Genomic DNA, 89928 nt, shown 5'->3' with positions numbered 1-89928 from the left:
CCCCATGCCCCCTGCCCTGCCCCACCAGTGCCCTGACCATCCATACAGACCAACACACAACAATCAACATCGATCATCACGAAAATCAGCAACAACATGTGTCAGCGAAAAAGGACACAACACCCCTAATCAGTGCCGACGGGACGGTGGAGGACCAGGGGGGCACCCCCGAAACGAAGATCACCGCCTTCGATTCCTGACCCGTCGCCCAGTGCCGTTTTTCTGCAGTCAAAATTCTGGATTCCGGCCGGGGGTGGAGTTGTGGCAGAGCGCCGTGGCCGTCCTCCGGTCCCGACTGAGATCAAACGCAAGCGCGGTACCGCGCGTCCGGACCGGTTGCCGGTTGAGGGCACGGTGGTGGCGCTGCCGATGGCTGAGGGCGTTCCGGACTGTCCGGCGGACTTCGGGTTGGAGGCCCGCCGCTTGTGGGAGCGGATCTGGCAGGCGGGGATCACGTGGGTGTCGCCGAACTCGGATGCGGAGGCCGCAGAGCAGGCGTGCCGGCTTGCTGACGATGTCGCGGTGGCGCGTGAGCGGTATCGGGCGACGCGTGACCCGAAGGACGGCCGGATGGTGGCGACGTTCCACCGGGAGTTGTCGGCCGCGCTGGCGTCGCTCGGGTTCGACCCGGCTTCTCGGACACGCCTGGGGGTCGCCGAGGTGACCCGGGTGAGCAAGCTGGAGGCGTTGCGTGCCAAGCGTGAGGGTTGATGGCTGGCCGGCGCGCTGGCTCACTCCGGTACCTGCGGCTGACGTGCGCCGCGGCGATGGGCGGCACTGTGCGGAGTTCATCGAGACGCTGTGCAAGGTCACCAAGGACAGCGTGGCCGGAGCTTCCGGATCCCCGATCGTTTTGCGGGGCTGGCAGCGATCCCTTCTCGGGCACCTGCTGGCGAGGCGCCCGGATGGTCGTCTGCGTCACCGCCAGGCGCTGATCGGTGTTGGCCGCAAGAACGGGAAGTCGGCTCTGGGTGCTGGGCTGGCGCTGTATGGGCTGGTGTTGGGGCCGGACGGCGGCGAGGTGTATTCGTGCGCCGGTGAGAAGGAGCAGGCGCGGATCGTGTTCGGCACCGCCCGCCGCATGGTGGAGTTGGAGCCGGAGCTCGCTGACGTGTGCAAGCTGTACCGGGATGCGATCGAGATTCCGGGGACGGGCTCGGTGTACCGGGCGCTGTCGGCGGAGGCGTTCTCGAAGGAGGGCTTGAACCCGCACCAGGTCATCTTCGATGAGGTGCATGTTCAGCCGAACCGTGAGCTTTGGGATGTCATGGCGCTCGCATCGGGCGCCCGGGTGGAACCGCTGATGGTCGGCGTTACGACCGCGGGTGTGAAGACGGACTCCACGGGCCAGGATTCGCTCTGCTACTCGATGTACCAGTACGGCAAGCGGGTTGCCGCGGGCGAGGTGGACGACCCGGCGTTCTTCATGGCTTGGTGGGAGCCGCGGGATCCGACGTCGGATCATCGCGATCCGGAAACATGGCGTGAGGCGAATCCCGGCCACGGCGATCTGGTGTCGGCCGAGGACTTCGCCTCTTCGGTGCTACGCACGCCGGAGGCGGAGTTCCGCACGAAGCGCTGCAACCAGTGGGTGTCCACAGCAACCGCCTGGCTCCCGGCCGGCGCCTGGCCGACGTGCACCGAGGAAAGGCCGATCCCGGAACTCGCTGAGGTGGTTCTTGGCTTCGACGGCAGTTTCTCCAACGACTCGACTGCGCTGGTCGCCGTCGAGGTGGGGGAAACGCCGCACATTGATGTGGTGGAGTGCTGGGAGCGTCCGCCGGAGGCGGGCAACGACTGGCGGGTCCCGATCGAGGCGGTGGAGGCAGCGATCCGGGCAGCGTGCCGCCGCTGGCAGGTGCGCGAGATTGTGTGTGACCCGTTCCGCTGGGCTCGCACCTATCAGGTGCTTGAGGGTGAGGGGCTGCCGGTCGTGGAGTTTCCCCAGTCGCCGCAGCGGATGGTTCCGGCGACGCAGCGCTTCTACGAGGCGGTTCTGAACCAGGCGTTGACGCATTCGGGTGATCCGCGGCTGGCCCGGCACGTCGACAACTGTGTGATCAAGACGGATCAGCGGGGGCCGCGGCTGGTGAAGGACGCGAAGAACAGCCCCCGCAAGATCGACCTTGCGGTGGCGGCGGTGATGGCCTTCTGGCGGGCGTGCGCGCCGGTGGAGCAGACGTCGATCGAACCGTTCGCGGTGTGGGCGTGAGGGGGAGCGATGGCGTTGACGGTGCCGCTGGAGCGGATTTCGGAGCGGTCGCGTCGGGTGGACGTCCGCAAGGGCATGCTCGCGCTGGTGCGGCTGCTGGCGACGCTGCTGGTGGGCATCCCGTACGTGCTCGGCTGGACGCTCGGCAAGGCGTGGCTTGGGCTGACGATCGCGTGGGTGGCGGTCGGCGAGGGCTGGAGCGACGCGCGCCGGTCGCGGCCAAGCAAGGGCGGCCGAATCCAATGAGCGATGAGACCCTGGCGAGCCTTGCTGAGGCCCTGGTCGTCCGGCCGGGCGACACGCTGATTGTGCGGCTCTCTGCTGACATGACTGTGGAGCAGTTCACCCGGTTCCGCGAGAGCATCGAGCCGACGCTCAACGAGAAGCTGCCCGGCGTCAAGGTGCTCATCATTGGCGGTGTCGAGCAACTGGCCGTGTATCGGCCGGGGGTGGCCGGTCCCTGATGGGCTTCCTGGAGAGGATCACAAACCGGCATACGGAGCGCTTCCAGCGCCCGGCCGCCGCCTTGTCGAGGTTCGGGTGGGACGACTACCTCAGTTTGTTCTCTGCTGATCCGTTCGGGCTGGGGTTCTATCAGACGATCACAGGGTCGCAGGAGCGGGTTGAGGGCAACTTCGACGGCATCGTCAACGGCGTCTACAAGCGGTCGGGCGTGGTGTTCGCTTGCCTGCTGTCGCGGCTGCTGGTGTTCTCGGAGGCGCGGTTTCAGTGGCGCGGCTTCAACAGCGGACGGCCCGGCAACCTGTTCGGCGGGCAGGATCTCGCCCTGTTGGAGCGGCCGTGGCCGGGCGCCACGACAGGTGACCTGCTGGCGCGGATGGAGCAGGACAGCAGCCTGGCGGGCGCGTTCTTCGCGACTCGGCGGCGGTCTCGGGACGGCCGCGACCGGATCGTCCGGCTGAGGCCGGACTGGGTGACCATCGTGCTCGGCTCGTACGAGGACCCGGACTTGCAGGCGTTTGATCTGGATGCCGAGCTGATCGGCTACATCTACCAGCCGCCGACTGGTCGTACGGAGGTGCTGCTGCCGGAGGAGGTGTGCCACTACGCGCCGATCCCCGACCCGGTGGCGTCCTTCCGCGGCATGTCGCTGTTGCAGGCGGTGATCCGGGACATCGAAGGGGACATGGCGGCCAGCACCCACAAGCTGAAGTTTTTCGAGAACGGCGCCAGCCCCAACATGGTCGTCACCATGGACGCGTCTGTGACGCCTGAGGTGTTCGAGCGGTTCAAAGAGAAGATGGAGCTCAGCCACCGCGGTGCCGTCAACGCCTACCGCACCTTGTACCTGGGTGGCGGGGCCGACGTGAAGACGGTCGGCAACAGCTTCGAGCAGATGTCGTACAAGGCGATCCAGGCGCTGGGAGAGACCCGGATAGCCGCCGCCTTAGGCGTGCCGCCGGTCATCGTGGGCCTGTCGGAAGGGCTCGCGTCCGCGACGTATTCGAACTATGCGCAGGCGCGCCGCCGGTTCGGCGACGGAACGTTGAGGCCGCTGTGGCGCAACGCGGCGGGGTCCCTGGCGAACCTCCTCCCGCCCCGGCCGAACGCCCAACTCTGGTACGACGACCGCGATGTCAGCTTCCTGCGTGAGGACAAGAAGGACGCTGCCGAGATCTTCCAGGTTGAGGCGTCCACGATCGCGAGCCTGGTACGTGAGGGCTTCACCGCCGAATCGGCTCAGGCCGCGACCGCCGCCCAGGACTCCGGCCTGCTCGTGCACACCGGCCTGCTGTCGGTGCAGCTCCAGCCGCCCGGTGCACAGCTCTCGCCGGGCGCCGGCGAGCCCGAGCCGGAAGACGAGAACGAAGACGAACCCGCTGACGAGGAAGGGCCCGACGGCGCCGTCCTTGACGAGGAGGAACAGCAGCCGTGAAGCGTGACCTGATCACCGTCCGGGCGTTCACCGCGCCCGCCGACCTCCTGCCGAGGGCCGCCGCCGACCAGCCGCCTGAGGGTGACGAGCGCGCCGAGGTTCGCGCTGAGAGCGGCAGCCCCGTCATGGTGCTGCGGTTCTCCGCGTTCGGCACCTGGTATGAGATCAACAGCTACTACGAGGGGCGTTTCCTTGAGCGGGTCCTGCCGGGCGCGTTCTCCAAGACGATCACCGAGCGCGGCGACAAGGTGAAGATCCTTTTCAACCACGGGATGGACTTTTTCGTCGGCGACAAGATTCTCGGCGTGCCCGAGACTCTCGAAGAGCGCGGCGACGGCGCCTACGCCGAAGTGCCGCTGCTCGACACCAGCTACAACAGGGATCTCATCCCTGGATTGTCAGCCCGCGGCTACGGCAGCTCCTTCATGTTCAACGTCACCGACGAGCTGTGGAATCACGAGCCCGAAGCGAGCAGCCACAACCCTGAGGGCTTGCCCGAGCGGTCCGTTCTACAGGTGCGGCTGTTCGAAGCCGGACCGGTGACCTGGCCGGCCAGCCAAGCCGCCACGGCGGGACTCCGCTCCATCGGCATGACCGACTGGTACGGCGAGCAGCTCCGCTCCCGCGACCCCGACCGGCACGACGCGATCGTCCGGTCGTTCACCGACTTCCGTGCCCAGCACGGACTTCGCACCGCCAGCGGCGAGGCCGCCCGACCCGTCGAGGACCCGATCCTCGGCGAGTCGTCGGACACCGCGCCGCAGGAGGCCGCAGACATCCCGACCGACGCGCCGGACACCCCCGTAGTGCACCACGCGGCAGGTCTCACCCAACCGCAGCGCGCCGCCCGACTGAGGGCACAGCGCTACCCATTCCTTGCCAAGGAGGCGTCCTGATGGACGAGATCCTGCGCAGGCTCGGTGAGATCGAGACCGAGATGCGCGAACTGCACCAGGTGGCCGGCGACGAGCCGTTCACCGAGGAGCAGGAAGCCCGCTGGACCGAACTGGAGACGCAGCGCGCCGAGCAGGTGCGGCTCCGCGATGAGGAGCGCACCCGCCAGGAGCAGGAGCGCGCCCGCGAGGGCGAGCGAGAGCGGCGCCGCAACCTCGTGGCTGGCTTCGCCGCCCGCGGCAACACAGAGGCCGGCGACGGCAACCTCGACGCCCGCGGCGTGCAGGTGATGCGGCGCGTCGACCCGTGGGACGGCTCGGAGCTTCGGGCGCTGTCTCGGACTGAGGTCCGCGACCGGTCGATGAAGGTCCTGGAGAGCCGGGAGAGCGCCCGGCATCTGCGCAGCGACCAGCTCGACAAGGTGGAGCGGCTGCTGCGGACCCGCACCGACGACACCGACGGCGGCATGATCGGGCGGCGCCTGCTCGCGTCGGAGAACGAGGCGTACCGTAGTGCGTTCGTCAAGGCGATGCACTACGCGCAGCCGGGTTTCACCGATGAGGAGGCGCGGGCGGTCGCCGAGTTCCGGGCGATGGCTGGCGGCACCGACAACGCGGGCGGGTATGGAGTTCCGGTCGAGCTGGCCGCCTGACGCCGTGAGGTGTCGGTGAAAATCCCGAGAATTGCTGGAACGTCCTGCTAGACCTCAGCACCACAGCGTGGGGCGAAAGCCCGAGCGCGACGGTCTGAAAAGCTGAGGGTAGGGATAATCAGCAGCCGAGCCCGCCTGGTTCGTCCGACGGGAAGGTTCAACGACTATGTACGGGATATCTCGACGTCGAGATAAAGATATAGTCTGAGCTTCACGGAGACGTGAAGAGGCTGGCAGAAATGACCAGCCCGCTCGGTAAAGCCGAGTAGTAACAAAACTGCCTCATAGACCCAACCATCATCCTGACCGCGCAGGGGAGCCTGAACCCGTTCCGCGGCCTCGCACGATCGGTGACGATCACCACGGACGAGTGGAAGGGCGTCAGCTCGGCAGGTGTGACCTGGTCGTACGACGCTGAGGCTTCCGCTGTGTCGGACGACTCGCCGACGCTCGCTCAGCCGACCGTGCCGATCAACACGGCTCGTGGTTTCATCCCGTACTCGATCGAGGTCGGTATGGACTACCCGGGCTTCGCCGAGGAGATGAGCCGTCTCCTCGCGGAGGGCTACGACGAGCTGCAGGCCCAGTCGTTCGCGACCGGCACCGGCTCGGGCCAGCCGCGCGGCATCATCACCGCCCTGGACGCGAACACGAACGTCGAAGTCGTGGTGACCACGGACGGCGCGTTCGGCGGCGCCGACATCAACAAGGTGTGGGGTGCGCTGCCGGACCGGTGGAAGCAGAACGCCACGTGGGTGATGAACCACGACGTCGGCAACGAGATCGCTTCCTTCGGTAACGGCAACAACCTGTCGTTCGTCACGGTCGACCTGACCGGCGTGATCGAGACGATCCGGATGCGGCCCATCGCGTTCGCGTCGTACTTCCCGGACTTCACCGGCACCACGGGCGCTTCGAACATCCTGGTCGTCGGGGACTTCCGCAACTATCTGATCGCCGACAGGGCGGGCATGAGCGTCGAGCTGGTGCCGCATCTGTTCGACGTCACGAACAACAGGCCGACCGGGCAGCGCGGCTGGTTCGCGTGGGCCCGCCACGGCGGCAACAGCATAAACGATCTTGGCTTCCGCCTGCTCCAAAACACTCTGTAAGCACGCCGTCCCCTACTTCCCGCCAGCCGCCTGGGTGGTCGGCTGGCGGGAACTCAACCACCCACACCGCCCGGAGAGGTGCAGATCATGGACGTCGTCATCGCAACCGACACCGTTAACGTCACCTGGCAGGGTAGGCGCATGCACATTCCGCGCGGGACTGCGTGGGATGCGTCTGACCCGCTGGTCAAGGAGTTCCCGGGGCTGTTCTCGGCCGATGACCGGTTCGTCAACAGGACCGTCGAGCGGGCGGGGCCTGTCCAGGATGAGCCGCCGGTGGAGCGGGCCACCAGGGCTCCTGGTGAGCGTAGCCAGGCCCGGCGGCCCCGGGCCGGCAAGTGACCGCCCCAGCAGCGGAAGCGGCGCCGGAGCGGCCGATGCCGATGGACGGCAGCGCCTGTCTGGCGTACGTGCACTCGTATGAGGTGGCGTACTCCTGGCATCTGTCGGTGGTGAACGCGCTCGGCCATGATCTGGCCAACGAGCGGCGGCTGCTGCGGGGCGGCTTCCTGGGGATGCGGTACGGGACGGGCGGCATCATCGACGCCCGCAACGCCACCGTGGAGCAGTTCCTCAAGGGCGGCGGCGAGTGGCTGTGGTGGACGGACACCGACATGGGGTTCGCTGAGGACACCCTGGACCGGCTGATCGCCGCCGCGGACCCGGAGACGAGGCCCATCGTGGGCGCGCTGTGTTTCGCGTTGCAGGAGTACGCCGATGACGGCATGGGAGGGCGCTGGACGCGTCCGTCTCCGACGCTGTACCGGTGGGCTCAGGTCGGCGACGGCCGTGAGGGGTTCACCGCCTGGCTCGACTATCCGCGCGAGCAGTTGGTCGAGGTGGCGGCGACGGGGTCGGCGTGCATCGTCATCCACCGTGATGTGTTGGTGAGGGTGGCCGAACGGTATGGGCCGAACTGGTACAGCCGGATGGCGAACCCGACCACGAACCAGTTGATCAGCGAGGATCTGTCGTTCTGCGCCCGTGCGGTCGCCTGCGGATACCCGATCTTCGTGGACACGCGGGTGAAGACCACCCACCTCAAGCGGGTGTGGGTCGGGGAGAACGACTTTCCGCCGCCGTCCGATGTGCCGGTGAGTGACGCGTGAGCGGCGAAGGTCTGGTTGTCATCGTGCCGTCGCGGTCTCGGCCAACTGCGGCGCGCGAACTGGCCGACGTGTTCAAGCGCACATGTACGGCAGACACCGAACTCGTGTTCGCTGTGGATGATGACGACCCCGAGTTGCTCGGATATCGAGGGTTGCTCGCCCTGATCCGGCCGAACAAGTCCATGGTGGAAGCGCTCAACATCACCGCGGCCGAGGTGCTCAAGCGGGATGTGACGCCGAAGGCCATCGGCTTCATGGGCGACGACCACAGGCCCGTCACGCGCGGATGGGACTCCGCCTATCTGGACGCGCTGGCCGCACTGCCCGGCTTCGTGTACGGCAACGACAAGATCCAGGGCGCGAACCTGCCGACGCAGGTGGCGATTAGCACGTCCGTCGTGCAGACGCTCGGTCACATGGCCCCACCCACGCTCCACCACCTGTACGTGGACAACTACTGGCGGACTCTCGGCCGGTCAGCAGGCTGTATCACCTACCTGCCGGACGTGGTCGTCGAGCACCGACACCCCGTCGCCGGAACGGCGCCGGTTGACGACGGATACCTGAGGGTCAACGCCCCCGAGATGTACCGGAAGGACCGCGAGGCGTTCCAGGCGTACATGCGCGAGCACGGACCGATGGAGGTCCTCGCTGTGCGCGAGGCATGCGCGGGGGTCCCACGATGACCGAGTGGCGTTTGTTCCCGCCGGGGACCGTGCCGAATTTCAGTACCCCCGAGTTTTTCGCGACGCACTCGTGGGTGCCGCCACACGGGCAGGTCGGTCATAAGGAGCGGACCGCGATGGTCGCGGACCTGATCGCCGAGCACTGTGGGGATGCGCAAACGCTGTGTGACCTCGGCTGTGGCGACGGTTCGCTCCTAGTCGCCCTCCGTGGCCTTCCGCTGACAACGTGGGGCTACGACGCCGGCGCCCAGAACGTGAGGGTCGCTCTGGCGGCGGGCCTGGACGTGTCCCGGTGTGACTTCCTCACCGAGCCGGTCGAACTCGGCGACATCGTGGTGATGTCGGAGGTGCTGGAGCACCTGGTCGACCCGCACAGCTTCCTCGCCGGCATGGCCGCTACGAAGCTGGTCGCGTCGTCGCCGTCGTCGGAGACGGGTGACTGGCACTACCGCCACCATGCGTGGGCGTGGGATGAGGCCGGGTATCGGGCGCTGCTGGAAGGTGCCGGGTGGGCTGTTGTCGAGCAGCGGACCTGCTATGGCGGGATCAACGTGCACGGCGGCAGGCACGGCGAACAGCATTTCCAGGCGATTATCGCTGAGAGGCCGCAGTGAAGGCGCTCGTCACTGGATCGGCGGGGTTCGTCGGACGCCATATGGTCGCTGCTCTCGCTGATTGTGGCTTTCTCGTGGACGGCTGCGATATTGCGAGCCCAATTTCTCGACGAGATGCCCTGTCCCTGTTCCGTGAGGACGCTCGGCGATTCGACCTCGTGGTGCATGCGGCAGCGACAGCCCCGCACCGGGCGGCGATCGACGGCCAACCGATGAACCTCGCCTTAGACCTGACCTTGGACAGCGCGATGTTCGCTTGGGCGGTCCGGACCAGGCAGCGCAGGGTGCTTTACCTGTCCAGCAGCGCCGCCTACCCGACCGACTATCAGGACGACTTCGCGACCGCGAGACCGCTCTGCGAGGACATGATCCGGTTCGACCGGTACAACATTGGCACCCCCGACTCCTCCTACGGGTGGGCGAAACTGACGGGGGAGAAACTGGCCGCCGCGGCGAGCGCCGCAGGTGTCGCTGTACACGTCGTACGGCCGTTCAGCGGCTACGGCGAGGATCAGGGCACTGCTTGGCCGTTCGGTGCGTTCATGGCCCGCGCAAAGCGCTGCGAGGACCCGTTCACCATCTGGGGCAGCGGCGAGCAGGTGCGCGACTGGATCCACATCGACGACGTGGTGGCCGGCGCGCTCGCGGTGGTTGACGCCGACGTGCGCGAGCCGGTCAACCTTTGCACGGGAGTCGGGACCAGCATGATCGACTTGGCGCGGATGGTGTGCGCGGAGGCGGGCTACGAGCCGTGCTTCTCCACCGATCTGAGGGCTCCCGCCGGGGTTGCGTACCGCGTTGGGGACCCTACTCGACTGTTCGACATTTACCGTCCGCGCGTCTCGCTCGGGGAGGGCGTTGCGAGGGCGTTCCGGAGCGTCGCGGTGTGACGCGTGTGGGCAGCTAACAATCCCTGGAGGGGCCGTTCGGCGCGGGCGGCCCCTCCGTCATTCCTGGAGGCAGGCCGTGCCGTTCAACGATCTCGGCAAGAATCTTGCGATGGACGGCCTCGACGAGTCTGTCTCGACGGGGATCAAGTACATCGGGGTCGGCAACATAACCGACCCGGGTACGGGCGCGAACTATGCGGGCACGGAGGCGACGGGCGGGAGCCCGGCGTACGCCCGGCAAGCGGTGACGTGGGGTGCCGCGTCGAGCGGCGCGAAGGCCAACTCGGGCGCGTTGACGTTCGATGTCCCTGCGGGGACGTATGCGTTCCTGCTGTTCTTCAACCATGTGTCGACGAACACGAACAACTTCCTCGGGTACGCGCCGATCAACGGCAGCGTGAAGGGCTTCGGCACGGTTGACGCGGCCGGGGTGACAGCGGACGCGATCCAGTCGGCTGCGCACGGCCTGGTGGACAACGACCGGGTGCAGTTGTTCAACGTGTTCGGTGAGTCGCTCCCGGCCGGGTTGAGTGAGGGCACTGTTTACTTCGTGGTGTCGAGCACGACTGACACGTTCGAGGTGTCGGCCACGCAGGGCGGGGCCAGCGTGAACATCACCGGCCAGGGCGAGCTGTACTTCCAGAAGGTCGTGCCCGAGGTTTTCGGCAGCCAGGGGCAGATCACGGTGGCGATCGGCGCGCTGGTGCTGGACGCCACTGGCATCTGATCGGAGGCCCCGGTGGCGGTCCGGTTCGACGCGAACAACGAGAGCTACATCCGCACGATCTCGCTGGGCACGGTAAGCCAGTTCTCGGTCACCTGCTGGATGAAGCTCGCCTCCGACCGGGGCGCGTTCTCGACCGCATGGTGCCTGGACAACGTGTCCACCCAGTACGTCATCCTTGGCACCGACTCCGACGGCACGACGCTGACCCTTTTCAAGACGGGCTCGTCGTCCACGATTGGCGCGCTGACGGTCGGCACCTGGTACTTCGTCGCCGTCAGCGTGAACGGCACCACGGTCACCACGAAGCTCAGGGCTGAAGGGGCGGGTTCCTTCACTACGGGCGCGCCGTCGCTGGGTTCGGGCGCGACGACCATGACCCGGCTGCGGCTGGGCGACTCGGTGTTCGGCAGCGAGTGGCTCGATGGGGGCCTCGCCGCAGTCAAGATCTGGACCGCCGCCCTGACTGCGACGCAGCTCGAAGCGGAGTTCGCGCAGGCAGCGCCGGTCCGTACGTCGAACCTGTGGGCTTACTACCGGTTTCTCGGCCCGTCCACCACGGACGACAGCGGGAACGGACAGACCCTCACCGGCGGGGCGAACACGACTGCGGAGCCCGACCCGTTCTCCACCATGTCAGTCGCGGTCGCGGGGCAGTCGGCCACCGCTCTGGCTGCTCAGGCTGCGGCCCGCAAGGTCGTGGCGGTCGCTGCCCGGTCGGCGCTCGCCGCCACGGGCAGGGCCACGCCCCGCAAGGCAGCCCCCGCCGTCGGCCGCGCCGCGCTCGCAGCGGCCAGCACCAGCACGGCACGGAAGCGGGCAACGCCCACAGCGGTAGCGGCTCTCGCCGCAGCCTGCGCTGCCACCGTACGCAAGACCACCCCGACCACCGTCCGCGCCGCGCTGGCCACAGCAGGCCGCGCGAACGCGCTCAAGGTGGCCCCGGCCGCCGCAACCACACCGCTCGCGGGCGCGGCCACCAGCAGCGCCAGCAAGACCGCCGTCGCCACCTCGACCGTCCGCGCCCTGCTCGCCTCGACCGGCGCGACCAGCTCCGTCCACGGCAGCACCACGGCGACCAGACTCGCGGCGGCGGCCACCGGCACCGTCCGCAAGGTGGCTCCCGCCACAGGGCGGGGAGCGCTCGCCGCCGCCACCCGCGCGCCAGCCCGCAAGAACGCCACACCCACCGCCACGGCGGCCCTGGCCGCCACGGCGGGCGGCACCGTCACCAAGACCGCCACCAGCACCACCAGCGCCGCACTGGCCGCGCTCGGGCAGGCGGCAGCGGCCAAGGTCCTGCCCGCCTCCGGGGCCGCACCGGTCGCCGCGGCAGAGAGCGCCGCCGTACGCAAGCGGGCACCCGCCACAGGCATCAGCCCGGCCGCTCTGCAGGCGCGCGCCGTGTTCTTCCCGCTGGCGGCGGTCACCGCAGTGAGCAGCCTCGCCGCCACCGGCCGGGCGTCGGCCGCGAAGCTGCTCCCGGCCGCCGCGTCCGCCGGGCTCGCAACCACCAGCACCACGACGGCGGCCAAGCGGGCGCACGCGGCAGGGGTCGCTCCGCTCGCCTTGTCGGCGCGCCGGTTTGAGAGCATCGCCCGCGCGGTCACCGCCACGGCGGGACTCGCCGCCATCGCACGCGGCATCAGTGTCAAGCGCGCCGCCGCCACGAGCGTGGCGTCCACCGCGATCATCCAGACCGCCGACGTGCGCCACCTGGCGTCGGCCACCGCGCACAGCGCGCTCGCCATGCGCGCCGGGGCAGCCAGCGGCCACCTGGCGACAGCAACAGGCTGGTCGGCGCTTGCGATCATCGCCTACCGGACCGCGCCACAGGTATCCAGGGGCGACCTGGCCGCCGGGTTTCGAGACGGACCCACTGCACTGGCCGGAGTCGGGTCAGCACCCAGCATGTCGCGCGCGACGCGACAAGGTTCGAGGATCGGGACGGCCGAACGGCGTGGTTCACGGATGGGGGCGGGATGAGTTTCGACCTGGAGGAAATGGTTCCGCTCCGCATCGTCATCCGGAACGCGGCGGGCGTGCCGGAGAACGCGGGCAACGTCGCGCTGACGATCACCCTGCCGGACGGAAACACGCACGCCGAGGCGTCGCTGACCGGCACCGACGGCGTCTACGACTACAACTATCCGAGCGTGCAGGCGGGCATTCACCGAGCCCGCTGGATCGCAACCGGCCAGAACGCCGGAGCGTTCACCGACGTGTTCGACGTTGAGCCCGCCGAGGGCGCCGCATTCATCTCGCTGGCCGACCAGAAGAAACACCTCCGCAAGCTCACCGACGAGGACGACGAAGCCCTGCGCTGGTTCATCGCCGCGGGCTGCCAGGTCATCGAGGACCGGATGGGGCACGTCACACCCCAGACCGTGGTGTCGGACATGCCGGCCCGCTGGGGCGTGATCGTGCTGCCGGAACGGCCGGTCATCTCGATCACAAGCATCGTGAAGCTGCCGGGCGGCGACCTGGTGCCGCCGGCCGACGCAATGGCCGGAACGGCTGGCTACACGCTGAAGAACTCCGAGGGTGTGCTGCTACTACCCGCCGGGGGCAGCGACGTGCGAGTGACGTACAGAGTCGGCCGGACGCCGCTGCCGCAGAACTTCCGACTGGCTGGCTTGGACCTCATCCGGCACCTGTGGCAGGGGTCCCAGCACAACAACGGCGGCGGCAGGCCGATGCTCGGCGACTCTGACGCGATCGCCGCCAGCATCAAGCCGTACGCCCTCCCGTACAGGGTCTCCGAACTGCTCGGCCTCAAGAGGCATCAGGAGCGCGACGAGCCGCTCGTCGGCTGACACCTGCTGAACGTCTTCACACGGCTTCTGACCGTCTTTGGAGGGCTTGCCCGGTGTCCACGATCCCTGCTGTGCTGCTCGCTCTTGTGGCGCTCGCTGAGCGCGCCTGGCCAGGCGTCCAGGTCTTAGACGGAGGGCCGACGACGCTCGTTGAGCAGGACGTCATAGAGATCGGCTACTCCGGAAGTCCTGAAGAGGCCGATGTGCGGTCGACGATGACGCGCGAGCAACTCGACATGCACCCGGACCGGGAATCGTTCGACGTGTTCTGCATGGTGTCGGCCTGGCGGGGCGACGCTCATCGCGACGGCAAGCCGGACGCCCGCACCACCCGGGAGCGGGCGTTCGAACTGCTGGCCGGGATCCGCGCCGAACTCGCCAAGGACTCCCGTCTCGGCGGGACGGTGATGATGGCGCGCATGTCGACGCTGGACATGGCGGCCGACCAGACCGACGGCGGCCCGGTGTGCACCGTGCGGTTCGTGGTCCACGTCGATGCGTACTCGGCGGCGTAGATGGCCGATCCGTCGGACCCGTCGCAGGCGATCCGTGCGCTACAGCAGGACATCGGCAAGATCGAACCTGAGTTGCGGAAGGCGCTCAGGCCCGCCCTGAAGACAGCGGCCGAGCCGATCGTCACCGACGCCAAGGGGCGAGCCTCATGGTCGGCGAGGATCCCGCGCGCGATATCGCTGAGCGTCCGCTTCGGCCGGCGGGACCCGGGCGTGTCGATCCGGGTACGCCGCAGTGCAGCACCGCACGGACGGCCCCTCGAAGGCATCACCGGCAACGCCACGTTCAGGCATCCGGTGCACGGCCACCGCGACCGGTGGGTGGCCCAGCAGACCAGGCCGTATCTGGCGCCGGCGGTGGATGCGGGCGCGGACGGCGTCCTGGCGGCGTCCGTCGAGGCGGTGGACCAAGTGGCACGTGAGAGAGGTTTCCGATGACCGAAGGGCCGACCGATGGCATTTAGTCTGCAGTCGAACTGGCAGCTCCAAAGCGAGTTGACCGCCCCGCTGGACCTGTCGACGCCGACGAGCTTGCTGAAGCTCGCCCGGCAACTCAACTTCGCCGAGGGCGCAGGAGCCGGCCAGGCGAACATGATCTGGCATGACAAGGTGACGATCAACGCGTCCAGCACGCAGACGGTCGACCTGGCTGGCACGTTGACCGGGCCGTTCGGGACGACGTTGACGTTCGCCAGGGTCAAGATGCTGCTCGTGCTGGCATCCCCCGGCAACACCAACAACGTCAACGTGGTCAGGGATTCGACGAACGGCGTGCCGCTGTTCCTCGCAGCCGGTGACGGTGTGCCGGTCAAGCCCGGCGGAATGCTGTGGTGGTACGACCCGACCGCCGCCGGTGTGTCCGTCACCGCGGGCTCGGGCGACCTTCTCAACCTCGTTAACTCCGGTGCGGGCACGTCGGTGTCGGCTGACGTCGTCGTTGTCGGCGCGAGTTCGTAGGGGCGGCGCCAATGGACAAGGTGTGGATCTCGCATCCGAACATCGACGACGGCGACCGCAAGGTGCAGGTGCCCAAGTCTGCGCTGCGTCACTACCAGCGTGCCGGGTGGGCCGAGACGGACCCGCCACCCCCGCCGATACCCCGGCATCTCGCCCGCTCTCAACAGGCCGAACAGACGACAGAAGCCCCGGCAGACGCCGGGGCTTCTGCTTTGCCAGTCACCAAGTCGCCGCGTGGTCGGCGCGCAGAAGGGGATGAGTAATGGTCGCCACGCCCGTCACGCCGGCTTCGAGGTTCTTCCGGCCTGGGATCACCAAATGCTACTGGGTGCCCACGATCGCCAACATCAACGCGCCGACCAGGTCGGAGTTGAACGCCGGCACGGACCTGTCCAAGGACATCGCCGACATCAGCGGCTGGATGGTCAGCGGCGCAAAGATCGACACCCCGGACCTTAACTCCAGGTTCGTCAGCAACATCCCAGGGTTGACCTCCGCCGATGAGTCGTCGATCACCTTCTATCAGGGCGACGACGGCGATGACGTCCGGGACCTGATGCCGCGTGACGAGGACGGCAACATCGTGTGGCTGGACGGCGGCGACGTGGCCGGTCGGCTCATGGATGTGTTCCCGACCCGCGTGCTCAGCGTCGGCAAGACGCGGAGCATGGGCGCTGAAGCGGCCCGGCTGGTGATCCAGTACGCGATCACGTCCGAGCCCGCAGAGAACGTCGCCATCCCGGCGTGAGCAGTCTTCGGGAGCGCCTGCTCAACCGGCCGCGGCCCAGCGGTACGTGCCCGGTCCGAATCGACGACGACACTGAGGCGCGCAAGGAGGCTGGGCAGGCGAGCATCCTGCTCAACCTCCTGGACGCCCAGGGCGAGTCCGCCGATCAGGCGGCGGTCCGCAAGGCCAAGGCGCGGCTGAAGAAGGCGGAGGCCGCGCTCAAAGCCTGCTACGAGTTCGTTACGTTGCGGGCGCTGCCGCCGGACGATTTCGAGGCGCTCGTGGACGCGCACAAGCCGCGGCCGGGCACGGACGATCAGCAGTGGGACAACGAGACGTTCCCCAAGGCGGTGTTCGTCGCCTGCGTCGAGTCAGATCTGTCGGCGGACGACTGGGAGCACATCTGGACGTCTGTCCTGTCGAACGCCGAGCGGATCGAGCTGTCCAACGCCGCCATCAGGGTCAACATCCGGGTGCCCGACTCCAGCCTCCCAAAAGGATGGGCGCAGATCGAGGGCTCCTCCTAGAACTGGACGTCTGCGCCGAGTACCGCATCCCACATTCGGCTTTCCTCTCCTGGGATCAGGACGACCGGGACAAGGCGCTCTGGCACCACATCTGGCGGCGGCAGGAGTGCCCCAACTGCCGCACCCGCGAGGAGGAGTGGGACGAGTCGCGCGGCGGCTACCGGTACGCCTACGTGCCCGAGAAGGCCCGGTGCCGGGGTTGCGAAGTGAAAGAGCAGGCGCAGGAGACGGTGACGTCTGAGGACGGCCGCGGAGTCTACATCACGCTGATCAAGAACGAGGAGGTGGCCGGTGGCGACGCGTGACTTGGTCATCGCCCTCAAATCGAAGTGGGACGGCGTGGGGCTCGACCGCGCCGACAAGGGCTTCAAGCAGACTGAGCAGTCCGCGAAGAAGTTCACGACTGAGTTGGAGCGGTTGGAGCGTCAGGCCCGCCAGCAGGGTGAGGCTCTCGGGAAGTCGGCCGCAGACGCCGGCCGGTTCGAGCAGCAGCTTGAGGACGTCGGCCGTACCGCGATCAAGACCCGCAAGCTGCTTGAGGATGCCACGAAGCGTCTGCCGAAGATCGAGATCGACGCGGACTCTTCCGATGCGGAGCGCGAGGTCGCCGCCCTGGCCAAGCGGCTCCAGGACCTTTCCGGCCGGCGCATCGGCATCGACGTCGACGCCAAGTCAGCCGCCGATGAGGTGGAGCAGCTCAGGAGCGATCTCGTGCGCCTCGCGGCGATGCATCCTGAGGTGGTTGTCGGCGCGAATATCGAGCGGGCGATCCGCGACTTGGACCGGGTGGAGCGCGAGGCTCGCGATCTTGACCGCCGCATAACTGTCCAGGTGGACGTGGACGGCGCCATGGCGACGATTATGCAACTGGGCCTGGTCCAGTCCGCGCTCACCATGATCCGGTCCTCCGGCCCGCAGGCAGGGTTCGCGGTTGCGGCCGGTCTTGCGGTGCTGCCCGGGGCCGCCGCCCTGGCCACCAACGCCATCGCGGTCGGCCTCGGTGGCGCCCTGGCCGGGATCGGCCTCGCTGCGGCGCACGGGTCGGATGCCGCGCAGGACGCGATCGGCAGCCTGCGCGAGGCGGTCAAGGTCGAAGCCGAGCGGATGGGCCAGCCGTTCGAGAGCGTCTGGACCGTGATCTCGCAGGTCGCGCAGCGGGAGCTGTCCAAGATCTCACCGGTGGTCCGCCAGTCCCTTGATCGGCTCGCCCCCGACGTAAAGTCGTTCGTCGATCAGGCTGGCGCCAGCCTGGGAGAACTTACGCCGACCCTTGGTGGCATCGAGCGGGCTTTTTCGGCCGTCCTGCAGAAGTTGGGGCCGCAGATGCCAGAGATCATGAGCCATCTCGCGGCGGCGATCAACGAGATCACGGCGGCCGTCGAAGCAGATCCGCAGTTGCTGGCGGACTTCGCGCTCAACTTGGCGAAGGTGACCGAATGGGCGGCGAACGCGACCGCCTCTTTGGCCAAGTTTGTCCGGTGGGCGCAGGAGAATGCAGGCGCGGTCAAGGCCCTGATCGCCGCGATCAACCCCGCGGCGGGGGCGATGTCGCTCTTCGCGGGCGAGACGGACAAGGCGGGGCGCCAGAACATCGCCATGGGCGGTGCTGCGCGTGAGGCGGCTGCGGGCGTCAAGGTGATCAGCACCGCCTCGGATGAGGCCAGCGTGAAGATGCGCGAAGCCTGGTCGAGCGCCTATTCGGAGTTCGCGAAGCTGGGCTCGCTGATGTCCGGCGCGCAGCAGCAGGCGTCCCAGCAGGAGTCCCTGGCGCAGGCTCAAGCGCGTGCGGCTGAGGTGCGGCGTCAGGGTGCCGAGCGGATCGCCCGCGCTGAGCGGGAGCTGGCCGACACCGAGGAGCAGGCCGCTGAGCGGGTGAAGGCCGCCAAGCAGCGGGTCGCGGACGCGCACCGGCAGGCGGCTGAGGCAGTGCAGGCTGCCCAGGACCGGGTGCGGGACGCCCAGGCTGCGGTGACCGAGGCGATCGAGGAAGGCGCCCAGCGGGAGGCGGACGCCCAGCAGCGGGTGGAGGACGCCCGCGAGCAGGCGGCACGTGTTGCTGAGGACAGCGCCCGCCGGATCGAAGACGCGCAGCGCCGACTGGCCGACGCCCAAGCGGACGCGGCGGCCCGCCAGGTGGACGCTGACCGGCGCGTGGTGGACGCCCACCGGCGGGTGCAGGACGCCGTTGAGGACCTCACCGCAGCCCGGGAGCGTGCGAAGGACCGGCTTGAGGACCTGATCGCAGTCGAAAGCGGCGCCGCCCTCGATGAGGAGGGCGCGGCCCTGGCGATCGACCGCGCGCGCGAGCGGCTTGCTGAGGTCATGGCCGATCCGGAGGCGAGCGACCTCGACCGGCGTGAGGCGGATCTTGCCCTACGGCAGGCGTTGCAGCGGCTGGAAGAGGTGCGGCGTCGCAACGCGGAGCTGCGCCAGGACCTCGACGAAGCCCAGCGGGCTGGGATCGACGGTAGCACCGAGGTCGTGGACGCGCTGGCCCGTATTGAGGACGCACGTCGCGCCGAAGCTGAGGCGGCGCAGGAGGCGGCCCGGCAGCGTGAGGAGTCCGCCCGCCAGGTCTCCGACGCCGAGCGCGCCTTGGCCGATGCGTACGCGGAGGCGGCCCGGCAGCGTGAGGAGTCAGCCCGCGCGGTCGCGGACGCTGAGGCGGAGCTGGACCGCACGCGGACGGAGAACGCCCGGGCGGTCGCCGACGCGCAGAAGGAAGTGGCGCAGGCGCAGGCCGACGCCGCCGAGGTGGCCAAGGACTCGGCGCGCGCCGTGGCGGAAGCCCAGGCTGAGGCCGCCCGCGCGTCTCGCGACGCCTCACGGGAGATCGCGGATGCGGAACGGGCTGTCCGGGACACCCGGAACGAGGTGGCGCGCGATGCGCAGTCCGCCAACGATTCCGTACTGGAGTCGATGTCCAAGCTCAGGGGCGACGCACAGCTCACCTCCGATGAGCTGCTTCGACAGATGGAGAAGCAGGTCAAGGACCAGGAGCAGTGGCGCTCGAACATGGTCTCCCTGGCGGGCCGGGTGCCGCCTGAGATGTTGGACGAGCTGGCCAAGCTCGGGCCTGGCGCCGCCGGGCTCGTCGCCACCGCAGCGTCAATGTCTGATGAGGAGCTGCGCAAGTTCACCATGCTCTACGCCCGTACCGGCAAGGACAGCGGCGATCAGTTCGCCGACAACCTCGCCAACGCCGGCCCTGACCTCCGTGACATCGCTCTGCGGCACGGCAAGGACATCGCCGACAAGGTGCGGGAAGCGATGGACGGCGGCCGGGTGGGCGTGGCCGAGGCGGCTCGCCAGATCGGCATCGCCATCGACCAGGGCATCATGGGCGACCGCGTCGTGACAGTCCGGACGGAGCTGCAGGAGCACGGCGCGCGGGCGTCGTGGCAGGCGGACGGTGGGATCATCCAGTTCGCTGACGGCGGTATCAGGCACTTCGCGTCCGGCGCCGAGAACCACGTCGCGCAGATCGCCTCCCCGGGCCTGGTGCGCATGTGGGCGGAGCCGGAAACCGGCGGGGAGGCGTACATCCCGCTGGCGATGTCCAAGCGGGCCCGCTCCGAAGACATCCTCTCCGAGGTCGCCGAGCGGTTCGGCGGCCGGTTCTACAAGACCATGCCGGTCAGCCGTACGCCCGTGTCGGCGGGGTCGGGCGGCTCCTACCGTCCGGCGCCCGTCTACAACATCACCGTCAATGGCGGGATGGACAGCGGTCCTGAGATCGGCTCTCGGGTGGTGCGGGCGATCCAGGAGTACGAGCGCCGATCGGGCGCGGCTTGGAGGCGCACCTCGTGAGCATGCCCGTCGTGTCGGTCGAGGTGATGTTCGACAACGCCCCGCCCAAGGGAAACGCGAAGGTCAACAGCTTCGACGGCGGCACCAACAACGTCACGATCAGCACCGGGAACAGCGGCGGCAGCAGCGGGAGCGCCTTCAACTCGATCGTGGGCAGCCCGCAGTACAGCAACGCCCAGGCGTTCGGTGGGTCCGGGCTCAGCGCCATGAATCCGGCCAGCGGCGTCGACTGCCACATGGATTACTCGGGCGTCACCCAGACCGGCGACACGATCTGCGCGCGGTTGTACATGTACCTCGTCTCGGCGACGTCGGGCATTCAGCGCGTTTTCATGCTGAACGGGCCTGGCGGCCAGGTCAGCGGCGTATGGATCTTAAGCAATCGCACGGTCCGGCTGTACCTGGGCTTTTCGACCTCGGTGGCCGCTCAGCTCACCACGCCGATCCCCACCGGCCAGTGGGTGCGGCTCGAGTTTCGCTGGACCATCGACAGTTCGGGAGACGGCACCGGCGAGTTGTGGCTGTACACGGATCCCGACAGTTCGATCCCCACCGAGCACGCCATCTCCTCCACCCTGACCTGGCCGGGCGGCAAACCGTCCGGCGCCGAGTTCCACCTGCAGCGCGACGCCGGCGGCTACTGGCACGCCGACAACCTCGCTGTCTCCGACCAGCGGATCGGCCCCATTCAGGGCACGTGGACTGACGTCACGTTGAAGGGGAAGCGCGGCATCACCACCCGGCGCGGGTCGAGCCGAGTCGAGTCGCCAGTCATCCGCTACGACGCTGGTACGGCCAGTTGCACGCTCGACAACACCGACCGGCGCTTCGACATGACCAACTTGGACGGCCCGCACGGGACCGGCGTCCGCAGCAAGGTCACCGCGATGAGGCCGATCAGGTTCAGGGCGACCTGGGATTCGGTTACGTACGACCTGTGGCGCGGGTTCGTGGACAAGTGGGACATCGAGCACGTGGCCGACGTGTATTCCGAGGTCGCTGTCACCGCGACGGACGGCTTCAAGGTCCTCGCGAACAGGAAACGCCCCGCGGTCGCGGCGGTGGGGGCGGGCGAGGACGCCGGCGCGCGCGTCACCCGCATCCTGAACTCGGTCGGCTGGCCAGCCGCGGACCGGGTGATCGCGACCGGGAACAGCACGTTGCAGGCCACCGAGCTGGAGGGCGAGGCGCTTGCCGAACTGCAAGCCGTCACCGCGTCCGAGATCGGCGAACTCTACATCGACGCCTCCGGCCGAGTGGTGTTCCGCAACCGGCAGGCCGTCATCTTGGAATCGAGGTCGAACACCGTCCAGGTGACGCTGGGAACGGGCCGCACTCCGGCGCGGGCCCAGTTGTCGACCGACGACGCCACCATGTGGAACGAGATCCGCGCCACCCGAGAAGGCGGCACTGAGCAGGTCGCGGGCGACCCGGAGAGCCAGGAAGAGTTCCAGGTCAAAACGTTCCCGGCGTCCGGGCTGCTGCTGCAAGACGACACGGCGGCGGCCGGATACGCCTCTTGGATCCTGTACGTGTCCCGAGAGCCGGAAGTCCGGTTCGACTCGATTGAGATCCACGCTCACGCCGACCCGGACAACCTGTTCCCGCAGGTGCTGGGACGCGAGATCGGCGACCGGATCCGCATCGTCCGCCAGCCGTCCGGCGGCGGTGACCCCATCATCCGCGACGGGTTCATCAGAGGCATCAGCCACGTCGTGGACGGCGCAACCTGGATCACCACGTGGACACTCCAGAGCGCGACCAAGTACGGCTCGTTCTTCGTCCTCAACAACGCGAACTTGGGAAGGCTCAATGAGAATGCGCTGGGGTTCTGATGGCGCTCGATAAGACGTTCGCGTCCGGCGAGATCCTGAGCGCGGCGAACGTCAACGGGCATCTGCTGGGCTTGTGGATCCCGATCGACAAGCGTGTGATCCCGTCCGGGTCGCCGACGACGCCCATAACGTTTTCTAGCCTGGATTCCAACTTCCGCCTGTTCAGGCTGACATATCACACCATTTCAACGGGCAGCACGGTGCTGCGGCTCAACAACGATTCTGGAACCAACTACACGCACCAGGCATTGGAAGTCAGCAGCACCACAGTGGTGGGCACGCGACTAACTTCGGCCACCGGTATCGACGTCGGACGCAGTACTGTCAACACCCCCGTTCAGGGCGAACTCCTCATCAGCAAGTTCTCCACGGCTTCGGAAGCGCGGATTACGGGCCACACCGCAATCGCCACACACGCGGGTGTGCAGATCAGCCTCATGAGCAGTTCGTGGAACAACGCCGCGTCGCTCATCAACCGAATCGACATCATCGGCAGTGGCGCTGGCATCCACGGCGTGGTCGCCCTCGAAGGCATGCGGGGCTCATAGCCCGCCGGTCAGTACCCGTACGGGCCCTGCGGCGGCTGGGGCGGATAGCCCATAGAGCGACTCCAGAGACGAGGACGCGAACACTGTGGGACGTTCCAAGCATCCTCCCGGTTGACCTTTCACGCCTGTCCACATCCGGACACCTGATCGTGCCGTCCCGCTGCTGAGGGTGCGGGCGGGACGGCACCCCAAACCCCGCAGCGAGGGAGAGAACCACGAGTGCGCCGACTAGCCCCCCTCGCCGAGCACCCCTTCGAACTGGTGCTCGGCCTGGTCGCTCTCCTGTCCGGCCTTGCGCTCACCGCCGGAGCGGGACCGCCAGCCAGCATCAACGCCACCCTCCCCCACCTGGTGGTGCTGGCCTGGGGCGGCATCCAAGTGCTGGCAGGGACACTCATCATCGTCGGCATTCTCATCCGCTACATGCGACCAGCCAGGCTGATCGTCGGGTTCAGGTTGGAGCGTGCAGGCCTGTGGCCTCTCGCCGCCGCAGCCACCGTGTACGGCATCGCCGCTCTCGGCTACGCCGGGCCGCCCGCCCTCTACCCGGTAGGGACCCTGCTGGCCGTCGCTGCCGCGTGCGCTGCCCGCGCCGCAGCCGTGTCCCGGCTGGAGCGCACCATCCGCAAGCACACCCAAGGAGAACCCGATTGAACGACTGGCTGACACCGGCAGTGATCACACTGCTGACCGGAGGGCTCATGTCAGCCATCGGAGTGCTGGTCAAAGCCCGCATCGACTTGAAGAAAGCCCGGCTCGACGAGGAACGCCAACCAGTAGAGCTCGAAAACATCTTCATCGGCGGCGCCGAACGGGCCGTCGCTGCGCTGCAGGTGGCCCTCGAACGGGCCGAATCCACGATCGGCCGGCTAGAGCAGGCGTTGACGGACCGAGACCAGAAGCTGCAGCAGCGAGACCAGCGGATCGCCGAACTGGAGCACGAGGTCACCCGGACGTTAGCCCGCCTGGCCAGGTTGCAGGAGCAGTGCGAGAAGTTGCAGACCCGGCTTGCCGACCTGCGGATCGATCCGCGCGAGGGGGAGACGATATGAAGCTGGTCAAGCGCTCCGAGTTCGGTTGGGGTCCGTCGGGGGCGTCGTCTGCGCATCCGTCGAAGGGGCTCGTCATCCACTACGACGGGTCCAAGCAGGGGTTGGCGGACAAGCCGCACAGTACGTGCGTCACGTACTGGAAAAACACGCGACGCTTCCATGTGGGATCGTCCCGCGGATGGGCTGACATCGGATACAGCTTCGGCGCCTGCCCGCACGGCTATGTGTTCGAGGGTCGCGGCGTGAACCGCATCCAAGCCGCGCAGCCGACCGGTAACAGCACCTGGTATTCGGTGACGCTCATGTCCGGCCCGGGAGAGACGCCCACCACGGCGCAGATCGAAGCCGTACGGGAGTTGCGGGCGTGGCTGATGGACCGGGGTGTCGCCGGCGCGGTGAAGGGCCACCGGGACTTCTACTCCACCGACTGCCCGGGAAGCGTGCTGTACGCGATGGTCCGGGACGGCACGTTCGCCAAGAAGCCCAGCGGGGCGACATCGATGATCGAGGAGGATGACGTGGACGTCAACGCGGTCTGGCACGACGCCCGGATCAAGATGAACAAGGGTGAGGACTCCGAGTCGGAGCGGTCTCCTGCCTCGTTCCTACAGGAGATCGAGACGGAGCAGGACCGCATCAAGACCCGGCTCGACAACCTCGACGCCAAGATGGACGCCATGCTGAACCGGCTGTCCAGCCTCGGCAAGTAGACATCCCTCTCAACCCCCTGGGCGGTCCCGCCGGATGCGGGCCGCCCTTCGCGTGTCCCCTTGAAAGAGGAGCATCCTCCATGCAGTTCAAGATCTTCGGCCGTGACCCGGCGGCCATCTTGTACGGCCTACAGTCCCTTCTCGCGGTGCTGGTCGCGTTCGGGACGCTGACCGGTGACGCCGCCGACTACACGATGGTCGTGGCGAACGGCCTGATGGCGCTGATCGTGGCGCTGACCACCCGCCCGGTCGTCGTGGCCGCGATCACGGGCGCGGTTCAGACGGTTCTCACGGGCATCGTGGCGTTCGGGCTGCCCGGCCTGAGCTTCACCACCGCTCAGCAGGGCGTCATCATCGCCGCTCTGGCCGCGATCCTGGCGCTGATGCTGCGGCAGAACCAGGAGCCGAAGGAGACTGCGGTCACCAACGCTTGAGCGCTAGGCTTGATGTCAGGAGCCGAGTACTCGGAGAAGCGACTCCGGACCAGCCTTGGGCCCCGCCACAGTGCGGGGCTCTCGTGCGCTCATCTCCTGTACCGTGGATAGTCCCTGGGGCGCGCAAGCGGGTTGGGGATGGTGCACCAGGACCCAGCGCCTGCGACGAGAACCAACTGCGTAAACCCGGACTGATCACCTGGGAGCGCGGTGAGGCTCTGAACGGGACCCCAGGCTGAAGACGACTACGCCCGCCTCTCCTTCGGGAGGGGCGGGCGGTTTCGTCGTGTCTGAAGTCAGGCGCGGACGGTCTCCACTATGAGGTTCTCGCGGTAATGCCGGGTGCGCTGGTCGAACGTGCCGCCGCAGGTGAACAGCCACAGACTGGCGCCCTTCGTGTTCAGGATCCTTTTCCAGTCCACCTCGGTCTTCGGGGTGCGCTCCAGCCGCTTCACCACGAACTCGACGGGGTTCGTCGCTGAGTCCACGACTGTGACCTTCTGACCAGGCTTCAGCTTGTGCAGGTTGGCGAACACGTCGGCTCCTGCTATGCCGTCCACGTGGCCGACGATGACGGAGGGGCCGTTCTCTCCGGGGCGGCGGGCGAGCTTGTACCAGCCTGCGAGGAGAGGATCGCTGAACTTCTCACGGGCGCGGGGCGTCTGCATGTCGCGGTTCGCCTTGAGCCCGACAGGGACGACTCTCGCGTCCACACCGATGGCGGGGATCTCGATACGAGAGGGCTTGCCCACCTTTCGAACGGGTGCACTAGGCGACGCCGTGGAGATCGGCTCCTCCGATAAGAGAGGGCGCCGAGATGGCTCAGGAGACGACGGCGAGCCGCACCCGGACACGAGGACCAGACAGACGACTGCAACAGCGAGACGACGCATGAGGGACTCCAGACGATAGAAGGGCTGGACCGCCGTGACGACAGTCCAGCCCTGTGGGTTGCTAGTGACGGGCGAGACCGCCGAGACCGGTGTCCACCCTGCTGGGCACCGGGATGTTGCCGACGACCTGGACCGGCGTGGTACGGGTCGGGGCCGGGCTCGGGCAGTCCGGAGCCTCGGGCACGACCAGCGTCCACGAGGCCGTAGCGCCCTCAGCGAGGACGAAGCCGTCCGCTGCTTCAGCGGTCACGACCGCGTTACCGGCGTCCACCGAGTACGACTTGCCGGACTCCAGCACAGTGCCGGAGCCGCCCTTGTAGACGACACCCTCAACCGCCGGGATGGCGATCGACGCGGTCTTGTCGTCGCAGGTGGCCTGCTCCAGCGTCGGAGCCTTCGGCGTGACGGCCTCAGGCGTCGGGTCCACGGTCGGGCTGACGCTCGGGGACGGCGACACGGACGGGCTCGGCGACGGGCTGGGGCAGGCCTCGGCGCGGTCCACGGTCAGCCGCCACCGGTCCTCGCCGCGCAGCACGTAGCCGTCCTTGGCCGTGGCCACGACCCGGTACACGCCCGGGCGGACCGGGTACGTGCCAGCACGCCACGCCTCACCGTTCACCTGGTAGGCGACGCCACGCTCCGACGGGATGGTCAGCGTGCCGCGGGTGGTGCCGCACGCCGGCTGAGTCGCCGTGGGAGCGTCAGCCTCGACGCGCACCAGCGGACGGCTCAGGAACGACACCCTGCGCCCGTCCACTCTCAGGTCGGACACGAGCACCTGGCCGGGCCCGCCGTTGTCGAAGACGACGCCGGCGGCTCCTATCCGGCCGTTCGACGGCACCGTGAACGTCACCACGCCGTTGTTGCCGCACTGGGTGCCCGCGGCGAGATTCTGATCCCACGAGTTGGTGAACGTGCCCTGCGTCTCGACGAACACCCGCGGGCCTCCGCCGGCGCACTGCGCGCCTCCCTGGAGCACGTACCGGAACGAGACGACGTCGCCGGCCTGGACCGGCATGTCGAGGTTGGCGGTCTCAACGCTGGTGTTGCCGCCTACGAGGCGGACCGTGTTGGCGCTGACGATGGTTGATGGGCTGTTGGCTACCCATCCGGTTGCGGCGTGGGCGGTGCCGGTGGCCAGTCCGGTCATCGCCAGCACGCCAGCGGCTAACAGAGCCGCGAGTCTGCTGCTGAACATTGCAATGCCTCTCGGGACGCCAGCCCCCTGGTGGGGCTGGTCAGATGGCGCGGCACTCCTCCTCCGTTCGTCGGCAGGCGGATGCCAGCCACACCACATTGTCCACCTTGGCGCAAGTGCCACGCTTGTTACTCCATGATGGACAAGTCCGCGGCGCACGGTTCCAGCCCTGCTTCCACGCCTGTCCCGGCGAGCAGGTCGTCGGCTACGGTCACGGGTCACACTGAGAGCAGGAGGTCCGAGCAGCATGGACGCCGACCCTGGAGGACCGTACGCGCTGGACGAGCTGGCCGAACGCAAGCACTGCCCGCACATGTCCGCATATCCGAGCGTCGAAGAGTACGAGCGAGGCTTCCACCTGTGGCGGGCCCTGCGGCGGGACGGCCGGCTGACGATGGCCGAGTCGGACGCGAAGATGCGGGTGGTCGTCGAGCACATGAATGCCCGGCACGGGCTGGATCTCGACTGGCGGGTGTTGATCGGCCAGCACGTCAGCGAAGAGATTTGATCAAACACGTAGCCCCCGCCCTTCGGTCCTCCGAGACCAGGGGCGGGGGCTACTTCGCGTTGTACGGCTAGGCGCGTCGCTCGCGTCGAGAACTGAGGCTGATCACGTTCGTGATTCGGCGACTGGGCAGTTCGGACCCTGTCGCATGCCGTGACAGCACGTCCTCTGCGAAGGCTGGCGTCCAGTTCGCGGATCGGGCCAAGCCCTGCGCCGGATGGGGTCCGTACAGGGTTTCTGCCATGGCGCGGAAACCGCGGGGCTTGGTAGGCGCGATGGCGGCTCGCTCTCGCAGCCGTTCACCTCGGGCGGCCATCTGCTTGAACAAGCTGGTGTAGCGGTGGTCGTCGATGCGGCCCAGGCGGCGCGCCGTGCGGATGAGAGCCGCGATGGACACTCCCCAACGCCTCTTCAGCAAGGCGAAGTCCTGAATGGTGGGATGCGCGGGCACCTCCTTCTCCATCGCCTCCAATGGCGTGAGGAGGTGCATGGCGAAGTCGTCTGCCTCCTGCTCCAAGGTCTTGCTGGCGCCGGCGTCTCGGTGCAGCAGCGCGTGACCGAGTTCGTGTGCTGTGGACCAGAGTTGCCGGTCGCCGGCGTCGGTGTCGAGGAGCGCGAGAACCGGCTGTTCGCCGAACCACAGCGAGAACGCATCACGGCGGGTGTTGGGCATCGGAAGCGCGACCACGAGAAAGCCGGCGTGTTCCAGCAGTACGGGGAGCCCGAGAGCGGCGTCACGGGGTCCGATCCCGAGGGCTTCGCGCGCGGCCCGAGCGGCTACCTCGGGGGACGTGCCAAGAGGTTGGGGGGTGAGTGTCAGTCGTGGGCCTTCAAGCTGATCGAGCATGGCCAGCGCAGCCTCCGCGACGATCTCGCCGCCGCGTTTGGCCTGGCTGGCCTCTTTCATGCTCATGCCTGCTCGCGCCCGGAAGTGGGTGGGTAGCCCATCGAAGGTGACACGTGGCCCTTGCTGGAAGAACCCGACCGGGAAGCCGGTGGTGGTGGCGAACTGCGTTAGCACGTGCATCGGCAGCTCGTTCACGTCGCGTTCAGCGTTGGACAGCGTGCCCTGACTGATTCCGATGTCGGCAGCCAGGGCCCTCTGGGTAAGCAGGCAGAACTCGCGCGCTTGGGTCAGCCGAGTTCCGTAGATCACTGTGCCTCTGCCTCCCCGTTCCCGGTCTTGTCGTCCCGGCGACGGTACTGCAGATCTTCGACTTGGGTGTAACGGCCCAGGAGGGGCTCTCGCCAGTCGATTGCCACTTGGGCGCCATGGACGCCGATGGGTCGGACGAGGTCGAATCGCAAGATGGTCGAGCCCTCTGCGGTCCACTGGATGACGATGTGGTTCTTGCGGGCGCGCTTGGCCATCTCGTCCAGGCCGAGGTTCAGTTCGCCGTCGCTCACGAGGGGGATGGCGCGCTCGGGGATTTGGCTGACGAACTTCAGCTTGGCTTCGGTGGTCGGCTTGGGGATCTTGATGTCGGTGGTGTGCCACACCCGGATGATGTCCTCGGGCAGGTGCAGGATGAGGCCACTCATGGGAAGCCCGAGGTCGTCTTCGTCTTCGAGCTCGGGGTTGAGCTGTTTGAGCTCCTCGACTGCTTCCCGCCGCGTCATGTGCCGGTAGAAGTGGATGTCGCCGCCCGGCTTCCACCCGCGGTCGTCATGCACGTGGTCGGCGGTCTGGATGCCCTTCTCCAGGGCGCGGAAGACTTCTGCACAGGCCGTCTCCAGCCGCGCGAAGGTTGCCTCAGGGCCGTCATCTCTGATCACGTGATTAATCATATTCCTAGAAAATACACACCCGCTACTAGAACGCGCCGAGCCGTGAGGTCCCGAAGTCCGGTGTCGTGGCCCCGGTCGGTGACTCGTACACGCGTTCGGTCTACGATGCCTCCCGAACCACGAACGGGGAGACGACAATGACCGACCTGACACCACCACCGCCAGAAGCAATCGCCGCACAGAGGGCGTTCGATGAAGCCGTCGCCAAAGCGGAGGCCACCCCGGGCACGGACCTTGCCGAGCTCGAAAAGGCCCGAGCCGCCCGCATGAAAGCGCTCAAGGCACAGGCGAAACTATACAAAACGGACATCAGGGTCTAATGTCTGACATGCCCCGGTCGGGGAAGCGCCGGGGCCCAAACACGAGACGCCCCGACCTCGGGGGAAGGAGGCCGGGGCGTCGCTGCTGTGCGCCGTACCGACTATCCAGAGCCAGCAGCCGACCGGTCGAGCAACTCGATCTCGATGGCCAGCACGCCCAAAGCCTCCTTCTCCGGCCCGTAGATGCGGCGGATGTTGGCCAACTGCGTGTCCCGGGGCGAGTCCGGGTTGACCCGCTCAGGCCCCTCAGAGTCGATCATCTCCTCGAAGGTCTTGTACCGGCCGACGCGCTTGACGACGGTGAGCGCCTCGTCGGTGCCGCACACGAACCGGATGTGGTCGCCCGCGGCCAGCCGGCGAAGGTTCGGGTACTCGACGCGGACCTCGATGGTTTTGCGGCCGGCGGACACCAGGTCGAAGTACTGCCGGTAGAGGTTCATGTGCCGGGCACGGACGCCGGGCGTCGGGGCAGAGTGCAGAGACATGGCTCGGTCCAGTTCCTGGGTCGTGTAGCTCCGATAGAAGTGCTTCGGGTCGGACAGCATCTCGCTGACCAGCCTTACCATGGCGTCCACGAACGTGTCGGGGTCTCCGGGCCACGCGCCGATGTCCAGCATCCACTCGCGGGCGCCGGAGGGCGGCGGCGTCGTGAAGTCCCGGATCAGGCTCTTGGACAGCTTGGCGCCCGTGTCGGTGAGCACCATCGGCGCGAAGATACGCGGCGTCGGGAGCGAGCCGGGCAACTGTCCGGCTGCTTCGTCGACGAGCTGACAGCCGTACGCCCAGTCGCCGCCCTTGACCATGACCGACAGGGTGGCCGTGTCGCGTGCGGCGACCCGCTCCTTGACCAGGTTGCGGTACAGCGTGGCCAGGTCGAGGTACGTGGTCGCGTCCCCCGCCACGACCTCCACCTCGTAGGGGCCGTGGTGGAGGCACACGGCCGTAAAGTTCGCTCTGCCGGAACCAGCGCGTACAACCCGGGTACGCTCGGCGCGCTTCTCGGCCCAGCCGCACTGCGGGCACGGCAGCCGCAGGTGCACCCGGCCGGACGACGGGGCGAGCGCCCACCGGATCCGGTCCAGGTGCGCCAGCGTGGCCAGGAACTCGCGCCGGAAGGCCGGGCATGCCTGCTGGGTGGTGTACGTCTCCACCTCGTAGTCGACGCCGGTTGCCGCGGACAGGGCGTCGAACAGGGTGCGGTAGTGGCCGCCCATCAACTGACGCACGCCCTCGCGGCCCAGCGCGTGGAAGTACGTCTGCTGGTAGGGGTGACCCGTTGCCGGGTCGGTGACGATGGCGTGCGGGGCGTTGTCGAGCGCGCCGAAGCGGACGATGACGTCCACGTCGAAGGCGTCTCGGGTGGCTTTGGCGAGGAGGAACGCCGCCGTGTGGACCAGGCTGGTGCCGGCATGGGGGGCGCCGTTGATCTGCGTGCCGACACACATGGCCACCTGGTCCGGGTGTGTGGCTTGCAGGCGGGGGCGGACCATGTCGATGGTTCGAGTCATGGCGTTGGCCAGGACGTTGTTCGGGCTGATGATTGCCACGGACATCGTGGACTCCGGTCAGATGATGGACAGGGAAGAGTGGCGGAGGGGTTGGTGCCCCGGCCAAGGGAAGCGGCCGGGGCGTCTTGATGCGTGGGGTCAGGCCGCTTGCCCGGTGGCGGCCTTCCTGCCGCCTTCGTTGACGATCGCCTTGAAGTCGGAGCCCACCTTGAACTTCGGCGCCCATGACTCGGCCACGTCGACGTCAGCGCCGGTGGCAGGGTTCTTCGCGGTACGGGCAGGCTTGTACACCTGCTCGAACGAACCGAACCCGGTCAGCGTGACCTTGTCGCCGGCAGCGACGGCGGTCTGGATGACGTCCAGGACGGTGTTGACGGCCTTCGCCGCGTCGGCCTTGGACAGGCCGCTGAGGTTAGCGACCGCGGTGGCGAGGTCCTGCTTGTTCACGATCTTTCTCCTTCGGTTGGTGGGCGACCACTCTCGGCGGACGCTCCGGGTGTCCGCCCGACCCCCCTAAGCCGGGCGGACACGCGCAACAGCCGCTCAGCCGAGCAGGTCCTGCAGCATCGCCTCATGGGCGGCGAACACCCGGCCGCCGTAGACCCGCCGCAGGTACTCCACGAGAGAGGCGTAGGTGCCCGCACACACCCACTCAGCGCGCCGCGCGTCATCCGCCCCGACCACGGGCGGCAGATCGGCCCGACAGACAGTGCCCAGATGACCCCTGGCGGGTACGGTCACCATCCACGCCTCATCGCTGGCCCGAGGGTCGGGGACGTACCGGGCGGGCAGCACCTTCCAGAAATCGCCGCACGCCAGCGTGTCCGGACGCAGCCCTGTCTCCTCCTGCAGTTCACGGACTGCGGCGGCGCCCGGGTTCTCGCCGGGCTCTACGGTGCCGCCGGGCAGCGCCCAGCCGTGGCCGTCGCCCCGCTCCACCATGACCAGCACCCGGTCGTGTGCGGTGTGCGCGGTCACGATGGCATCGGCGCAGAGCTGTTCGCCCCAGTGGCCGAGTTGATTGCGGCCGTAGCGGACGCGGGTCTTCTCGCACGGGTTGACGGGCCGGCCGTCGACCACCTGGAACGGGATCGCGGCGCGGGCCTGTCGGGGCGCCCAGTCGATGCGGGTGGGATCGTCCTCGGGGTCGGCCCACCCTTCGCGGATGCCCTTGTCGAGGACGTCGGGGTGCGTGTAGGTGATCACCGTGACCGCCCTGGCTCAACCCGAGTCATCACGACGTTGTCGCTGTTGAAGGGGAGGTCGTCGTAGAACGCCTCGTCCTCAGGAGAGGCGTCGACCTCGATCGGGTCGCGGTCGCCCTTGGTGTAGATCGTGACCTTCGCCATTGCTGTTCCTTTCGTGGTTGTGTGGTGGCGCCTGCTACTGGCACCCGCCCAGCAGGGAAGCGGCTGGGCGGGTGGCGATCACTGGTTCCACTGCTCGACGACCCAGCGGGGGATGATCCCCTCGCCGCCGCAGAAGTTGCAGCCGTCACCGTCGCATCCGGTGCAGGTGGCCGGGTTGTCCTCGTACCAGGGCTTGCTTCCGGGGAGCATCAACGGATGACCTGCTTGCCCGTGCCGTTGCACCGATCGCACGGGATCCCCATGACGCCCTTCTTGCCCTTGCCGTCACACGCCTTGCACTCCACCAGGTAGCCCTGCGGCTGAGGTTGGTCGTTGCACATGTCGTTCTCCTTCGTTTCGGGTGGAGCGCTCTGCTCCGGACACCCCGCCCAACTTTGGCCGGGCGGGGATCCGCAACCTCAGCGCGGCAGAGAGTTCGCGATCTCCAGCACGGCATCGGCCGCAGCGACGTTGTTCTCGCCGTCGTCGTAGCCCCGGGCGAGATCCACGAGCCGGTCACGGTTCGCGCCCTGGCGAACGAGTTCCTGCGCCTTGCGTTTGGCCTCCTGTGGATCGGTCATGGAGTGCCGGGAGCAGTGCTTGCACATGGTGATCTCCTTGCTGCGTGGTTGGGGTCGGTCACCCCGGGCACCCCGCCCGCCGCACGGCGGGCGGAGCACCCCGAACGGCCGGTCAGTCGTCGTTCGGGTCGTCGTCGTAGTCGCCGCGCAGCAGCTTGTCCCGGATGAGATCTGCATGCGCCTGGTGCCCACGCGCCGCTGGGCGGTCTCCAGCGGCCTCGGCTGCTGCGGCCTTTCGCTTTGCCTCCTGCATCGCCTCCTGGGCTTCACGCCTGGTCGTCACTGTCCCGCTCCCGTCGTGGCAAGCTGGCACGACCTGTATTCGGTGTCGAGGTCGGCGGCCCAGACGGTGCGCCGACAGTGGCCGCACCGGTAGACGACCGGCCCCTCGTCCAGCGGCGTCGAGCAGTGCGGGCAGCGGCGGATCACCGGTCCGGCTCCTCGTCGAGGCCGAACTGCGCGTCGATCCGGTCGGCGATCCGTTTGGCCGACTTTGAACCGGTCTCCTCGGCGATGATGTGCGCGGCCACGCCGGTCAGGGCGAGCGCGGCACCGTGCAGGGTGCCGGTGTTCTCGGTCGCGTCCTTGAGCGGCTTCATAGCGACCGGTCCCGGGCTACCATCCGGCCGAGCATCGGCAGTTTCGCCTCCGCGTCCCGGATCCGCTTCTGGCTCGCGACGGCGCGCGGGTCGTCCTCGCTCTCCACGGTCTCCGCGTCGATCAGGGCTGCGGTGAGTTCGTCGCGGTCCTTCTTGCTGCCGAGCAGCTTGCCCATGGTGTTCTCCTTCGTTCGATGAGTGGAGCTGGCCGCTCCGGGCACCCGCCACGCCCCCGGATGTGGCGGGCACCCGCAACAGCCACCCCCGGGTCAGGTCAGGAGGCGGGTGCAGAACGTGGCCAACTGGTCGGCGCCGTGCAGGATGCCGTCGAACACCCCGTTCACCGCGACAGCGGCCTCGGCAGGCTTGGTGAACAGGTAGAAGGCCACGAACGCGACGGCGACCCACATGAGTGCCCTCTTGAGACGGTGCATGGTCGGTTCCTTTCGGAGTTGGGGGAGCGGTCGGCTGCGGGCACCCTCCTGGCCGGGGAAGCGTCAGGAGAGCACCCGCAACCACCGCGGGCTCAGCGCTGGTGTCACTTGGCTTCTGCGGCGTCAGGGCAGGCAGCCCCTTGAGGGCATCCGTGCAGACCGCAGGTCGGGCAGACGTTGGTCGCTTCGACGTGGGCGCTCATGCCGTGGCCGCGGGCGAGCTTCGCCCACCCCTCGGCGCTGCGCTTGGTGGCGGTGGACTTGGCGCTGTGGTCATTGACGATCACGCGGTAGCGGTCCGGACGCATGGTCTAGTGCCTGCCTTTGCGGAGCTTCTTCTGGCTGCGCCCCTGCATCTCCCTGACGCCCTGGACCGCCTGCTGAACGTCGGGGTTGGAGCTTCGGCTGTGGTTGGCGATGAAGCTGCCGCAGGCGGCATCGAGCTCCTGTAGTCCCTTGCGGTCGTCGTCGGTCAGCTTGGACTTGAAGATCCCCATGACGATCCCTTCTTTGATGATCGGTAGTAACGGGATTTACGTGATCGGGTGTTGCGGACGCCCTCCCGACAGGGCCGGGAAGGTCTCCGAAACCACCGCTCGCAGTGATCAAAGATGGAGTTAGGTCGCTCAAGGCGAGTTAGCTTCGTAACTTTCGGCCGTCTCGGACCTAACCAGCCGCTGACCTGCGGAAAGTTAGGAAAGTTAGCTGGTTGAGCGGGTTAGATCAGAGGCCCTGAGAGCCCTCCTGGAGCGCCTTTCGGGGGGGCTGGCGCGTAACTTAACCCGCCTCCCCGTCGTTCTCCGACCGCCTCGCCAGGGCCGCGCGCACCTCCTCTGGGTGGACGGGGAAGCGGTTGCCGGTGGTGGGCACCTTGACCCCGAGATCGGCGAGCTGCTCGCGCAGCTTCACGCCAGTCAGCGTCTTGTACGGCAGCCACGCCGGCGCGTGCCGGGCTAGCAGAGCGGGCAAATCTGCAACGGGGATCGGGTCGGCGCCCATCACCGCAGACAGGTCCTCCAACAGGTCCCGCGCCTGCACAGCAGCGCTGGCCGCGGCAGGCCCGATGCCCAGCTTTTCGCGGACCTGCATCGCCCTGGCCACGACGCCTTTCATCTCGTCGTACGGCACGTAGTAGGTGCGCAGCAGGCCAGGCTTGCCCTGGAAGCCGCGCGCCATGCACGTGCCGATGTCGCCGGGGCCGTCCTCCGTCTTCGGCTCCAGCCCGACCGCACTGATGCCCTGCTTGTAGGAACCGGTGCCGAGCACTGCATCATTCGAGGTCTGGTCGCCGATCGCGAAGCACGCCTTGTTGCTGATCACGGCCATGAGCTTGCGGGGCAGCGAGTCCGAGGACGGCTCAGGGGTTGCGAAGATTAGCGTCACGGCGTACTTACGGGCCGCACCGAGGAGCTTCACGCACAGGTCCTCGGCTTCCTCGCCGAGTGTTTCGTTGAGGAACAGGGCCTGGCATTCGTCGATGACGATAATGCGGGGCCGCAGCCGCTCGTCCTTCTCGGCGAGTTCTCTGGTCACGAACGGCTGACCATGCTCCTGCAATGCCTTGCCGCGGACGGTGAGGTCGGCGTACACGTCCCGCAGCAGGAACAGGCACGCCTCCACAACCTCGTCTCCGGGGCCGGTCAGCAGGGTCCGCAGCCGGGGCTTGAGCGGGTCGTAGTCGGCGTTGGTGGCGAACACGAATACGTCAATCTCAGGCAGCGGGTCGAGGATCGCCCCCAGCAGCAGAGTGAGGATCATCGTGGACTTGCCGGAGCCCATCATCCCGGCGATGGCGTAGTTCTTCTGCGACAGGCCGCCAATGACAGTCGTCCCGCGGATGTTGATAGAGACGGGTACACCCTTGAAGTAGTCGGCGGTGCCATCCTTCAGCAGCGGCCAGTCCGGCACCTTGCCAGTGAGGGAACCCTGGTCGGCCACCCACAAGTCGAGCACGCCCGGCTGCGACTTCGGCTCCGTGGGCCACACCTCGACCGGTAGCCGCACGAGGTTGTGGGCGAGCACCTGCTTCTTCTGGTTAATCATGTCGACGGTGACGCCCGGCGGGAGTTCAAGCTGCGTTCGCCACCCCTTGCCGTCACGGCCGGTGCCGAGCACGACGCGGGGCCGCCAGCCTTCCTTGAAAGCCTTATTGAGGGGCGAGATCCCCAGATGCTGCAATGCCTGCACGATGGCACCCTCATCCGGCATGACCTGCCGCCGGTCGTGCCCGTTCAGGCCGCCCAAGGCGGTGGCGAGCCAGCGAGGCGGTTCGCTGCGCCGGGCACCCGCCCGGTGGCCCGCCCACACCAGCAGCAGCGGAGACGCCGCGACGAGCACCGACCAAGCGAACGACATCGCACCAAACAGCCAGCGGAGCACTCCGCCGAACCACACCCACACGTCCGGCCAGTCACCCGCCCCGGTGATCCATACCACGGTGGCCACGATGACCAGCACCACCGGCACGCCGACCAGGCAGCCGCCAGCGAGCATCACCATCCGCAAGGCCAACACCGGCAGCCTCATCAACCGGTCATGACGTCGGTCCCGCGCCTGATCCCGGCGGTCAATCCACTCGGCCAGCGCCTCCTTGTCCCCGACTGTCCGAGCGATACGGATCTGCTCCCGGATGGCCCCCATGGTGAGCGCGTCGTACATGCGCACTATCCACGAGTGCCAGCCGGCGAGCACGAGGGCGCCATGCTGCACCGTCGTGCGTGCCGCCTTCTGAACCCCCGGAGACGGCCGGACGATCATGACCTTGTCGACAACGACGGAGGGGAGGCTAACGGAGCGATCGGGCTCCTCGGAGACGATCTCACCGTCGATGACCGAGGGTTCCAGTTCCCCTCCGGCCTCCTGCAGTGCGAGCTCCTTGTGCTCCTCGGACAGAGGCAGGTCGGGGGCGTCGTCGCCGTTGCGGACGAGCTCCAACTTCGGGCGGTGCGGGGTCGTCATGAGGTGCCTCCCACAGCGGGCCGTCCCGCCTGCATCAGAGCGAAGGCCATCGCACCGATGAGCAGAACAGCGCCGCGGAACAGAGCAGGGACAGCACGGCAGGCCAACTCGACGGCGGGGACGCAGATCCGGACGGCGTCGACGAGCACGAGCAGCGCGGCCACGACAGCCACCCGAAGCGTCCCGAGGAAGCACCCCCACCATCCGGCCCTGCGGGCGCGCTCCCTGAGGTCGCCCCAACTGCGGGTCTCATCAGTGATCGGACGTAGCGACAGCAGCACGAACGACAAGGCGACGATGGCGCCGATGAGGAAGTCCGACATCACGCACCCCCGGTCATGATCAGGGATGCAATGAACAGCCAGGTCACGTGCCAGGACTGGTCGAGGGCGTACGCGCCAGAGCCGAGATGCCCCTCGCCGAGCTTGTAGAAGTCGGCCTTACCAAGCCGGTTGGCGAGCGCCTGCAGGGTGGTGCGCCGGTCGGCCCAGTAGTGGCTTGCCGCGTCGACTCCCATGCCGGCCGCCAGCCATGCCGGGTGGATGTAGAGGCCGGTCACGAAGGTGACTGCGAGCAGCGCCACCAGCTTGGTGATGGTGAGGCCGACCACGTGGCGGGCGCACCAGACCCGCCCCGCAGGGCCGGGAGCGCCCTTGCCGCACGCCTGCCGGTGCGACTGCACCCAGTGATCCCCGAAAGAGTGAGCGGCGAAAAGGGTGGCAAACACCGCGGCGAAGGTCGCCAACTTGAATGTGATGTCGAGGGTCATGACTGGTCTCCAGTCGGGGTGGAAGTGGCGGGCTCGATGGACTTCGGAGTGCGCTTCGGATCGGCCTTGCGTCGCTTCCACCAAGGCAGGTCGGCCACCCAGTCCTTGCGCTTGCGTGAAGCGTGGGAGGGATCGACGCCGGCATGGGCGGCGAGTTCCTTCACGGTGGGGTACCGGTCTTGGGCGACTTCGCTCCGCCAGTAGTCCTCCATGACCTGCGTCTTCGACACGTCTTCGGGGTCTTCGTTGACTTCGAAGTTGAGTGCGGCGGCAGTCAATTGACCACTCAACCCGGAGGTCACATACGGGTCGGCGGAGAGCGCCGTTTCGATGGCGAACGAGGCGGGATTCGTGACGTCGAAGTTGAGTACCGGATTGACTCGCTCGACGGTCAACTCGGGGGTCACATGAGAGGTCACAGGCAAGGTCAACTTTTCGACCTCGCGGGGCGCCGGAACGGGGTGCCCATTGACCTTGTTGTTGACCTCGCCGTTGACTCGCCGAGAGGTCACGTCGTAGGTCACGCGCTCGGTCAACGCCATCAGCGTTGCAGCAGCCTTGTCGAGGGCCCTCTGTTTCGCTTCAGCGGTGTCGAACCGCTGTGCTTCCTCGATCGCGGCGAGCGCGTTGGCGCGCTGCTCGGAGGTGACAGGGTCGGCCCAGCGGGCGATCTGCCGCCGGTTGACGAGTGCCTCGGCGCTGCGCAAGGTGTCGATCTGTGCGAGCACCGCCTGCTGCGCTTCCGGGTCGGTGGCCAGCCCGGCGTGTTCCACGGCCTGGGCAATACGGGCGCGGAAGGCGGTCAGCGCCTTGCGCTGCTTTTTAGGCTTGCCGCCCTGCTGGTCGTCGACGTCGAGGACAGCGAGAGAGACCCGGGCGAGGCGCCGCTGCCGGTCCACGTCGCCCGCGGTCCGATCTGTAGCCTCCGCGAGGCCGAGCCGTACGAAAACCCGCTCAGGGGTGAGCCTCCAGTTGATGCCCGACGTGCCGCGGATGCGGCGCCGCTCGATGGCCATGCCCCGCTCCCACAGCCACGCCGCCACCATGGGGGCGGCGAGCCGGAACACCTTCTCCGGGATGGAACTGGGGTGCATGCTCGACAGCACCGCCGTAAGGAGCGTCAACGCCCACACGGCGATGCCATCCACGCCGGCCGAGTAGTTCTCTCGCATGTTGCGACGGGCACGTACAGCCGACGTGACCACTGCGACCTCGATGAACGCGAACAGCAGCACTCTCAGGACGACGGGCAGCTTGAGCACGTCGCCGGTGAACAGCCACATGCCCTGCGCTGAGGCGCCCGTGGCGATGGAAGCGGCCACGATGGTCAGCACGTCCTCGACGGGACGCTCCGCCACGTACCGCTTGAACAACCAGGAGAGGGCGCGCCAGGCCACTCTGACGACGAGGAACGCGAGAACCAGCCCAGCGAGGCTCAGCACCGCGATCACGGCGGTCGCGATCGGCTTGTCGGTGACGAAGCCCGTCACCTCATCGAACGTCGGCATCACGCGCTCCTCCGGGACTTGGTGGTCTTCCACCACTCCGCGCCTCGCCCGTCGTCGGTAGGCCGCAAAGCCACGTCACCGGCGACCCGCAGCCGCTCCAGGTACCGCCACACCGTGAGGGCGGGAAGGCCGAGCTTCTCAGCAGCGTCGGCGGTGGAGACGCCCTTCGCGGCGAGGCGCAGGAGAGGCCGCCGGACGCAGGGCGGGGCGGTTGGACTGGGAACGGTTCTGGTGGGCTCGTCAGCGGTTGATGGCTTCATATCGGGGATCCGTTCAACGGGGGGATCAAGGTCTTGTCGTGCCCGCTCAGGGCTTGCTCCCTGAGATGCCGGCGTGGATACCGGGACGGGCTGGAAAATCAGCTCAGGTCCGGCTCGGAGCTACGGCCGACTCCGCTGAGAACTCGACTGCAGCCGCAGACGGTGTCCGCGAAGCCGCGGCCGTACGGTGATTCGGCGCTGCAAGAGCCGCAGGTGATGGTGCGCGTATCGTCGTTGAAGGTGTCGCCCTTGTCTTTGAAGGTGGCCATCGGTGGGGTTCCTTTCGGTTGAGTGGTGGGCGAGCCCCCGCCCGGGGCGAAAGGGTTGGATTCCGTGCACGTCCGCGGGCGGGGGAGCAGGGGAGGCCCGGCCGCCGCAGAGCGGGTCCGTACGACAGCCGGGCCGGTTCATCGCTGGCCGCCCTTGCAGGAGCAGCCCGGGCTGGTGCAGCTACAGGTGTCGATCCGGGGACGGTCAGCGAAGCCGCGCAGGGCGGGCTGGTGCGTCATCCTGCTGTTCACCTCAGCGATCCGAGCCTGGATCTCGGCAGGGGTGCGAGTCTTCATCGGGACACCGCCTGACGGGAGGGCCGGTAGTCGGAGAGCCTGAAGACGTTCGATGGAGTCGGCGTGGTGAGGCCGGCACCGATGAGGAGGTTGTCGGCGTCACGGTCCAGGCCGCGGGAACGCCAGGCCGCGGCGATCGTCTGAATGTTGTGGACGACGTCGGGCGAGAGAGTGGTAGCCGACGATCCGTGTGTCATGATGAAGGACGTCCTTCCGTTTGACTGGCGGGAGAGGACATGCGGGCGGCCCAGGTCTTGGAGGATGAGGGCCGCCCTCGCCATGTCCGGGGAGATCACGTTCATTGGGTTGCCACCTCGGCTGCGATGGCGTCCTCTTTCACGAACGCCTCCACATCGCTGACGCGGAACCTGTACTCGTGGCCACCAGGGGTTCGAAGTGACCGAAGCTTGCCGGTCTGTGCCCACCCGATGACCGTGTCCGGCTGGACGTCGAAGAGGTCAGCAACCTCGCGCGTCCTCATCAGACGCTTGCGGCGGGGCGGATCGGCGCTCACGCGAAACCTCTCAGATCTGGACATCTAAGGGGGACGTCCGGGAAGTACCTCCTTAAGGAGGTTTCCTTACGGTTCCATCGTGAACCTCCTTAAGGAGGTGTGTCAAGGCGGGGGAGGGAACTTCCTTATGGTGGTCTCTATGGGGAGGTTGTACGCTGGGAACTTACGGAGAGTCAGGAGGTCTTATGGCTGATCAGCGACGGATGCCCCGCAGTCGGGAAGTGGCGCTAGAACTGCGGCAGGCGATTGAGTCAGGGGAGTTGCCGCCAGGCTCGCTGCTTCCCTCAGAACGAGAACTCGTGGCCAAATACCAGATATCCAGCGGAACAGTGAGCAAGGTGATTGCCTTGCTCAAGTCCACTGGCCTGGTCGTGAGCGAGGTGGGCCGAGGCGTCTTCGTCCGCAGACGGTCACAGCTCATCAGGCATGCGCATGACCGCTACGCACGTCGCTGGCGGGAGTCGGGGAGAGCCCCGTTCAGGGCGGAGGTTGAAGCGCAAGGGCGCGCTGCGCGAGTCGAAGTGATCAGCATCGCTCGCATGGAGCCGCCTCAGTGGGTTGCCGAGCGCCTAGGGCTCGTGGCCGGCGAAAGCGTTCTTCGGCGAGAGAACACGTACTACGTGGACGACGGCCCCGTTCAAATCGTGACCACCTACATCCCGCTGGCGATCGCTGAGGGAACTCCGCTAGAGGATGAGACGCCAGGCCCCGGCGGGATCTACGCGGCATTCGAGGAGCGCGGCCACAGGCTGACGCGCATGCTGGAAGAGGTTCAGGCGAGAATGCCACGCAATGGGGAAGTCGCGCGCCTTAACGCTGAGGCCGGGATGCCTGTCCTCGACGTGGTGCACATCAGCTACGACCAGGACGATGTCCCCATGGACGTGAGTCACTTCGTACTGCGGGGCGATGAGAACGTCCTCACATACGAACTGCCGACTGAGTGACTTCGAAGGTCCAGGAGGCGCATCCACGCCCCCGGTGTCCCCTGATAGAGAACCGGGGCCATCTTCCTTGCCTGTTGCAACTTACGGCCTGCGCGACGTAGATCTCCCAGCGCGATCACGAGAGTAGGCTCATAACGTGACGAAGCCCCGGCATGCCGGCCGGGGCTTCTGTGAGATTCGAGGGACCGAACCTCCGACTTCTGGTGCCATCGTACAGGGGCGGCTTCGTATTTCCACTCCTGCCCGCAGCTTCGGTCCCTCAACTGAGCGATCGGAGCATGCAGTGAGATCTCCCCGCATCCGTGGAGCGGTCCTTTGATCCGCCCGGACGACGAGGACAAGCCGTTCGTCGCCCGCTGGAACAGCCTCATCAGGTCCTTGCTCGTCGAGTCGTCGGTGAAGCTGGTGGCACGCACCGCAATGGACTATGCCGACCTGTACGACGGGACAGGCTGCCACCCGAGCAACGAACGTCTGGCCCGGGAAACGGGCTACAGCGAGCGGACCGTCCGCACGGCGTGGGCGACATTACGCAGCCTGGAGTTAGCCGACCGAGTCTCCCGCGGAGTGGCACACAAACGCGAGGCCGACGAGTACGACCTGGTCATCCCCGACGGCTGGCACAACCTCCCCCTGCTGGGGCCGCGAGGGCGCAAGTTCGCCTGCCTCAACTGCGGCAAGGTGATCAACCCGCAGGGCAACAGCGAACTCCACAAGGACGGCAGTGTCCGCTTCAACGTGCGCCTGTTCGTCTTCTGCCCACCCCCGAGGGCCACCAAGGGCAGGGAGGACGAGCGTTGCTTCAACGCCTGGGAGGCGGCCCAGAAGCGCGCCGGAGAGTCAGCCTGGGGGCAACGGGGGAGCGGTGTATGGAAGCTCTTCCGACAGGCCCGCGGGGATGACTGGTGATCGCGAAATGCCGGAAGTGAGTTCCGGTACCGGAAGTGACTTCCACATCTACCGGAAGTGACTTCCGCCGTATACCGGAAATGAGTTCCATGAATACCGGAAGTCACTTCCACCCAATATCTTTAAAACCTAACTACTCACCTCAACTACTCATCTAACGTGCCCACGCTGGCGCGTGGGCGCGAGAGGGGGGTCAACTCCTTCGACGAAGTGAGGACCGCGCGCCGCGGGCAAGTTACTGTCACAGGAGGGGAAGGAGTCCATCATGAGCGCTCAGCCGCACGGCCCGCACAGGACGCCGGAGGAGATCAGGGCGGACCTGAAGGCAGACCGTCGCCCGAAGACGATCCGCGCCTCGCTGCCTCCCGAGGACCACGCCCTGTTCGACCGGGAGTACTGGCACGCCCTCGACAAAGCCAAGGTGGAGTACGACCTGGCGCCGATCCGGGAGTTCGAGCAGCGCTGGTGGTGGACCGCCTACCTGAAAGCGGACCCCGAAGAGTACGAAGAGACCATCCGGGCCGGCGAACGCGCCATGGAGTACCTGGAACGAGGAGAGCTGCCGCCCGGCGCTGTCGTCGTGGACGAGGCGTACAAGGACCGCCTGCGCAAGCAGATCGAGCTAGGTAAGTAGATGTACACGGTCGGTCTCGACCCGATCGCCGAACACCAGCGCGACGCGTTACCGGCCGAGGCGAAACCTCACTACGACGAGCTGCTCACGATGTTGGAGTTGGCGCCATGGGGCGGCGACCCATTCAAGGCGGACAAGCCGGACGGCAACATGCGCAAGCAGGTCTTCGGCAACCGCGGCTTAGCTGTGTACGTCGTGATGGACGAGCGGCGCTACGTCTACATCACGCGGATCGCCTGGATTTGGGAGGTGGCCCCGTCTCGCCCCCTCCAGTCGAGGACGGGACCACCCTGCCCTCCGGTCGTGACGGACCGAAGGGGGTCTTGCCGCCCGACTCCGCGTTCGTGGGTATCCCTATCGGGACACCATGGGCGCTGACATCAGGAGCCAGGCCGTCTAGGGACTAACTCGCGCGGATGTGAACGGCGTACCAGACACGCCGGGCGTGCGCGTAGATGCCGCGGCCCGCCTCCTCGTAGCCGTCGTTGCGGAGCACGAAGTACTGACCGCCTTCCGAGCACCACTCGTACCCGATGGGCGACTTCTCGTAGACCCGCAACCGGGCGCCGTTCGGCCGGTAGCGCTCCCACCGCCACGTCACCCTGTCGTAGTCGCTCATGACAGGTCACCCGTCGTGAACGGGAGCTCTCTGTCGAGGTGGGGAGGCCATTCGATGTGGGTGTGGCGCATGCCCCGGGGGTGGTCTGGTTCTGCGTGCTGGGCGAGGATCCGCAACGCCATCCCGACCAGCATCGCGCCGCGCTCAGTCGAGGCGGTCGCGGTCCGGCCGGACTCGTGGGTGAGGTGGATGCGTCCGTTCTTGTCGCGCTCGACCTTGCATTCGGGAATGTCCGGGAGTGGCTCGCCCGGCTTAGGATTTGGCATGAGTCGGACCTCCAGCGTCCGATCAAAGGGCCCGTGCGGCGTTCGGTGCGCCTAGCGGGCCCGCTTTTTGCAGGTCAGTGGGCGTCATGGTACGCCGCTTCCACATACTTCACCATGGTGAGTCTTGGGGAAGTGCGGGTATCCGCAGGTCAACACAGATGCCTACCGTGCAACTGTGATGATCGAATTCCGGCCGAACGCTCCGAAGTGGCGGCAGATCGCCGACATTCTCAAGGAGCGGATCGCGGACGGCACCTATCCGGTGGACACGCCGCTGCCGTCCGAGCATGACCTGGTGCAGGAGTTCGGCGTCGCCCGCGGCACGGCCCGCAAGGTGCTCAGCAAGCTCAAGGAGGAGGGCGTCGCTTACGCCGAGCGCGGCCTGGGCACTTTTGTGGCGCCGCCGAAAGACTCTGAGGGGTGATGGCCTGGCGGGCGAGTGCGACGGCGTGGGCCCGACAGCTCCATTGAGGGTTGTTTCCCACGCCGCCGCTTGACCTTCCCTGCCCCAGTGGCCTCACGCAAAACCTTAGACATCAGAGGATCGCTGGTAACCGGAGGGAACGTCCCGGCACTGCCCGGGACGTCCTGGGTAATTCCCGGTGGTCCGGGGCTTGCCTAGTGCCACTACGTTCTCTTCCATGATCAAATGGGAGCCGCGATATCGCTACGAGGAAGTCGCCGACGACCTCCGGCAGCGGATCGCCTGCGGCGACTTCCCGCCCCGGACAGCGATCCCGGCGATACCGAGACTCATGCAGATATACGAGATCGGCCGGAACACCGCCCTGAAGGCCGTCTATCTGCTGGCCGACGAAGGGATAGTCGTCATCAAGCGGGCCCAAGGAACCTTCGTGGTGCCGCCCGAGGACCGGCCGTGACCGGTCAGGCCGCCCTGATGAGCTCGTCGCCCATCGCCTCGACGAGCTCGTCCAGGCTGCGCCGGACGATGAAGTGCTGCGCGCCAGCCTCGATCTGCGCCGGCGTGAGCTCGGCGGCGCGGACGGCGATCCATGTGTTGTTAGGTCGCCGCCTGACGCTCCACGCCGGATAGGTGTGATGGATGATCGCGAGTCTGCGGTCGAACTCGCGCAGGGCTTGTTGTGGAAGTGGTGACGGCATGGTCATGCAGGAGCCCCCCTCGCTGCCGATGGACAGTCGTCCCCGGTCCCGCCTCCCCGGCGCCGGGTCGCTCCAGCATTCTTCATTGACCTTCGGCAAGGGAAGGTGTGATTGAAAGTTCACCTGACGGCCGATCGGCCGTCAGAGGGGCTGGAACCGGGGGGCGCTGTCGCGAATTCGTCGCGAAAACGGGCCGACGATCAGAAACGCCCGGTTCCGAGATTTCTCGGACCGGGCGTTTTCCCTGTTCAGACTGTGAGCCCCCAAACGGAATCGAACCGTTGACCTTCTCCTTACCATGGAGACGCTCTGCCGACTGAGCTATAGGGGCCTGTCCGGCGCTGCGGACAGGTGTAACCATACACGTGAGTCAGCGATGATGCGAACTCGTTCCGGCCCGTACGACCGCCTCGGTTTTCCGCTGTGCGGGCAACTGGATCACCTCGCACAGATCGGCGAGATCAACGTGCCTGGCCACCTCCGCCACGGACATGCAGTCAGCCACCAGCCACCCGTTCTGGCGCACTCGCAGCACCTGCCGTCCGGCCCGCATGATCCCCACGACCTCGTAGCCGTCGGGTCCGACCCATCGCCTGTCCATAGCGGCACAGACTAGCCGCCGGGTCTCTCATTTTTCGTTGTGCCACAGGCGTTACAGCCATACCGACTCGGCACCGCAATCCCAAGAGGCACCCAGAAACGGTGCCGTGGAGATCGAGGTTCGGCACTGGGACGGTATGGCGGTGATCCCCGGCGCCTCGGGACGAGCCACGGGATCGCCCGCCGATCAACGATTTATCTTGGCGATTCCCGTGCCCTCCACCACGACGTGTTGCGCTCCGTTGGCGAAGTTACTGCCGTTGATGCTGTTGTCGCTGTTGATGGAGCCGTTGGCGTTGTCCCAGTTGCCGCTGTTCACTGACTTGCCGCGGACGCGATAGTTGCCGCTCTTCCACATGTTGCCTCGGTCCTTGAATCCGTCGTGCCCGACGCCGACCGCGGCCGAGGCGGCACGTTCGAACAGTGGCGCGGACAGCGCGACTGCCGTCGACATCAACCCGAGATGCGCCGCGGCCACCGCGGTCCCCCGCATCCAGCCCCTCACCGTCGGTCACCCGTTCTCAACGGACTGGGGCCCGTTGGCGGTGTTTCCGCCGTTCGTGTTGTTGCTGCTGCCGGTGGAGCCATTGGTGTTGGAGAAGTTACCGCTGTTGATTGCGTTTCCTTCATTATGGTAATTCCCACTGTTGGTCGAGTTTCCGCTGTTCACCGGGCCGTTGACGCACGTCGTGGGCGAATTGAGCGTGGGGGAGTTGTAGCTGATCAGGCGGTTGCCGCAGAAAACACTGGGTAGGGCCTGGGCCACGGTGCCGAGGTCTGCTCCTATCAGCCAGTCGAGCAGGGAGCTTCCCTCCTCGGGGTCTTCGGCCGCCGACACGCTGGTTGCGGTCAGTAGCGCGCCGCAGCTGAGTAGAATGATCACCACAATTCGTACGAATGCTCTCAACGGGTCCCCCGTCATTCTCGTGACTTGAGTCACCGACGATAGCATCGGGTAATGGAAGCCGACGGTAAGTAATCGTGAGGGTCGCGAGAAATTGACCTGCTCGGGACATGGTCCAAGTTTTGATATCCAGTTGTGGTGCCCAGTCCGGTGGCCGGGGTTGCCGGATTGCGGTTGGTGTCGTGTGTGCCGGACTATTCGGTGATGGCGGGATGGCGGCGATCAAGGAGTCGGGTTCGGCCGGCGCGGCATTGCCCTGACGTGCTCGTGCAGAGATGTGTCGGCGGCGGACGTTGCGGACGGCTCAAGGTCGGTGACGTCCGTTGGCCTTCCACATGTTCATCGATGCGATGCACATGTGGAAGGAGTTATTGAATAATCCTGCTGGTCCCGTTTCCCACACAGTTGCTTGAATGGTGCCTGACGCGATCATCGCGATCGCCGGACCCTGAGAGAAAGCGAGCGGTTGGGCCCCGCATGCAACCGGCGCAGGCTTGGCGTTGTGAGGTCTGCCTCGGGAGGAGTTGAACGAGCACGCCAGGGGTTGCGGGCCCGGCAGGCCAGGAACGCCGAGCCTGCCCGCGGGCGGGGATACGGGCACGGGAGAAGGCGGCGGCTCAGTGAGAGCGGTCGGTGGCCGCCGGACTGCGACGACCAAAGTAGGGGGCGGGTCGCAACTTTCGCACGTTGTGGGAGCAGGGCCACCCAGACAGCCTGATGCGATGAACGACGTGAAGGCGCCACTGGCGCAGGCCACCTACATCGGTTGCACGACCGAGGAACTCGCGGCGCGACGGAAGGGCGACAAGATCGCCGGCGGGGTCGATCAGCGGGTGCTGTTCCCTCGGCGCGGAGCGGTAGTGCTGTACGAAGACCGGCTCCTTCTTCAAGGCTGGGACGATCAGGCGGACCTGGTGCTGCGGCAGGCGGAGGTGACGTCGGTCGACAACGAGTTCACCGAGCTGTACAGGCGTTTTCTGGGGGGCCTGCTCAACTCGGGCAAGCCCTTGATCCTCGGGACCGCCACGGTCGGCGAGATCTACCTGATGGTCGATCACAAGACGTTCATGGAGACCACCGACAACCGTAGGTGGGCCACGTTGTTGAAGACCTGGCTGAGCTCGACCGGCTGAGGTCGGGCACGGTCTTCGCGGGGGCGCTGACGATGGCGTTGGGCATGACCCTCAGTACTCCGTCCGCAGTGAGACATGCGAGCGAGAAGGCACCCGGCCGGCCGTGGATTGTCCCCCCGGTCGTACGAGCCGCAGGGCCTACGCGCTCGCTCGCGCTGACGCTCAAGTTCAATCTCACGTTCACGCCGACGTTCGCGCCCGTGCCGACACTCGCGGCCCCCGCGCCCAGGCCCAGACGGATGCCGGATGCCGGATGCTCACGCCTGCGCCCGACGTCCGTGCCCGACGGCTGCGCCCGACCTCCGTGATCGACGTTTGGGCGTCCGGGGCCGATGGCTTCGTGGTGGGGGCTGTCGGATCGGGAGTCGTGAGGTGATGTGTTCGGGTTCGCGCTCTGGAGCGGGCGCTGCTACGCTGACGAGCGCCCCAGCTCAAGATCCCTGGTAGGGTCCGGTGCGGTCCCCTTGGTAAGGGGAGGGTCAACGGTTCGGTGGCCGTTGGAGCTCACCAGCAGGTGGGGCTTTTGCTTTTGGATTTCGGTTGTCGGGGGGTCCTGGGGCATACTGGGGGCACCCCACCCGATCAGGTGAGTTACGAATGTGCTCGCCGCTTCGGGTATCCTCTACGGGCCGGGGTCGTTACCGGCTCAAAGGCGGAGTAGCTCAGTCAGGCAGAGCAAACGGCTCATAATCGTTGTGTCGCCGGTTCAAGTCCGGCCTCCGCTACTGCCCATTCCCAGGTCAACCGGCCTGGGCACGGGTGTGTCCATGTCCCGAACGTAGAAAGGCACTCCCAAGTGGCTGCCACCGACGTTAGGCCGAAGATCACGCTGGCCTGCCAGGAGTGCAAGCACCGCAACTACATCACGCGGAAGAACCGGCGCAACGACCCGGATCGGCTTGAGCTGAAGAAGTACTGCCCCAACTGCCGCTGCCACCGCGCGCATCGCGAGACGCGATAGCCTGCGCAGGTAGTCGGCTCGGCATCGCCCGGGTTTCCCGGGCAGGGCTTCTGCCTTCAGGACTTCCTTCATACTGCACGACCGGCGTCCCCTCGCAGGGCGCCGGTTTGTCGTGTTCTTACCGGCCGAACGCTCATGCACGGCCATTTCGTCATGTCCGTGGGCGGTTCGGGTTGGGATCGACGCCGAGGTCGGGGCATGGATGGAGGCTGGGTGTGGTTCGGGGGCGGGGTGTGGCTCGGGGCTTGAGTACGCGGGGATTCGCTCTCTGATTGAGGGCACTGGGTTCGCTTGAGATTTCGCTCCGGTTCAAGGGGCGGGGTTCCGTCTCACCTTGCGCTGCTGTCCAGAGCGCTGGCGCCCTCCGACTCCCCGGGACTGTCCAGGGTGCCGGGTTTGCCTGTCGTTCGGTTCCTGTCCCGGGGGCGGTCGTGGCTGGGGGCCGCTCCCGTCCTGGGGTTGCTCCAGCCCGTGGTCCCCGCTTGCTTTCGGGGTCGCTTCCGCTCCGGGTGGCGCGCGGTTGCCGGCGGGTGAGGTGGGCGTGTGGGGGTTGGAAGCCGCTCAGGTGGTCAAGTGGGCGCGCGTAACGGTGGGGAGTGTGCGGCGGTCAGCAGGCGTATTCCTGGAGGACCTCGGCCATGGTCGGCGGGTGGCGGCCGGCTTGGCGCCGCCGTACCAGATGAATGTCGGTTTTTGGGGTTTGGTGGGTCGCGCGGGGCAAAAAAGGGTCAGGGGCGGGGACAGCCGAACCTTGTTCTGTTAGCGTCGGGCTCGGCAGCGCTTGTTGGGAGACATGCGAGGGAGCACTGATGGCCTTGAATCGCGACTTCGTGGGCAGGACCTATCCGCCCAGCCCCCCGTACGAGGTCAGCCGGGTGAAGATCAGGGAATTCGCGGCCGCGATCGGTGACAACAACCCCGTCTATCGCGACAAGGAGGCCGCCCAGGCCGCAGGGCATCCTGATGTGATCGCGCCGCCCACGTTCCCCATCGTGTTCAGCCTGCAGAGTGGGGGTGAGGCGTTGGTCGATCCCGATCTGGGACTGAACTTCGCCATGGTCGTCCACGGCGAGCAGCGCTTCGAGTACGTGCGGCCCGTCCACGCCGGCGACGAGCTCGTCATGACGTCCACGATCACCGACATCAGGACCGCCGGTCGCAACGAGCTGCTGACGATCAGGAGCGACATAACCACCGTTCGGGGCGAGCCGGTCTGCGTCACCTACAACACGATCGTCGAGCGTGGAGGGGCGGACTGAGATGGCAGCCACGGTGAAGTACGACCAGGTGGAGGTCGGGCAGGAGATCCCGGCGGTGGACTACACCGTGCGCCGGGTCAACCTGGTGATGTATGCGGGTGCTTCCGGGGACTTCAACCAGATCCACTGGAACGAGCGGTTCGCGAAGATGGTCGGGCTGCCTGATGTGATCGCGCATGGGATGTTCACGATGGCGCAGGCCGGTCGGTTCGTCACCGACTGGGCGGGGGATCCCGGTGCGGTGGTGGACTTCGGGGTGCGCTTCTCGTCGATGGTGGTGGTTCCCGACGATGACGAGGGGGCCACGATCTCCGTCAGCGGGAAGGTGGAGGAGAAGCTGGAGGGCCGGAAGGTGATCATCGCGCTCACCGCCAGGTCGGGGGATGCGCGGGTGTTGTCCAAGGCTCGCGCCGTGGTTCAGCTCGTCTGAGGTGAGCGGTTCCGGCGTCCACGCGGAGTCGTCGTCGGGTTCTGGTGTCCGTTCGGAGTTGTCGTCGGGTTCCGGTGTCCGTTCGGAGTCATCGGGGTTTGGCGTCCGCTCGGAGTGGTCGGGCCGATGCTCGCTCGGAGTTGTCGGGGGTCGGGGTCCCTCTGAGGGAGTGGTGTGACGGAAATGGTGTGATATGTCGGTCGCGTATCGGGTACAGCGTGTTCCTATGAGTGATGTCGCGCGACAAGTCTGGCCCACGGTTCGGTCGATTCCCGTTTCTGCCGTGACCGACCACAAGCCGCCCGCGCACCTCCGGCCCGCACGGATCGAACAGGTGGCGGGGGGATCGGGGACCGGGCGTGACACGACGGGCGGGGCGGCGGCGCCCCGGAGGGTCGGGGCGGCCACCGGAGTGGGGACGGCCGGGGCGAAGCCGATGGGCGCGCACATCCGGGGAGCGAAGCCGGCGGGTGGTCAGGGGTCGGCGGGTGGTCGAGAAGCTGAGGCGTCCGGCGCGAGAGGCGCGGAGGCGGTGGGGGCGAAGGGCGCGGAGACGGCCGGTGCGCATGCTCGCATGAATCCCGCCGCCGAGCTCGGCTTCTCAGGGGATCCCGGGCAGCACGGTGATCCGGGTGACGGGATGCTGCACGCCCAGGTCACCTGGGACGGCACGCTCGCCACCAACCGCCTCGACGAGCTGGGCGTCACCTCCGAGCGGCGGCGCCTGGAGGTCAAGGACGTCACCACCAGCGTGAGCCTGCTGGTCGACGGCTGGCCCGCGGACGTGGAGAAGTGCGTGCAGTCCTTGATGGACCACACGACCGCCCGGGTGCTGGCCCTCGACCTGGGGAACGTCGACGGCGCCGGGGACGTGCTGCGCGGCCTGGCCGAGCGGTATCCCGAGCGGATCGTCGTCTGGCACGTCGCCGAGCAGCCGCACTGGCGCGGCGGCACGGCGACCTGGGGCGAGTGCCGGGCCAAGCTGTTGCGGCTGGACGAGGCCGAGGTGCACGTGCTGATGGAGACGTCCCTCGTACTGCGCGGCGACGCCCTGACGCCGCTGGTGGCGGCCGTCGTGGAGGGCGCGGTGGCGGCCGGCTGGCGGGGCGTCGAGCTGCTGGACGGCGGCACGCGGTGGCAGGAGGCGGTTCCGGGCAAGGTGAGCGCGCTGACCGGGGACCTCATGGCGGTACGCAGGTCGGCGGCGCTGGGCGCGTTGCCGGAGGAGGCGAACTACGGCCGCAACGCCGATCTGGAGCTCTCGCTCGGCCTGTCCGGCGAGCTGGTGGTGCCCGCCGAGCGGCTGCCGGCACAGCGGCTGAGCCCGCATGACGTCTCCTCCGAGTACAGCCAACGCGAGCTGCGGCGCAACTACGATGCCGTCCTGCGGATGTTGCGGAGCTGACAAGCCTCATAAGCTAGGTGCTCATGGAGATGCTCGCGCCGTATACCACGCTGCGTCTGGGCGGGCCCGCCCGCGATTTCGCCGAAGCGACCACCGCGGAGCAGCTCGTGTCGCTGATAGCCGAGGCCGACCGGAACGCCGTGCCCACACTGGTGCTCGGCGGGGGCAGCAACGTCGTGGTGTCCGATGAGGGGTTCGACGGGCTGGTCGTCAAGGTCGCCACCCGGGGCGTGTCCGTCTCGCGCGACGGTGAGCAGGTGCTGGTCACGGTCGAGGCGGGCGAGGACTGGGACCCACTGGTCGCCCGCTCGGTGGCCGAGGGATGGTCGGGCATCGAGTGCATGTCGGGCATTCCCGGATTGGTGGGTTCGACGCCCATCCAGAACGTCGGTGCCTACGGGCAGGAGGTGTCCCAGACGATCTTCTGCGTGCGGGCCTACGACCGGCTCACCCGGCAGGTGGTCGACATCGAGGCGCGGCAGTGCGGGTTCTCCTACCGGGACAGCGCCTTCAAACGGGATCTGTCGCGGTACGTGGTGCTGGCGGTGACGTACGCGCTGGAGATTTCGGAGTTGTCCGGCCCTGTGGCGTATGAGGAGCTGGCCAGGAGACTGCGGACCGAGGTCGGTGGCCGAGTGCCGCTCGGACAGGCACGAGAAGCGGTTCTGGGGCTGCGGCGGGGCAAGGGCATGGTGCTCGACCCCGACGATCCGGACACGCGTAGCGCCGGGTCGTTCTTCACCAACCCCGTGCTCTCTCGCGCGCAGGCCGCGGACCTGGAGGTGCGGGCGCCCGGGCATCCGCGGTGGGACATGCCGGACGGGTCGATCAAGGTGCCCGCCGCCTGGCTGATCGAGCACGCGGGCTTTCCGAAGGGCTACGAGCGCGGGCCCGTACGCATCTCCACCAAGCACACCCTGGCGCTCACCAATCCCGCGGGCGCCGCCACCACGGCGGACCTGCTGGGGCTGGCCAGGGAGGTCCGGGACGGCGTGCGCGAGAAGTTCGGAGTCACGCTGGTGAACGAGCCGGTGCTGGTCGGGTGCTCCCTGGAGGAGTAAGGCGACGAGCCGGTGCTGGTCGGGAGCCGCCTGGGGGAATAGACGTCCGGCTGGAGCTGTTATCGTGGTTCGGAATTACCGAAGGGGAGTAGTCCCAATCGTGTGATCGACACACTGGCGCTTCATCGCGCCCGGTCACATGGGCCTCACGCGGGCGGACGAGACCTTCGGCCTGGCAGTTATTGACAAGACGCTGCCGGGCCGAAGCCGTGCCCGAAAATCTCCCCGGGTTCCTCGCTTCCGGCTCGGTCGCGCGGAAGAGGAGCCTTGGAAGCGTTCTGGATCAGCCTCGCCGTCATCTTCGTGGCCGAGCTCGGTGACAAGAGCCAGCTGATGGCGTTGACGTTCGCCACCCGTTTCAAGACCTGGCCGGTTCTTCTGGGCATCACGATCGCCACGACCGTCGTGCATCTGGTCAGCGTCGCCGTGGGCGGGCTGATCGGGGACGCGTTGCCGAGGACGGCCATCTCGGTGGTGGCCGGGCTGGCCTTCCTCGCCTTCGCCATGTGGACGCTGCGCGGCGACGAGCTGAGCGAGGACGAGTCCCGCAAGGCCCAGCGCGCGACCGCCAACGTGCTGATGGCCGTGACCGTGGCGTTCTTCCTGAGCGAGCTGGGCGACAAGACCATGCTGGCCACGATCACCCTGGCCACGCAGCACGGCTGGGTCGGCACCTGGATCGGCTCGACGGTCGGCATGGTCGCGGCGGACGCGCTGGCGATCCTGGTGGGCCGGCTGATGGGCAAGCACCTTCCGGAGCGCGTCATCAAGTACGGCGCCGCCGCGGCGTTCGCGATCTTCGGCGTGGTCCTCCTGGCCGAGGCGCTGCTCTGACGATTCCGCGCGCCTTGAGGACGAAGCCCGGGAGGGAGACGAAGCTCAGGAGGACAGCAGCGACAGCCGGTGGGCCGCCGCGGCCGCCTCGCCGCGGGTGGTCACGCCGAGCTTGGCCAGGATGTTGGACACGTGCACGCTCACCGTCTTAGCCGAGATGAACAGCTCAGCCGCGATGTCCCGGTTGGTCCTGCCCTGGGTCACCAGGCGCAGCACCTCCATCTCGCGCGGCGTCAGCAGCTCCGACTGCTCCTGCAGGCCGCCCACCCGGCGCGACAGCGACTCGATCTCGTTGATCAGCGGCGTCGCGCCCAGAGCCTTGGCCAGCGGGAGCGCCACCTTCAGCCGGGTCGCGGCACCCTCGCGATCGCCGGTCCTGGCGGCCGCGATGGCCGCCCGCAGCAGCGCCTTGGCCTGGTTGTGCGGCCGCCTGAGCCGCTCCCAGGCCGCCGCCGCGGCATCGAAGTCCCCCATGTAGGACAGCCGGTACGCCTCCACGACCGGCCCGATCACCGACAACTCGGCGGCCACCTCAGCGGCGTGCTTGCGGACCGCCGCGGCGCGCTCCGGCTCGGTGGCCTCGGCGCTGTCGCAGACGACGCTGAGCAGGGCGAGCAGCCGCCAGCCGAGCATGGCCTTGCTCGACTGCCGGGGACGTGCCAGGACCCGCTCGGCCACGCCCAGCGCCTCACCCGGCTCGCCCCTGAGCAGGTGCCAGCCGATCTGCAGGCGGGCGTTGCTGGTGATGTCCTGGATCCACTCCTCCGGGCGGTTCTTGAACACCCCGATCTCCGACAGGATGCTCTCGACCAGTTGGGCCTCGCCCCTGGCCAGGGCGATGTCGGCGCGTAGCCGCAGCAACGCGTAACGGGTGCGCAGGACGGGGCCGTGGCCGAGAGCGCTCTCGACGATCTCGATGGCGTCGTCCCAGCGGCCGAGCGCCTCCAGCGACTCGGCCCAGTTGTTCTTGATGAACAGGCCGCTGCCGCGGAGTCTGCCGTATTTCTTGGCGAGCTCCCAGCCGTGCTCGGCCAGCCGCAGGGCCTCCTCGTCGCGGCCCATGTCGAGCAACGCGTCGATGTTGTTGCCGATCGCCCTGGTGATGATGCGGCCCGAGTCCTCGGCCCGGCCGATCTCCAGGGCCTCCTCGTTGACGGCGATCGTGGACTCCAGCTCACCGTTGAGGGAATGGCCGAGCGCCAGGTTCATCAGCAGGTCGGACTCCAGGCACCGGTCGCCGTGCGCCCTGACCAGGCGCAGCCCCTCGGCGATGAGCTCGCCCGCCTCCCTGATCTCGCCCATCATCATGATGTGGCGGCTCAGCGGCGCGGCCACCTGGGCCCATTCGAGACTGTCCTCGGGGACGAGCCGCAGCGCCTGCCGGAGGTCGTCGATGACCCCGGGCTGGCCCTTGGCGGACTTGAACGCGGCCCGGCGCGCGATGAGCTCGGCCACCCGCTCCGGCTCCTGGGTCTCGTCGAGCTGGGACAGCGCGGCCTTGACGAACCGGGTGCCCTTGTCGGTGTCGCCGGCGGCGTTGGCGGCCTCGGAGGCGCGTTCGAGCACGGCGGTGTGGTCGGCCTGGATGAGCTTGTCGGCGTCGGGCACCCGGTCCCAGAGCATGAGCACGCGTTCGAGCAGCGGGATGGCCTCGGTGTAGGCGAACGCCTTGAACGACTTCTGGGCCGCCTCCCACGCCGAGACCAGCGCCCAGAGGTCGTCGCGGGCGCCGTACCAGTGGTGGGCCAGCTCGACGGCGGCGCGGCCGGGCGGGACGAGGCCGCGGTTCTTCGAGATCTCCTCGGCGTATCTGGCGTGCAGCCGCTGGTGCTCGCCGGGCAGCAGCTCGTCGTGCACGGCCTCGCGGATCAGGGAATGCCGGAAGACGTAGGCGCGGTTGTCGGCGATCTGCAGCACGTTGCCCGCGATGGCCGGGCGCAGCGCGGTCTCCAGCTCCATCTCGGACAGGCCGCTTACGGCGGCCAGTAACGCGTGGCTGACCCGGGTGCCGCCGGCCGCCGCGACCCGCAGCACCCGCTGGGCCTCCTCCGGCAGCCGCTCGACGGAGTTGAGGATCAGGTCCTGCATCGACTCGGGGAACGTGTAGTCCTCCCCGCCCTCCAGCATGGCCTCCACGAACAGCGGGATGCCCTCGCTGCGCTCGTAGACCTTCTGGACCTTGCCGTATTCGGGGACGACGCCGAGGATCCCGGTCATCTGCTGGGCGACCTCGTCCCTGGACAGGCGGGGCAGGTCGAGCCGGTGCACGCCGTTGACCCGGCCGAGCTCGGCCAGCACCGGCCGGAGCGGGTGCTGCCGGTGCAGGTCGTCGGAGCGGTAGGTCATGACGATCAGCACCTGCGGGGCGTGCAGGTTGCGGCTGAGGAAGGCGATGAGGTCGCGGCTGGACCTGTCGGCCCAGTGGATGTCCTCGATCACGAGGACGGTGGGGTGGCCGTCGGCGAGGCGCTCCAGGAGTGTGAGGAACTGCTCGAACAGCCGGGCGCGCCCGGTGTCGGTCTCGCCGTCGCTGTTGGGCTCGCCGAACTCGGGCAGCAGCCGGGCGAGGTCGCGCTCGGCGCCCTCCGGCAGCAGCGCGGCGACCGCGGCCGTGCCCTTCTCCCTGACGAGCTGCCGGAGTGCCGCGGTGAACGGGGCGTAGGCCAGACCCTCGGTGGACAGCTCGACGCAGCCGCCGTAGAGCACATGCGCGCCCCCGACGGCGCAGCGCCCGGCGAACCGCTGGACGAGCCTGGTCTTGCCGACCCCGGCCTCCCCGCCGAGCAGGACGGCCGTGGCCAACCCCCGTCTGGCCTCGTCGAAGCTGTCGGATAGAGCTGTCAGCTCCTCTTCGCGCCCCACGAAAACAGGACTGACAGGACGTCCCCGCATGTCATCCAGCATGTCATGCCCCAACGATTGCTTTCGACGCATTTTCGGCGTGCGATCCCGGGCTAGGGAGGCACGGGGGCCCGGCCACGAGCGGATTTGTGGCCGGGCGCTCGTCGGGTGCTCATGAGGAACGGCGCTTGCCGAAGAGCGAGCGGCGCTCCGCCTTGTTGTGGCGCTCCGCCTCGCGTACGCGGCGGTGCTCGGCGGCGGCCCGGCGCAGCTCGCTCGCGTGGTTCTTCATGAGCTCGTACTCGATCTCGGGGTTCATGGTGTCTCCTGAAATTTCGTGCTTTCTCCTGACACCCTTAAGACTCGGGCTAAGGTCCGGCCCGGCACATCGGGTGGATGCCTTATCTCCGCCCTCCGGATACCTACCGCGCATACCTAGGGCCTGGTCGGGACCGCCCTAAGGTGCCCGGTTTGGAGGTGGAGACCCTGGTCGGCGATGCTGTGGTGGTGTCAACTGTGACGAGCTCGCTCGCGGACGTCGCCTCGTCCGACGCGGCGTTGCGAGCATTTCTGCATGGCCTGCCCGGAGTCGACAGGGTGGGCGCGGACCAGCGGGCGGCGGTGCTGGGCACCCGTTCGATCAAGACAACGGCCAAGGCGGCGGCGATCGACCTGGCCATCTCCATGGTGGACCTCACGACCCTCGAAGGAGCCGACACGGCCGGCAAAGTGCGCGCGATGTGCACCAAGGCCGCGCGTCCCGGGGGTGACGCGCCGCGGGTGGCGGCCGTGTGCGTCTACCCCGACCTGGTCGAGGTGGCGGTCGAGGCGCTGAAGGGCACCGGGGTGCGGGTGGCCTCGGTGGCGACCGGGTTCCCGAGCGGGCGGACCTCGCCGGAGGTCAAGGTGAGCGAGACCGCGCTGGCGGTGGCCGCCGGCGCCGACGAGATCGACATGGTGATCGATCGGGGCGCGTTCCTGTCCGGCCGTTACATGAAGGTGTTCGAGGAGATCGTCGCGGTGAAGGCGGCCTGCGGGGAGGCCCATCTCAAGGTGATCCTGGAGACGGGCGAGCTGGCCACCTACGACAACGTGCGCCGCGCGTCGTGGCTGGCGATGCTGGCGGGCGCCGACTTCATCAAGACCTCCACCGGGAAGGTGTCCCCGGCGGCCACCCCCTCGGTGACCATGATCATGCTGACGGCGGTGCGCGACTTCCGCGCCGCCACCGGCCGCCAGGTGGGGGTCAAGCCCGCGGGCGGCATCCGGACGAGCAAGGACGCGATCAAGAACCTGGTGCTGGTCAACGAGACCGCGGGCGAGGACTGGCTGACCCCCGAATGGTTCAGGCTGGGCGCGTCCTCGCTGCTCAACGACCTGCTGATGCAGCGGCAAAAGCTGGCCACCGGCCGTTACGCCGGTCCCGACTACTTCACCCTGGACTGATGATGGCGATCTTCGAGTACGCGCCCGCGCCCGAGTCCCGTGACGTCGTCGACCTCCAGCCGTCGTACGGGCTGTTCATCGACGGCGAGTTCGTGGACGGTTCGGGGCCGGCGTTCAAGACGATCAACCCGGCGACCGAGGAGACCCTCGCCGAGGTCGCCACCGCCACCGCTGAAGACGTGGACCGCGCCGTGCGGGCCGCGCGCAAGGCGTTCGGCGGGTGGAGCGGCCTGCCGGGGGCGGAGCGGGCCAAATACCTGTTCCGGATCGCGCGGATCATCCAGGAGCGCTCCCGCGAGCTGGCCGTGCTGGAGTCGCTGGACAACGGCAAGCCGATCCGGGAGGCGCGCGACGTGGACCTGCCGCTGGTGGCGGCGCACTTCTTCTACTACGCGGGCTGGGCCGACAAGCTCGCCTATGCTGGGTTCGGCCGGAGGACGACAGGTGGGCACAGCGGTGACAGGCCGCTGGGCGTGGCGGGGCAGGTGATCCCGTGGAACTTCCCGCTGATGATGCTGGCCTGGAAGATCGCCCCGGCGCTGGCCTGCGGCAACACGGTGGTGCTCAAGCCGGCCGAGACCACGCCGCTGACGGCGCTGCTGTTCGCCGACATCTGCCGGCAGGCCGATCTGCCGCCCGGGGTGGTCAACATCGTCACCGGCGCGGGCGAGACCGGCGCGGCGGTGGTGGCCCACCCCGACGTGAACAAGGTGGCCTTCACCGGCTCGACCGAGGTCGGCCGGCTCATCGCGCGGGCGGTGGCGGGCACCGGCAAGAAGCTCACCCTGGAGCTGGGCGGCAAGGCGGCCAACATCGTCTTCGACGACGCCGCCATCGACCAGGCGGTTGAGGGCATCGTCAACGGCATCTTCTTCAACCAGGGCCACGTGTGCTGCGCCGGGTCCCGGCTGCTGGTGCAGGAGTCGGTCCAGGAGGAGCTGCTCGACGCGCTCAAGCGGCGGCTCGGCACGCTCCGGCTCGGTGACCCGCTGGACAAGAACACCGACATCGGCGCGATCAACTCCGCCGCCCAACTGGCGAAGATCCGCGAGCTGTCCGACCTCGGCGAGAGTGAGGGCGCGCAGCGCTGGTCCCCGGCGTGCGAGCTGCCGAGCAAGGGCTTCTGGTTCCCGCCGACGGTGTTCACGCAGGTGGCGCAGTCGCATCGGATCGCCACGGAGGAGATCTTCGGGCCGGTGCTGTCGGTGCTGACCTTCCGCACCCCGGCCGAGGCGGTGGAGAAGGCCAACAACACCCCGTACGGGCTGTCGGCCGGGATCTGGACCGAGAAGGGCTCGCGCATCCTGTGGATGGCCGACAAGCTGCGGGCCGGGGTGGTGTGGGCCAACACGTTCAACAAGTTCGACCCGGCTTCCCCGTTCGGCGGCTACAAGGAGTCCGGCTACGGCCGCGAGGGCGGATTGCTCGGATTGGAGGCGTACCTCGATGTCTGAGCGAGGAGATGGCTCGGGCCGGTGGCATGTCTCGATGTGTGAGCAGCTCCGGACCCGCCGCCGGGGACGGCGGGCGCAGGCCACCCGCGGCCATGCCTTCGCCCGGGCCGGACGGCCCGTCCGCCAGGGCTGGTACGCGCACCGCTGCGGCGTGAGCCGGTGCGGGCAGGTCTTCGTGCCGGTCGAGATGACGCAGGAGTCCACGTGGAGAGGACGGGGCGATGAGTAGGTTGTCCGTCAGAAAGACCTACAAGCTGTATATCGGCGGGGCGTTCCCGCGCTCCGAGAGCGGGAGGTCCTACCCCGTGACCTCGTCCAAGGGCGAATTCCTGGCCAACGCCTCGCAGGCGTCTCGCAAGGACGTCCGCGACGCCGTGGTGGCCGCGCGCAAGGCGTTCCCCGGCTGGTCGGGCGCCACCCCCTACAACCGGGGGCAGGTGATCTACCGGGTCGCCGAGATGCTGGAGGGGCGGCGCGCCCAGTTCGCCGAGGAGCTCGGCGGCGGCAAGCGGGCGGCGCTGGAGCAGGTGGACGCCACGGTGGACCGGCTGGTCTGGTACGCGGGGTGGTCGGACAAGATCGCGGCCGTGCACGGGGCGGCCAATCCGGTGGCGGGCCCGTACTTCAACCTGTCCTCGCCCGAGCCGACCGGCGTGGTGGCCGTGGTGGCGCCCGCCGATCCGCTGCTCGGGCTGGTGTCCGTGGTTGCGCCGGTGATCGTCACCGGCAACACCTGCGTCGTGGTCGCCTCCGAGCCGGCGCCGCTGGCCGCGATCACGCTGGCCGAGGTGCTGGCGACCTCCGACCTGCCCGGCGGGGTGGTCAACGTGCTCACCGGGCGGCAGGCCGAGCTGGCGCCCTGGCTGGCGGCGCACATGGACGTCAACGGGCTCGACCTGACCGGGGTCGGGGACGCGGACCTGGCGTTGCGGTGCGAGCAGGAGGCGGCGGAGAACCTCAAGCGGGTCCTGCGGCCGGCCGCGTCGGACGACTGGACGGCCGACCCGGGGACCGGCCGGATGACCAGGTTCCTGGAGACCAAGACGGTCTGGCACCCGGTCGGCATCTGAGCGTCCCGATCAGGCGGGCTGGGCCCGGAAGAGGTGCGTGGGGTCCCACTGGGCCTTGAGCGTGATCAGGCGTTCGAGGTCGGCGGGCTCGTAGGCTCTGCGCACCTCCTCCGGTGTGGCGTTCTCGCCATAGAGGAAGTTGAGCACCCGGCCGCCGGTGGCCCACGGGGTCAGCGCCCGCCTGACCTGGTCGTGCGCGAGGCGCAGCGGCCGCGTGTCGGTGCCGGGCGCGAGGCCGGGGGTCAGCAGGCCCGCGAAGTAGAGCGCGTCCCGGTTGCCGACCGAGTTGGGGTGCGACTGCGGCTTCGACAGCGCGCCGCCGAGGTGGCGGAGCTCGACCACGCTGTCGTCCGCGCCGAGCAGCACGTCCAGGGAGGCCGGCGGCAGCTCGCGCAGCAGGGAGTGTGTGGCGAAGTACCCGGCCGGGTGCGTGGGATCGTTGTGGATGGTGTCCGAGGCGGTGTAGGGCATCTCGGCCACCGTGTCCACCAGCCGGGGACCGATCGCGCGCAACGGGCGTACCAGGGTCGCGCCCTCCTCCGGCTCGCCCGCGTACGCGATGCGGATGTGCGCCACCCGGCGGCCGCGGAACGGGGCGGGCACCTGCGGCCGGTCCGGGAAGGGGATGATCGCGATCGACGACGTCATCTCCTCCGGCAGCGCGGCCGTCCAGTCCGCCCAGGTGCGCAGGGCGTCCGCCACGAGGCCGGTGTCGAAGTAGAGGCCGCCACCGAACAGGCGCTCGACCGGGACGAGGCCGATCTCCAGCGCGGTCACCACGCCGAAGCTGCCCCGCCCGCCGGCCAGCGCCCAGTACAGGTCGGGGTCGCTCTCGGGGGTGACGTGACGGGAACGGGCGTCGGCGGTCACCACGTCGATGGCCCTGACCTGGTCGGCGGCGTAGCCGTGGCGCCTGGCCAGCAGGCCGATGCCGCCGCCGAGGGTGTAGGAGACCGCGCCGACGGCCGGGGAGGAGCCGGACAGCGGGGCCAGGCGGTGGCGGGCCGCCGCCTCGATGACCTGCTCCCAGCGCGTGCCGGCCTCGATTCTGGCGGTGGCGGTGGCGGGGTCGACGGTGACGCCGTTCATCCTGCCCGTGGTGATGAGCAGGCCGCCGGGGGTGGTGCGGGGCAGGCCGTGGCCGGTGGCCTGGACGGCGACGGGCAGGCCGGCGTCGGCGGCGCGGGCCACGGCCAGGCGCACGTCGTGGGGGGTCCCGGCGGGGACGATCAGATCCGGTTCGTACGGGTCGAGGAGCTGGAAACCGGCGCGCTCGCCGTCGTAATCAGGGTGGGTTTTGTCCAGTAGCACCTTTCCAGCGTGTCGGCCAGGCCTCCCATACGTCAAAGAGATAGTCCTACTGGAAGCTAGAAGCCTCGGTTATGGCTGGAGTCTCAGAACGAGAACCCCGGCGGGCGCAGTGGCGGATGGGCGTCCTGGAGCTGGGCGGCCAGGCCGAGCAGGTGGGGCTCGCCGCCGGGCGGGGCGATGAGCTGCACGCCGATGGGCAACGCGCTGGAGTGCGTGGCCATGGGGACGGTGATCGCGGGCCAGCCGCACATGTTCCAGGCTCCGGTGGCGGGGGCGTACCGGATGTTGGTCAGGGCGTTGTGCAGGAAGCCGCGCTCGCCCCAGCGCTCGGCCCTGGGCGGGATGGCCGCCAGGGCCGGTGTGATCAGCGCGTCGGCGTCGCCGAACCACTGGTCGGCGCCGAACGCGCGCCAGCGTTCCCGGCCGCGGGCGCCGTCCAGCTTGAGCGCGCCGAGCACCCTCCCCGCGCGTCCCAGCCCGCGTGAGCGGCGTTCGAGCCGGCCCGCGGGCAGGCCCCGAACCGAGCTCGCGGCCTGGGCGAGCCAGGCGGCGACCGCGGCGGGGCCGAGCCAGGCGGGCAGCCTGCGGCCGTGCTCGACGATCGTGTGACCGGCCAGCCGCAGCGTCTCCGCGGCCGCGCGCACCGCGGCCTGGAACTCCCTGTCCATGGGCAGGCCGGCGGGCAGCGGCTGAGGCACGTAGGCCACCCGCAGGTCGAACGGCTCCGGGCCGCCGGGCGGCGGACGCGGCTCCCACACCTCGTCGTCGTCCGCCCAGACCGAGCGCAACATGGCCGGGCGCGGCTCTACCCGCCGGCCGCTCCGCCACGCCTCCGCCAGCGCCGGGTCGGAGGCCAGTACGGACAGCGCCAGCGCCAGGTCGGCCGCCGTCCTGGCCATCGGGCCGTTCTCGGCCAACTGGTCCCAGTCGTCGGTCGGGGCCGGGACCAGGCCGGTGCCGGGTTTGATGGCCAGCACGCCGCAGCAGGCCGCCGGGATGCGCAGCGAGCCCATGCCGTCGTTGCCCAGCGCGAGCGGCACCATGCCCGCCGCCACGGCCGCGGCGCTGCCGGACGACGAGCCGCCGGGTGTGCGCGCGGGGTCCCAGGGGTTGCGGACGATGCCGTACGGGCTGTCGCCGAACGCGACCAGCCCCAGCTCGGGCAGGTTGGTGAGGCCGACGACCACCGCGCCGGCGGCGCGCAGCCGCGCCACCGTCTCGTGGTCCTTCCGCGCGGGCGTGCCGGCGGTGGCGGCCGAGCCGCCGCGGGTGGCCTCGCCCTCGACCTCCAGGTTGTCCTTCACCGCCACGGGTACGCCGGCCAGGGGCAGCTCCGCCAGGTCGCGTCGCTTCCGCAGGGCGTGCGCCTCGTCCACGGCCTGTCCTCTGACCAGCCGGAACGCCCCGATCCCTGAATCCCGCTCCGAGATGGCGTGAAGATGCTCCTCGACCACGGTCACGGCGGTCACCTCGCCCCGCCGGACGGCCGTGGCGATCTCGACAGCGGACCTGCCTGCCCACAACATGACTAGAGTGTGCAGGTTTTCACACTTCGTGGCGAGCATCTGAACGATCTCTCACAGCCGGGGGCACCCGCTTATGAGCGGAGCCACACGCGCAGGGGGCCGATCGTGGCGAAGCCCTGCTTCATGGCCGGTTCCGGGTCCGTCTCGTAGCCGACCAGCGGGCGGCCGGGGAACAGGCCGGCCGCCAGCGCCACGGTGCCGGACCAGGCGGCGTCCAGGTCGCAGCCCGAGGCGTGGACGTTGGAGACGCCGACGACCCGGCCGCTCGCGTTCAGCATCGAGCCGCACACGATGTCGCCCTCGATCCGGCCGCACAGCGGTGTGGCTTCGGCGAGCAGCCCCGGCAGGAACAGGTCCCGCATCCCGCCGGAGAAGCACGCCTCCTCCCAGGCGCGCAGGGCGGCCGCGTCCTCGACGACCTCCCAGGTGATCGGGTCGCCCGTGGCCGCCGGTGCCGGCGTGCCTCCCGGGGCGGGGTGGTGGATCCAGGTCGCCTCGAACAGCACGTCGAAGCCCGGCAGGTCGAGTGTGGCGAAGCTGTCCTTGACCGAGGCGCCGGAGGCTTGGTCGATGCGGTTCAGCACGTCCGCCGCGGTCGCGGCGGGGGAGAGGGTGACGGCGTCGGGGTAGAGGGGCGGGGTTCTGGCGGGGTTCGTCCAGGTCAGGTCGGTGAATGTGCCGGGAGTCCCGTGCGTGCGGCACATCAGGTCACACCACTCGGCGTTGTTGCGGGCCGCCTCGGCGATCATCACTGGCTCCGTTTCACGCGACGCGGTTGATGGTGCCGCTCTTACACGGCGGGTGGGCCGTCAGGGGGTTCTCGGCTTCGTGCGGCGGGTGGGCTGGGCGGTCAGGGGGTTCTCCGGCCAGGGGTGCTTGGGGTAGCGGCCGCGCAGCTCCGCGCGTACGGAACGGTAGCCGTCACGCCAGAACGACGCCAGGTCCGCGGTCACGGCCACCGGCCTGCCCGCGGGGGAGAGCAGGTGCACCAGCACCGGCACGCCGGCGATCTCGGGCGTCTCCACCCAGCCGAACAGCTCCTGGAGCTTCACCGCCAGCACCGGCTGCTCGTTCGTGTAGTCCAGGCGGATGTGGGAGCCGCTGGGCACCTCGATGCGCTCCGGGGCGGTTCTGTCCAGGCGCTCGCTCCACGGGATCAGCCGCCGGAGCGCGCCGGCCACGTCGATGCGCTCCAGGTCGGCCCGGCGGCGGGCGCGCGACAACTCCGGCTCCAGCCACTGGTCGGCCAGGCCGACGAGAGAGTCCATCGAGGGCCAGGGGTCGCCGAGCGCGCGGTGGCAGAAGGCCAGCCGGGCTTTGAGGTCCTTGGCCTGCTTCGTCCAGGTCAGGATGTCTTCGGTGCGCAGGCCGTACAGGATGGCCGGGCGTACGTCGGCGTCCTTGAGCGGGGTGGCGGACAGCTCGATCGCGCCGAGCCGCTCGACCCGGCGGGCGGACACGTCGCCGCGGCGCTCGCCCGGGGGGACACGCCAGGCGATCTCGTCCTCGGTGGTGACCGGGTGGGCCAGCCTGGCGGTCTCCTCGTCGATGGCGACGGCCTGCCTGATCCGGGCCGAGGCCGACCCCGCCGGCCGGTCCGCCACGGCGATGGCCAGCCAGTCCGCCGTCCGCAGCTTGGCGCCGTCGGCGAGCTGGGCCTGGGTGCCGGAGGCCATCAGGTAGCCGCCGCCGCGCCGCCGGGCCACCCGCTCGGGGAACGCCAGCGCCACGACCATCCCGGCCAGGGCATCGTCCGTCCTGTCCCGTCCGTCGTCCGGCCGGGGCTGGCTGTGCTCCCGGCCCTGGACGGGCCTTTGGTCGTGGCCCTGACGGGGCTTTCGTTCGCGGTCTTGGAGGGGCTTTTGGTCGCGGTCCTGGAGGGCGGTGCGGCGCAGGCGGTTGGTCTCCTGGCGCCAGCGGGCCGCGAAGCCGGTGCCGCCGCGGCGGGCCGTACGCCAGACCTCCACCAGGTCGTCGCCCGCGTCCCGAGGCAGTTGCTCCGACAGCAGGGCCACCACCTCGGCGGCCCGCGGGCCGAGGTCCAGCAGGGCCCGGGCCAGGCGGGGGTGCACGCCCGCGAGCGCCATCCGCCGCCCGCGCCCGGTCACCCGGGAGGAGTCCAGCGCGCCGAGGTCCCGCAGGGTACGGGTGGCGGCGGACATCGCGGCGGCCGGCGGCGGGTCCAGCAGGGCCAGGTCCGCGGCGTCCGGCACGCCCCAGCAGGCCGCCTGCAACGCGAACCCGGTCAGGTCCGCGAGCGCGATCTCCGGTCGGGTGTGGTCGGCCAGGCGCTCGTGCTCGGCGGCGGACCAGCAGCGGTAGACCGTGCCCGGCGCCTGCCTGCCCGCCCGGCCCGCGCGCTGGCCGGCCGCCGCCTTGGAGACCCTGACCGTGGTGAGCGAGCCGAGGCCGCGGGCGTGGTCGGTACGCGGCTCGCGGGCCAGCCCGGAGTCCACCACCACGCGGACCCCGGGGACGGTCAGGCTGGACTCGGCCACCGACGTGGCCAGCACCACCCGGCGGGCCGCGCCGGGGGCCAGCACGGCATCCTGGACGTGGGCCGGGGCCTGACCGTGGACCTGGAGCACCTCCACGGTCCCCGCCAGCATGCCCGCCACCTTGGCGATCTCGCCCACGCCCGGCAGGAAGCACAGCACGTCGCCGTCGCGTTCCGCGAGCGCGTGGCGTACCACCGAGGCCACGTGGGACAGCAACGCGGGATCGACCCGCAGGCCGTGCGGTGGGGCGACCGGACGGGCGGGCGGGGCCCAGATCGTCTCCACGGGATGCGTCGCGCCGGTCGTCGCCACGACGGGGCCGCCGAGCAGGCGGGACCAGGGCTCGGCGTCGGCGGTGGCGGAGGTGGCCAGCAGGCGCAGGTCGGGGCGGAGTGTGTCGCGTACGTCGAGCAGGAACGCCAGCGCCGTGTCCGCGTCCAGGTGGCGCTCATGGCACTCGTCGAGCATCACCGCGTCCACCCCGGCCAGCTCCTGGTCCCGCTGGAGGCGTTGCAGGAGCACGCCGGTGGTGACGACCTCGACCATGGGGTTCGCGCCGGTGTGGTGTTCGCCGCGGATGCTGTAGCTCACGCCCATCCGCCGGGCCGCGGCGCGTACGGCCAGCCGGCGCGGCTCGGCCACCAGCACGCGCATCCCGGCCTCGGCCAGGGCGAGCGGCACGACCGTCGTCTTGCCGGTGCCGGGCGGGGCGGTCAGCACCGCCGTGCCGTGCCGGTGGAGCACGTCGAGCAACTCGGGCAGGACCTGGTGAATCGGCAGCGTCTCCCCAGGCCGGGACTCCCCAGGCCGGGAGCTCCCAGGCCGGGGATTTCCTGGCTGGCGGGCGCCAGGCAGGGCGTCGTCGGGCATCAGGCCGTCGGGCATCAGGTCGTCGGGCATCAGACAGAGGAATCCGGCGGGTCAGAGCGGCGCCAGGGCTCCGGCGGTCGGGTGGGTGGCCGCCAGGATCGAGTCGAGCAGGCCGGGGAAGCGGGCGTCGAGGTCGTCGCGGCGCAGGCTGATGTAGATGATCCTGCCCTCCTGCTTGGAGACGATCACTCCGGCCGCGCGCAGCGTCCGGTAGTGGTGCGAGGCGGTCGACTTGTGCACGCCGAGGTGGTCGCCCGCGTTCCCACACGTCATCTCGCCGCACGCGGAAAGCCGCGCGACGATCTCCAGGCGCACGGGATCGGCCAACGCCCGCAGGACCTCCGTGAGCTCGATGTCCTCCGTGGCGGGGTGCGGTAGCAGGCGCATACGTAGCACCCTACCTCCGTCCCATTGTTTGACAATAATCCAACCATGCGACAGTTTGATGAGCGTCCAACCTTTGACGGAGGCTCCATGAGTTCGCGGCTCTACCCTCTCGCTGCCGGAAATTTCGCTGTCGGCACCGGGATGTTCGTGACGGCTGGGCTGCTGGCCCCCATCTCCGCGGATCTGCGGATCTCCACGTCCGCGGCCGGGCAGTTGATGACCGTGTTCGCGCTGGCGTACGCGGTGTTGTCCCCCTTGCTCGCCGCCGTGACCGCGCGCCTGTCGAGGCGGAACCTGTTGCTGCTGGCCCTGGGCGTGTTCGTGGTGGGTAACGTCCTGACGGCGCTGGCGCCGACGTACCCGCTGGTCATGGCGACCCGGGTGATCGCGGCGGCGGGAGCGGCCATGTTCACGCCCACCGCGTCGGGAGTGGCGACCGCGCTGACCTCGCCCGATCACCGGGGGCGCGCGCTGGCGCTGGTGATGGGCGGGTTGTCCGTGTCGTCGGCGATCGGGGTGCCGGTGGGGACCTGGCTGGGCTCGGCCTCCGGGTGGCGGGCGACGATCTGGCTGGTGGTGGGGCTCGGCGTGGTCGGGTTCGCCGGGGTCGCGGCCATGGTGCCCGAGGTGCGGGTCCAGATGTCGGGGCGGCTGCGCGAGCGGTTCGCGCCGCTGGGTGACCGGCGGATGCTGGCGGTGCTGGTGACGCAGTTGCTGATGTTCGGGGGCGGGTTCGCCGCCTACACCTACATCGGGTCGCTGTTCGACCTGCCGCTGCCCGCGCTGCTGTGGGCGTGGGGGATCGGCGGCATCGTGGGCAACCAGCTCGGCGGGCGCTTCACCGACACGTACGGGCCACGGCGGATGGTGCTGATCGGCCTGGCCGCGGCCACGGTGTTCATGGCCCTCATCCCGGTGGCGAACCTGTCGCTGCCGATCGCCCTGGTGTGGGCGTTCCTGTGGGGCGGGCTCGGCTGGCTGGTGGCGCCCGCACAGCAGGTCAGGACGGTCGCGGAGGTGCCCGGCAACGTACCGATCGGGCTGGGGCTGCTGTCGTCCGCACAGTACATCGGCCTGTTCGTGGCGGGGCTCGCGGGCGGCGCGGCCCTCGACTGGTACGGCCGGGCAGGCGTGATCGTCCTGGCCACCGGCCTCGGCCTGCTGTCACTGCTGTTCACCCTGGCCACCTACCGGCCGGCCAGGGTCCCCACGCAGGAACGCGTACCCGCCGGGTAGACGCGGGGCGGACCTGGCCCCGGTCCGGCCTCAGCCCTGGTGGGGGATCCAGTCGGCGGTTACCGCGAGGATGACGAAGAAGCCCAGGACGATGCGGTAGATCACGAAGCCGGTGAAGCGGTGGTGGCTGATGAAGCGGAGGAACCAGGCGACCGCCGCGTAGCCGACGATGAAGGAGATGATCGTGGCCAGGATCGTCGGGCCCCAGTCGGGGGCCGGGCCCTCGCCGATCTGGGTCAGCTCCAGCAGGCCCGAGGACAGCACGGCGGGGATGGCCAGCAGGAAGGAGTATTTGGCGGCGTCCTCACGGCGGTAGTCGAGCAGCAGGCCGGCCGTGATGGTGCCGCCCGAGCGGGAGACGCCGGGGATCAGGGCGAGCGACTGGGCGAAGCCGTACACGATGGCGTGCGGGAAGCTCAGGTGCTTTTCGAGCGTGAGCTTGTTGCGGGCCGTGCGGTCGGCGAACCACAGGATGCAGCCGAAGACGATCAGGGTCGTGCCCACCAGCCGCAGGTCGCGGAAGACGGTCTCGATCTGGTCTTTCAGCACCAGTCCCAGCACGCCGATGGGCAGCGAGCCGACGATGATGAACCAGCCCATGCGCGCGGCCCAGTGCTGGCGCAGCTCCTTGATGAACAACGAGCGGGTCCAGGTGGAGATGATGTCCCAGATCTCCTGGCGGAAGTAGATCAGTACGGCCGTCTCCGTGCCGAGCTGGATGACCGCCGTGAACGCCGCCCCCGGATCCTCCCAGCCGACGAAAGCGGAGACCACCCGGATGTGGGCGCTGGAGGAGATGGGCAGGAACTCCGTGAGCCCCTGGATCAACCCCAGGACCACCGCTTCTAGCCAGCCGATCACGAGTACACCTTCCGAGTACGCCCGAGTGACGAGGGTGAGGCTAGCGGAAACGGGGCCCGACGGTTGCCCGGCGTGCGGCGTTCGAGTCGGTTGGGGGTGGGGGTGGGCAGGTCAGGCGGGGTGAAAGCGGAACAGGTATCTCTTTCCTGGAAACGACCGCGACAGGCCGGGCGCCCGTCCATGCCGGCCGGTCCAAGGAGAAACATTGAGCACCATGTCCCTTCCCCTCGTCGAGATCTCCGGGCCTCCGCGCGAGTGCGGCCGTCAGTACGGCGAGCAGGCGCCGCCCGATGGGTGTACGTCGTTCGCGTTGATGGCTGAGGCGTCCGGGGACGGGCACGTCTACGCGGGGGCGGACCTGGGACCGGCGTGAGGGTGCCGCCGGCACGGTGATCGTGCTCCGGGTGGTACGAGCACGACCAGGCGGCCGCTCCCTAGGGGGTCCAGGTCTTGGCGTTGGCCCTGGCGAAGTCGGTGAAGTCGCGCGCGGGCCGGCCGAGCGCCTCGTGCACGCCGTCGTTCAGGTGGGCGTTGCGGCCGTCGAGGATGTCGGTGAACATCTCCGCCAGGCCCTCGGCCTCCTCCCGCAGGGCCCCGGCCGCGACGGCGGCGGCCACGAACTCCTCCCGGGTCACCTGCAGGCTGACGATCTGCCTGCCGGTGGCTTCGGACAGCTCCCGCGCCACTTCGGCGAACGTCAGCAGTCTCGGGCCGGTCAGCTCGTACAGCTTCCCCCCGTGGCCCGGCTGGGTGAGCGCGGCCACGGCCGCGTCGGCGATGTCGTCCACGTCCAGGAACGGCTCCGGCACGTCAGCGGCGGGGATCGCGATGACGCCTTCGAGGACCTGGTCGAGCAGGTGGCCCTCACTGAAGTTCTGCATGAACCAGCTACAGCGGAGGATCGTCCACTCGGCCCCGGATTCCTGGATCGTGCGCTCGCTCGCCTGCGCCTCCGGCTCGCCCCGGCCGGACAGCAGGACCAGCCGGCGTACGCCCTTGTCCAGGGCCAGCTCGGTGAACGCCTTGATGTCGTCGTACGCGCCCGGCATGGCCAGGTCCGGGTAGTAGGAGAGGTAGGCGGCCGTGGCGCCGTCGAGGACGTCCGGCCACGTGGAGCGGTCGTCCCAGGCGAAGGCCGGGGTGGCGGAGCGGGACCCGACGCGTACGGGGACGTCGAGCGCGGTGAGTCGGTCAACGATACGGCGGCCGGTCTTGCCGGTGCCGCCCAGCACCAAAATCGTCATGTATCCAGTAAGCCGTCATAACGGCAAGACGCTCCATGGTTGAGAAGCGCAATCGCATATGCAATCGTCTAACCCATGGACCAGCTCGCGGCGCTTCTCGACGGTCCGCGAGCCCACGGCGCCTTCCTGCTCCGCTCGGTCGGGGAGCCGCCGATGTCCTTCCTCACCGACTGGCGTCTGGCGCTGGCCGCCGACCTGCTGCGGGAGCCGGACGCCACGATAGGCTCGGTGGCCAGGAAGGTCGGGTACGGCAGCCCGTTCGCGCTCAGCGCGGCCTTCAAGCGCGTACGCGGTGTCAGCCCGCAGGAACACCGGGCCGGATGAAACCTCTGCTGCTGATCGACGTGGACGGCGTGCTCAACCCGATGAGTCGGCCCGGCCCCGACTTCCGGCCCTACCGGTGCACGATCGGCACCGAGGTGTACACGGTGCACCTCAACCCCTGGCACGGCCGCCGGCTGCTCGACCTGGCCCTCACGACCGGGTCGGAGCTGGTGTGGGCGACCACCTGGGAGGAGCACGCCAACGATTGGATCGCTCCCAGGATCGGCCTGCCCGCGCTGCCCGTCATCCCCATGAGACCGGAGGATCCCAGCGAGTTCGGGGAGACGTTCAAGACCCCGCACGTGGCGGCGTATGCGGGGCGGCGGCCGTTCGTGTGGTTCGACGACCAGGTGTGGGCGGAAGACGAGGAGTATCTCAGGGTCCATCGGGGTTTGACGGACTTCCTGCTCATCCACGTCGACCCGAGAAGTGGACTGACCAGCCGACATCTGGGCATGGCACATGAGTGGCTGACCCTTACAGGGTTTTCTCAGGGTTCCTGACGGGAGTTCCACGGCCCGGCCACCCGTTCCTACAGGTAGCTGGAAACCACACGGAGGGGACATCATGTACCGCTCACGAGAGCACAGGATCCTGGCGGGAGTCTGCGGGGGCATCGCCGACAAGCTGGGCCTGCCGCCCACGCTGGTCCGGATCCTCTGGGCGCTCTTGTCGCTCATTCCCGGACCGCTCTGGGTCGTCTACGTCATCATGTGGATCCTGATCCCGAACGAGCCGTCGGGACACAAGGCGGCCTAAGGGGCTTGCCGGTGCGGGGCGGCTTGGCGCCGCCCCACCCGGGCCGCGCGGATCAGTCGCAGCGGAGGCGCTTTTCGATGGTCTCGACCAGGCCGGCGATCACGCCGTCCGGCGAGGGGCTGTAGTGCGGGACGGCCCATCGGGTGATCCGGGCGTCGATGATCGTGGGCCGGCCGGAGCCCAGCGCGTTGCGGAACGCGGCCTCGAACTCCTCCAGCGTCTCCACCCGGTAGCCGTCCGCGCCGCACGCCCGCGCGTACGCGGCGAAGTCCGGGTTCTGGAACTCGACGAGCCCGCTCTCCATGTATTCCGAGAGCTGGTAGAGCTTGATCAGCTTGAATTCCTCGTCGTCGAAGATGACCCAGATGACGGGCAGGTCATGCTCGACGGCGGTCATCAGCTCGAAGCCGGACAGGGAGTAGCACCCGTCGCCACAGCCGACCACGACCGTGCGGTCAGGATGCGCGACCTTCACCCCGAGCGCGCCGTTGACGTGCCCGGCCATCGGCCCGAACGAGCCGGCCTTGCGGAAGTTCTGGCCCTCTTCGAGCTCCACGTAGTAGCCGAGCCACGCCAGGTGCGCGCCGGCGTCGGCGAGCAGGATCGCGCGTTCAGGCAGCATCCGCCCGATCGCCTGTGCGAGCTCTCCTGGGTGGATCTTCCCGGTGAGATGGACGATGTTCCTGGCCTCGTAGTCCCGGCCGTCGACCACGGCGGGCGCGACCTCGCCGACCCGCTTCTCCAGCGCGTCCACCAGGGCCGCCACCGCCGGGCGGGCGTCCGACAGGAGCGTGTGGTGAGGTTTGTACGCCTTGTGGAACTCGATCTCGGAGATGTTCACGTAGATGAGCGTCTTGCCGTTGAACAGGTCCCTGCGGTAGTTGAACGTGGCGTGCTGGTTGAGTGAGTTGCCGATGCACAGCACGACGTCGGCCTCGCGGAAGGCCTTCCAGGCGCTGGCGTGGCCGCTGTCGGCGAAGACGCCCACCGAGAGCGGGTGGCCCTCCGACACGATGCCCTTGCCGTCGAGCGTGGTCAGCAGCGGGATCTGGAGCCGCTCGATCAACCGCCTGATCTCCGCGCCCGCGCCGCTGCGGATGGCGCCGAAGCCGACCAGCGCCACGACGCGCCTGCCGTTCGCGAGGGCCTCGGCCAGCACCGAGGCGATCTCCTCCACTCGCGCCTGGTCGGGCAGCACCGAGGGGACGGCGAGCCGGATGCGCCGCTCCTCCTCGACGTCGATGCCGCGCTCGGTCAGGTCCCCGGGAACGTGGATGTGCACCGGCCCCGGCCGCCCCTCGAAGGCGATGTTGACCGCCTCCTCCAGCACGTTCCAGGTGTCGGCGGCGTTCTCCAGCAGGAAGGACTTCTTGGTCGTGGCCGCGAACATGGCCTGCGAGTCGGGTGTCCTGCTCAGGCCCGAGGTCTCGTTGAGTGAGCCCCAGCCCTGCCACTTCCTGTTGGCGTATCCCGAGATGGCCAGCACCGGGTAGGAGTCGGACAGCGCCACGGCCAGCCCGGAGAACAGGTTGAACGCCCCGGGCCCGGCCGTGGCGAAGCAGACGCCCAGCTTGTCGGTGTACATCGCGTAGCCGCAGGCCATGAACGCCGCGGCCTGCTCGTGCCGGGTGATGATGGGCCGGATCTGCCGTGAGTCCTCCAGCGCCAGCATCAGGCCGGCGGCGTTCTCCCCGGCGCCGCCGAAGGCGGCCTCCACGCCGATGTCTTCCAGCCCCTTGACGATGGCTTCGTAAACTCTCATGATCGCACCTTTCCGCGCGTCACTGGTGAGGGAGTCGCCGGTCGGGCGGCTCCCAGCCCCCGGAATCGTTCGTGCCGCCTTCCGGATCCCGCCGCGGCGCGTCAGGATCCGGAAATGCCGTCGCTACGCGTGCCACCGCGCGGAATGGCGGGCGTGCGCCTCGGTCGTGCCGTTGGTGAAGAACCGGTCGTAGTATTCGGATTCGACGTGATGCGTCTGCAGCCAGATGCCGGGCACGTGGATGGCGTCGGCGTGGGCGGGAAACCGTCCGTGCGTGGCGTGGATGTAGACGCAGATGTCGCGTACGCAGTCGATCACCTGCTGGTCGTATTCTCCGGCCTCGGCCAGATAGCGCTGCCCGAAGTCGCCCTTGTAGATGCCGGCGAACGTCTTCGCGTCGCCGTAGATGCCGCCCGGCCCGAACTTCGCCCGGACGACGCTCTCGACGGCCGCCTCCATGGAGGCGTAGTTGGGCGGGCAGGCGGCCTTGACGAGGTGCTCGCCGCCGACCCGGAGCCCGACCGGATGCGAGCGCAGGGTGGCGTATTTCGGCAGGGGGACGTGCCAGCGCAGGATGTCGGGCAGGCGGAAGCGCGGCGTGACGAAGTCGAAGCCGAGCATCCGGCCGTACGCCCGGGAGAACTTCGGGTCGCCCAGCATGATCTGCGGGTGGATCGTGGCGTGGATCCACGCGCCCAGCCCCATGGCGTCGGCGGCCAGCATCAGGTTCTGTACCAGCAGGTCGGCCTCGATCTGGGTGCGCATCGGCCCCAGGGCGCCGAGCGGCAGCTTGAGGCCGGCGTTCAGGAACCCGCCGCGCACCCACTTCCGCACGCCCGCCGGCCGGTAGAAGTTGCGGTCGTCGACGAGCGTCGGCCTGGCCCCCTCCGGCTGGGTGAGCAGGTACATCAGCGCGTTGATGTACTGGTGGGAGAGGTCGATCACGGGCAGGAAGATCGTGGTGCCCGGCAGGTTGGACAGGAAGCGGTTGGAGTCGAGGTAGGCCGGGAAGTCCCGCATTCCCTCGGCGACGTCGAGGCGGTGCGGCAGCACCTGGACCTTGGCCTGGCGGGCCCGCTCGACCAGCGTGTCCGCGTCGAAGGGCAGGCCGGGGGCGGGCTCCAGCTTGCGCAGGAAGTAGGTGCCGGTGTCGTTGATCATGAAGAAGTGGGTGCCCTGGGCGTTGTCGGGGCTGCCCGCCGTACGGCCCGTCATGTTGAGGTTGGGCTTGGCCATGATGGGGTCGCCGTTGCGCGGGTCCTCGAACGGCCGGTCCGGCATGGTGAGGCCGGAGCAGCCGGTGAGCGCGATGAGCACCGCCTCCTCCAGCTCCGTCAACGGGAGCGGCTGATGTGGCGACCGATAGCTCATCGACCCGGCGGGCACGTTGGCGCCACGGCTGACCCGGTGGGTCCGCCGCCGCCAGATGGTCTCCATCAGCGGTCTGGAGAGAAAGTCCGCCAGCCCCTCCTGCCTGGTCTCCGGCTCCACGGACATGTCGGCCTCCCTCAGCCCTGCCGGTCGGGCGTGGTCGTGCGCCAGGGGGCGAACGCGCTCGCCGTGCGTGGCAGGAAGCCCGCCAGCTCGGGGCAGTGCCGCAGGATGACGCTCTTCATCCCGTTGCGCTCGATCCAGTCCATCCCGAGGGGCGTGTAGACCTCGGGGCGGAAGTCGACCGTGAGGAACCGGTCGCTCTGCAGACGCCGGCTGGCCATGAGGATGAAGATGCGGAAGGCCGTGTCGCTGAATCCGAAGTGCTCGGGGGGATTTTCGGCGTAGAGCCCGACCATCGTGTCGATGTCGTCGACCGTCCGGTAGACGTCCTTGAGCCGGGCCAGGGTGTCGGGGTCGGAGGTGAGGTCCTCGAAGCCGCGCAGGCGCGGCTTGTGCAGGCCGGTGCGGAAGTCGTTGTAGCGCGGCACGCCGCGGCGGCGGGTGCGTACGAGGTCGACCACGGACAGGTCGATGATCTCCCCGCTCCGCTCGAACGCCTGGAGCGCGCGCGGGAAGTTACGCAGGGTGATCGCCCCGGGATGGGCGATGCCCAGCGAGTAGAGAGAGTTCGGCAGGCCGGCTCGGCGCATCAGGCGCTCGGTGGCGGCGCCCTGGATGTCGTTGAATCCGAGGGTCTCCAGTGTCCGGTCGGATCGGTGGTCGGCGATCCGGTAGTCGTCCGGGATGAGCGGGTGCATCCGGTAGACGGTGACGAAGTCCTCGGTGAGCGAGTAGGGAACGCCGTGGTGGTCGGGCATGGTCTCGGGGATGCCGGTGAGCGCGTTGGTGTCGACCAGCCACAGGCCCAGGCGGGCCAGCCAGTTTTGCGGCGGGCCCGACCAGTTGGCCGTCAGCCCGATGTCGATCAGCTCGGTCGCGAGGATCGCGGGGGTCCACTCCACCGTGTGGATCTTGGCGATGAGGGCCGAGACGACGAGCCGCGCCGTGTGGTAGACGGCGTCCTCGTCCATGCCCGGATATTCGCCGCGCAGGGCCGCGCACACGGCGTTGTGCTCGCGGGCGAAGAGGGTGTGCATGACGCTGAGCCCGAGCCACCAGTTGTCGCGGAAGCCGGTGATCGGGACGCCGTCCGGGCCGGGCACCAGGTGGCCGTCCGGCAGGTGCAGCGCCGCGCCGCCGTCCGGCTCGCGCATGGACCTGGCGACGGTCTCGTCTCCCCCGTAGACCTCCGAGCCGTCCCACCAGTGGGAGGCGGAGTTGGCGAACAGGGTCGGCGCTCCCGTGTCGTCGGCGGTCACGTCCGCGGCGAACCGCATCACTCCCTCGGCCGTGCCCCCGGGCGTGTTGACCCAGGTCATGCCGGGCGGCAGCGGCACCTCGACGCTCCGGCCGCCCGCCGGGTGGCGCTTGTGCTCGACCCAGTCGCGCACCTGGAACTGGATCCACGCGGCGGCGAGGATGTTGAGCGAGCGGGCCGGGATGAAGGTGTCGCGGTGGAGCAACTGCCTGCTGACGGTCAGCGCGTTGGGCGTGTCGAAGAGGTCGGGCCGGTGGACCGGCGGGAGGTTGCGGCCGAAGGCCGCGCCGAGCGCCCCCATCCGCGGCGCGGACAGGTCGTTGTAGGTGCCGTCGTAGGTGCGCCTGCCCCGCAGGTGCTCGTCGATGGGCGGGGCCACCGGACGGGCCTTCGGCACGGACTCGCGGACCTCGGTGTCGATGAGGTTGTCCCGGCGCAGGACGTGCCGGATGGAGTCGACGTTGAGCAGGCCGAGGTAGGTCGGCAGCCGGTCCCACGGCAGCCACCGGTTGAGGGCGTCGAACCCCTTCTCCAGCAGCTCGCCGGCGACGAGGTTGCGCTTGGGCGTGGGCGCGGCGAAGCGATATCCGTGGCGATGGGCGCTGGAGGCCTCGTAGGCGGCCTTGCGGGCGCGGTTGAGGTTGCCGAGGGGGCGGAACTCGTCGGTGGTGTGCCAGGGGTCGAAGGTGAGCTGGTCGATCCGGAGCGCGGTGGCGCGCGCCTGCGCGGTGTCGAGGTCCTGGTGCGGGATCGTCAGCGTGGCCACCGGGATGACGGGCGCCTCGGCCTCCCGCCAGTCGGCCGCGCCGTTCTCGATGGGCGTGATCCGGGAGTTCTCGTAGCGCTGGACGCACAGGTCGAAGACGACCTCCGCGCGGGCCAGCCGCGCGGTGAACTCGTGCCCGAGGTAGTCGGGGTCGCCCAGCGACGGGTGGGGCGCCGCCGGCGTGCCCGCGGCGGGGCGGAGGCGGTAGCGCACCGGGCCGGCCGGTCCCCACATGATCGCGCCGCGGCTCCAGTAGGTCTCCAGCGCGAGGCTGCGCACCGGCCGCCTGGTCGCCGCGGTCACGTTGCGCCGCATGCGTGTGGCGGTGGACCAGCCCAGCCTCCAGGGCAGCGTGACGAAGAACGCGACGCCCTTGCGCAGGGTCGAGTCGGCCCCCGCCATGGCCTGCGCGAACACCACGAACTCGCGCGCGTTCTTGGCATGGGAGACCGGATAGCTCGTCATCAGCAGGTCGTGGGTCTCCTCCGGCCCCACCTCGACCCGTAGCGCCGCGCCACGCAGGTCGGGTGCGGCGTCCGGCTGGTAACCGCCGCTCGCGTTGGACAGCCGCAGCACGGCCGGGTATTCGGCGCCGGGCTGGGCGAATCCGGTGCGCAGATCTTCCGGCAGGTCATCGCGGAACCTCAGCCGGGCGTTCTCGACCCCGACGATGCCCTTGGCGTGGAAGGCCCGATCGATGCCGGCGGCGCCGCTGCGCTCCTTGGTCTTGTGCTGGACCAGCATGAGATCGCGGGCCAGCTTTTCGAAGATCTTCCGCTCGACTTCGGGGGATCCTCCGACGTAGCGCTCGTACGGCTCGGCCTTCCGCACCTCGTGAATGGCCGGAGCCCTGCCGACATGGCGCTCTTCATGCTTGGTCATGTGAACTCCCCCTCCCGCGGCACGCTCTCGATCATTTGCGAGAGTGGTCCGGGGCCGCGGCGCCAGAAATCCCTAGCTCGTATTCCCCGAGCTCAGAGAAAGAATGCGCCCCCCGCCCGGGGAGTTATCGATTCTAGCGCGGAATTTGGCTTTCGTCCGGTTTGATGTGTCGGCGGAGGTGGGCGAATTATTCATGCGACAAATTGGATAAATGGGTGTCTTTAATATCGCGTCGCCTCAAGGGGGAATTCAAGATTATTCACGGTGCCGGGACGAGCGGGCCCCGTCCGGCCGGGCGGAGCGGGAGGGGCCGTGCCGTCGCTCTCCAGAGGGCGACATATCCTCGAGGTCATGAGGGCAAGGCCGCTGACGCTCATCCGCGATGAGCTCGTCGAATACGACAAGGCGATGGAGCGCATGACCGACCTCGTCGGGCAGCGCCAACGGGACGAGCGGCCGGACACGCTCTGGTTGCTCAGCCATCCGTCCATCTACACCATCGGGCGCCGCACCCCGCTCTCCCACCTGCCCGACCCCTCCCGTGGCATCCCCGTGCTGGAGACCGGGCGGGGCGGCCAGCTCACCTACCACGGGCCCGGACAGCTCGTCGGCTACCTCATCGTCAAGCTGGACGAGGGCGAGGGGATCGTCGACTACGTGCGCGAGGTGGAGCTGCGGCTGGTCGAGGCGCTGGGCAAGCTGGGGTTGCCGGCCGAGCGGCGGGACACGCCGCCGGGCTCCGAGCTGCTGACCGGGGTGTGGACCAGCGGGAGCGGACGCAAGATCATCTCGATCGGGATGCGGCAGAGCAGGGGGGTCACGAGCCACGGGTTCGCGCTCAACGTGGACGGCGACCTGACGCCCTGGGACTGGGCCGTCGCCTGCGGGATGCCCGACGTGGACATGACCTCGCTCAAGCGTGAGCTGGGCGCGGCCACCATGGACGAGGTCCGCGCGGCCGTGGCCGCCGCTTTCGAGGCCTCCTGACCGATACGGGGCCGACGGCGGCTCATGGGGCCGTGCCCCATGAGCCGAAGGCGTCAGGCGACCGGGATCTCGTCGATGGTGCGGCGCGGGCCGGTGAACCAGTGGCGGGCCGACAGGGCCCACCACAGGGCGATGCCGACCAGCACGACGCCCACCGCGATCGGCGCGTAGTTGACCGACGTCCAGGTGAAGTCGGGGCTGCCCGGCACCCCGGCCGGTGAGAACGGCATGATGAAGTAGATCGAGACGATCACGATCTCGACGCAGGCGATCCAGCACAGGACCCGATATTTCCGGCCGAGGGTCCACGGCCCCGGCCGGAAGGCGTCGCCCATCCGCAGCCGCAGCCAGATCGGGATGAGGAACGCCAGGTAGAGCCCGATGACCGCGATCGACACGACGGCGTAGAAGGCGACCGGGGTGGTCAGGCCGGGCGGGGCGTAGAGGGCTGGCAGTGTGATCAGCGCGGCCGCCACGCAGCCCGCGACGATCGCGTTGACCGGGGTGCGGTTGCGGTCGACCTTGCTCCACAACCGCCAGCCGGGCACCGCGCCGTCGCGCGAGAACGCGTACGTCATCCGCGACATCGACGTCACGCAGCTCATCCCGCAGAAGAACTGGCCGATCGTGGAGATCGCGAAGACCGCCGTGGCCCAGCCGGAGGTGAGCGCGCTCTCGAAGATGGCCCCGACGAACCCGGCCTCCTCGTTGAGCGCGTCCACGTTCGTCGCCGCGAACAGGAACGACAGCAGCAGGATCCACCCGCCGATCGCCGAGTAGAAGATCGACTGCCACAGCCCGCGGGCCGCGCTGCGCGCCGCGCCCTGCGTCTCCTCCGACACGTGCGCGCAGGCGTCGAAGCCGGTGATCGTGTACTGGGTGAGCAGGAAGCCGAGCGGCAGCACGTACAGCCAGAAGGGCAGGCCCTCGGAGCCGTCGCCGAAGCCGGAGCTGTTGTTCGTGCCGCCGAAGACGAAGCCGAGCGACTGGTGCTGGTCCGGCACGAAGACCAGGATGGCGACCACGATCGCGGCGCCCGCCACGTGCCACCAGACCGAGACGTTCTGCAGCAGGGAGATGAGCTTGTGGCTGTAGATGTTGATCACGGCGTGCAGCGCGAGGACGATCACGAACAGCAGGAAAGCCTGGGAGAGCGTCCCCTCCCATCGGCCGTCGGTCACCCGGCTGAGAGTGATGTTGAGGAACGTGGCGCACCCGTAGTCGACCGACGCGGTGACGGCGATGAGGCCGATCAGGTTGAGCCAGCCGGTGAACCAGCCGTGGACCGGCCTGCCCAGCTTGGCGGCCCACCAGTAGATGCCGCCCGCCGTCGGGTACGCCGACACCAGCTCCGACATGCAGAAGCCGATGATCAGGATGAACAGGGAGATGAGCGGCCAGCCCCAGGAGATGGCGATGGGGCCGCCGTTGTTCCAGGCCTGTCCGAAGGTGGTGAAGCAGCCGGCGAGGATGGAGATGATCGAGAACGAGATGGCGAAGTTGGAGAAACCACTCCAGGTGCGGGCCAGCTCCTGCTTGTAGCCGAGCTCGGCCAGTCGCCTGGAATCCTCTTCAGTGGTCATTGAGGTCTCCCTGGGGGGCGCGGAGGACGCTCCTATTTGGTCTACGTCTAGACCATTTCTTTCCAGGGGACAAGGCGTTACAGGCGAGTTTCGTTCTCGTCAGCGCGGCACGTCGCCGGCGGAGGATGGGGTTCAGGGGGCACGGGCCCCGGTCGGGGCCCGCTCACCCCCGAGTGCTCGCGTCAGGCCGCGAACGCGTCCGTGGCGGCCTGGCAGAAGGCCTTGAGGTCGTCCGGCTTGCGGCTGGTGACGAGCATGTTGGGCCCGTTCGTGCACACCACGACCTCCCGGTCCACCCAGGTCGCCCCGGCGTTGCGCAGGTCGGTTCGCAGGCTGGGCCAGGACGTCAGCGTACGGCCGCGCACCACGTCCGCCTCGACCAGGGTCCACGGCGCGTGGCAGATGGCCGCGACCGGCTTGCCCTGCTCGAAGAAGGCGCCGGCGAACCGTACGGCCTGCGGCACCATCCGCAGGAAGTCCGGGTTCGCGACGCCCCCGGGCAGAATGAGGCCGTCGAAGGCGGCCGGGTCGGCGTTGTCCACCGTGTCGTCCACGGCGAAGGTGTCGGCCTTGTCCAGGTGGTTGAACCCCCGGACGTGGCCGGCGGCGGTGGAGACGAGCACCGGCGTGCCGCCGGCCTGCTTGACCGCCTTCCACGGCTCGGTGAGCTCCACCTGCTCGACCCCTTCCGGAGCGACCAGGAACGCGATGGTCTTGCCGTTCATCATGGGATCCCCCTTTCAGGCTGTGCTCTTCTCCCCCTAACCGGTGCGGGGGGATGTATGCGCCGATACCGGGTGGGGGTACCGTGCAGGCTCGCAAGGTCAAGGGGACTGAAAATTTACACCGCGAAAGGAAACGAGAATGAAACAATTTTCCGTGACTCGTTGACACGCGGTCTCCGTATGGTGTGCCTTTCTCTACACAGGAATCCCCCCGCCTGAAGGTGAGGCACTATGAGGAAGTGGGTCGCGCGCCTGGTCGCATTGGGCGTCGCGCTATTAGTAGCAGGTCAGGGCACCACCGCGGCCCTGGCGCAGAACCCGGCGGCGGGGAAGAAGATCGTTCGTGTCGGCGCCACGCAGGCCATGGACTCGATGAACCCGTTCCTGGCGGTGCGTCTCGTGTCGACGCAGATCCAGCGCTGGATGTACGGCTTCCTGACGGTGGCCGACTCGAAGACCCTGCAGCCCAGCCCCGACCTGGCCGAGTCGTGGACCACGTCGGAGGACGGGCTGACCTGGACGTTCAAGATCCGGCAGGCCAAGTGGTCCGACGGCCAGCCGATCACGGCCGAGGACGCCGCCTGGACGTTCAACAAGATCATGACGGACGAGGCCGCCAAGACGGCCAACGGGCCGGCGGTGGAGAACTTCGAGAGCGTCACGGCCAGCGGTCAGGAGCTGACCATCAAGCTCAAGGCGCCGCAGGCGTCCATGCTGGAGAACCCGATCCCGATCATGCCCAAGCATGTCTGGGAGTCGGTCACCGACATGGCCAACTACGACGCCGAGAAGTATCCGACCGTGACCAGCGGCCCGTACATCGCGATCGAGCACAAGAAGGACCAGTACGTCAAGCTGCAGGCCAACCCCAACTACTGGCGGGGCAGGCCCAAGATCGACGAGCTCCAGGTCATCTTCTACGCCAACCCGCAGGCCGCCATCGCGAGCCTGAAGACGGGTGACATCGACCTGATCGGGCGGCTCAACCCGCCGGAGTACGAGGCCGTCCAGAACGACCCGAACATCGTCGCCTGGAACACCCAGGGCCGGCGCGCGGCGTACCTGCAGATCAACCACGGCGCCACCACCACCGACGACAAGCCCGTCGGCGACGGCCACCCCGCGCTGAAGGACCCCAAGGTGCGCCAGGCGCTGCACTACGCCATCGACAAGGACCGCCTGGTCGCCGAGGTGCAGAACGGCCTGGCCCAGCCGGCCGACGGCTCGATCGTGCCGCCGATGTACAAGGAGTTCTTCTGGGAGGCCACCGGCGAGGAGAAGGTCACCTACGACCCGGCCAAGGCCAACCAGATCCTCGACGACGCCGGTTACAAGAAGGGCCCCGACGGCGTCCGTACGATGCCCGACGGCAAGCGCAAGCTGGAGTTCCGCTTCAGCATCCACACCGAGACCCCGATCGAGGACAAGCTCGCCGAATACCTGACGGGCTTCTTCAAGGAGATCGGCATCACGCTGACCACCAAGAAGCTGGAGTCCAGCAAGTTCACCGAGGAGACCGGCGTCACCGGCCTGTTCGACATCGCCATCAGCGGCTGGTCGGTCAACCCCGACCCCGAAGAGGTCATGGCCACGCACCTGTGCAGCCGCAGGCCGGCCCCGTCCGGCGAGGGCGGCGGCACCGAGTCGTTCTACTGCGACGAGACCTTCGAGAAGCTCTACCAGGACCAGCTCAAGGAGCTGGACCGGCCCAAGCGCATCGAGATCCTCAAGCAGATGCAGGAGCGGCTCTACACCGACGCCCCGGTCATCGCCATCTATTACAACAATGACCTCGAGGCCTACCGCAAGGACCGGATCGCGAGCATCACCCCGGTCCCCGAGGACAAGGGCCTGCTGTACGGCGGCAGCAGCTACATGCCGTTCTTCACCGTGACCGTCAAGGACGCGGCGGTCAGCGGCCCGGCCGGCGGAGGCGGCTCCAACACCGGCCTCATCGCCGGGATCGTCGGCGCCGTGGTGGTCGTCGGACTGGCGGTGCTCCTCCTGAGCAGGCGGCGCAAGAGCGCCGCCGACGATCGCGAATGACAGCACCCCTGGAAGCAGCAGAGCCCGCCGTCCAGGCGGCGGGCCCTGGTGACGAGCGCCCCGCCCGCCGCGGCACGCTGCAGTACGCGTTGGCCAAGGCCGGCGGGGCGCTGTTCAGCATCGCCATGGTGATCGTCGCCACGTTCTTCGTGTTCCGGCTGTTGCCCGGCGATCCCGTGCGCAACCTGGCCCAGGGCCGCAACATGACCCCGGCCCAGCTCGACCTGGAGCGCCACCGGCTGGGCTTGGACAAGCCGCTGATCAACCAGTTCTTCGACTTCGTGGGCAACACGCTGAGGCTCGACCTCGGCACGTCGTATGAGTACAAGCGGCCGGTCCTCGACCTGATCGGCGAGCGCTTCGGCCCGACGCTGCTGCTGGCGGGCACGGGGCTGGTCATCGCGGTCAGCCTCGGCATCTGGCAGGGCACCCGGGCCGGGTGGCGGCACGGCGGCCGGTTCGACCGCTTCTCCACCGGCACGTCGCTGGTGCTGTGGTCGGTGCCGACCTTCTGGCTCGGGCTGCTGCTGATGATGGTGTTCGGCGTCGGCGTCGGGCCGATCCCGGGCGTGCTGCCCTTCCGGGGCATCGAGAGCGTGGACGCGCCCGACGGGTTCGCTTACCTGCTGGACGTGGCCTCGCACATGGTGCTGCCGTGCCTGACGCTGGTGGCCGTGATCTACGCGCAATACCTGCTGGTCATGCGCTCGTCGCTGCTGGAGGAGGTCAGCCAGGACTACGTGACGGTGGCCAGGGCCAAGGGCCTGCGCGACGACGAGGTACGCCGCCGGCACGCCGTGCCCAACGCCCTGCTGCCCACGGTGACGCTGGTGTTCATGCGCATCGGCTTCGTGGTCGGCGGCGCGGTCACCGTGGAGACGATCTACACCTGGCCGGGGCTCGGCCAGCTCTTCTACGAGGCGATCTCGGTGCCTGACTTCACGCTCATGCAGGGCACGTTCATGTTGATCACCGTCGCGGTGATCATCATGAACACGCTGGCCGACGTGGTCTACCGGGTGCTCGACCCGAGGGTGAGGTCGGCATGACGAGTGTGGCCACCACCCGCAGGCGGCAGGCGCTGGGCCGCTTCTGGACCGACTTCCGCAGGCACCGGGCCGGCGCCGTCGGGCTGACCGTCCTGATCGTCGCCGTGCTGCTCGCGGTCACCGCGCCGCTGTTCATCGACGAGAACGTGACCAGCGTCGTGGACGCCCCCGGCGAGGAGTGGAGCGGGCCGAGCCTTGCGTTCCCATTCGGCACGGACGAGTCGGGCCGGTCGATCCTGCTGATGGTCTGGTGGGGCTCGCGCACGTCGCTGCTCATCGGCTTCCTGGCCGCGCTGGTCAGCATCGTGATCGGCATGGTCGTGGGCATCGCGGCGGGGCACTTCCGCGGCTGGCTCAGCGCCGTGCTCATGCGGATCACCGACTGGTTCCTGGTGCTGCCCTCGCTGGTCACGGCGCTGGTGCTGGCGGCCATCCTGGGCGGCAGCACGTTCACGATCATCATGGCGATCGGGATCACCACCTGGCCCTCGACCGCCCGGCTGATCAGGGCCCAGACGCTGGCCGTGGAGGCCAGGCCGTACATCGAGCGCTCCAAGGCGCTCGGCGCCGGGCACTGGCACATCACCAGCAGGCACGTGCTGCCGAACGTGGCGCCGCTGCTGCTGGCCAGCACCACGCTGGAGGTCGCCAGCGCGATCGTCACGGAGTCCACGCTGGCCTTCCTCGGTGTCAGCTCCAACAAGACCTCGTGGGGCACGATGCTGCGCGGCTCCTACGACTACGGCGCCGCCACCCAGGGCGCCTGGTGGTACATCCTCATCCCCGGCCTGGCCATCCTCGCCGTCGTCATGGCGTTCACGCTGGTCGGGCGGGCTCTGGAGGCCGTGCTCAACCCCAGGCTCAGGAAGGCGTCGTGAGCGATCGCATGAGTCTTCTCCAACTCGACGACGTGTCGGTGACGTACCGGATCGCCGCGGGCGAGGTGCCCGCGGTGCGCGGGGTGTCGCTGGCCCTCGACTCCGGAGCGGCACTCGGAGTCGCCGGCGAGTCGGGATCCGGCAAGTCGACGCTGGCCATGGCGCTGTTGCGGCTCCTGCCCCGCGACGCGCGAGTCGGTGGCCGGATCCTGCTCGACGGCGAGGACGTGCTCACCATGAAGTGGGGCCGCATGCGGGCCGTGCGGTGGGCCGAGGCCTCGATCGTGTTCCAGGGGGCCCAGCACGGGCTCAACCCGGTGCGCCGGGTCGGCGACCAGATCGCCGAGCCGCTGCTCGTCCATGGCCTGGCCAAGCCGGAGGCGGCCCGCAGGCGCGTGACCGAGCTGCTCGAACAGGTGGGCCTGCCCACCTGGCGGGCCCGCAGCTACCCGCACGAGCTGTCGGGCGGGCAGCGGCAGCGGGTGATGATCGCGATGGCGCTGGCCTGCTCGCCGCGGCTGATCATCGCCGACGAGCCGACGACCGCGCTCGACGTGATGGTGCAGGCCCAGGTCCTGACGCTGATCAAGGAGCTGGTCGCCGAGCACGGCATCTCGCTGATCATGATCTCGCACGATCTGTCCGTCCTCGCCGACGTGTGTGACCAGCTCGCGGTCATGTACGCCGGCCGCGTCGTCGAGCACGGGCCGTCCGCCGAGGTGTTCCACGACGCCAAGCACCCCTACAGCCGGGCGCTGGCGGCGGCCTTCCCGACGGTGGGGGACCCGGCCTCGCGCATGGCGCCCCAGGGCCTCGGTGGCGACCCGCCGGATCCGATGCGGCTTCCCGGCGGGTGCGCGTTCCATCCGCGTTGCCCGGTGGCACTGGACGAATGCGCGTCCCTGGACGTGGAGCTGTGGCCGGCCGGTCCCGGCCGTACCGCCGCGTGCGTGCACGTCAGAGAGAAGGAGGGGGCCTCATGACCGAGACGCGAACCACCGGGGAAGCCCCCGCCACGACGCGGTCCGGCCTGCTGGAGGCGCGGGACCTGCACGTGGAGTTCTCCTCGCGCGGGCGCCGCGCCCGCGCCGTGGACGGCGTGAACTTGTCCGTCGGCGAGGGCGAGATCGTCGCGCTGGTCGGCGAGTCCGGGTGCGGCAAGACCACCCTGGCCCGCACCCTGCTCGGCCTCGAACGCCCCACCTCGGGCGAGGTCCGCTACGGCGGTACGGCGCTCGACTACGGCGCCAGGGCGCTCAAGGCCTACCGGCGGCAGGTGCAGCTCGTCCTGCAGGACCCGACGGGCTCGCTCAACCCCCGGCACACGGTCTACGAGGCGGTCGCCGAGGGGCCGCGCATCCACGGGCTGGCGGACGAGCGGGAGGTCGTCTCCACGGCCCTGTCCAGGGCCGGGCTGCGCCCGCCCGACCGGTTCTTCCTGCGCTACCCGCACGAGCTGTCCGGCGGACAGCGGCAGCGCGTGGTGATCGCCGGGGCGCTGGCGCTGAATCCGCAGGTGCTCATCGCCGACGAGCCGGTGGCCTCGCTCGACGCCTCCGTCCGGGGCGAGATCCTCGCCCTGCTGCTCCGGCTGCGGTCGGAGCTCGGGCTGTCGGCGCTGGTCGTCACGCACGACCTGGGGCTGGCCTGGAACATCGCCGACCGGGTGGCCGTGATGTACCTGGGCAGGATCGTCGAGTCGGGGCCCGTCGAGCAGGTGCTGACCGCGCCGCGGCATCCGTACACGCAGGCTCTGCTGTCGGTGCTGCCCGAGTCGCCCGAGCGGGTGGTGCTGACCGGCGAGCCGCCGGACCCGACCAGGATCCCGGGCGGCTGCCGGTTCCACGCCCGCTGCCAGGTGCTCGCCTCGGGCAAGGCGGCGGCGGCCGGGGTGGACGGGAAGTGCCGCACCGAGCCGCTGGACGCTCTGCCCGCCGTCCCGGCGGCCCAGGCGGCCTGCCACTACGCGGAGATCGCCGGCTAGCCGCTAGCCCAGGTCGGCGTCGTGGACCAGGATGGCGGCCTGGACGCGGTTGGCCAGGCCCAGCTTGGCCAGCACGCGGCTGACGTGCGCCTTCACCGTGGCCTCCGTCAGGTGCAGCTCGCGGCCGATCTCGGCGTTGGACAGGCCGCGCGCCACGGCCCTGACCACGTCCTCCTCCCGGCCGGTGAGCCCGGCGAGCTGCCTGCGGGCGGTCTCCGCGCGGGAGGGGGCGCGGTCCACGTACGCGGCCAGCAGGCGCTTGGTCACCGACGGGGAGAGCATGGCGTGGCCGCCGGCGACCGTGCGGACGGCGGCGGCCAGCTCCCGTGGCGGGGTGTCCTTGAGCAGGAACCCGACCGCGCCCAGGCGCAGCGCCTCGTGCACGTACTCGTCCAGGTCGAAGGTCGTGAGCATGACCAGCTTGGGCGGGTCCGGCCGGGACAGGATCTGGGAGGCGGCGGTCAGGCCGTCCATGCCCGGCATGCGCACGTCCATCAGCACCACCTCGGGCCGCAACCGCGGCACGGCCGAGACGGCCTCGGCGCCGTCACGCGCCTCACCGGCGATCACGATGTCGCCCGCGGCCTCCAGGATCAGCCGCAATCCGGACCGGACGAGCTCCTCGTCATCCACGATCAGCACGCGGATCACGCGGACACCACTCCGCCGGGCAGCACGAATCGCATGCTCATCAGCGTATGGGGCCGGCCGGAACGGCGGTTACCGACGAAAGTAGTAAACGCCGGTCGACGATCGGGCGTCCCGGGCGGCGGGCTCGGGCGGCCAACGTGGACCCATGCCCAGAACACCACTGACACCACTTGCACCACTTGCACCACCACTTGCCGCGACCGCCGCCGTGGCGCTGACCCTGTCACTGACCGTCCTCAGCGGCGTCCCCGCCCAGGCCCAGGCCCAGCCTCGGGCTCAGGTCCTGGCCCAGGCTCAGGTCCTGGCCCAGGTTCCGGACGGGGCCGATCTTGTCCTGCCGGGGCCGACCGGCTCCATGGCCGTCGGCACCACCACCCTGCACCTGGTCGACGCGAGCCGCCCCGACCCGTGGAACCCCGCGGCGGACAAGCGGGAGCTGCTGGTCTCGCTCTGGTACCCCACCAGGAAGACTTCCGGGAAGCGGGCGCCGTACGTGTCGCCGCAGGAGTCCGCCGCGATCCTGAAGCCCTACCCGGACGTCCCCCCGGACGCGCTCACCAGGACCAGGACCCACGCCACGCTCGACGCGCCCGTGCGGACCGCCCGGGGCGGCCTGCCCCTGGTCGTCATGTCCCCGGGCTTCACCTTCCCGCGCGCCTCCCTGACCTCACTGGCCGAGGACCTCGCCGGCCGGGGGTACCTGGTGGCCGCCGTGGAGCACACGTACGAGTCGGTCACCACGTTCCCGGACGGGCGGACCACCACCTGCCTGGCCTGCGTGCGCGGGCAGGACGGGGCCAAGGTCGCCGCGAGCCGGGTGAAGGACGTCCGGTTCGTGCTGGACGAGCTGGGCAAGGGCCGCTGGGGCCACCTGATCGACCGCCGGAGGATCGCCATGGTGGGCCACTCGATGGGCGGCAACAGCAGCGCCCAGGCCATGCTCGCCGACGCGCGGGTGCGGGCGGGGATCAATCTCGACGGCTCGTTCATTCCGCTGGTGACGCGGCTGGACCGGCCGTTCATGCTGATCGGGACGCCGGAGCTGCACGCGCCCGGCGGTGAGGACGACTCGTGGGTGAAGTCCTGGGCCCACCTGAAGGGCCCGAAGCGCTGGATCACGGTGGCGGGCACCGACCACGCGGCGTTCGTCGACTACGCGGTGCTCAGGCCGCCGCTCGGCATCCCCGCGCAGCGGCTGGACGGCGGGCGCGCGCTGCGCATCACCCGGGACCACGTGGCCGCCTTCCTCGACCGGCACCTGCTCGGCAGGCGTACTCCGGTCCAGGACTTTCCGGAGGTCACCGACTATTCGGGTAGCTCTTGAGCGTGATGGCGTTCGCGGCGCGGTGGATGGGGCCGGCGATCCGGTCCACCAGGCGGTCGCGTCCGGGCAGGTGAGGGAGCAGCTTGATCATGGTGAGCTGGAACCGGAGGGCCAGGCGTGACCCGGGGTCGCGTGCACGGCCTCCTCACGGTCCAGGCCGAGCGTGTTGGGGACCGTGCAGATCGAGATGTAGTAGCCGAGGTCGCGGGAGAAGCGCGACTCCTCACCGAAGGCGATCCGCCTGGTGGTGGAGTGCGCGCCGTCCGCGCCGATGACCAGGTCGAACGTGCGCGGCCCGGAGTGCTCGAACGTGACCGTGCCGTCCTCGGCGACGGCGGTGATCGAGTCGCCGAAGACGTACTCGACCTCGTCGCGGGTGAGGTCGAACAGCAGCTCGTTGAGGTCGCCCCGCATGATCTCGACGTCGTCGCCCGCGCGCCCGCCGAACAGTGCGGCGTCCATCGTCGCGACCGCCTTGCCCGCCGCGTCGTAGTGGGTGGCGACGCGCATGTCCGTGCTCCTGGCGCGCACGGCGTCCAGCAGGCCCATGCGCTCGATCACCTGGAGGGCCGCGCCGCGGATGTCCACCTTGTAGCCGCCGGTACGGATCGCGGGGGCGCGCTCGACCACGGTCACCGTGTAACCGTGCCGCCGGAGCCAGTAGGCCGTCGCGGTGCCGGCGATGCTCGCGCAGCTCGGGCAGGCCGTCAAGGAGGCGCGGCTGGGGCTCGCGGAGCTGTTCGCCGGGATCGAGCCGGACGGCGACCCGGAGCGGGCGCGGCTCACGGGGACGGTCTACCAGGCCATGTTGACGGGCTTCCTGTCGCAGTGGCTGCTCGACCCGGCCAGCGCCCTCTCGGGCCGCGAGGTCTCCACGGCCCTACGCGTGATCGTCTCCTGACCCCCCACCCCTCGGCCCCGCCCCTCACCCCCGGGCGGCCTCGTGCCGTGCCGTCCACGGAGCCTCGCTGAGACGGGGGCCACTGTAGAGGGGGACCTGTGGGTTGGGGCCGGGGATCAGGCCGGTCCAGGGGCTAGTACTACTCCGCTAGATCTGTAGGACCTGGAGGCGCAGGCGCTGGATGAAGTGGTGCCTGCGCGCTCGGGATTGCTTCCTGCGGCGCTGCTCCGACCAGTAAAGGCCCAGCTCAACGACGTGA

At 68.8% G+C, this 89928-nt stretch carries 108 protein-coding genes, 2 tRNA genes and 1 pseudogene; 62 read left to right on the top strand and 49 right to left on the bottom strand.

All coding sequences use genetic code 11. The annotated features are described in order from the left end of the window. The 30 genes from ABGB18_RS42770 to ABGB18_RS42625 all read left to right on the top strand — a co-directional run. Nucleotides 1-200 (top strand): hypothetical protein (locus ABGB18_RS42770; RefSeq protein ID WP_347701413.1); only part of this gene is annotated, 200 nt, incomplete at its 5' end. Between the two features lie 169 nt (nt 201-369). Further along, complete coding sequence (locus ABGB18_RS42765; RefSeq protein ID WP_347701412.1) at nt 370-711, top strand: hypothetical protein; 342 nt, start codon at nt 370-372, stop codon at nt 709-711. Continuing rightward, complete coding sequence (locus ABGB18_RS42760; RefSeq protein ID WP_347701411.1) at nt 701-2212, top strand: terminase large subunit; 1512 nt, start codon at nt 701-703, stop codon at nt 2210-2212. Before ABGB18_RS42765 ends, ABGB18_RS42760 begins: the two co-directional genes overlap by 11 nt. A 9-nt stretch (nt 2213-2221) precedes the next feature. Beyond that, the gene (locus tag ABGB18_RS42755; protein ID WP_347701410.1) at nt 2222-2458 is read left to right on the top strand and encodes a hypothetical protein; all 237 of its coding nucleotides are present in this window, start codon (nt 2222-2224) and stop codon (nt 2456-2458) included. Continuing rightward, nucleotides 2455-2676: a hypothetical protein gene (locus ABGB18_RS42750; protein WP_347701409.1), complete on the top strand. Its 222-nt coding sequence runs from the start codon at nt 2455-2457 to the stop codon at nt 2674-2676. The genes ABGB18_RS42755 and ABGB18_RS42750 overlap by 4 nt, the downstream gene beginning before the upstream one ends. Further along, on the top strand, nt 2676-4109 hold the full coding sequence (locus ABGB18_RS42745; protein ID WP_347701408.1) for a phage portal protein: 1434 nt from the start codon (nt 2676-2678) through the stop codon (nt 4107-4109). Before ABGB18_RS42750 ends, ABGB18_RS42745 begins: the two co-directional genes overlap by 1 nt. Beyond that, a complete protein-coding gene (locus ABGB18_RS42740) occupies nt 4106-5005 on the top strand; it encodes an HK97 family phage prohead protease (RefSeq protein WP_347701407.1) in 900 nt (299 codons plus the stop codon). Before ABGB18_RS42745 ends, ABGB18_RS42740 begins: the two co-directional genes overlap by 4 nt. Beyond that, nucleotides 5005-5655 carry a hypothetical protein gene (locus ABGB18_RS42735; RefSeq protein WP_347701406.1) on the top strand — a complete coding sequence of 217 codons (651 nt, stop codon included), beginning with the start codon at nt 5005-5007 and terminating at the stop codon, nt 5653-5655. The genes ABGB18_RS42740 and ABGB18_RS42735 overlap by 1 nt, the downstream gene beginning before the upstream one ends. A gap of 284 nt (nt 5656-5939) precedes the next feature. Continuing rightward, nucleotides 5940-6767 carry a phage major capsid protein gene (locus ABGB18_RS42730; protein WP_347701418.1) on the top strand — a complete coding sequence of 276 codons (828 nt, stop codon included), beginning with the start codon at nt 5940-5942 and terminating at the stop codon, nt 6765-6767. Nucleotides 6768-6854: 87 nt separating this feature from the next. Further along, nucleotides 6855-7109, top strand: coding sequence for a hypothetical protein (locus ABGB18_RS42725; protein WP_347701405.1), 255 nt, complete (start codon nt 6855-6857; stop codon nt 7107-7109). A gap of 35 nt (nt 7110-7144) precedes the next feature. Beyond that, entirely contained in the window at nt 7145-7876 is a 732-nt protein-coding gene (locus ABGB18_RS42720; protein ID WP_347701404.1) for a hypothetical protein, read from the top strand. Between the two features lie 104 nt (nt 7877-7980). After that, nucleotides 7981-8562, top strand: a complete 582-nt coding sequence (locus ABGB18_RS42715) for a hypothetical protein (RefSeq protein ID WP_347701403.1) — start codon at nt 7981-7983, stop codon at nt 8560-8562. Between the two features lie 116 nt (nt 8563-8678). Further along, nucleotides 8679-9176, top strand: coding sequence for a class I SAM-dependent methyltransferase (locus ABGB18_RS42710; RefSeq protein ID WP_347701402.1), 498 nt, complete (start codon nt 8679-8681; stop codon nt 9174-9176). Then, nucleotides 9173-10066, top strand: coding sequence for an NAD-dependent epimerase/dehydratase family protein (locus ABGB18_RS42705; RefSeq protein ID WP_347701401.1), 894 nt, complete (start codon nt 9173-9175; stop codon nt 10064-10066). The genes ABGB18_RS42710 and ABGB18_RS42705 overlap by 4 nt, the downstream gene beginning before the upstream one ends. 109 nt (nt 10067-10175) lie before the next feature. Continuing rightward, a complete protein-coding gene (locus ABGB18_RS42700; RefSeq protein ID WP_347701400.1) occupies nt 10176-10793 on the top strand; it encodes a hypothetical protein in 618 nt (205 codons plus the stop codon). 12 nt (nt 10794-10805) lie between these two features. After that, complete coding sequence (locus tag ABGB18_RS42695; RefSeq protein ID WP_347701399.1) at nt 10806-12776, top strand: LamG-like jellyroll fold domain-containing protein; 1971 nt, start codon at nt 10806-10808, stop codon at nt 12774-12776. Then, nucleotides 12773-13606 carry a hypothetical protein gene (locus ABGB18_RS42690; RefSeq protein ID WP_347701398.1) on the top strand — a complete coding sequence of 278 codons (834 nt, stop codon included), beginning with the start codon at nt 12773-12775 and terminating at the stop codon, nt 13604-13606. Before ABGB18_RS42695 ends, ABGB18_RS42690 begins: the two co-directional genes overlap by 4 nt. Before the next feature lie 71 nt (nt 13607-13677). Then, a complete protein-coding gene (locus ABGB18_RS42685; RefSeq protein WP_347701397.1) occupies nt 13678-14121 on the top strand; it encodes a hypothetical protein in 444 nt (147 codons plus the stop codon). Further along, nucleotides 14122-14556, top strand: coding sequence for an HK97 gp10 family phage protein (locus ABGB18_RS42680; RefSeq protein WP_347701396.1), 435 nt, complete (start codon nt 14122-14124; stop codon nt 14554-14556). Nucleotides 14557-14571: 15 nt separating this feature from the next. Next, nucleotides 14572-15075: a hypothetical protein gene (locus ABGB18_RS42675; protein ID WP_347701395.1), complete on the top strand. Its 504-nt coding sequence runs from the start codon at nt 14572-14574 to the stop codon at nt 15073-15075. A 262-nt stretch (nt 15076-15337) separates the two neighbouring features. Next, complete coding sequence (locus ABGB18_RS42670) at nt 15338-15823, top strand: hypothetical protein (RefSeq protein ID WP_347701394.1); 486 nt, start codon at nt 15338-15340, stop codon at nt 15821-15823. Next, nucleotides 15820-16329, top strand: coding sequence for a hypothetical protein (locus tag ABGB18_RS42665; RefSeq protein ID WP_347701393.1), 510 nt, complete (start codon nt 15820-15822; stop codon nt 16327-16329). The genes ABGB18_RS42670 and ABGB18_RS42665 overlap by 4 nt, the downstream gene beginning before the upstream one ends. After that, nucleotides 16302-16634 carry a hypothetical protein gene (locus tag ABGB18_RS42660; protein ID WP_347701392.1) on the top strand — a complete coding sequence of 111 codons (333 nt, stop codon included), beginning with the start codon at nt 16302-16304 and terminating at the stop codon, nt 16632-16634. The genes ABGB18_RS42665 and ABGB18_RS42660 overlap by 28 nt, the downstream gene beginning before the upstream one ends. Next, the gene (locus ABGB18_RS42655) at nt 16621-20139 is read left to right on the top strand and encodes a hypothetical protein (RefSeq protein WP_347701391.1); all 3519 of its coding nucleotides are present in this window, start codon (nt 16621-16623) and stop codon (nt 20137-20139) included. The genes ABGB18_RS42660 and ABGB18_RS42655 overlap by 14 nt, the downstream gene beginning before the upstream one ends. Further along, nucleotides 20136-21974, top strand: coding sequence for a hypothetical protein (locus ABGB18_RS42650; protein ID WP_347701390.1), 1839 nt, complete (start codon nt 20136-20138; stop codon nt 21972-21974). The genes ABGB18_RS42655 and ABGB18_RS42650 overlap by 4 nt, the downstream gene beginning before the upstream one ends. Continuing rightward, nucleotides 21974-22522 carry a hypothetical protein gene (locus ABGB18_RS42645; RefSeq protein ID WP_347701389.1) on the top strand — a complete coding sequence of 183 codons (549 nt, stop codon included), beginning with the start codon at nt 21974-21976 and terminating at the stop codon, nt 22520-22522. Before ABGB18_RS42650 ends, ABGB18_RS42645 begins: the two co-directional genes overlap by 1 nt. A 219-nt stretch (nt 22523-22741) precedes the next feature. Beyond that, complete coding sequence (locus ABGB18_RS42640) at nt 22742-23176, top strand: hypothetical protein (protein WP_347701388.1); 435 nt, start codon at nt 22742-22744, stop codon at nt 23174-23176. Beyond that, nucleotides 23173-23574, top strand: a complete 402-nt coding sequence (locus tag ABGB18_RS42635) for a hypothetical protein (RefSeq protein ID WP_347701387.1) — start codon at nt 23173-23175, stop codon at nt 23572-23574. The genes ABGB18_RS42640 and ABGB18_RS42635 overlap by 4 nt, the downstream gene beginning before the upstream one ends. Next, complete coding sequence (locus ABGB18_RS42630) at nt 23571-24284, top strand: peptidoglycan recognition family protein (protein ID WP_347701386.1); 714 nt, start codon at nt 23571-23573, stop codon at nt 24282-24284. Before ABGB18_RS42635 ends, ABGB18_RS42630 begins: the two co-directional genes overlap by 4 nt. An 80-nt stretch (nt 24285-24364) precedes the next feature. Next, nucleotides 24365-24718 (top strand): hypothetical protein, encoded by a 354-nt coding sequence (locus ABGB18_RS42625; RefSeq protein WP_347701385.1) that lies wholly within the window; start codon nt 24365-24367, stop codon nt 24716-24718. A gap of 296 nt (nt 24719-25014) precedes the next feature. Here ABGB18_RS42625 and ABGB18_RS42620 read toward each other — a convergent pair whose 3' ends face one another. Next, nucleotides 25015-25470, bottom strand: a complete 456-nt coding sequence (locus ABGB18_RS42620; protein ID WP_347701384.1) for a class F sortase — start codon at nt 25468-25470, stop codon at nt 25015-25017. 202 nt (nt 25471-25672) lie between these two features. Then, the gene (locus ABGB18_RS42615) at nt 25673-26761 is read right to left on the bottom strand and encodes a hypothetical protein (protein ID WP_347701383.1); all 1089 of its coding nucleotides are present in this window, start codon (nt 26759-26761) and stop codon (nt 25673-25675) included. A 295-nt stretch (nt 26762-27056) separates the two neighbouring features. On the opposite strand from ABGB18_RS42615, the gene ABGB18_RS42610 reads away from it, so the two are divergent. After that, entirely contained in the window at nt 27057-27317 is a 261-nt protein-coding gene (locus tag ABGB18_RS42610) for a hypothetical protein (protein ID WP_347701382.1), read from the top strand. A 67-nt stretch (nt 27318-27384) separates the two neighbouring features. On the opposite strand, the gene ABGB18_RS42605 is transcribed toward ABGB18_RS42610, so the two are convergent. Both ABGB18_RS42605 and ABGB18_RS42600 read right to left on the bottom strand, forming a co-directional pair. Further along, nucleotides 27385-28470: an XRE family transcriptional regulator gene (locus ABGB18_RS42605; protein ID WP_347701381.1), complete on the bottom strand. Its 1086-nt coding sequence runs from the start codon at nt 28468-28470 to the stop codon at nt 27385-27387. Next, nucleotides 28467-29090 (bottom strand): hypothetical protein, encoded by a 624-nt coding sequence (locus ABGB18_RS42600; protein WP_347701380.1) that lies wholly within the window; start codon nt 29088-29090, stop codon nt 28467-28469. Before ABGB18_RS42600 ends, ABGB18_RS42605 begins: the two co-directional genes overlap by 4 nt. Before the next feature lie 149 nt (nt 29091-29239). Between ABGB18_RS42600 and ABGB18_RS42595 the strand changes: the two genes are divergently transcribed. Next, nucleotides 29240-29422: a hypothetical protein gene (locus ABGB18_RS42595; protein WP_347701379.1), complete on the top strand. Its 183-nt coding sequence runs from the start codon at nt 29240-29242 to the stop codon at nt 29420-29422. A gap of 101 nt (nt 29423-29523) precedes the next feature. Here the strand turns inward: ABGB18_RS42595 and ABGB18_RS42590 are convergent, their stop codons facing one another. The 22 genes from ABGB18_RS42590 to ABGB18_RS42485 form a co-directional block, all read right to left on the bottom strand. After that, complete coding sequence (locus ABGB18_RS42590; RefSeq protein WP_347701378.1) at nt 29524-30975, bottom strand: ASCH domain-containing protein; 1452 nt, start codon at nt 30973-30975, stop codon at nt 29524-29526. Between the two features lie 93 nt (nt 30976-31068). Continuing rightward, entirely contained in the window at nt 31069-31377 is a 309-nt protein-coding gene (locus ABGB18_RS42585; protein WP_347701377.1) for an HU family DNA-binding protein, read from the bottom strand. A 96-nt stretch (nt 31378-31473) separates the two neighbouring features. Next, nucleotides 31474-32136 carry an NUDIX domain-containing protein gene (locus ABGB18_RS42580; protein ID WP_347701376.1) on the bottom strand — a complete coding sequence of 221 codons (663 nt, stop codon included), beginning with the start codon at nt 32134-32136 and terminating at the stop codon, nt 31474-31476. Then, complete coding sequence (locus tag ABGB18_RS42575; RefSeq protein ID WP_347701375.1) at nt 32133-32279, bottom strand: hypothetical protein; 147 nt, start codon at nt 32277-32279, stop codon at nt 32133-32135. Before ABGB18_RS42575 ends, ABGB18_RS42580 begins: the two co-directional genes overlap by 4 nt. A gap of 78 nt (nt 32280-32357) precedes the next feature. Continuing rightward, nucleotides 32358-32489 (bottom strand): hypothetical protein, encoded by a 132-nt coding sequence (locus ABGB18_RS42570; RefSeq protein ID WP_347701374.1) that lies wholly within the window; start codon nt 32487-32489, stop codon nt 32358-32360. Continuing rightward, nucleotides 32489-32620, bottom strand: a complete 132-nt coding sequence (locus ABGB18_RS42565; RefSeq protein ID WP_347701373.1) for a hypothetical protein — start codon at nt 32618-32620, stop codon at nt 32489-32491. The genes ABGB18_RS42570 and ABGB18_RS42565 overlap by 1 nt, the downstream gene beginning before the upstream one ends. A gap of 78 nt (nt 32621-32698) precedes the next feature. Beyond that, complete coding sequence (locus tag ABGB18_RS42560) at nt 32699-32887, bottom strand: hypothetical protein (RefSeq protein WP_347701372.1); 189 nt, start codon at nt 32885-32887, stop codon at nt 32699-32701. Between the two features lie 85 nt (nt 32888-32972). Further along, nucleotides 32973-33143: a hypothetical protein gene (locus ABGB18_RS42555; RefSeq protein ID WP_347701371.1), complete on the bottom strand. Its 171-nt coding sequence runs from the start codon at nt 33141-33143 to the stop codon at nt 32973-32975. Beyond that, complete coding sequence (locus ABGB18_RS42550; RefSeq protein ID WP_347701370.1) at nt 33140-33289, bottom strand: hypothetical protein; 150 nt, start codon at nt 33287-33289, stop codon at nt 33140-33142. The genes ABGB18_RS42555 and ABGB18_RS42550 overlap by 4 nt, the downstream gene beginning before the upstream one ends. Further along, on the bottom strand, nt 33286-33459 hold the full coding sequence (locus tag ABGB18_RS42545; protein ID WP_347701369.1) for a hypothetical protein: 174 nt from the start codon (nt 33457-33459) through the stop codon (nt 33286-33288). The genes ABGB18_RS42550 and ABGB18_RS42545 overlap by 4 nt, the downstream gene beginning before the upstream one ends. Next, nucleotides 33456-33635 (bottom strand): hypothetical protein, encoded by a 180-nt coding sequence (locus tag ABGB18_RS42540; protein ID WP_347701368.1) that lies wholly within the window; start codon nt 33633-33635, stop codon nt 33456-33458. Before ABGB18_RS42540 ends, ABGB18_RS42545 begins: the two co-directional genes overlap by 4 nt. A gap of 93 nt (nt 33636-33728) precedes the next feature. After that, nucleotides 33729-33893, bottom strand: a complete 165-nt coding sequence (locus ABGB18_RS42535) for a hypothetical protein (protein ID WP_347701367.1) — start codon at nt 33891-33893, stop codon at nt 33729-33731. Nucleotides 33894-33997: 104 nt separating this feature from the next. Next, on the bottom strand, nt 33998-34201 hold the full coding sequence (locus ABGB18_RS42530; protein WP_347701366.1) for a hypothetical protein: 204 nt from the start codon (nt 34199-34201) through the stop codon (nt 33998-34000). Between the two features lie 3 nt (nt 34202-34204). Beyond that, the gene (locus tag ABGB18_RS42525) at nt 34205-34390 is read right to left on the bottom strand and encodes a hypothetical protein (RefSeq protein WP_347701365.1); all 186 of its coding nucleotides are present in this window, start codon (nt 34388-34390) and stop codon (nt 34205-34207) included. Between the two features lie 280 nt (nt 34391-34670). Beyond that, nucleotides 34671-36851: a hypothetical protein gene (locus ABGB18_RS42520; RefSeq protein WP_347701364.1), complete on the bottom strand. Its 2181-nt coding sequence runs from the start codon at nt 36849-36851 to the stop codon at nt 34671-34673. Next, on the bottom strand, nt 36848-37174 hold the full coding sequence (locus ABGB18_RS42515) for a hypothetical protein (RefSeq protein WP_347701363.1): 327 nt from the start codon (nt 37172-37174) through the stop codon (nt 36848-36850). The genes ABGB18_RS42520 and ABGB18_RS42515 overlap by 4 nt, the downstream gene beginning before the upstream one ends. Further along, nucleotides 37174-37620 (bottom strand): transcriptional regulator, encoded by a 447-nt coding sequence (locus ABGB18_RS42510; RefSeq protein ID WP_347701362.1) that lies wholly within the window; start codon nt 37618-37620, stop codon nt 37174-37176. The genes ABGB18_RS42515 and ABGB18_RS42510 overlap by 1 nt, the downstream gene beginning before the upstream one ends. Beyond that, nucleotides 37617-39128: a hypothetical protein gene (locus ABGB18_RS42505; protein ID WP_347701361.1), complete on the bottom strand. Its 1512-nt coding sequence runs from the start codon at nt 39126-39128 to the stop codon at nt 37617-37619. Before ABGB18_RS42505 ends, ABGB18_RS42510 begins: the two co-directional genes overlap by 4 nt. Continuing rightward, nucleotides 39128-39388 carry a helix-turn-helix domain-containing protein gene (locus ABGB18_RS42500; protein ID WP_347701360.1) on the bottom strand — a complete coding sequence of 87 codons (261 nt, stop codon included), beginning with the start codon at nt 39386-39388 and terminating at the stop codon, nt 39128-39130. The genes ABGB18_RS42505 and ABGB18_RS42500 overlap by 1 nt, the downstream gene beginning before the upstream one ends. 98 nt (nt 39389-39486) lie before the next feature. Beyond that, nucleotides 39487-39657, bottom strand: coding sequence for a hypothetical protein (locus ABGB18_RS42495; RefSeq protein WP_347701359.1), 171 nt, complete (start codon nt 39655-39657; stop codon nt 39487-39489). A gap of 293 nt (nt 39658-39950) precedes the next feature. After that, nucleotides 39951-40151, bottom strand: a complete 201-nt coding sequence (locus ABGB18_RS42490; protein ID WP_347701358.1) for a hypothetical protein — start codon at nt 40149-40151, stop codon at nt 39951-39953. Between the two features lie 101 nt (nt 40152-40252). Next, the gene (locus ABGB18_RS42485) at nt 40253-40468 is read right to left on the bottom strand and encodes a helix-turn-helix domain-containing protein (protein ID WP_347701357.1); all 216 of its coding nucleotides are present in this window, start codon (nt 40466-40468) and stop codon (nt 40253-40255) included. 185 nt (nt 40469-40653) lie between these two features. Here ABGB18_RS42485 and ABGB18_RS42480 point away from each other — a divergent pair, with 185 nt between their 5' ends. The 3 genes from ABGB18_RS42480 (at nt 40654) to ABGB18_RS42470 (ending at nt 42958) form a co-directional block, all read left to right on the top strand. Further along, nucleotides 40654-41415, top strand: coding sequence for a GntR family transcriptional regulator (locus tag ABGB18_RS42480; RefSeq protein WP_347701356.1), 762 nt, complete (start codon nt 40654-40656; stop codon nt 41413-41415). 315 nt (nt 41416-41730) lie between these two features. Beyond that, entirely contained in the window at nt 41731-42324 is a 594-nt protein-coding gene (locus ABGB18_RS42475) for a helix-turn-helix domain-containing protein (protein WP_347701355.1), read from the top strand. A 265-nt stretch (nt 42325-42589) separates the two neighbouring features. Further along, a complete protein-coding gene (locus ABGB18_RS42470) occupies nt 42590-42958 on the top strand; it encodes a DUF6247 family protein (protein ID WP_347701354.1) in 369 nt (122 codons plus the stop codon). Nucleotides 42959-43361: 403 nt separating this feature from the next. Here ABGB18_RS42470 and ABGB18_RS42465 read toward each other — a convergent pair whose 3' ends face one another. Beyond that, on the bottom strand, nt 43362-43577 hold the full coding sequence (locus tag ABGB18_RS42465; protein WP_347701353.1) for a hypothetical protein: 216 nt from the start codon (nt 43575-43577) through the stop codon (nt 43362-43364). Beyond that, nucleotides 43574-43843, bottom strand: coding sequence for a hypothetical protein (locus ABGB18_RS42460; protein ID WP_347701352.1), 270 nt, complete (start codon nt 43841-43843; stop codon nt 43574-43576). The genes ABGB18_RS42465 and ABGB18_RS42460 overlap by 4 nt, the downstream gene beginning before the upstream one ends. Before the next feature lie 178 nt (nt 43844-44021). Here ABGB18_RS42460 and ABGB18_RS42455 point away from each other — a divergent pair, with 178 nt between their 5' ends. Continuing rightward, the gene (locus ABGB18_RS42455; protein ID WP_347701417.1) at nt 44022-44267 is read left to right on the top strand and encodes a GntR family transcriptional regulator; all 246 of its coding nucleotides are present in this window, start codon (nt 44022-44024) and stop codon (nt 44265-44267) included. A gap of 217 nt (nt 44268-44484) precedes the next feature. After that, a complete protein-coding gene (locus tag ABGB18_RS42450; RefSeq protein ID WP_347701351.1) occupies nt 44485-44724 on the top strand; it encodes a winged helix-turn-helix domain-containing protein in 240 nt (79 codons plus the stop codon). A 4-nt stretch (nt 44725-44728) separates the two neighbouring features. On the opposite strand, the gene ABGB18_RS42445 is transcribed toward ABGB18_RS42450, so the two are convergent. From ABGB18_RS42445 to ABGB18_RS42425, 5 genes are all read right to left on the bottom strand, one after another. Further along, nucleotides 44729-44971, bottom strand: a complete 243-nt coding sequence (locus ABGB18_RS42445) for a hypothetical protein (RefSeq protein WP_347701350.1) — start codon at nt 44969-44971, stop codon at nt 44729-44731. Nucleotides 44972-45223: 252 nt separating this feature from the next. Beyond that, nucleotides 45224-45296 (bottom strand) — tRNA-Thr (locus tag ABGB18_RS42440). 39 nt (nt 45297-45335) lie between these two features. Next, complete coding sequence (locus tag ABGB18_RS42435; RefSeq protein WP_347701349.1) at nt 45336-45566, bottom strand: transposase; 231 nt, start codon at nt 45564-45566, stop codon at nt 45336-45338. 186 nt (nt 45567-45752) lie between these two features. Continuing rightward, nucleotides 45753-46058 carry a hypothetical protein gene (locus tag ABGB18_RS42430; protein ID WP_347701348.1) on the bottom strand — a complete coding sequence of 102 codons (306 nt, stop codon included), beginning with the start codon at nt 46056-46058 and terminating at the stop codon, nt 45753-45755. Between the two features lie 18 nt (nt 46059-46076). Further along, a complete protein-coding gene (locus tag ABGB18_RS42425; RefSeq protein WP_347701347.1) occupies nt 46077-46448 on the bottom strand; it encodes a hypothetical protein in 372 nt (123 codons plus the stop codon). Between the two features lie 743 nt (nt 46449-47191). Here ABGB18_RS42425 and ABGB18_RS42420 point away from each other — a divergent pair. From ABGB18_RS42420 to ABGB18_RS42385, 8 genes are all read left to right on the top strand, one after another. Then, nucleotides 47192-47602 carry a hypothetical protein gene (locus ABGB18_RS42420; RefSeq protein WP_347701346.1) on the top strand — a complete coding sequence of 137 codons (411 nt, stop codon included), beginning with the start codon at nt 47192-47194 and terminating at the stop codon, nt 47600-47602. Between the two features lie 651 nt (nt 47603-48253). Next, nucleotides 48254-48327 (top strand) — tRNA-Met (locus ABGB18_RS42415). A 71-nt stretch (nt 48328-48398) separates the two neighbouring features. Then, on the top strand, nt 48399-48563 hold the full coding sequence (gene rpmG / locus ABGB18_RS42410; protein WP_019632658.1) for a 50S ribosomal protein L33: 165 nt from the start codon (nt 48399-48401) through the stop codon (nt 48561-48563). An 809-nt stretch (nt 48564-49372) separates the two neighbouring features. Then, a complete protein-coding gene (locus ABGB18_RS42405) occupies nt 49373-49822 on the top strand; it encodes a MaoC family dehydratase N-terminal domain-containing protein (protein ID WP_347701345.1) in 450 nt (149 codons plus the stop codon). A gap of 1 nt (nt 49823) precedes the next feature. Further along, on the top strand, nt 49824-50252 hold the full coding sequence (locus ABGB18_RS42400) for a MaoC family dehydratase (RefSeq protein ID WP_347701344.1): 429 nt from the start codon (nt 49824-49826) through the stop codon (nt 50250-50252). Nucleotides 50253-50826: 574 nt separating this feature from the next. Beyond that, entirely contained in the window at nt 50827-51657 is an 831-nt protein-coding gene (locus ABGB18_RS42395; RefSeq protein WP_347701343.1) for a hypothetical protein, read from the top strand. Nucleotides 51658-51680: 23 nt separating this feature from the next. Continuing rightward, a complete protein-coding gene (locus ABGB18_RS42390; protein WP_347701342.1) occupies nt 51681-52718 on the top strand; it encodes a UDP-N-acetylmuramate dehydrogenase in 1038 nt (345 codons plus the stop codon). A 267-nt stretch (nt 52719-52985) separates the two neighbouring features. Further along, complete coding sequence (locus ABGB18_RS42385) at nt 52986-53552, top strand: TMEM165/GDT1 family protein (protein ID WP_347701341.1); 567 nt, start codon at nt 52986-52988, stop codon at nt 53550-53552. Nucleotides 53553-53597: 45 nt separating this feature from the next. Here ABGB18_RS42385 and ABGB18_RS42380 read toward each other — a convergent pair whose 3' ends face one another. Both ABGB18_RS42380 and ABGB18_RS42375 read right to left on the bottom strand, forming a co-directional pair. Then, the gene (locus ABGB18_RS42380) at nt 53598-56444 is read right to left on the bottom strand and encodes an AAA family ATPase (protein ID WP_347701340.1); all 2847 of its coding nucleotides are present in this window, start codon (nt 56442-56444) and stop codon (nt 53598-53600) included. A 121-nt stretch (nt 56445-56565) separates the two neighbouring features. Then, nucleotides 56566-56712, bottom strand: coding sequence for a hypothetical protein (locus ABGB18_RS42375; RefSeq protein WP_347701339.1), 147 nt, complete (start codon nt 56710-56712; stop codon nt 56566-56568). Nucleotides 56713-56909: 197 nt separating this feature from the next. Between ABGB18_RS42375 and deoC the strand changes: the two genes are divergently transcribed. From deoC to ABGB18_RS42355, 4 genes are read left to right on the top strand one after another with little or no spacing between them, the layout of a single operon-like run. Then, entirely contained in the window at nt 56910-57839 is a 930-nt protein-coding gene (deoC, locus tag ABGB18_RS42370) for a deoxyribose-phosphate aldolase (RefSeq protein ID WP_347701416.1), read from the top strand. Between the two features lie 2 nt (nt 57840-57841). Beyond that, nucleotides 57842-59293 carry an aldehyde dehydrogenase family protein gene (locus tag ABGB18_RS42365; RefSeq protein WP_347701415.1) on the top strand — a complete coding sequence of 484 codons (1452 nt, stop codon included), beginning with the start codon at nt 57842-57844 and terminating at the stop codon, nt 59291-59293. A gap of 34 nt (nt 59294-59327) precedes the next feature. Next, on the top strand, nt 59328-59522 hold the full coding sequence (locus ABGB18_RS42360; protein ID WP_347701338.1) for a hypothetical protein: 195 nt from the start codon (nt 59328-59330) through the stop codon (nt 59520-59522). After that, nucleotides 59515-60363: an aldehyde dehydrogenase family protein gene (locus ABGB18_RS42355; protein ID WP_347701337.1), complete on the top strand. Its 849-nt coding sequence runs from the start codon at nt 59515-59517 to the stop codon at nt 60361-60363. Before ABGB18_RS42360 ends, ABGB18_RS42355 begins: the two co-directional genes overlap by 8 nt. A 9-nt stretch (nt 60364-60372) precedes the next feature. On the opposite strand, the gene ABGB18_RS42350 is transcribed toward ABGB18_RS42355, so the two are convergent. The 5 genes from ABGB18_RS42350 to ABGB18_RS42330 form a co-directional block, all read right to left on the bottom strand. Next, a complete protein-coding gene (locus ABGB18_RS42350) occupies nt 60373-61674 on the bottom strand; it encodes an FAD-binding oxidoreductase (RefSeq protein WP_347701336.1) in 1302 nt (433 codons plus the stop codon). Between the two features lie 83 nt (nt 61675-61757). After that, nucleotides 61758-63200, bottom strand: a complete 1443-nt coding sequence (locus ABGB18_RS42345; protein WP_347701335.1) for an amidase — start codon at nt 63198-63200, stop codon at nt 61758-61760. A gap of 71 nt (nt 63201-63271) precedes the next feature. Then, nucleotides 63272-63949 (bottom strand): hypothetical protein, encoded by a 678-nt coding sequence (locus tag ABGB18_RS42340; protein ID WP_347701334.1) that lies wholly within the window; start codon nt 63947-63949, stop codon nt 63272-63274. 60 nt (nt 63950-64009) lie between these two features. After that, nucleotides 64010-66598: an ATP-dependent helicase HrpB gene (gene hrpB / locus ABGB18_RS42335; protein ID WP_347701333.1), complete on the bottom strand. Its 2589-nt coding sequence runs from the start codon at nt 66596-66598 to the stop codon at nt 64010-64012. 21 nt (nt 66599-66619) lie between these two features. Beyond that, on the bottom strand, nt 66620-66955 hold the full coding sequence (locus ABGB18_RS42330) for a metalloregulator ArsR/SmtB family transcription factor (protein ID WP_347701332.1): 336 nt from the start codon (nt 66953-66955) through the stop codon (nt 66620-66622). 87 nt (nt 66956-67042) lie between these two features. Between ABGB18_RS42330 and ABGB18_RS42325 the strand changes: the two genes are divergently transcribed. Further along, nucleotides 67043-68191: an MFS transporter gene (locus ABGB18_RS42325; RefSeq protein WP_347701331.1), complete on the top strand. Its 1149-nt coding sequence runs from the start codon at nt 67043-67045 to the stop codon at nt 68189-68191. A gap of 30 nt (nt 68192-68221) precedes the next feature. Here ABGB18_RS42325 and ABGB18_RS42320 read toward each other — a convergent pair whose 3' ends face one another. Then, nucleotides 68222-69052 carry an undecaprenyl-diphosphate phosphatase gene (locus ABGB18_RS42320; RefSeq protein WP_347701330.1) on the bottom strand — a complete coding sequence of 277 codons (831 nt, stop codon included), beginning with the start codon at nt 69050-69052 and terminating at the stop codon, nt 68222-68224. Between the two features lie 214 nt (nt 69053-69266). Between ABGB18_RS42320 and ABGB18_RS42315 the strand changes: the two genes are divergently transcribed. Further along, nucleotides 69267-69425 (top strand): hypothetical protein, encoded by a 159-nt coding sequence (locus ABGB18_RS42315; RefSeq protein WP_347701329.1) that lies wholly within the window; start codon nt 69267-69269, stop codon nt 69423-69425. A gap of 61 nt (nt 69426-69486) precedes the next feature. On the opposite strand, the gene ABGB18_RS42310 is transcribed toward ABGB18_RS42315, so the two are convergent. Continuing rightward, nucleotides 69487-70296, bottom strand: coding sequence for an NmrA family transcriptional regulator (locus tag ABGB18_RS42310; protein ID WP_347701328.1), 810 nt, complete (start codon nt 70294-70296; stop codon nt 69487-69489). 138 nt (nt 70297-70434) lie between these two features. On the opposite strand from ABGB18_RS42310, the pseudogene ABGB18_RS42305 reads away from it, so the two are divergent. The 3 genes and pseudogenes from ABGB18_RS42305 to ABGB18_RS42295 all read left to right on the top strand — a co-directional run. Next, nucleotides 70435-70620, top strand: a pseudogene (locus ABGB18_RS42305) (helix-turn-helix transcriptional regulator); the annotation flags it as partial. Then, nucleotides 70617-71123 (top strand): HAD domain-containing protein, encoded by a 507-nt coding sequence (locus ABGB18_RS42300; RefSeq protein ID WP_347701327.1) that lies wholly within the window; start codon nt 70617-70619, stop codon nt 71121-71123. The pseudogene ABGB18_RS42305 and the gene ABGB18_RS42300, both read left to right, overlap by 4 nt. Before the next feature lie 64 nt (nt 71124-71187). Beyond that, nucleotides 71188-71379, top strand: coding sequence for a PspC domain-containing protein (locus ABGB18_RS42295; RefSeq protein ID WP_347701326.1), 192 nt, complete (start codon nt 71188-71190; stop codon nt 71377-71379). Nucleotides 71380-71431: 52 nt separating this feature from the next. On the opposite strand, the gene ABGB18_RS42290 is transcribed toward ABGB18_RS42295, so the two are convergent. The 3 genes from ABGB18_RS42290 to ABGB18_RS42280 all read right to left on the bottom strand — a co-directional run bounded on the left by ABGB18_RS42290 (nt 71432) and on the right by ABGB18_RS42280 (nt 77541). Then, on the bottom strand, nt 71432-73141 hold the full coding sequence (locus ABGB18_RS42290; RefSeq protein ID WP_347701325.1) for a thiamine pyrophosphate-binding protein: 1710 nt from the start codon (nt 73139-73141) through the stop codon (nt 71432-71434). A gap of 123 nt (nt 73142-73264) precedes the next feature. Next, nucleotides 73265-74638, bottom strand: coding sequence for a hypothetical protein (locus ABGB18_RS42285; RefSeq protein ID WP_347701324.1), 1374 nt, complete (start codon nt 74636-74638; stop codon nt 73265-73267). Between the two features lie 11 nt (nt 74639-74649). After that, the gene (locus ABGB18_RS42280; protein ID WP_347701323.1) at nt 74650-77541 is read right to left on the bottom strand and encodes a peroxidase family protein; all 2892 of its coding nucleotides are present in this window, start codon (nt 77539-77541) and stop codon (nt 74650-74652) included. A 351-nt stretch (nt 77542-77892) separates the two neighbouring features. Here ABGB18_RS42280 and lipB point away from each other — a divergent pair, with 351 nt between their 5' ends. Continuing rightward, complete coding sequence (gene lipB / locus ABGB18_RS42275) at nt 77893-78528, top strand: lipoyl(octanoyl) transferase LipB (protein ID WP_347701322.1); 636 nt, start codon at nt 77893-77895, stop codon at nt 78526-78528. A 53-nt stretch (nt 78529-78581) separates the two neighbouring features. Here the strand turns inward: lipB and ABGB18_RS42270 are convergent, their stop codons facing one another. Next, nucleotides 78582-80111 carry an amino acid permease gene (locus tag ABGB18_RS42270; RefSeq protein WP_347701321.1) on the bottom strand — a complete coding sequence of 510 codons (1530 nt, stop codon included), beginning with the start codon at nt 80109-80111 and terminating at the stop codon, nt 78582-78584. A gap of 182 nt (nt 80112-80293) precedes the next feature. Beyond that, nucleotides 80294-80839, bottom strand: coding sequence for a type 1 glutamine amidotransferase domain-containing protein (locus tag ABGB18_RS42265; protein ID WP_347701320.1), 546 nt, complete (start codon nt 80837-80839; stop codon nt 80294-80296). Nucleotides 80840-81067: 228 nt separating this feature from the next. Here ABGB18_RS42265 and ABGB18_RS42260 point away from each other — a divergent pair, with 228 nt between their 5' ends. Genes ABGB18_RS42260 through ABGB18_RS42240 form a run of 5 tightly spaced genes read left to right on the top strand, consistent with a single transcriptional unit; the run spans nt 81068 to nt 86793 of the window. Further along, nucleotides 81068-82882 (top strand): ABC transporter substrate-binding protein, encoded by a 1815-nt coding sequence (locus ABGB18_RS42260; RefSeq protein WP_347701319.1) that lies wholly within the window; start codon nt 81068-81070, stop codon nt 82880-82882. Next, nucleotides 82879-83931, top strand: coding sequence for an ABC transporter permease (locus tag ABGB18_RS42255; protein WP_347701318.1), 1053 nt, complete (start codon nt 82879-82881; stop codon nt 83929-83931). Before ABGB18_RS42260 ends, ABGB18_RS42255 begins: the two co-directional genes overlap by 4 nt. After that, nucleotides 83928-84809 carry an ABC transporter permease gene (locus ABGB18_RS42250; protein ID WP_347701317.1) on the top strand — a complete coding sequence of 294 codons (882 nt, stop codon included), beginning with the start codon at nt 83928-83930 and terminating at the stop codon, nt 84807-84809. Before ABGB18_RS42255 ends, ABGB18_RS42250 begins: the two co-directional genes overlap by 4 nt. 8 nt (nt 84810-84817) lie before the next feature. Beyond that, on the top strand, nt 84818-85792 hold the full coding sequence (locus ABGB18_RS42245; RefSeq protein WP_347701414.1) for an ABC transporter ATP-binding protein: 975 nt from the start codon (nt 84818-84820) through the stop codon (nt 85790-85792). Beyond that, nucleotides 85789-86793 (top strand): ABC transporter ATP-binding protein, encoded by a 1005-nt coding sequence (locus tag ABGB18_RS42240; protein WP_347701316.1) that lies wholly within the window; start codon nt 85789-85791, stop codon nt 86791-86793. Before ABGB18_RS42245 ends, ABGB18_RS42240 begins: the two co-directional genes overlap by 4 nt. A gap of 3 nt (nt 86794-86796) precedes the next feature. On the opposite strand, the gene ABGB18_RS42235 is transcribed toward ABGB18_RS42240, so the two are convergent. Further along, entirely contained in the window at nt 86797-87444 is a 648-nt protein-coding gene (locus ABGB18_RS42235) for a response regulator transcription factor (RefSeq protein ID WP_347701315.1), read from the bottom strand. 145 nt (nt 87445-87589) lie between these two features. Here ABGB18_RS42235 and ABGB18_RS42230 point away from each other — a divergent pair, with 145 nt between their 5' ends. Beyond that, entirely contained in the window at nt 87590-88768 is a 1179-nt protein-coding gene (locus tag ABGB18_RS42230) for an alpha/beta hydrolase (protein ID WP_347701314.1), read from the top strand. 87 nt (nt 88769-88855) lie between these two features. Here ABGB18_RS42230 and ABGB18_RS42225 read toward each other — a convergent pair whose 3' ends face one another. After that, entirely contained in the window at nt 88856-89404 is a 549-nt protein-coding gene (locus ABGB18_RS42225; protein WP_347701313.1) for a hypothetical protein, read from the bottom strand. Nucleotides 89405-89441: 37 nt separating this feature from the next. Between ABGB18_RS42225 and ABGB18_RS42220 the strand changes: the two genes are divergently transcribed. Continuing rightward, entirely contained in the window at nt 89442-89669 is a 228-nt protein-coding gene (locus tag ABGB18_RS42220) for a hypothetical protein (RefSeq protein WP_347701312.1), read from the top strand. The last annotated feature ends 259 nt before the right edge of the window (nt 89670-89928 follow it).

It is taken from the genome of Nonomuraea sp. B12E4, assembly GCF_039871825.1.
Lineage (GTDB): Bacteria > Actinomycetota > Actinomycetes > Streptosporangiales > Streptosporangiaceae > Nonomuraea.
The sequence above is the reverse complement of the archived record's forward strand: the minus strand, read 5'-3'. Positions and strand labels throughout refer to the sequence as shown.

Bases quoted from the DNA above. Each gene is read 5' to 3' on its own strand.
- ABGB18_RS42560 (WP_347701372.1), bottom strand. From the start codon at position 32,887: ATGTGCAAGCACTGCTCCCGGCACTCCATGACCGATCCACAGGAGGCC.
- ABGB18_RS42495 (WP_347701359.1), bottom strand. From the start codon at position 39,657: ATGGCCACCTTCAAAGACAAGGGCGACACCTTCAACGACGATACGCGC.
- hrpB (WP_347701333.1), bottom strand. From the start codon at position 66,598: ATGCCCGACGACCTGATGCCCGACGGCCTGATGCCCGACGACGCCCTG.
- ABGB18_RS42245 (WP_347701414.1), top strand. From the start codon at position 84,818: ATGAGTCTTCTCCAACTCGACGACGTGTCGGTGACGTACCGGATCGCC.
- ABGB18_RS42360 (WP_347701338.1), top strand. From the start codon at position 59,328: ATGTGTGAGCAGCTCCGGACCCGCCGCCGGGGACGGCGGGCGCAGGCC.
- ABGB18_RS42395 (WP_347701343.1), top strand. From the start codon at position 50,827: ATGAATCCCGCCGCCGAGCTCGGCTTCTCAGGGGATCCCGGGCAGCAC.
- ABGB18_RS42755 (WP_347701410.1), top strand. From the start codon at position 2,222: ATGGCGTTGACGGTGCCGCTGGAGCGGATTTCGGAGCGGTCGCGTCGG.
- ABGB18_RS42450 (WP_347701351.1), top strand. From the start codon at position 44,485: ATGATCAAATGGGAGCCGCGATATCGCTACGAGGAAGTCGCCGACGAC.
- ABGB18_RS42430 (WP_347701348.1), bottom strand. From the start codon at position 46,058: ATGCGGGGGACCGCGGTGGCCGCGGCGCATCTCGGGTTGATGTCGACG.
- ABGB18_RS42250 (WP_347701317.1), top strand. From the start codon at position 83,928: ATGACGAGTGTGGCCACCACCCGCAGGCGGCAGGCGCTGGGCCGCTTC.
- ABGB18_RS42290 (WP_347701325.1), bottom strand. From the start codon at position 73,141: ATGAGAGTTTACGAAGCCATCGTCAAGGGGCTGGAAGACATCGGCGTG.
- ABGB18_RS42565 (WP_347701373.1), bottom strand. From the start codon at position 32,620: ATGTGCAACGACCAACCTCAGCCGCAGGGCTACCTGGTGGAGTGCAAG.
- ABGB18_RS42700 (WP_347701400.1), top strand. From the start codon at position 10,176: ATGGACGGCCTCGACGAGTCTGTCTCGACGGGGATCAAGTACATCGGG.
- ABGB18_RS42520 (WP_347701364.1), bottom strand. From the start codon at position 36,851: ATGACGACCCCGCACCGCCCGAAGTTGGAGCTCGTCCGCAACGGCGAC.
- ABGB18_RS42270 (WP_347701321.1), bottom strand. From the start codon at position 80,111: ATGACCACTGAAGAGGATTCCAGGCGACTGGCCGAGCTCGGCTACAAG.
- ABGB18_RS42310 (WP_347701328.1), bottom strand. From the start codon at position 70,296: ATGACGATTTTGGTGCTGGGCGGCACCGGCAAGACCGGCCGCCGTATC.
- ABGB18_RS42365 (WP_347701415.1), top strand. From the start codon at position 57,842: ATGGCGATCTTCGAGTACGCGCCCGCGCCCGAGTCCCGTGACGTCGTC.
- ABGB18_RS42325 (WP_347701331.1), top strand. From the start codon at position 67,043: ATGAGTTCGCGGCTCTACCCTCTCGCTGCCGGAAATTTCGCTGTCGGC.
- ABGB18_RS42435 (WP_347701349.1), bottom strand. From the start codon at position 45,566: ATGGACAGGCGATGGGTCGGACCCGACGGCTACGAGGTCGTGGGGATC.
- ABGB18_RS42285 (WP_347701324.1), bottom strand. From the start codon at position 74,638: ATGTCCGTGGAGCCGGAGACCAGGCAGGAGGGGCTGGCGGACTTTCTC.
- ABGB18_RS42735 (WP_347701406.1), top strand. From the start codon at position 5,005: ATGGACGAGATCCTGCGCAGGCTCGGTGAGATCGAGACCGAGATGCGC.
- ABGB18_RS42610 (WP_347701382.1), top strand. From the start codon at position 27,057: ATGGACGCCGACCCTGGAGGACCGTACGCGCTGGACGAGCTGGCCGAA.
- ABGB18_RS42460 (WP_347701352.1), bottom strand. From the start codon at position 43,843: ATGCCAAATCCTAAGCCGGGCGAGCCACTCCCGGACATTCCCGAATGC.
- ABGB18_RS42500 (WP_347701360.1), bottom strand. From the start codon at position 39,388: ATGAAGCCATCAACCGCTGACGAGCCCACCAGAACCGTTCCCAGTCCA.
- ABGB18_RS42315 (WP_347701329.1), top strand. From the start codon at position 69,267: ATGTCCCTTCCCCTCGTCGAGATCTCCGGGCCTCCGCGCGAGTGCGGC.
- ABGB18_RS42725 (WP_347701405.1), top strand. From the start codon at position 6,855: ATGGACGTCGTCATCGCAACCGACACCGTTAACGTCACCTGGCAGGGT.
- ABGB18_RS42750 (WP_347701409.1), top strand. From the start codon at position 2,455: ATGAGCGATGAGACCCTGGCGAGCCTTGCTGAGGCCCTGGTCGTCCGG.
- ABGB18_RS42765 (WP_347701412.1), top strand. From the start codon at position 370: ATGGCTGAGGGCGTTCCGGACTGTCCGGCGGACTTCGGGTTGGAGGCC.
- ABGB18_RS42515 (WP_347701363.1), bottom strand. From the start codon at position 37,174: ATGTCGGACTTCCTCATCGGCGCCATCGTCGCCTTGTCGTTCGTGCTG.
- ABGB18_RS42240 (WP_347701316.1), top strand. From the start codon at position 85,789: ATGACCGAGACGCGAACCACCGGGGAAGCCCCCGCCACGACGCGGTCC.
- ABGB18_RS42375 (WP_347701339.1), bottom strand. From the start codon at position 56,712: ATGAACCCCGAGATCGAGTACGAGCTCATGAAGAACCACGCGAGCGAG.
- ABGB18_RS42465 (WP_347701353.1), bottom strand. From the start codon at position 43,577: ATGAGCGACTACGACAGGGTGACGTGGCGGTGGGAGCGCTACCGGCCG.
- ABGB18_RS42630 (WP_347701386.1), top strand. From the start codon at position 23,571: ATGAAGCTGGTCAAGCGCTCCGAGTTCGGTTGGGGTCCGTCGGGGGCG.
- ABGB18_RS42400 (WP_347701344.1), top strand. From the start codon at position 49,824: ATGGCAGCCACGGTGAAGTACGACCAGGTGGAGGTCGGGCAGGAGATC.
- ABGB18_RS42470 (WP_347701354.1), top strand. From the start codon at position 42,590: ATGAGCGCTCAGCCGCACGGCCCGCACAGGACGCCGGAGGAGATCAGG.
- ABGB18_RS42680 (WP_347701396.1), top strand. From the start codon at position 14,122: ATGGCCGATCCGTCGGACCCGTCGCAGGCGATCCGTGCGCTACAGCAG.
- ABGB18_RS42535 (WP_347701367.1), bottom strand. From the start codon at position 33,893: ATGCACCGTCTCAAGAGGGCACTCATGTGGGTCGCCGTCGCGTTCGTG.
- ABGB18_RS42230 (WP_347701314.1), top strand. From the start codon at position 87,590: ATGCCCAGAACACCACTGACACCACTTGCACCACTTGCACCACCACTT.
- ABGB18_RS42720 (WP_347701404.1), top strand. From the start codon at position 7,145: ATGCCGATGGACGGCAGCGCCTGTCTGGCGTACGTGCACTCGTATGAG.
- ABGB18_RS42300 (WP_347701327.1), top strand. From the start codon at position 70,617: ATGAAACCTCTGCTGCTGATCGACGTGGACGGCGTGCTCAACCCGATG.
- ABGB18_RS42590 (WP_347701378.1), bottom strand. From the start codon at position 30,975: ATGTCCGTGGCAATCATCAGCCCGAACAACGTCCTGGCCAACGCCATG.
- ABGB18_RS42625 (WP_347701385.1), top strand. From the start codon at position 24,365: ATGCAGTTCAAGATCTTCGGCCGTGACCCGGCGGCCATCTTGTACGGC.
- ABGB18_RS42330 (WP_347701332.1), bottom strand. From the start codon at position 66,955: ATGCGCCTGCTACCGCACCCCGCCACGGAGGACATCGAGCTCACGGAG.
- ABGB18_RS42545 (WP_347701369.1), bottom strand. From the start codon at position 33,459: ATGAAGCCGCTCAAGGACGCGACCGAGAACACCGGCACCCTGCACGGT.
- ABGB18_RS42255 (WP_347701318.1), top strand. From the start codon at position 82,879: ATGACAGCACCCCTGGAAGCAGCAGAGCCCGCCGTCCAGGCGGCGGGC.
- ABGB18_RS42340 (WP_347701334.1), bottom strand. From the start codon at position 63,949: ATGATCGCCGAGGCGGCCCGCAACAACGCCGAGTGGTGTGACCTGATG.
- ABGB18_RS42265 (WP_347701320.1), bottom strand. From the start codon at position 80,839: ATGATGAACGGCAAGACCATCGCGTTCCTGGTCGCTCCGGAAGGGGTC.
- ABGB18_RS42260 (WP_347701319.1), top strand. From the start codon at position 81,068: ATGAGGAAGTGGGTCGCGCGCCTGGTCGCATTGGGCGTCGCGCTATTA.
- ABGB18_RS42280 (WP_347701323.1), bottom strand. From the start codon at position 77,541: ATGACCAAGCATGAAGAGCGCCATGTCGGCAGGGCTCCGGCCATTCAC.
- ABGB18_RS42525 (WP_347701365.1), bottom strand. From the start codon at position 34,390: ATGGGGATCTTCAAGTCCAAGCTGACCGACGACGACCGCAAGGGACTA.
- ABGB18_RS42575 (WP_347701375.1), bottom strand. From the start codon at position 32,279: ATGGCGAAGGTCACGATCTACACCAAGGGCGACCGCGACCCGATCGAG.
- ABGB18_RS42380 (WP_347701340.1), bottom strand. From the start codon at position 56,444: ATGCGGGGACGTCCTGTCAGTCCTGTTTTCGTGGGGCGCGAAGAGGAG.
- ABGB18_RS42510 (WP_347701362.1), bottom strand. From the start codon at position 37,620: ATGACCCTCGACATCACATTCAAGTTGGCGACCTTCGCCGCGGTGTTT.
- ABGB18_RS42405 (WP_347701345.1), top strand. From the start codon at position 49,373: ATGGCCTTGAATCGCGACTTCGTGGGCAGGACCTATCCGCCCAGCCCC.
- ABGB18_RS42675 (WP_347701395.1), top strand. From the start codon at position 14,572: ATGGCATTTAGTCTGCAGTCGAACTGGCAGCTCCAAAGCGAGTTGACC.
- ABGB18_RS42480 (WP_347701356.1), top strand. From the start codon at position 40,654: ATGGCTGATCAGCGACGGATGCCCCGCAGTCGGGAAGTGGCGCTAGAA.
- ABGB18_RS42445 (WP_347701350.1), bottom strand. From the start codon at position 44,971: ATGACCATGCCGTCACCACTTCCACAACAAGCCCTGCGCGAGTTCGAC.
- ABGB18_RS42710 (WP_347701402.1), top strand. From the start codon at position 8,679: ATGGTCGCGGACCTGATCGCCGAGCACTGTGGGGATGCGCAAACGCTG.
- ABGB18_RS42615 (WP_347701383.1), bottom strand. From the start codon at position 26,761: ATGACCGGACTGGCCACCGGCACCGCCCACGCCGCAACCGGATGGGTA.
- ABGB18_RS42390 (WP_347701342.1), top strand. From the start codon at position 51,681: ATGGAGATGCTCGCGCCGTATACCACGCTGCGTCTGGGCGGGCCCGCC.
- ABGB18_RS42645 (WP_347701389.1), top strand. From the start codon at position 21,974: ATGGCGCTCGATAAGACGTTCGCGTCCGGCGAGATCCTGAGCGCGGCG.
- ABGB18_RS42505 (WP_347701361.1), bottom strand. From the start codon at position 39,128: ATGCCGACGTTCGATGAGGTGACGGGCTTCGTCACCGACAAGCCGATC.
- ABGB18_RS42595 (WP_347701379.1), top strand. From the start codon at position 29,240: ATGACCGACCTGACACCACCACCGCCAGAAGCAATCGCCGCACAGAGG.
- ABGB18_RS42660 (WP_347701392.1), top strand. From the start codon at position 16,302: ATGGGCGCAGATCGAGGGCTCCTCCTAGAACTGGACGTCTGCGCCGAG.
- ABGB18_RS42295 (WP_347701326.1), top strand. From the start codon at position 71,188: ATGTACCGCTCACGAGAGCACAGGATCCTGGCGGGAGTCTGCGGGGGC.
- ABGB18_RS42345 (WP_347701335.1), bottom strand. From the start codon at position 63,200: ATGTTGTGGGCAGGCAGGTCCGCTGTCGAGATCGCCACGGCCGTCCGG.
- ABGB18_RS42570 (WP_347701374.1), bottom strand. From the start codon at position 32,489: ATGCTCCCCGGAAGCAAGCCCTGGTACGAGGACAACCCGGCCACCTGC.
- ABGB18_RS42690 (WP_347701398.1), top strand. From the start codon at position 12,773: ATGAGTTTCGACCTGGAGGAAATGGTTCCGCTCCGCATCGTCATCCGG.
- ABGB18_RS42540 (WP_347701368.1), bottom strand. From the start codon at position 33,635: ATGGGCAAGCTGCTCGGCAGCAAGAAGGACCGCGACGAACTCACCGCA.
- lipB (WP_347701322.1), top strand. From the start codon at position 77,893: ATGAGGGCAAGGCCGCTGACGCTCATCCGCGATGAGCTCGTCGAATAC.
- ABGB18_RS42355 (WP_347701337.1), top strand. From the start codon at position 59,515: ATGAGTAGGTTGTCCGTCAGAAAGACCTACAAGCTGTATATCGGCGGG.
- ABGB18_RS42455 (WP_347701417.1), top strand. From the start codon at position 44,022: ATGATCGAATTCCGGCCGAACGCTCCGAAGTGGCGGCAGATCGCCGAC.
- ABGB18_RS42670 (WP_347701394.1), top strand. From the start codon at position 15,338: ATGGTCGCCACGCCCGTCACGCCGGCTTCGAGGTTCTTCCGGCCTGGG.
- ABGB18_RS42490 (WP_347701358.1), bottom strand. From the start codon at position 40,151: ATGACACACGGATCGTCGGCTACCACTCTCTCGCCCGACGTCGTCCAC.
- ABGB18_RS42420 (WP_347701346.1), top strand. From the start codon at position 47,192: ATGAACGACGTGAAGGCGCCACTGGCGCAGGCCACCTACATCGGTTGC.
- ABGB18_RS42530 (WP_347701366.1), bottom strand. From the start codon at position 34,201: ATGCGTCCGGACCGCTACCGCGTGATCGTCAATGACCACAGCGCCAAG.
- ABGB18_RS42745 (WP_347701408.1), top strand. From the start codon at position 2,676: ATGGGCTTCCTGGAGAGGATCACAAACCGGCATACGGAGCGCTTCCAG.